The 110,389-nt window shown below is 56.0% G+C and carries 127 protein-coding genes and 1 pseudogene (2 of these 128 only partly in view); 84 read left to right on the top strand and 44 right to left on the bottom strand.

The genetic code is table 11. The annotated features are described in order from the left end of the window. A protein-coding gene (locus KFE19_05415) for a HAMP domain-containing histidine kinase (protein ID QUO38946.1) crosses the window boundary here: on the bottom strand, positions 1-300 show its 5' end (the start). Its footprint begins 1,059 nt before the window's first position; only the first 300 of its 1,359 coding nucleotides appear in the window; its start codon is at positions 298-300; its stop codon lies off the left edge, out of view. Then, on the bottom strand, positions 297-992 hold the full coding sequence (locus tag KFE19_05410) for a response regulator transcription factor (protein ID QUO38945.1): 696 nt from the start codon (positions 990-992) through the stop codon (positions 297-299). The genes KFE19_05415 and KFE19_05410 overlap by 4 nt, the downstream gene beginning before the upstream one ends. Positions 993-1,144: 152 nt before the next feature. Here KFE19_05410 and KFE19_05405 point away from each other — a divergent pair, with 152 nt between their 5' ends. The 6 genes from KFE19_05405 to KFE19_05380 are packed head-to-tail and all read left to right on the top strand — an operon-like array spanning position 1,145 to position 5,496. Beyond that, a complete protein-coding gene (locus KFE19_05405; GenBank protein QUO38944.1) occupies positions 1,145-2,068 on the top strand; it encodes an ATP-binding cassette domain-containing protein in 924 nt (307 codons plus the stop codon). Continuing rightward, entirely contained in the window at positions 2,061-2,864 is an 804-nt protein-coding gene (locus tag KFE19_05400; protein QUO38943.1) for an ABC transporter permease, read from the top strand. The genes KFE19_05405 and KFE19_05400 overlap by 8 nt, the downstream gene beginning before the upstream one ends. A 13-nt stretch (positions 2,865-2,877) precedes the next feature. Further along, positions 2,878-3,687 (top strand): ABC transporter permease, encoded by an 810-nt coding sequence (locus tag KFE19_05395; GenBank protein ID QUO38942.1) that lies wholly within the window; start codon positions 2,878-2,880, stop codon positions 3,685-3,687. Continuing rightward, positions 3,684-4,298: a hypothetical protein gene (locus KFE19_05390; GenBank protein QUO38941.1), complete on the top strand. Its 615-nt coding sequence runs from the start codon at positions 3,684-3,686 to the stop codon at positions 4,296-4,298. The genes KFE19_05395 and KFE19_05390 overlap by 4 nt, the downstream gene beginning before the upstream one ends. A 15-nt stretch (positions 4,299-4,313) precedes the next feature. Then, positions 4,314-5,018, top strand: coding sequence for a transglycosylase domain-containing protein (locus KFE19_05385; GenBank protein ID QUO38940.1), 705 nt, complete (start codon positions 4,314-4,316; stop codon positions 5,016-5,018). A 34-nt stretch (positions 5,019-5,052) separates the two neighbouring features. Beyond that, positions 5,053-5,496, top strand: coding sequence for a winged helix-turn-helix transcriptional regulator (locus tag KFE19_05380; protein ID QUO38939.1), 444 nt, complete (start codon positions 5,053-5,055; stop codon positions 5,494-5,496). A gap of 56 nt (positions 5,497-5,552) precedes the next feature. On the opposite strand, the gene KFE19_05375 is transcribed toward KFE19_05380, so the two are convergent. Continuing rightward, the gene (locus KFE19_05375) at positions 5,553-6,515 is read right to left on the bottom strand and encodes a helix-turn-helix transcriptional regulator (protein QUO38938.1); all 963 of its coding nucleotides are present in this window, start codon (positions 6,513-6,515) and stop codon (positions 5,553-5,555) included. Between the two features lie 187 nt (positions 6,516-6,702). Between KFE19_05375 and KFE19_05370 the strand changes: the two genes are divergently transcribed. From KFE19_05370 to KFE19_05340, 7 genes are all read left to right on the top strand, one after another. Beyond that, complete coding sequence (locus KFE19_05370; protein QUO38937.1) at positions 6,703-7,314, top strand: MptD family putative ECF transporter S component; 612 nt, start codon at positions 6,703-6,705, stop codon at positions 7,312-7,314. Continuing rightward, complete coding sequence (locus KFE19_05365; GenBank protein ID QUO38936.1) at positions 7,311-8,036, top strand: energy-coupling factor transporter transmembrane protein EcfT; 726 nt, start codon at positions 7,311-7,313, stop codon at positions 8,034-8,036. Before KFE19_05370 ends, KFE19_05365 begins: the two co-directional genes overlap by 4 nt. Beyond that, positions 8,033-9,505: an energy-coupling factor ABC transporter ATP-binding protein gene (locus KFE19_05360; GenBank protein QUO38935.1), complete on the top strand. Its 1,473-nt coding sequence runs from the start codon at positions 8,033-8,035 to the stop codon at positions 9,503-9,505. The genes KFE19_05365 and KFE19_05360 overlap by 4 nt, the downstream gene beginning before the upstream one ends. Positions 9,506-9,508: 3 nt before the next feature. Beyond that, positions 9,509-11,272, top strand: a complete 1,764-nt coding sequence (locus KFE19_05355) for an ABC transporter ATP-binding protein (GenBank protein QUO38934.1) — start codon at positions 9,509-9,511, stop codon at positions 11,270-11,272. Further along, the gene (locus tag KFE19_05350; GenBank protein QUO38933.1) at positions 11,265-13,019 is read left to right on the top strand and encodes an ABC transporter ATP-binding protein; all 1,755 of its coding nucleotides are present in this window, start codon (positions 11,265-11,267) and stop codon (positions 13,017-13,019) included. Before KFE19_05355 ends, KFE19_05350 begins: the two co-directional genes overlap by 8 nt. A 12-nt stretch (positions 13,020-13,031) precedes the next feature. After that, a complete protein-coding gene (locus tag KFE19_05345; protein QUO38932.1) occupies positions 13,032-13,400 on the top strand; it encodes a metal-dependent transcriptional regulator in 369 nt (122 codons plus the stop codon). A gap of 61 nt (positions 13,401-13,461) precedes the next feature. Continuing rightward, positions 13,462-13,920, top strand: coding sequence for a winged helix-turn-helix transcriptional regulator (locus KFE19_05340; GenBank protein ID QUO38931.1), 459 nt, complete (start codon positions 13,462-13,464; stop codon positions 13,918-13,920). 4 nt (positions 13,921-13,924) lie between these two features. On the opposite strand, the gene KFE19_05335 is transcribed toward KFE19_05340, so the two are convergent. The 6 genes from KFE19_05335 to KFE19_05310 form a co-directional block, all read right to left on the bottom strand. Then, positions 13,925-15,655 (bottom strand): ABC transporter ATP-binding protein, encoded by a 1,731-nt coding sequence (locus tag KFE19_05335; protein ID QUO38930.1) that lies wholly within the window; start codon positions 15,653-15,655, stop codon positions 13,925-13,927. Then, on the bottom strand, positions 15,652-17,394 hold the full coding sequence (locus KFE19_05330) for an ABC transporter ATP-binding protein (protein ID QUO38929.1): 1,743 nt from the start codon (positions 17,392-17,394) through the stop codon (positions 15,652-15,654). Before KFE19_05330 ends, KFE19_05335 begins: the two co-directional genes overlap by 4 nt. Positions 17,395-17,480: 86 nt before the next feature. Then, positions 17,481-18,104, bottom strand: coding sequence for a TetR/AcrR family transcriptional regulator (locus tag KFE19_05325; GenBank protein QUO38928.1), 624 nt, complete (start codon positions 18,102-18,104; stop codon positions 17,481-17,483). A gap of 150 nt (positions 18,105-18,254) precedes the next feature. Then, the gene (locus tag KFE19_05320; protein QUO38927.1) at positions 18,255-20,006 is read right to left on the bottom strand and encodes an ABC transporter ATP-binding protein; all 1,752 of its coding nucleotides are present in this window, start codon (positions 20,004-20,006) and stop codon (positions 18,255-18,257) included. Continuing rightward, a complete protein-coding gene (locus tag KFE19_05315; GenBank protein ID QUO38926.1) occupies positions 20,003-21,751 on the bottom strand; it encodes an ABC transporter ATP-binding protein in 1,749 nt (582 codons plus the stop codon). The genes KFE19_05320 and KFE19_05315 overlap by 4 nt, the downstream gene beginning before the upstream one ends. 78 nt (positions 21,752-21,829) lie before the next feature. Beyond that, positions 21,830-22,447, bottom strand: coding sequence for a TetR/AcrR family transcriptional regulator (locus tag KFE19_05310; protein QUO38925.1), 618 nt, complete (start codon positions 22,445-22,447; stop codon positions 21,830-21,832). Between the two features lie 140 nt (positions 22,448-22,587). Here KFE19_05310 and KFE19_05305 point away from each other — a divergent pair, with 140 nt between their 5' ends. The 6 genes from KFE19_05305 (at position 22,588) to KFE19_05280 (ending at position 27,024) form a co-directional block, all read left to right on the top strand. Beyond that, positions 22,588-22,881, top strand: coding sequence for a DUF4491 family protein (locus KFE19_05305; GenBank protein QUO39530.1), 294 nt, complete (start codon positions 22,588-22,590; stop codon positions 22,879-22,881). Positions 22,882-23,031: 150 nt separating this feature from the next. Further along, positions 23,032-23,205: a hypothetical protein gene (locus tag KFE19_05300; GenBank protein ID QUO38924.1), complete on the top strand. Its 174-nt coding sequence runs from the start codon at positions 23,032-23,034 to the stop codon at positions 23,203-23,205. A 137-nt stretch (positions 23,206-23,342) separates the two neighbouring features. Further along, positions 23,343-24,158 (top strand): class I SAM-dependent methyltransferase, encoded by an 816-nt coding sequence (locus KFE19_05295; GenBank protein ID QUO38923.1) that lies wholly within the window; start codon positions 23,343-23,345, stop codon positions 24,156-24,158. A gap of 8 nt (positions 24,159-24,166) precedes the next feature. Continuing rightward, positions 24,167-25,030: a class I SAM-dependent methyltransferase gene (locus KFE19_05290; GenBank protein ID QUO38922.1), complete on the top strand. Its 864-nt coding sequence runs from the start codon at positions 24,167-24,169 to the stop codon at positions 25,028-25,030. Next, entirely contained in the window at positions 25,030-25,791 is a 762-nt protein-coding gene (locus KFE19_05285) for a helix-turn-helix domain-containing protein (GenBank protein QUO38921.1), read from the top strand. The genes KFE19_05290 and KFE19_05285 overlap by 1 nt, the downstream gene beginning before the upstream one ends. A 66-nt stretch (positions 25,792-25,857) precedes the next feature. Further along, positions 25,858-27,024, top strand: a complete 1,167-nt coding sequence (locus KFE19_05280) for an alpha/beta fold hydrolase (protein ID QUO38920.1) — start codon at positions 25,858-25,860, stop codon at positions 27,022-27,024. A gap of 301 nt (positions 27,025-27,325) precedes the next feature. On the opposite strand, the gene KFE19_05275 is transcribed toward KFE19_05280, so the two are convergent. The 3 genes from KFE19_05275 to KFE19_05265 are packed head-to-tail and all read right to left on the bottom strand — an operon-like array spanning position 27,326 to position 29,690. After that, positions 27,326-28,249 carry a hypothetical protein gene (locus KFE19_05275; GenBank protein QUO38919.1) on the bottom strand — a complete coding sequence of 308 codons (924 nt, stop codon included), beginning with the start codon at positions 28,247-28,249 and terminating at the stop codon, positions 27,326-27,328. Further along, a complete protein-coding gene (locus KFE19_05270; GenBank protein ID QUO38918.1) occupies positions 28,246-28,989 on the bottom strand; it encodes an ATP-binding cassette domain-containing protein in 744 nt (247 codons plus the stop codon). The genes KFE19_05275 and KFE19_05270 overlap by 4 nt, the downstream gene beginning before the upstream one ends. Continuing rightward, positions 28,977-29,690, bottom strand: coding sequence for a cobalamin biosynthesis protein P47K (locus tag KFE19_05265; GenBank protein ID QUO38917.1), 714 nt, complete (start codon positions 29,688-29,690; stop codon positions 28,977-28,979). Before KFE19_05265 ends, KFE19_05270 begins: the two co-directional genes overlap by 13 nt. Positions 29,691-29,872: 182 nt before the next feature. Between KFE19_05265 and KFE19_05260 the strand changes: the two genes are divergently transcribed. From KFE19_05260 to KFE19_05245, 4 genes are read left to right on the top strand one after another with little or no spacing between them, the layout of a single operon-like run. Beyond that, complete coding sequence (locus KFE19_05260) at positions 29,873-30,514, top strand: Crp/Fnr family transcriptional regulator (GenBank protein QUO38916.1); 642 nt, start codon at positions 29,873-29,875, stop codon at positions 30,512-30,514. Positions 30,515-30,560: 46 nt separating this feature from the next. Further along, positions 30,561-31,607 (top strand): ABC transporter substrate-binding protein, encoded by a 1,047-nt coding sequence (locus tag KFE19_05255; protein QUO38915.1) that lies wholly within the window; start codon positions 30,561-30,563, stop codon positions 31,605-31,607. 5 nt (positions 31,608-31,612) lie between these two features. After that, the gene (locus KFE19_05250) at positions 31,613-32,362 is read left to right on the top strand and encodes an ABC transporter permease subunit (GenBank protein QUO38914.1); all 750 of its coding nucleotides are present in this window, start codon (positions 31,613-31,615) and stop codon (positions 32,360-32,362) included. Between the two features lie 3 nt (positions 32,363-32,365). Further along, positions 32,366-32,944, top strand: a complete 579-nt coding sequence (locus tag KFE19_05245) for an ABC transporter ATP-binding protein (GenBank protein ID QUO38913.1) — start codon at positions 32,366-32,368, stop codon at positions 32,942-32,944. Between the two features lie 71 nt (positions 32,945-33,015). Here KFE19_05245 and KFE19_05240 read toward each other — a convergent pair whose 3' ends face one another. From KFE19_05240 to KFE19_05210, 7 genes are all read right to left on the bottom strand, one after another. Beyond that, positions 33,016-33,201 (bottom strand): hypothetical protein, encoded by a 186-nt coding sequence (locus tag KFE19_05240; protein ID QUO38912.1) that lies wholly within the window; start codon positions 33,199-33,201, stop codon positions 33,016-33,018. A gap of 299 nt (positions 33,202-33,500) precedes the next feature. After that, complete coding sequence (locus tag KFE19_05235) at positions 33,501-33,710, bottom strand: helix-turn-helix domain-containing protein (protein QUO38911.1); 210 nt, start codon at positions 33,708-33,710, stop codon at positions 33,501-33,503. Further along, entirely contained in the window at positions 33,700-34,140 is a 441-nt protein-coding gene (locus KFE19_05230) for a sigma-70 family RNA polymerase sigma factor (GenBank protein QUO38910.1), read from the bottom strand. Before KFE19_05230 ends, KFE19_05235 begins: the two co-directional genes overlap by 11 nt. 393 nt (positions 34,141-34,533) lie before the next feature. Next, positions 34,534-35,499 carry an IS5 family transposase gene (locus tag KFE19_05225; GenBank protein QUO39529.1) on the bottom strand — a complete coding sequence of 322 codons (966 nt, stop codon included), beginning with the start codon at positions 35,497-35,499 and terminating at the stop codon, positions 34,534-34,536. A gap of 45 nt (positions 35,500-35,544) precedes the next feature. Continuing rightward, positions 35,545-36,105, bottom strand: a complete 561-nt coding sequence (locus KFE19_05220) for a cytidylate kinase-like family protein (protein ID QUO38909.1) — start codon at positions 36,103-36,105, stop codon at positions 35,545-35,547. Between the two features lie 13 nt (positions 36,106-36,118). Then, positions 36,119-37,450, bottom strand: coding sequence for a polysaccharide biosynthesis C-terminal domain-containing protein (locus KFE19_05215; GenBank protein QUO38908.1), 1,332 nt, complete (start codon positions 37,448-37,450; stop codon positions 36,119-36,121). Between the two features lie 95 nt (positions 37,451-37,545). Continuing rightward, positions 37,546-38,052: a pyridoxamine 5'-phosphate oxidase family protein gene (locus tag KFE19_05210; protein ID QUO39528.1), complete on the bottom strand. Its 507-nt coding sequence runs from the start codon at positions 38,050-38,052 to the stop codon at positions 37,546-37,548. 46 nt (positions 38,053-38,098) lie between these two features. On the opposite strand from KFE19_05210, the gene KFE19_05205 reads away from it, so the two are divergent. From KFE19_05205 to KFE19_05195, 3 genes are all read left to right on the top strand, one after another. Continuing rightward, a complete protein-coding gene (locus KFE19_05205; protein ID QUO38907.1) occupies positions 38,099-38,257 on the top strand; it encodes a hypothetical protein in 159 nt (52 codons plus the stop codon). Between the two features lie 110 nt (positions 38,258-38,367). Further along, positions 38,368-38,574, top strand: a complete 207-nt coding sequence (locus tag KFE19_05200; GenBank protein QUO38906.1) for a hypothetical protein — start codon at positions 38,368-38,370, stop codon at positions 38,572-38,574. A gap of 40 nt (positions 38,575-38,614) precedes the next feature. Then, positions 38,615-40,276: a recombinase family protein gene (locus KFE19_05195; GenBank protein QUO39527.1), complete on the top strand. Its 1,662-nt coding sequence runs from the start codon at positions 38,615-38,617 to the stop codon at positions 40,274-40,276. An 86-nt stretch (positions 40,277-40,362) separates the two neighbouring features. On the opposite strand, the gene KFE19_05190 is transcribed toward KFE19_05195, so the two are convergent. From KFE19_05190 to ahpC, 8 genes are all read right to left on the bottom strand, one after another. After that, positions 40,363-41,049, bottom strand: coding sequence for a DUF2249 domain-containing protein (locus KFE19_05190; GenBank protein QUO38905.1), 687 nt, complete (start codon positions 41,047-41,049; stop codon positions 40,363-40,365). Next, the gene (locus KFE19_05185; protein QUO38904.1) at positions 41,046-41,690 is read right to left on the bottom strand and encodes a GNAT family N-acetyltransferase; all 645 of its coding nucleotides are present in this window, start codon (positions 41,688-41,690) and stop codon (positions 41,046-41,048) included. Before KFE19_05185 ends, KFE19_05190 begins: the two co-directional genes overlap by 4 nt. Positions 41,691-41,719: 29 nt before the next feature. Next, complete coding sequence (locus tag KFE19_05180) at positions 41,720-42,040, bottom strand: hypothetical protein (protein QUO38903.1); 321 nt, start codon at positions 42,038-42,040, stop codon at positions 41,720-41,722. A gap of 11 nt (positions 42,041-42,051) precedes the next feature. Next, positions 42,052-42,750, bottom strand: coding sequence for a class I SAM-dependent methyltransferase (locus tag KFE19_05175; protein ID QUO38902.1), 699 nt, complete (start codon positions 42,748-42,750; stop codon positions 42,052-42,054). 142 nt (positions 42,751-42,892) lie between these two features. Further along, on the bottom strand, positions 42,893-43,315 hold the full coding sequence (locus tag KFE19_05170) for a flavodoxin (protein ID QUO38901.1): 423 nt from the start codon (positions 43,313-43,315) through the stop codon (positions 42,893-42,895). A gap of 42 nt (positions 43,316-43,357) precedes the next feature. Continuing rightward, positions 43,358-43,909: a DUF3793 family protein gene (locus KFE19_05165; GenBank protein QUO38900.1), complete on the bottom strand. Its 552-nt coding sequence runs from the start codon at positions 43,907-43,909 to the stop codon at positions 43,358-43,360. 273 nt (positions 43,910-44,182) lie between these two features. Then, positions 44,183-45,802, bottom strand: a complete 1,620-nt coding sequence (locus KFE19_05160; protein ID QUO38899.1) for an FAD-dependent oxidoreductase — start codon at positions 45,800-45,802, stop codon at positions 44,183-44,185. Positions 45,803-45,805: 3 nt separating this feature from the next. Continuing rightward, positions 45,806-46,369 carry a peroxiredoxin gene (gene ahpC, locus KFE19_05155; protein ID QUO38898.1) on the bottom strand — a complete coding sequence of 188 codons (564 nt, stop codon included), beginning with the start codon at positions 46,367-46,369 and terminating at the stop codon, positions 45,806-45,808. A gap of 236 nt (positions 46,370-46,605) precedes the next feature. On the opposite strand from ahpC, the gene KFE19_05150 reads away from it, so the two are divergent. From KFE19_05150 to KFE19_05100, 11 genes are all read left to right on the top strand, one after another. Then, on the top strand, positions 46,606-47,256 hold the full coding sequence (locus KFE19_05150; GenBank protein ID QUO38897.1) for a class I SAM-dependent methyltransferase: 651 nt from the start codon (positions 46,606-46,608) through the stop codon (positions 47,254-47,256). Between the two features lie 38 nt (positions 47,257-47,294). Further along, positions 47,295-47,807, top strand: a complete 513-nt coding sequence (locus KFE19_05145) for a hypothetical protein (GenBank protein ID QUO38896.1) — start codon at positions 47,295-47,297, stop codon at positions 47,805-47,807. 17 nt (positions 47,808-47,824) lie between these two features. After that, a complete protein-coding gene (locus tag KFE19_05140) occupies positions 47,825-48,640 on the top strand; it encodes a methyltransferase domain-containing protein (protein ID QUO38895.1) in 816 nt (271 codons plus the stop codon). 127 nt (positions 48,641-48,767) lie between these two features. Continuing rightward, the gene (locus tag KFE19_05135; protein QUO38894.1) at positions 48,768-49,016 is read left to right on the top strand and encodes a heavy-metal-associated domain-containing protein; all 249 of its coding nucleotides are present in this window, start codon (positions 48,768-48,770) and stop codon (positions 49,014-49,016) included. Between the two features lie 38 nt (positions 49,017-49,054). Further along, positions 49,055-49,936, top strand: coding sequence for a helix-turn-helix transcriptional regulator (locus KFE19_05130; GenBank protein ID QUO38893.1), 882 nt, complete (start codon positions 49,055-49,057; stop codon positions 49,934-49,936). A 217-nt stretch (positions 49,937-50,153) separates the two neighbouring features. Further along, positions 50,154-50,414, top strand: a complete 261-nt coding sequence (locus KFE19_05125; protein QUO39526.1) for a hypothetical protein — start codon at positions 50,154-50,156, stop codon at positions 50,412-50,414. A gap of 57 nt (positions 50,415-50,471) precedes the next feature. Continuing rightward, complete coding sequence (locus KFE19_05120) at positions 50,472-52,580, top strand: heavy metal translocating P-type ATPase (GenBank protein QUO38892.1); 2,109 nt, start codon at positions 50,472-50,474, stop codon at positions 52,578-52,580. Between the two features lie 57 nt (positions 52,581-52,637). Further along, positions 52,638-52,868 (top strand): hypothetical protein, encoded by a 231-nt coding sequence (locus tag KFE19_05115; protein ID QUO38891.1) that lies wholly within the window; start codon positions 52,638-52,640, stop codon positions 52,866-52,868. 182 nt (positions 52,869-53,050) lie between these two features. Beyond that, on the top strand, positions 53,051-53,668 hold the full coding sequence (locus KFE19_05110) for a TetR/AcrR family transcriptional regulator (protein QUO38890.1): 618 nt from the start codon (positions 53,051-53,053) through the stop codon (positions 53,666-53,668). A 58-nt stretch (positions 53,669-53,726) separates the two neighbouring features. Then, positions 53,727-55,520: an ABC transporter ATP-binding protein gene (locus KFE19_05105; protein ID QUO38889.1), complete on the top strand. Its 1,794-nt coding sequence runs from the start codon at positions 53,727-53,729 to the stop codon at positions 55,518-55,520. 16 nt (positions 55,521-55,536) lie between these two features. Next, complete coding sequence (locus tag KFE19_05100; protein QUO38888.1) at positions 55,537-57,300, top strand: ABC transporter ATP-binding protein; 1,764 nt, start codon at positions 55,537-55,539, stop codon at positions 57,298-57,300. Between the two features lie 23 nt (positions 57,301-57,323). Here KFE19_05100 and KFE19_05095 read toward each other — a convergent pair whose 3' ends face one another. After that, on the bottom strand, positions 57,324-58,283 hold the full coding sequence (locus tag KFE19_05095) for a helix-turn-helix transcriptional regulator (protein QUO38887.1): 960 nt from the start codon (positions 58,281-58,283) through the stop codon (positions 57,324-57,326). A 190-nt stretch (positions 58,284-58,473) separates the two neighbouring features. Here KFE19_05095 and KFE19_05090 point away from each other — a divergent pair, with 190 nt between their 5' ends. The 5 genes from KFE19_05090 to KFE19_05070 all read left to right on the top strand — a co-directional run bounded on the left by KFE19_05090 (position 58,474) and on the right by KFE19_05070 (position 62,041). Beyond that, positions 58,474-59,076 (top strand): MptD family putative ECF transporter S component, encoded by a 603-nt coding sequence (locus KFE19_05090; protein QUO38886.1) that lies wholly within the window; start codon positions 58,474-58,476, stop codon positions 59,074-59,076. Continuing rightward, positions 59,073-59,765 (top strand): energy-coupling factor transporter transmembrane protein EcfT, encoded by a 693-nt coding sequence (locus tag KFE19_05085; protein QUO38885.1) that lies wholly within the window; start codon positions 59,073-59,075, stop codon positions 59,763-59,765. The genes KFE19_05090 and KFE19_05085 overlap by 4 nt, the downstream gene beginning before the upstream one ends. Next, positions 59,762-61,153: an ABC transporter ATP-binding protein gene (locus KFE19_05080; protein ID QUO38884.1), complete on the top strand. Its 1,392-nt coding sequence runs from the start codon at positions 59,762-59,764 to the stop codon at positions 61,151-61,153. Before KFE19_05085 ends, KFE19_05080 begins: the two co-directional genes overlap by 4 nt. Positions 61,154-61,184: 31 nt before the next feature. Continuing rightward, on the top strand, positions 61,185-61,553 hold the full coding sequence (locus KFE19_05075) for a metal-dependent transcriptional regulator (protein QUO38883.1): 369 nt from the start codon (positions 61,185-61,187) through the stop codon (positions 61,551-61,553). A 68-nt stretch (positions 61,554-61,621) separates the two neighbouring features. Further along, entirely contained in the window at positions 61,622-62,041 is a 420-nt protein-coding gene (locus tag KFE19_05070) for a winged helix-turn-helix transcriptional regulator (GenBank protein ID QUO38882.1), read from the top strand. Here KFE19_05070 and KFE19_05065 read toward each other — a convergent pair. Together KFE19_05065 and KFE19_05060 are read right to left on the bottom strand one after the other, a co-directional pair. Further along, a complete protein-coding gene (locus tag KFE19_05065; GenBank protein QUO38881.1) occupies positions 62,036-63,760 on the bottom strand; it encodes an ABC transporter ATP-binding protein in 1,725 nt (574 codons plus the stop codon). The two genes, KFE19_05070 and KFE19_05065, sit on opposite strands and share 6 nt — an antisense overlap. Next, a complete protein-coding gene (locus tag KFE19_05060; GenBank protein ID QUO38880.1) occupies positions 63,753-65,504 on the bottom strand; it encodes an ABC transporter ATP-binding protein in 1,752 nt (583 codons plus the stop codon). Before KFE19_05060 ends, KFE19_05065 begins: the two co-directional genes overlap by 8 nt. A 126-nt stretch (positions 65,505-65,630) precedes the next feature. On the opposite strand from KFE19_05060, the gene KFE19_05055 reads away from it, so the two are divergent. From KFE19_05055 to KFE19_04975, 17 genes are all read left to right on the top strand, one after another. Further along, positions 65,631-66,248, top strand: a complete 618-nt coding sequence (locus KFE19_05055; GenBank protein QUO38879.1) for a TetR/AcrR family transcriptional regulator — start codon at positions 65,631-65,633, stop codon at positions 66,246-66,248. 124 nt (positions 66,249-66,372) lie between these two features. Next, positions 66,373-66,960 carry an MptD family putative ECF transporter S component gene (locus KFE19_05050; protein ID QUO38878.1) on the top strand — a complete coding sequence of 196 codons (588 nt, stop codon included), beginning with the start codon at positions 66,373-66,375 and terminating at the stop codon, positions 66,958-66,960. Continuing rightward, the gene (locus KFE19_05045) at positions 66,960-67,691 is read left to right on the top strand and encodes an energy-coupling factor transporter transmembrane protein EcfT (protein QUO38877.1); all 732 of its coding nucleotides are present in this window, start codon (positions 66,960-66,962) and stop codon (positions 67,689-67,691) included. The genes KFE19_05050 and KFE19_05045 overlap by 1 nt, the downstream gene beginning before the upstream one ends. 12 nt (positions 67,692-67,703) lie before the next feature. Next, complete coding sequence (locus tag KFE19_05040) at positions 67,704-69,206, top strand: ABC transporter ATP-binding protein (protein ID QUO38876.1); 1,503 nt, start codon at positions 67,704-67,706, stop codon at positions 69,204-69,206. After that, positions 69,196-69,576: a metal-dependent transcriptional regulator gene (locus KFE19_05035; protein QUO39525.1), complete on the top strand. Its 381-nt coding sequence runs from the start codon at positions 69,196-69,198 to the stop codon at positions 69,574-69,576. The genes KFE19_05040 and KFE19_05035 overlap by 11 nt, the downstream gene beginning before the upstream one ends. Positions 69,577-69,637: 61 nt before the next feature. Next, positions 69,638-70,063 carry a response regulator transcription factor gene (locus KFE19_05030; GenBank protein ID QUO38875.1) on the top strand — a complete coding sequence of 142 codons (426 nt, stop codon included), beginning with the start codon at positions 69,638-69,640 and terminating at the stop codon, positions 70,061-70,063. Positions 70,064-70,135: 72 nt separating this feature from the next. Beyond that, positions 70,136-70,771, top strand: coding sequence for a TetR/AcrR family transcriptional regulator (locus tag KFE19_05025; protein ID QUO38874.1), 636 nt, complete (start codon positions 70,136-70,138; stop codon positions 70,769-70,771). A gap of 8 nt (positions 70,772-70,779) precedes the next feature. After that, positions 70,780-70,965, top strand: coding sequence for a cysteine-rich KTR domain-containing protein (locus KFE19_05020; protein ID QUO39524.1), 186 nt, complete (start codon positions 70,780-70,782; stop codon positions 70,963-70,965). Positions 70,966-71,043: 78 nt separating this feature from the next. Continuing rightward, positions 71,044-72,804, top strand: a complete 1,761-nt coding sequence (locus KFE19_05015; protein QUO38873.1) for an ABC transporter ATP-binding protein — start codon at positions 71,044-71,046, stop codon at positions 72,802-72,804. Further along, entirely contained in the window at positions 72,797-74,533 is a 1,737-nt protein-coding gene (locus KFE19_05010) for an ABC transporter ATP-binding protein (protein QUO38872.1), read from the top strand. The genes KFE19_05015 and KFE19_05010 overlap by 8 nt, the downstream gene beginning before the upstream one ends. Before the next feature lie 17 nt (positions 74,534-74,550). Then, positions 74,551-75,486: an ABC transporter permease gene (locus KFE19_05005; GenBank protein ID QUO38871.1), complete on the top strand. Its 936-nt coding sequence runs from the start codon at positions 74,551-74,553 to the stop codon at positions 75,484-75,486. Then, the gene (locus KFE19_05000; GenBank protein ID QUO38870.1) at positions 75,483-76,265 is read left to right on the top strand and encodes an ABC transporter permease; all 783 of its coding nucleotides are present in this window, start codon (positions 75,483-75,485) and stop codon (positions 76,263-76,265) included. Before KFE19_05005 ends, KFE19_05000 begins: the two co-directional genes overlap by 4 nt. After that, on the top strand, positions 76,262-77,065 hold the full coding sequence (locus KFE19_04995) for an ABC transporter ATP-binding protein (GenBank protein QUO38869.1): 804 nt from the start codon (positions 76,262-76,264) through the stop codon (positions 77,063-77,065). The genes KFE19_05000 and KFE19_04995 overlap by 4 nt, the downstream gene beginning before the upstream one ends. Next, positions 77,032-77,766: an ABC transporter ATP-binding protein gene (locus tag KFE19_04990; GenBank protein ID QUO39523.1), complete on the top strand. Its 735-nt coding sequence runs from the start codon at positions 77,032-77,034 to the stop codon at positions 77,764-77,766. The genes KFE19_04995 and KFE19_04990 overlap by 34 nt, the downstream gene beginning before the upstream one ends. Before the next feature lie 3 nt (positions 77,767-77,769). Then, positions 77,770-79,398 carry a nickel ABC transporter substrate-binding protein gene (locus tag KFE19_04985; protein QUO38868.1) on the top strand — a complete coding sequence of 543 codons (1,629 nt, stop codon included), beginning with the start codon at positions 77,770-77,772 and terminating at the stop codon, positions 79,396-79,398. A gap of 12 nt (positions 79,399-79,410) precedes the next feature. Further along, the gene (locus tag KFE19_04980; GenBank protein QUO38867.1) at positions 79,411-79,779 is read left to right on the top strand and encodes a metal-dependent transcriptional regulator; all 369 of its coding nucleotides are present in this window, start codon (positions 79,411-79,413) and stop codon (positions 79,777-79,779) included. A gap of 67 nt (positions 79,780-79,846) precedes the next feature. Continuing rightward, positions 79,847-80,269 carry a response regulator transcription factor gene (locus KFE19_04975; protein ID QUO38866.1) on the top strand — a complete coding sequence of 141 codons (423 nt, stop codon included), beginning with the start codon at positions 79,847-79,849 and terminating at the stop codon, positions 80,267-80,269. A 48-nt stretch (positions 80,270-80,317) separates the two neighbouring features. Here the strand turns inward: KFE19_04975 and KFE19_04970 are convergent, their stop codons facing one another. After that, positions 80,318-80,560: a hypothetical protein gene (locus KFE19_04970; protein ID QUO38865.1), complete on the bottom strand. Its 243-nt coding sequence runs from the start codon at positions 80,558-80,560 to the stop codon at positions 80,318-80,320. 5 nt (positions 80,561-80,565) lie between these two features. Then, positions 80,566-81,816 carry a DNA polymerase IV gene (dinB, locus tag KFE19_04965; GenBank protein QUO39522.1) on the bottom strand — a complete coding sequence of 417 codons (1,251 nt, stop codon included), beginning with the start codon at positions 81,814-81,816 and terminating at the stop codon, positions 80,566-80,568. 159 nt (positions 81,817-81,975) lie between these two features. Between dinB and KFE19_04960 the strand changes: the two genes are divergently transcribed. After that, complete coding sequence (locus KFE19_04960; protein QUO38864.1) at positions 81,976-82,557, top strand: SOS response-associated peptidase; 582 nt, start codon at positions 81,976-81,978, stop codon at positions 82,555-82,557. Positions 82,558-82,669: 112 nt separating this feature from the next. On the opposite strand, the gene KFE19_04955 is transcribed toward KFE19_04960, so the two are convergent. From KFE19_04955 to KFE19_04940, 4 genes are all read right to left on the bottom strand, one after another. Then, a complete protein-coding gene (locus KFE19_04955) occupies positions 82,670-83,170 on the bottom strand; it encodes a hypothetical protein (GenBank protein ID QUO38863.1) in 501 nt (166 codons plus the stop codon). A gap of 41 nt (positions 83,171-83,211) precedes the next feature. Further along, on the bottom strand, positions 83,212-83,724 hold the full coding sequence (locus tag KFE19_04950; protein ID QUO38862.1) for a hypothetical protein: 513 nt from the start codon (positions 83,722-83,724) through the stop codon (positions 83,212-83,214). Positions 83,725-83,847: 123 nt separating this feature from the next. Continuing rightward, a complete protein-coding gene (locus KFE19_04945) occupies positions 83,848-84,147 on the bottom strand; it encodes a DUF4368 domain-containing protein (protein ID QUO38861.1) in 300 nt (99 codons plus the stop codon). 37 nt (positions 84,148-84,184) lie between these two features. After that, positions 84,185-84,373, bottom strand: coding sequence for a hypothetical protein (locus tag KFE19_04940; protein QUO38860.1), 189 nt, complete (start codon positions 84,371-84,373; stop codon positions 84,185-84,187). Between the two features lie 285 nt (positions 84,374-84,658). Between KFE19_04940 and KFE19_04935 the strand changes: the two genes are divergently transcribed. The 10 genes from KFE19_04935 to KFE19_04890 all read left to right on the top strand — a co-directional run bounded on the left by KFE19_04935 (position 84,659) and on the right by KFE19_04890 (position 95,398). Further along, complete coding sequence (locus KFE19_04935; protein ID QUO38859.1) at positions 84,659-84,994, top strand: hypothetical protein; 336 nt, start codon at positions 84,659-84,661, stop codon at positions 84,992-84,994. A gap of 64 nt (positions 84,995-85,058) precedes the next feature. Beyond that, positions 85,059-85,295: a helix-turn-helix transcriptional regulator gene (locus KFE19_04930; GenBank protein QUO38858.1), complete on the top strand. Its 237-nt coding sequence runs from the start codon at positions 85,059-85,061 to the stop codon at positions 85,293-85,295. Further along, positions 85,285-87,054 carry a site-specific DNA-methyltransferase gene (locus tag KFE19_04925; GenBank protein QUO38857.1) on the top strand — a complete coding sequence of 590 codons (1,770 nt, stop codon included), beginning with the start codon at positions 85,285-85,287 and terminating at the stop codon, positions 87,052-87,054. The genes KFE19_04930 and KFE19_04925 overlap by 11 nt, the downstream gene beginning before the upstream one ends. Next, positions 87,047-89,695, top strand: a complete 2,649-nt coding sequence (locus KFE19_04920) for a DEAD/DEAH box helicase family protein (GenBank protein ID QUO38856.1) — start codon at positions 87,047-87,049, stop codon at positions 89,693-89,695. The genes KFE19_04925 and KFE19_04920 overlap by 8 nt, the downstream gene beginning before the upstream one ends. A 21-nt stretch (positions 89,696-89,716) precedes the next feature. Then, entirely contained in the window at positions 89,717-91,531 is a 1,815-nt protein-coding gene (locus KFE19_04915) for an AAA family ATPase (GenBank protein ID QUO38855.1), read from the top strand. A gap of 338 nt (positions 91,532-91,869) precedes the next feature. Next, entirely contained in the window at positions 91,870-92,289 is a 420-nt protein-coding gene (locus KFE19_04910) for a hypothetical protein (GenBank protein ID QUO38854.1), read from the top strand. Next, a complete protein-coding gene (gene tnpB / locus KFE19_04905) occupies positions 92,279-92,635 on the top strand; it encodes an IS66 family insertion sequence element accessory protein TnpB (GenBank protein QUO38853.1) in 357 nt (118 codons plus the stop codon). The genes KFE19_04910 and tnpB overlap by 11 nt, the downstream gene beginning before the upstream one ends. A gap of 79 nt (positions 92,636-92,714) precedes the next feature. Further along, positions 92,715-94,331 (top strand): IS66 family transposase, encoded by a 1,617-nt coding sequence (locus KFE19_04900; protein QUO38852.1) that lies wholly within the window; start codon positions 92,715-92,717, stop codon positions 94,329-94,331. Between the two features lie 187 nt (positions 94,332-94,518). After that, the gene (locus KFE19_04895) at positions 94,519-94,731 is read left to right on the top strand and encodes a helix-turn-helix transcriptional regulator (protein QUO38851.1); all 213 of its coding nucleotides are present in this window, start codon (positions 94,519-94,521) and stop codon (positions 94,729-94,731) included. Positions 94,732-95,116: 385 nt separating this feature from the next. Continuing rightward, positions 95,117-95,398 carry a hypothetical protein gene (locus tag KFE19_04890; protein QUO38850.1) on the top strand — a complete coding sequence of 94 codons (282 nt, stop codon included), beginning with the start codon at positions 95,117-95,119 and terminating at the stop codon, positions 95,396-95,398. A 429-nt stretch (positions 95,399-95,827) separates the two neighbouring features. On the opposite strand, the gene KFE19_04885 is transcribed toward KFE19_04890, so the two are convergent. Then, entirely contained in the window at positions 95,828-96,010 is a 183-nt protein-coding gene (locus tag KFE19_04885; protein ID QUO38849.1) for a hypothetical protein, read from the bottom strand. A gap of 440 nt (positions 96,011-96,450) precedes the next feature. Continuing rightward, on the bottom strand, positions 96,451-96,810 hold the full coding sequence (locus KFE19_04880; protein QUO38848.1) for a helix-turn-helix transcriptional regulator: 360 nt from the start codon (positions 96,808-96,810) through the stop codon (positions 96,451-96,453). A 378-nt stretch (positions 96,811-97,188) separates the two neighbouring features. Between KFE19_04880 and KFE19_04875 the strand changes: the two genes are divergently transcribed. The 6 genes from KFE19_04875 to KFE19_04850 all read left to right on the top strand — a co-directional run bounded on the left by KFE19_04875 (position 97,189) and on the right by KFE19_04850 (position 101,227). Beyond that, the gene (locus tag KFE19_04875) at positions 97,189-97,605 is read left to right on the top strand and encodes a sigma-70 family RNA polymerase sigma factor (protein ID QUO38847.1); all 417 of its coding nucleotides are present in this window, start codon (positions 97,189-97,191) and stop codon (positions 97,603-97,605) included. Between the two features lies 1 nt (position 97,606). Continuing rightward, positions 97,607-97,855 carry a helix-turn-helix domain-containing protein gene (locus KFE19_04870; GenBank protein QUO38846.1) on the top strand — a complete coding sequence of 83 codons (249 nt, stop codon included), beginning with the start codon at positions 97,607-97,609 and terminating at the stop codon, positions 97,853-97,855. Positions 97,856-98,030: 175 nt separating this feature from the next. Then, positions 98,031-98,888 carry a tyrosine-type recombinase/integrase gene (locus tag KFE19_04865; GenBank protein ID QUO38845.1) on the top strand — a complete coding sequence of 286 codons (858 nt, stop codon included), beginning with the start codon at positions 98,031-98,033 and terminating at the stop codon, positions 98,886-98,888. An 84-nt stretch (positions 98,889-98,972) separates the two neighbouring features. After that, positions 98,973-99,365 (top strand): hypothetical protein, encoded by a 393-nt coding sequence (locus tag KFE19_04860; protein QUO38844.1) that lies wholly within the window; start codon positions 98,973-98,975, stop codon positions 99,363-99,365. 196 nt (positions 99,366-99,561) lie between these two features. Beyond that, positions 99,562-100,878 carry an ATP-binding protein gene (locus KFE19_04855; GenBank protein ID QUO38843.1) on the top strand — a complete coding sequence of 439 codons (1,317 nt, stop codon included), beginning with the start codon at positions 99,562-99,564 and terminating at the stop codon, positions 100,876-100,878. Positions 100,879-100,942: 64 nt separating this feature from the next. Beyond that, on the top strand, positions 100,943-101,227 hold the full coding sequence (locus tag KFE19_04850) for an IreB family regulatory phosphoprotein (protein ID QUO38842.1): 285 nt from the start codon (positions 100,943-100,945) through the stop codon (positions 101,225-101,227). Positions 101,228-101,389: 162 nt separating this feature from the next. Here the strand turns inward: KFE19_04850 and KFE19_04845 are convergent. Then, positions 101,390-101,482, bottom strand: a pseudogene (locus KFE19_04845) (SEC-C domain-containing protein). 1,171 nt (positions 101,483-102,653) lie between these two features. Between KFE19_04845 and KFE19_04840 the strand changes: the two are divergent. Beyond that, positions 102,654-103,853, top strand: coding sequence for an ATP-binding protein (locus tag KFE19_04840; GenBank protein ID QUO38841.1), 1,200 nt, complete (start codon positions 102,654-102,656; stop codon positions 103,851-103,853). Positions 103,854-103,990: 137 nt separating this feature from the next. On the opposite strand, the gene KFE19_04835 is transcribed toward KFE19_04840, so the two are convergent. The 4 genes from KFE19_04835 to KFE19_04820 are packed head-to-tail and all read right to left on the bottom strand — an operon-like array spanning position 103,991 to position 105,982. Then, positions 103,991-104,626: a hypothetical protein gene (locus KFE19_04835; protein ID QUO38840.1), complete on the bottom strand. Its 636-nt coding sequence runs from the start codon at positions 104,624-104,626 to the stop codon at positions 103,991-103,993. Between the two features lie 32 nt (positions 104,627-104,658). Further along, entirely contained in the window at positions 104,659-105,150 is a 492-nt protein-coding gene (locus tag KFE19_04830; GenBank protein ID QUO38839.1) for a hypothetical protein, read from the bottom strand. Continuing rightward, entirely contained in the window at positions 105,137-105,394 is a 258-nt protein-coding gene (locus KFE19_04825) for a hypothetical protein (GenBank protein QUO38838.1), read from the bottom strand. The genes KFE19_04830 and KFE19_04825 overlap by 14 nt, the downstream gene beginning before the upstream one ends. 54 nt (positions 105,395-105,448) lie before the next feature. Further along, entirely contained in the window at positions 105,449-105,982 is a 534-nt protein-coding gene (locus tag KFE19_04820; protein QUO38837.1) for a hypothetical protein, read from the bottom strand. Between the two features lie 377 nt (positions 105,983-106,359). Between KFE19_04820 and KFE19_04815 the strand changes: the two genes are divergently transcribed. Beyond that, on the top strand, positions 106,360-107,526 hold the full coding sequence (locus KFE19_04815) for a Fic family protein (GenBank protein ID QUO38836.1): 1,167 nt from the start codon (positions 106,360-106,362) through the stop codon (positions 107,524-107,526). 107 nt (positions 107,527-107,633) lie between these two features. Here KFE19_04815 and KFE19_04810 read toward each other — a convergent pair whose 3' ends face one another. Continuing rightward, complete coding sequence (locus KFE19_04810; protein ID QUO38835.1) at positions 107,634-107,813, bottom strand: hypothetical protein; 180 nt, start codon at positions 107,811-107,813, stop codon at positions 107,634-107,636. Positions 107,814-108,379: 566 nt separating this feature from the next. Between KFE19_04810 and KFE19_04805 the strand changes: the two genes are divergently transcribed. The 6 genes in view from KFE19_04805 to KFE19_04780 are tightly spaced (at most 6 nt apart) and all read left to right on the top strand, a layout consistent with a single transcriptional unit that may run on beyond the window. Next, positions 108,380-108,616: a hypothetical protein gene (locus KFE19_04805; GenBank protein QUO38834.1), complete on the top strand. Its 237-nt coding sequence runs from the start codon at positions 108,380-108,382 to the stop codon at positions 108,614-108,616. A 2-nt stretch (positions 108,617-108,618) separates the two neighbouring features. Further along, positions 108,619-109,116 carry a hypothetical protein gene (locus KFE19_04800; protein QUO38833.1) on the top strand — a complete coding sequence of 166 codons (498 nt, stop codon included), beginning with the start codon at positions 108,619-108,621 and terminating at the stop codon, positions 109,114-109,116. Between the two features lie 6 nt (positions 109,117-109,122). Continuing rightward, on the top strand, positions 109,123-109,458 hold the full coding sequence (locus KFE19_04795; GenBank protein QUO38832.1) for a hypothetical protein: 336 nt from the start codon (positions 109,123-109,125) through the stop codon (positions 109,456-109,458). Further along, complete coding sequence (locus tag KFE19_04790) at positions 109,455-109,862, top strand: hypothetical protein (protein QUO38831.1); 408 nt, start codon at positions 109,455-109,457, stop codon at positions 109,860-109,862. Before KFE19_04795 ends, KFE19_04790 begins: the two co-directional genes overlap by 4 nt. Next, on the top strand, positions 109,855-110,334 hold the full coding sequence (locus KFE19_04785) for an NADAR family protein (protein QUO38830.1): 480 nt from the start codon (positions 109,855-109,857) through the stop codon (positions 110,332-110,334). The genes KFE19_04790 and KFE19_04785 overlap by 8 nt, the downstream gene beginning before the upstream one ends. Beyond that, positions 110,331-110,389, top strand: the start of a protein-coding gene (locus KFE19_04780) for a hypothetical protein (protein QUO38829.1). It continues 139 nt past the right edge of the window; the window shows 59 of its 198 coding nt (coding positions 1-59); it begins with the start codon at positions 110,331-110,333; its stop codon lies beyond the right edge, outside the window. The genes KFE19_04785 and KFE19_04780 overlap by 4 nt, the downstream gene beginning before the upstream one ends.

Below are 110,389 nucleotides of genomic sequence, written 5' to 3'. Positions count from 1 at the left end.
TCGGGGCAGCTCCTCCGGTAGGCCCTGCTCCCATACCACAGTGCCGCGTTCATCTAAAAGCATGGCCCAGGCGTCATGCTCCCGCAGCAGGGCCGGCGCCGTATCGTCTGCCGTCCAGACGCCGCCCTGCTGCGTCACATGGCCGGACACCTCCCGGACAGACAGCCCGTTGTCTGTCCCGCTCATGTATCCAGCGACCATGACGCCCAAAACCAGAGCAATGTTGACCGCAAAGAACAGCGTCAAAATGCCAATGGTGGAGAAAATGTAGCGCCGGAAAAACCGCTGTACCGGGTTCACGACTTCGCCCCCTTCAGATTGAGCCGGTATCCCAGCCCCTTGGCCGTCACCAGAGAGACCGGCTTGGAGGGATTAGCCTCGATCTTCTCCCGCAGGTGGCGGATATGGGTCGAGAGGGTGCTCTCGTAGCCCTGCCAGAACTCCCCACAGATCGTCTCGCACAGGATGCCGGTGGTGACGATCCTTCCGGCATTTTCATAGAGTTTCTCGAACAGCTGCAATTCCTTTGCCGTTAAGGGCGTCTGTTCGCCGTCCTTCCATACTTCGGCTTTCTCCAAATCCACCGTGGAGGCTGCCAGTTCCACCTTCCGGTTGGGCTCCGGGTAAGTCCGGTGGAGGATGGCCCCCACCCGGAGCAGCAGCTCCCTGGGCAGGAAGGGCTTGGGAAGGTAGTCGTCCGCCCCGGTCTCCAGCCCCTCGATGCGGTCCTCCGCCTCGCCCCGGGCGGTAAGCATCAGCACGGGCACGCGGCTGGTGCGGCGGATCTCCCGCAGGACCGCAAAGCCGTCCATCCCCGGCATCATCACATCCAGGACGATCAGCGCCGGCTGCTGCTCACGCCAGATCTGGAGAGCCTCTTGTCCGGAGGAGGCGGTCACGAGATCGGTGTAGCCTGCCCGCCGGAAGATGGAACACAGCATCGCCAAAAGGTCCCGGTCATCGTCTACCAATAAGATTTTATGCTCCATCATGGGACACCCCCTTCCTTTGCCCATATTATACCGCTAAAGTGTCGGCCTGCCCATGCCCTGCGCAAAATCTCAGAGAAAAATTAAGGTTGGCTCAGCGTTATCTCAAGGTACGGGTGCTATCCTGTTGCTACCAAGCAAAGGAGGTACCGCTTATGAGCGACTGTATCATTGAAACCAAGGGCCTAACCAAACGCTACGGGGACCAGGTCAGCGTCTCCAGTCTGGATCTCCATGTACAGAAGGGACGTATCTACGGCCTCCTGGGGCGCAATGGGGCGGGCAAGACCACCACCATGAAGATGCTCTTAGGGCTGACCGTCCCCACATCCGGCACGGTGACCATCTTCGGCCGGTCGCTGAAGGGGAACGAAAAGCGCGTCCTGCCCCGCATCGGCAGTCTCATCGAGTCCCCCGGGTTTTACCCCAACCTGACCGGGACGGAGAATTTGCAGATCTTCGCCCGGCTCCGGGGCCTCAAAAGTCCCAACTATATCAAAGGGGCGCTGGAGCTGGTGAACCTGCCCTACCGGGACAAGAAACGCTACGCCCAGTACTCCCTGGGCATGAAACAGCGGCTGGCCATCGCCCTGGCGGTGATGCACGACCCGGAGCTGCTGATCCTGGACGAGCCCATCAACGGCCTGGACCCCATCGGCATTGCCGAGGTGCGGGACTTCATCCGGGCGCTGTGCGACGAACGGGGCAAGACCATCCTGCTCTCCAGCCATATCCTCTCCGAGATCGCCCTGCTGGCAGATGACATCGGGATCATCGACCACGGCGTCCTCCTGGAAGAGGAGAGCCTGGCGGAGCTGGAGCAGAAGAACGGGAAGGTCCTCCGGTTCACCGTGTCCAACGCACCGGTGGCCGCCCAGCTGCTCCAGCAGGAGATGGGCGTGCGGGATGTAGCTGTGGAGAATGGGCAGGAACTGACCGTCCGGGATCTCCGCCTGGACACCGGCGCGGCGGTGCGGCGGTTCGTGGAGGCGGGGCTGGTGGTGTCCGACGCCCATCTCTACGAGGACACCCTTGAGGACTACTTCAAGCGCATCACAGGGGGTGAGGGCATTGCTTAAACTCCTGTGGTGTGAGTTTGCCAAGCTGCGGCGCAAGCCGTTGTTCTTCGCTGCTGCTGCCGTGTCCGCCCTGATCCCCCTGGGGTGCGCCCTGTTCCTGCCGGACTTCCAGGAGTTTACCAGCGGGGCCGAGGCGGTGGATGGCATGATGTCCACCCTGTTCCAGATGAGCGCCTATCTGCTGCTCATGCCGGCCCTGGTGGTGCTGGCCTCCAACCTGCTTTTTGAGGAACAGGACAACGACACGCTGAAGAACCTGATGACGGTGCCGGTGAGAAAGCCGACCTTGGCCATGGCAAAGATGGCCCTGCTGTTTCTTTTTGCCATCGCTTTCATGGCGGTGGGCGGCCTGGTGATCCTGCTGATCGTGCTGGCCGCCGGGTGGGAGCCCGTGGGCTTCTGGCGGCTCTTTTTTGTGGGCGTCGGCCAGGGGATCATGATGTGGGCCGGGGCATTGCCCTGCATCCTGCTGGTGGTGCTGCTGAACCGGAGCTATATCGTCTCCGTCATCATCACCTTCTTCTACACCTCTGTCAACTACATCTTCGGCCTGAACGACCTCTTTATCACCCAGCCCTTCGGCCTGAACCTGGGGACGCTGCTGCCCGGGCCGCTGACCTTCCGGTGGTACTTCCAGTATCTCGACTTTTCTAATGCCGGTGCCGAGATGCTGGGACTTTTGGAGCGAGTCAGCCCCTATTTCGTCACCACCGCCCAGGCGTTTCTGGTGACTGGAGCGGAGGCCGCGGTGTTTCTGGCCTTAATTGCGCTGGTCTATAAGCGCCAGGGCGTTTGAGGAGGTGTTGAGTATGTGGAAGATGATCCAAACAGAGTGGTGGAAGCTGCGGCGGTGCCAGATCCTGCTGGTGGGCATTGTGGCTCTGGCCCTCTGTCCGGTGGTGCAGTACGGCAGCCAGCTGATCGTGAACCCGGAGATTCGGGACCCAAACTATGATATGCTCCACCTGTTCGCCAATGTGGTATGGGGCAATACTCAGGTGTTTCTCCCCATCTCCCTGGTGATGATCGGCGGGTGGCTGATCGACCGGGAGAATACCCATGACACCATGAAGAACCTGCTCACCGTCCCGGTGTCCTATCCCAAACTCCTGGGGGGCAAGCTGGCGGTCACCGGCCTGCTGTCCCTGCTGTTTGGCCTTTACAGCGTGGCCGTGACGGTGCTCACCGGGATGCTGGCGGGCCTCCCGGGACTGACGCCCGGGGTGCTCCTCCAGCAGGGTGGACAGGTGGTGGCCGCGGCGCTGACCACCTTCCTGGTCTGTATGCCCATGATTTTGATTTTCGGGCAGATGCGGGGCGCCTATCTGGGCGGCTCCATCCTGACCTTTTTCCTGGGATACTGCATTTTGTTCTTTAAGAGCGGGCTCCTGCTCTCCGCTTACCCCTTCTCCGCGGCGCTGGTGCTGGCCGGCTTTGATATGCAGGAGTACAACGGTGCCACCGAGGCACCCAGCATCCCGCTGGCCCTCCTGGGCATGACGGCGGTCATCGTTTTGACGGCTGTGATCTTGGCCTTCTCCAGACCCAGCAGCAAGGCCGGGAGTACGAAAAAGAAAAAGGCCGGTGGACGCCGGCAGGCAAGGAGGAAAACACGATGAAAGAAAACCGAAAGCGATGGACACCGCTCCTGACCTGCGGCCTGTTCTGCGTCCTGCTGCTGTCCGGCTGTTCCGGCATGATGCAATCACTGGCGGATGGGACGGATGCGGTACTCAATGGCTTGGCGGAGGGAACGGATCAGGTCGCCGGCGCTCTGGCGGATATGACAGACGCAGCCCTCGGTGCCGCGGCCGACGCGACGGATGACTCAGTGAAGGACGCCATTCTGGACGCCTACAGCTCGCTGATGGATACCGCCGGCTCCTGGGCGCTGACGCCGGACCGCTCCCTCCAGGGGGAGCGTGTCCGGGGCGAGGACGACTACACCGGCACCTATGCGGCTGACTATGAGGACTTCTCCGGTACGGAACTGCTCTTTGGCGGTACCACGCTGGACCGGGAGGCCGGGGATACGGTAGAGGTCACTTGCTCCCTTGCCGTCGAAGAGGGGGAGGCTGCCATCTTCCTGTGCTCCGGCTCGGAGGAGCCGGTGCTCCTGCTGTCCGAGAGCGGGGATTACTCCGGCACCATCGAGGTGGGCGGTGGAAGCGTCTATCTCGGTGTCTGGGGCGAGGGCGTGACCGGGAGCGTGTCCATTCAAATCGAGTAAACTGTGAGGTGCGTCATGCGGATACTGAAAAAACTACTGGTGCGGATCATTCTGCTGATCGTAGCCGCCGGGATTTTGTGCGGCAGTGTGGTGGCTGTTCTGGGCTATCTGATGTATCGTGACGCACTCAAGGAGCAGAGCTTGGAGGACAAGGTTGCAGAGGTGCAGGCAGATCCCAGCTACACGCCGCTTGCAGACCTGCCGGAGATCTATCTTGATGCGGTCGTGGCAGTGGAGGACCACCGCTTTGAACAGCATTGCGGCATCGACATCATCGCCATCGCCAGAGCTGCCTGGAACAACATCAAGTCCTGGAGCCTGCGGGAAGGCGGCAGCACCATCACCCAGCAGCTTGCCAAGAACCTGTATTTTACCCAGGAGCGGAGTTTTATCCGTAAGGCTGCGGAGGTTTTCATGGCCTTTCGGCTGGAGCAGACCTACTCAAAAGACGAGATCCTGGAGCTGTATGTCAACTCCATTTACTTTGGCGACGGCTATTACTGTGTCCGGGACGCCAGCGCGGGCTACTTTGGGAAGGAGCCTGCGGACATGACGGATGACGAAGCCACGCTGCTGGCCGGAATCCCCAATGCGCCATCCGTCTACTCGCTGACGGCGAACCCAGATCTGGCTGCGCAGCGGCAGCAGTATGTTCTCCAACAGATGGTGAAATACGGGTATCTCGGCGAGGAAGAGGCGGCGGCAATTCTGCAAAACTGATCATGCCGCAGAAGATCCCGGGGAGGTGAGCAGCTTGGAGGAGATTATTGTCATTCGGGCGAGGGATCCGGACGGCAGCGTGTTCAAGGCCGTCATGGACGCGCTGAAGGGTAAAAGGGCAGAGGTAGTCGATGTTGCTGCCCCTGCGACCTCCGTGCTGCGCATCGGGGAACTGGAGCTCAATCATAAGCACCGCCGGGTGCTCATGGCGGACAGGGAAGTGGAACTCAATCATGGGGAGTATGCCATGCTCTACTGCATGGCCAGTTCACCAGGGCAGGTGTTCTCCAAAGCGCAGCTCTATGAGGCCGCTTGGGGCGAGGAATATCTACGCGGGACAAACTCCGTGGAGAATACCATCTGGCGGCTGAGAAGAAAACTGGAGGAGGACCCCAGGCATCCGGGATACATCAAGACGGTGGTGGGTGCAGGCTATAAAATAGATATTCATAACAGGCAATCGGGAATGGAAGATTGAAAGGAACTGGATGCCACCCATTAAAGGGCGGCATCCAGTTCTTTTTTCATGCCCTATTACCGGCTTCCCACTTTCCGGAACTCTCCCGGCAGCAGCCCGGTGCTCTTCCGGAACAGCTCCGCAAAGCGGCTGGAGGTGGAGTAGCCAACGGTCTGAGCGATCTGGCCGATGGATAAGTCTGTGTTGGTCAGCAGGTACTCCGCCTGGCTCATGCGGCGCTGTTGGATGTACTCTGTGATGGTGCAGTCGTAAACCTTTTTGAAACTGCTCTTGAGTTTCGTGGTTCCCATGCAGGCAATCTGCGTCAGCCGCTCCATGGGGATCTCCGCGGCATAGTGGTCGCTCAGATAGGCGGCCACGGTCTGGATGCGCTCCAGATCCGCCTGAGACAGTTTGATGGGGGCCGCTGGACGTTTTTTCTGGTACTCCACCACCAGGGACAGGGCTTCCGCCACCTTGCTCTCATAGAACAGCTTGGCGGCGATCCCATCCCCGCGATAGTTCTGGACTTCAGAAAGCAGTCGGGACATCTCCGGGAAATCAGTGGTCTGGTCGATTTTGCGGAACGCCTCCACTGGGTTTCGGTATTCTTCCGGGTATTGCTTCTTGAGGTAGTCCTCATAGTAGGCCGGCATGATCTCGATGCCGATGGAGCGGATGGGGATGTTCTTGTGGATCAAAACCTGATACGGTTCATACCCGCCGATATAGGTCTTGATGCACCCGGCGGACAGCCGGCGGTAGGGCGACAGCTCTTCCCCGGAGATGGAGTCATAGCGAGTAATGCTCAGGCACTCCGGCAGGGAGAACTCCAGCAGGGAGTCCTTATGGAAGAAAAAGTTGTGGATCTTAATGTCGTAGAGGTCCTTCTGTCCATAGGTCCAGTAGGAACCCTCCCCGATTTCCTGGGAGATTTTCCAGCAGAGGCCCAAGGCCCCATACTGGTGATCGTCGGGGTCGGGGGTAAAACCGTGGCCCTTCAGCATGGATACATAGTATGGCTCCGTCATTTCGGGCATAACAAAAGACTCGCCTCCTCTTTACAACGGTTGGACGAACTTTTGCAACGAAGAGACGAACCTCGTCTCAAACCCTTGCAAGATGTCCAGACCACGTGTAGTGTATAGGCGATGGTTAGCGACATCTAACCGAATGGTAGCACATCGCCTATGAAAAGTCAACACGTTATGAAACAGGAGGAAAACTATGAGCAACCAAGCCAATTCACTGAAGAAGGGCCTTACGGTCAAGGACCTTGTGACCACTGGTATTTTCAGCGCCATCTTTTTTGTCTTTACGTTGATTGGCGGTCTGCCCTTTGCGCCAAACCCGGTTCTGACCTTTTACATGCCCATGGGTGCGGCGCTGCTGTGCGGCCCCATCTATTTGCTGATGGTCGCTAAGGTGCAGAAACGCTGGAGCGTCACCATCCTCGGCATCATCATGGGAATCATCTGGTTTGCCACGGGGATGCACTGGGCGTTCTCCCTGGGGTACATCGGCATGGGGATCATTGCGGACCTTGTGGCCGGCGCCGGTCACTACCGCAACAAGGCCATCAACCTGCTGTCCTACATGCTGATCTCCCTGGGCGGCATCTACACCTATGTGGTATTCTTTATCGACCCGGAGGGCTGGGCCAGCACCATGCTGGATAACGGCACGGAGCAGTCCTACATTGACACCATGAGCGCCTCCGCGCCCTCCTGGCTGCTGGCGGTCATCGTCGTCGGCACGCTGGTCATCGCGGCCTTCAGCGGGTGGGTCGGCGGCAAGATGCTGAAGAAACAGTTCGAGAAGGCTGGGATCACCGCATGAACGGCGGAACATCCCCACGGCAAAGACTCTGGCTGGATCCAAGGACGAAAATCCTGCTGCTCCTGCTCTGCATCCTCTCCGCCATGATAGCCCCGTCCCTGTACTATGAGCTGGGACTCGTGGTGCTGATTGGGCTGTTTGGCGCCTGCTGCGGAAAGTGGAAGTACGCCTGGAAGGGCGCGGCGTTCTACGGGCTGATTGTCCTGATCACCTTCTGGATCATGGACACCATGACCGGGACCTGGCGCACCATGTTCATCGCATTCCTCGGCCTGTTCCACAAGGTGTACCCCTGCGGGGTGCTGTCAGGCATCGTCATCTCCACCACTAAGGTCAGCGAGTTTTTGTCAGCTATGAACCGCGCGCATGCGCCGAAAAAGCTGGTGATCCCGCTGGCGGTCATGCTCCGCTATATCCCCACCATTCAGGAGGACTGGCGGTTCATCAAGGACGCCATGCGGCTGCGGGACGTGTCGCCGTCCCTGAAAGGGCTATTGACCCATCCCGGCATGACCGTGGAGTGTATCTATGTCCCGCTGATGATGGCGGCGTCCAAGGCGGCGGATGAACTGTCCATCGCCTCCATCACCCGGGGAATCGAGAACCCAAAACCCAGGACCTGCCTGGTGCAGATTCGTATGAGGTTTGCGGATGCGCTGGCAATCCTCTGTTTTGGCGCCTTTTTCGCGGCGGGCCTCTATGGGAAGGGGGTATTTGGATGATCGAACTGAAACAGGTATCCTTTACCTATCAGGGGCAGGAGCATGACGGCCTCCGGGACATTGACCTGACCATCGCGGATGGGGAGTGCGTCCTGCTCTGTGGGCGCAGCGGATGCGGCAAGACTACCATCACAAGGCTGGTGAACGGACTGATCCCTCAATTTTACCAGGGAGAACTTCAGGGCCGTGTGCTGGTAGACGGGCAGGAGATCAGCAGCCTCCCCATGTACCAGATCGCCGCCAAGGTGGGGTCAGTGTTCCAGAATCCCAGAACGCAGTTTTTTAACGTGGACACGGACAGCGAGATCGCCTTCGGCATCGAGAATGAGGCCCGGCCGCCCCAGGAACTGGCGGAGCGCGTGGAGCAGACGACGGAGGATCTGCGCATCCAGAGCCTTCGCGGCCGCAATATCTTTGAGCTGTCCGGCGGGGAAAAGCAGAAGATCGCATTCGCATCCGTCTACGCCATGAACCCGGAGATCTATCTGCTGGATGAACCATCTTCTAACCTGGACATGACCTCCATCCAAGAATTGCGGGAGCATCTGCGGCTGGTCAAGGGCCAGGGCAAGACCATCCTGATCGCAGAGCACCGGCTCTATTACCTGATGGACATAGCAGACCGGATCGTGTATCTGGACCGAGGAGAGATCAAAGGGATATTCACACCGGAAGAGCTCCGTCGGCTGTCCCAGGACCAGCGGGAACGGATGGGGCTGCGGGCCACAGATCTGATGGATGTCCTTCCGCCACCCAGTCGTGCTCCAGTCGGGGAAACGGTGTTGTCGCTGAAAAATGTCTCCCTGCGCTATAAGAGGCGCACCATCCTTCACGGGATCGGCCTTTCCGCCGGAAGGGGAGAGGTCATCGGCGTGGTGGGCCACAATGGGGCCGGAAAGACCACATTCTCTCGGGCCCTGTGCGGGCTCCACAAGGACTGTGACGGTCAGTTCCAGTGGGATGGCGGGCCGATGGAGCGCAGGGACCGGCTCAAGCAATCCTACATGGTGATGCAGGATGTGAACTACGAGTTGTTCGCCGAGAGCGTGGAGGCGGAGTGCTCCTTCGGCATCCGGAACCCGGACAGAGCCTTGGTAGACGCTACCCTGGAGGAACTGGGGCTGGCCCCATACCGGGAGCGCCATCCCAATACCCTGTCCGGCGGTCAGAAACAGCGGGTGGCCGTGGCCGTCAGCATGATCTGCGGGAAAGACCTGCTGGTATTCGATGAACCCACCAGCGGCTTGGACTTTGACAGCATGGCGCAGGTGGCGGGGCTGATCCGCCGCCTATCCGACATGGGAAAGGTCATCTTCATCGTCACCCACGACTTTGAATTTGTCTGCCGCACTTGCTCCCGGGTCCTGCATTTTGACGAGGGCGAGATGCCCGATGATGTACCCGTTATCATGGAAGCCCTCCCGAAATTGAGAGAGCTGTTCTCTGTTTCAAATGGAAAGGAGAGGTGACCGATGAAACAGAAAAAAGTCAACCGTGTGGCCCTGCTGCTCCACTGGGCGGGGGAGCAGAAGGTCTGGCTGTTTCTGGCAGTCTTTTTGTCAGCGGCCGGCGGGCTGTGCATTGTTGTCCCCTATATGGGGATCTATCAGCTGATGGACGCCGCCTTCAACGGAACCTGTACCAGGGAACTGGTGGTGCGGATCGTGGCAATGATCGCGGCGGCGGTGACTCTGCGCTTTGTGCTGTTCGGCGGCTCCGGGGTGGCGGCCCACAAGGGCGCCTACGGGGCGCTGTTCAAGGTGCGCTGCATGGTGGCGGAGCACATGGCCCGGGCGCCCCTGGGGGCGCTGAATGAGCGGCGCACCGGGGACATCAAGACGGTGCTGAACGAGGATATTGAGAAACTGGAACTGTTCCTGGCCCACAACCTGCCGGATCTGGTGTGCTATCTGGTGGGGCCGGTGGTGGTCTTCGCCTACCTGATGACCGTCAATATCCCCCTGGCGCTGGTCTCTCTGGTGCCGCTGATCCTGGCCGTCGCTGTGATGGGGGTCATGTTCCGCAATACGGATGACCTGATGGACCGGGCCAACCGCTCCATCAGCACCTTGAACTCCGTCATGATCGAGTACATCAACGGCATGAAACTGATCAAGGCCTACAACATGGGGAGCAAGTCCTTTCAAAAATTCTCCGATGCCATCCGCGAGGAAAACGCCATGTGGAATGAAACTTCCCGGCGGATGGGGCCGCCCTATGCGGCCTTTGTGGTCATCATCGAGTGCGGCATGCTGCTGATGGTGCCTCTTGGCGGGATGTTTTTCCTGAGAGGCTCCCTGACGGCCAGCGCTTTTCTGCTGTTCCTCTATGTGGGTTCCCTGTACCTGACGGAGATTCGGCCTCTGCAGGAACTGGGAACCAACTTCGCCAATGTGCTGGGCGCCGTTACCAAGGCAAAAGAGATTCTGGACATTCCTGTCTATCAGGGCGGGAGCGACTTCCCAGAGAACCACGACATTGAGCTGAGGAATGTGCGGTTTTCTTACGACGGCAAGACTGACGTGCTGCAGGGCGTCAACCTGAAGATCCAGGACGGCGAGCGTATGGCCCTGGTGGGGCAGTCCGGCGCCGGCAAGAGCACCATCATTGAACTGGTCTCCCGGTTCTATGATGTGCAGGAGGGCGATGTGCTGATCGGCGGGAAAAATGTGAAGGAGCTGGACTACGACACCATCTTGAAAAATGTGGCCATCGTGTTTCAAAAGACCTTCCTGACCCGGGACAGCGTTTTGGAGAACATCCGCATGGGGAGCAGCGCCAGTCTGGAGGAGGTGCGGGCTGCCGCGAAAGAGGCCCAGATCGACGGCTTTATCATGTCCCTGCCGGATGGCTACGACACCAAGGTGGGCAGCTTCGGCTCCCGGTTCTCCGGCGGCGAAAAGCAGCGCATCGCCATTGCACGGGCCATCCTGAAAAATGCCCCGATCCTGATTTTGGACGAGGCCACCAGCGCCTCCGACCCGGAAAACCAAATGGAGATCGACAAAGCCATTCAGAACCTCTGCAGGGGCAAGACCGTCATCGTAGTGGCCCACCGGCTCAGTGCTCTGAAACTGTGCGACCGGGTGGCCGTGGTGGAAAACCACACGATTACCTGCATCGGAACCCATGAGGAAGTCCGTCGAAAGAACGCCTACTACCGGAAAGCATGGGAGGACTATGAAAAGGCCCGGAACATCACCTATCGGCTGGAAGGGGGCGCGGGCAATGCGTGAGTACAAGGTGAATGGCTCCATAGGAGCCGAAGAGGGTGGCCTGGGCCACGAGGTATTGAAGAAGAATCGGAATTTCTATATTGGTGTTGCAGGGACTGTGCTGGAAGGCATGCTCTCCGGCAGCCTCTTCATGCTGCTCTATGCGGTGATGCAATTCTTGTGGTCTGGCCAGTTTGACATGGATCAGGCCCTGGTGCTGACCGGGGTGATCGCCGGGATATTCCTGCTCCGTATCCTGATTTACAGTTATGGCTATACCAAGGCCCAAATCGGCGGTGCGGAGGTCAGCCGGAACATCCGCCTCTTCATGGGGGACCACCTCAAGCGTATCCCGCTGTCCCGCTTTACTCAGGGGCAGACCGGCGACTACATCAACACTATCACCAGCGACGTCAACAACTATGAAAAGATCCTGACCCATAAAATCGGGGACCTGGCGAAGAGCTTCGCCCTGTCCATCATGCTGATCGTGTTTGTCATGACCGTCTACGTCCCTGCGGGACTGATCCTGCTGGCGGCTGATCTGCTGCTGATTCCCGGCCTGTGGCTATCCTTCCGCATGGTGCGGAAATACGGCCAGGAGAAGAACGACATCTGTGCGGAGAATGTCAGCAGCATTGTGGAGTATGTATCCGGTATCCAGACCTTCCGGGCCTACGGTGTGGGTGGCCTGAAGAATAAAACCGTCATTGACGCCATGCGGGCATTCTGCCGCATCAGCTATGTGTATGAGGCCAAGGTGCTCCCGGTGGGGGCGGGACTGAGCATCCTGACCTGGCTGGCCTGCCCGCTGGTCATCTGGGCAGCGTATGCGCCATGGGCGGCCGGGACACTGGATACCGTGTCCTACCTGCTGATCTGCATGCTGCCCCTGTTCTGCGCGAAACTGGCCAACACCATCTTTGTGGACCTCACCAGCTACAAAAACCTGATGATCTCCAAAAGCAAAATCCTGGGCGTTATGGAGGAGCCGGAGGAGAGCGGCAGCATGGAGCCGTTCCAGACGGATACCCATGAGATCACCTTTGACCATGTGGATTTTGCGTATGTCCCCGGAGAGCCTGTGCTGAAACAGGCCACCTTTACGGTGCCAGACCAGAAGCTCACCGCCATCGTGGGGGACTCCGGTTCCGGCAAGTCCACCATCCTGAACCTGATCGCCAAATACTATGAGCCGAGCGGCGGCACCATATCCATCGGCGGCAGGCCCACGGGCCGTGTGGCGGCGGAGCGGGTGCTGGAGCAGATCTCCATGGTGGATCAGGATGTGTTCCTCTTTGATGACACCATCCGTGACAATATCCGCCACGCACGCCCTGATGCCACCGATGGGGAAATCGAGGCGGCTTGCCGGGAGGCCAACTGCGACGGCTTTATCCGCAGCATGGAGAAGGGCTATGATACCCCCACAGGGGAGAATGGCAATCTGCTCTCCGGCGGCGAGCGCCAGCGCATCTCTATTGCCCGAGCCATTTTGAAAAACAGTCCCATTCTGCTGCTGGACGAGGCTACGGCGTCCCTGGACATCGAGAACGAGCTGGCGGTGAAACAGGCCATTGCCAATCTGCTCAAGGAGAAAAAGACCGTGGTGATGATTGCCCATACCCTGTCCATTGTCAAGAATGCGGACCAGATCCTGGTGGTAGCAGACGGGAAGATCGCAGAGGCCGGTACCCATGAGGAGCTGCTGGCCAAGAACGGGAAGTACGCGGCCATGTGGCAGGCAGAGCAAAAAATATCCGCCTGAGGGGAGGACGCCATGAAACTCCACGCATCTGGAGAGGATTACCTGGAGGCCATTCTGGTACTCCAAAAGCAGAAAGGCATGGTGCGCTCTGTAGATGTGGCCCGGCATCTGGAGGTCACAAAGCCAAGCGTCTGCAATGCGGTGGCGACCCTGCGGGACGGAGGCTTTCTCACGATGGACGAGGGCTATTTTCTGCATCTCACCGATGTAGGGCGAGAAGTGGCGGAGCAGATCTATGAAAAGCATCGGTTCTTTACCGACCGGCTGATTGCCGCTGGCGTGGACCCGGCAACAGCTGAACGGGACGCCTGCCGGATCGAGCACGTCATCAGTGATGAAAGTTTCGAGAGGCTGAAAGCTGCCGCGAAACCAGAATCGTAAGCACAGCAAAGGGAGGAGGCCGTGCAGGCGGCCGCCTCCCTTTGCCATTGGGGGTGAAATTGTGGATGAAATTATCATTATCCGGGCTGCCGACCCGGACGGCAGCGTGTTCCAGGCCGTCATGGACGCGCTGAATGGCAAAAGGGCGGAGGTGGTCAGCATCGCTGCCCTGGTTGCCCCCGTGCTGCGTATCAGAGAGCTGGAGATCTATCACAAGCACCGGCGCGTGTTCATGGCAGGCAAGGAAGTACACCTCAACCATGGAGAATACACCATGCTCTACTGCATGGCCAACCGACCTGGGCAGGTGTTCTCCAAAGCGCAGCTCTATGAGGCCGCTTGGGGCGAGGAATATCTGCACGGGACAAACTCCGTGAAGAATACCACCTGGCGGCTGAGAAAAAAGTTGGAGGAGGATCCCAGGCATCCGGCTTATGTGAAAACAGCGGCTCGCATCACAATAACTGGATCAGCGCCAGGCTGCGCAAGATTGTTGCAGCCTGGCGCTGATTTTTCATAAAGATTTACAGCGACCACTTGCCGGCCTCGGCCCTTTGAGTTACAAAGTTCCGGTAGATGCCCTCCTGGCCGATCAGCTCCCCGTGGGTACCCCGCTGGACGATGCGGCCCTGATCCAGCACCAGGATCTGGTCGGCGCTGCGGACGGTTTTCAGCCGGTGGGCGATCATCAGCACGGTCTTCTCCCGGGTCAGGGCCTCCATGGCCTTCTGGAGCTGGTCCTCGTTCTCCGGATCCACGTTGGCGGTGGCCTCGTCAAAGATGACGATGGGGGCATCCTTCAGCAGGCACCGGGCAATGGAGATCCGCTGCTTCTCACCGCCAGACAGGGTAGCCCCGCCCTCACCGATGACCGTGTCGTACCCTTCCGGCAGGGCGGAGATGAAATCATGGCAGCAGGCCTTCTTCGCCGCATCCATCACCTGCTCGTGGGTAGCGTTGGGACAGCCGAACTTGATGTTGTTCTCAATGGTGTCGTGGAAGAGATACACCCGCTGGAACACCATGCTCACCTGATCCATCAGGGATTCCAACGTGTATTCCCGCACATCCCGGCCGCCGATGGCGACCCGGCCGCCCTCCACGTCCCAGAACCGGGCGATCAGGTTGCAGAGGGTGGTCTTGCCGGAGCCCGAGGGTCCCACGATGGCGGTGGTGGTCCTGTCCGGGATGGTGAGGGACACATCCTTCAGGATGGGCCGGCTGCCGTAGGAGAAGTCCACATGGTCGAACACGATGTCGTGGGAGTCCGGATGGAGCGCCGCGCCGTTCTGATCCATCTCCGGGATGCCGTCCACCTGGTTGGCGTGGTCGATAGAGCTGCCCACCAGGCGCAGGGCGGACACGCCGCTGCCCGCGGACTGGATCTGGGAGAAGATCAAGAAGGAAATGATCACGGACATCAGGGCATTGGCCAGTGTCAGACTGCCGCTCAGATACAGCCACACAGCGGCCGCCAGGATCACCACGCTGAACAGGTGGAGGGCCATTTCCTGAGCCCAGATGTAGGGAGTGAACAGTTTTTCCACCGCCAGATTGTTGCTGCGGCTGTCCTCCAGGGCCTGACGAACCCGTTTGTCCCCCTTGCCGGTGAGGTTGAAGGACTTGATGACGCTCATGCCCTGGAGCTGCTCCAGCACCGCCTCCACCAGCCGGGCCTCGTCCCGCTGGCGCTTGGGGGCGATTTTAGCGGACTGTTTTTCCATGCGGGAGAGGAGCAGCAGGTACAGCGCCATTCCAGCCAAGGCCAGCAGGCCAATGCGCCAGTCCCAGAACAGGACACACAGCAGCATGACGGCGGAATTGATGAGCCCGCCCAGGATCGTGACCAACACCATGGCCCCGGCGCTCTCCACCTCGTCCAGAATGGTAGTGGCGATGCCGGTGAGTTCCCCTAAGCTCTGGTCGTTGAAATAACCCATGGGAATGCGCTTGAGCTTATCACCCATGTGGAGGCGCTTGTTGGCCACCATGAAATACCCGGCGTGAGTCTGCTGCAGCTGGCTGAACCGATTCATGATCGCCCGGCCCAGAATGCTGACCAGCAGCAGGGCCAGGGCCTGCCAGGCCGGTGCGGCAGAAGTGGAGCCGTCCACCAGGGCCAGGACCACCACATAGATGGCCGCGATCTGGAACATGTGGAAGATGGCGTAAAAGAACCCCAGCACCATGGACTTGCGGATGTTTCTTTGTTCCTCGCCGGCAAAACGCCAGATCTTTCTCAAAACCTCGATCATGCCTGCTCGCCCTCCTTTACCCCCATGTGGGCCTGCCACATCTCCCGATAGAGGGGGCAGGTGTCCAACAGTTTCTCGTGCTTGCCAGTGGCCTCGATGCGGCCGCCGTTCACCACCACGATCTGGTCCGCGCCAGTGATGGTGCTCAGCCGGTGGGCGATGACCAGCACCGTCCTGCCCGCAACCAGCTTGCCCACTGCACGCTGGACCAGGGCTTCGTTTTCTGGGTCAATGTAGGCGGTGGCCTCGTCAAGAACGACAATAGGAGCATCCTTCAGCATGGCTCGGGCGATGGCTATGCGCTGCCGCTCCCCGCCGGAGAGGTGGGCGCCGCCTCCGCCCACGATGGTGTCATAGCCCTGTTCCAGGGCCCGAATGAAATCGTCGCACCCGGCGGCCTTAGCCACAGCCTCCACCTCCTGTTCGGCGGCATTGGGGCGGCCCATGCGGATGTTCTCCCGGACGCTCTCGTCAAAGAGGTAGTTGTCCTGGGACACAAAGGCCACCTGGTCATAGAGCTGGGGTAGCGGGATTTTCTTCAGATCCTGCCCGCCCAGGGTGATGGTACCGGCGGACACATCCCAGAACCCGGCGATCAGTTTGGCGATGGTGGACTTGCCGGAGCCGGAGGGGCCCACAAAGGCAGTCATGGTGCCGGCGGGGATGGTGAGGGACACGTCGTGGAGGACCTCCTTGTCCGCGTGGTAGCCGAAGGACACATGGGAGAGGGCGATGTCCCGCCCCTGGAACTGCACCGGGGCGTTCCCGTGGTCTTGCTCCTCACCGTTCAAAATCTCGTCCACTGAGCCCACGATGGTGCCTACCTTAGCCAGACTATCCACAAAGTCCATGGCGGAGAGCAGCGGTCCGGCGATGCCCAGGGACAGCACGATGGTGGTGATGAAGGTCTCCACCGGCAGACTCCCGCCGGCATACAGGAGCCAGCCCACCGGCAAAATGGTGATCATGGTGGTGGGGGAGATGGCCTTGGACAGGGAGATGGGCAGCTGGCAGCTTTTCATCCAGTGGTAGAAGTAGGAGGCGTTGGCCTTTACGCTGTCGGAAAACCGGGCGTAGGACTGCTTCCCCTGATTGAAGGCCTTGATGACCTCAATGCCGCCGATGTACTCCACGATGGCGCTGTTCATGGCCTGGGTGGTCTTGACGGAGCCCTCGTACTGCTTGCCGTAGTTGGCCATTACCGCCATCATGAAGGCCATGCCCACCGGGATGGACACCAGGCTCAGCAGGGCCATCCTCCAGTCCAATATGAACAGGTAGACGAGGATGCACACCGGCCCAAGCACGTTGGCGGTCATCTCCGGCAATAGATGGGCCAGGGGCCGCTCCATGCTCTCCACCTGGTCAACGATGACCTGCTTCATCTGGCCGCTGGAGGTATCCAGGATGGTGCCGAGAGGCATTCTGGGGAGTTTCTCCAAAATTTTCTCCCGGATGGACTTCAGAATGGAGAAGGTAGCCTTGTGGGAAATGGACAGGGCCAGGGAGTAGAGGCTGGCCCGCAGCAGAAACCCCGCCAGGGCCACGGCGCACCAGATCAGGTAGAACGAAAATTCCTGGTTTCCGGACAACAGACCGAGGATGATCTGAGCGGCGGCAAAGTAGGGGGCCATGCCGCACAGCACCCCCACCACGGCGGACAGGATGGCCTGAATCAGGCTGCCGTGCTGTGCCTCACCCAGTTCCCATAGCCGAAGCATGGGATTTTGTTGCTTCATCGTGAATTCCTCCTTAATGGTTAGTGATTGCTAACTTTCTGTGAAATCAAAAGGCTGCACCCAGAAGGGGGGACAGCCTGCTTGATTCAGGGCTGGGGATCGAACACAGTGCCGAAGCCCGCCATATGGTAGTCGTTGAGCATCTTCACATAGCGATGGGCGGCGGCCCGGTCCATGTTGTGGCGCACCACCTCGAACATGCCGTTGAAATAGGCGGTGACGATGATGTGGATGAACTCCTCCGTCACCTGGCCGGACTTCACGCTCTCACAGCCGATGACCTCCATGTACTGGTAGGTATACTCCACCTCGATATCCACCAGTTCGTCCAGGAAACAGGCGAACCGGGTGCCGTGGGCCCCGTCCAGCAGGAGGCGGAACACATCGAAGTGGTCGTAGATGTAGTCCAGCAGGTCCATCTGATGGCGGGCGGTGTACTGCCCCATCTCCGCTTTCTGCGTCTCGCCATCCAGCTGGTGGAAGCTCTCCTGGATCTCCCGGAACATGGCCCGGAACTCGTCCACCACCGGTTCTACAATCGCCCGAAACAGACCCTCCTTGTCCCCAAAGCGGGTGTAGATGGACCCGGTGCTGGTGCCCGCCTCCTGGGCGATAGCCCGCAGGGAGGCGTCCAGAAAGCCTTTGGACAAAAACTCGTCCTTGGCGCACTCCAGCACCCGGTCATAGACGCCGGGCTTCTGCTTTGCCATACCTTCACCTTCTTTACAGCATATTCAAAACATTGTTATAAAACGATGTTATGAATATAGCATACTGTATTCTCATTGTCAAGTCCTGTGCAGAAAAAGGGACGCAGCGCCGGAAAGGCACTGCGTCCCAAACCTATGATGGATTTTCTGCTATGCACCGGCTTGGCGGTTCCACCCCCGGCTCTGCTGCCGCACGGTGACGAAGTTCCGGTAGATACCGCCCTCCTCCATCAGCGACTGATGGGTGCCCCGCTGAACGATCTCCCCATTGGATACGACGAGGATCTGATCCGCGCCCCGGATGGTGTTCAGCCGGTGGGCGATGACCAGCAGGGTCTTGCCCTTCACCAGCTCTGAGATGGCCTGCTGGATGTAGCTCTCATTGTCTGTGTCCACACTGGCAGTAGCCTCGTCCAAGATGACGATAGGGGCGTCCTTCAGGATGCAGCGGGCAATGGAGATCCGCTGCCGCTCCCCACCGGAGAGGCTCTCGCCCCCTTCACCGATCACTGTGTCGAACCCGTCGGGCAGGGCCATCACAAAGTCATAGCACCGGGCCTTGCGGGCCGCCTCCAGCACCTCCTCCCGGGTGGCGTCCGGGCGGCCCATGGCGATGTTGTTGTAGATGGTGTCCTGGAAGAGATAGACCCGCTGGAACACCATGCTGATGTGGTCCATTAGGTCAGAGAGTTTCACCTCACGCACGTCCTTTCCTCGAACCAGTACCCGGCCGCCTTTCACATCCCAGAAACGGGTGAGCAGGTTGGCGATGGTGGATTTGCCCCCGCCGGAGGGTCCTACCAGGGCCAGCATCTGGTTCCGGGGCAGGGAGAAGGAGATGTCGTGGAGTACCTCTTTCTCCCCATAGGCAAAGCGCACATGCTGGAACTCCACCTCCGGGGCTTCGCCGGTATCCGGGATGGAGTCCCGGCCGTCGTCCGGCAGCTCCGGCTCGTGAAAGACCTCCTCGATCCGGTCCATGCAGCTGTTCATGACGGTCAGCCGGGTGGCCTGGGTATACAGGGCCTTGATGGGGCCGAACAGGTCAAAGACGAAGAGCATGATGCCCACCAGGTAGGGGACGCTCATGAGTCCGGCGCTCTCCAGCGCCAGGGCGATGGCCTCGATGGCCGCCGCCCCCAGGCCGTAGGCCAGGTTCAGCCGCAGCTGCCAGGGGGAGTGGTCCTCCTCAAACTGAAGACTGGTGTCGCAGCTCCTTTGGAAGTTATCGGTCAGTTCCCGGGACTTTTCTCCCAGAAGATTGTAGGTCTTGATGATCCCGATGCCTTCCACGAAGTCCAGCACCGCCTCGGTGAGATTCTCGTTCTGCTCCTGCCGCGCCACGGAGTCCTGGAGGGCCTCACGCTTCATGCCCCGGGCAATGAGCAGCACGATGCCGATGATCGCAAGGGCTGCCAGACCGATCCAGAGGTCAAAGCAGAGCAGGAAGACCACCAGGATGGCTTGGGCAAAAATGTAGCTCATCATGTCCGCCAGTACGGTCATGCAGTTTTCCTCAATGAACACCATGTCGGAGGAAAGGACGGAGCTGATTTTGCCAATGTTGCCCTCGGTGAAGTAGCCCATGGGCATCCGCCGCAAGTGGGCACCCAGATCCATCCGCATGTCCGAAAATACCAGGAAACCCGCCGCGGACTGGAGCCGGTCGGCGATGTGGTGAAAGAGGACCTGAAGCAAGACGCAGACCACCAGGGCGATGCCGTACCAGAGGCAGTCGCCGGCGGTGATGGTCCCCTCGTAAAAGCTGGAGAGCACCAGGAACGCCAGCATGATCGGCGCTTTGGCCAGCAGGGATTTCAGGAACGAAAAGACAAAGGCGATTTGGATCCGCCGCTTATACCGGCCGGAGACCGCCAGAATCCGTTTCATCAGTTGGATCATTGTACCGCGCCTCCTCTCTGATTCACGCCCCATTGGGCGCTGTCCTCCGCAGCCTGCCAGAGCTTTTGATACGCCGGGCAGCGGCCCAGCAGCTCCTCGTGGGTGCCCACATCGGCCACAGTGCCCTGCTCCAGCACGCAGATTTGATCCGCATTCACGATGGAGTGGAGCCGGTGGGCGATGACGAGGACTGTCTTACCCCGGATCACTTCGGCAATGGCCTCGTTCATCTTCTCCTCATTCTCCGGATCCATGAAGGCGGTGGCCTCGTCCAGCACCACGATAGGGGCGTTTTTCAAGATCGCCCGGGCCAGAGAGATGCGCTGCCGCTCCCCGCCGGAAAGCATTTTGCCCCCGTCCCCGACCATGGTGTGGATGCCATTCTCCAGCCGGGCAAGGAACTCCCCGCACTGGGCCTTCTCCGCCGCGGCCAGAACCTCCTGATCCGTGGCCTCCGGACGGCCCAGGCGGATGTTCTCCAGCAGGCTCATGTTGAACAGGAACTGCTCCTGGGCCACATAGGAGATCTGGTCGTTGAGGGCCTCCACGCTCATCTCCCGGATGTCCTGGCCGCCCACGCGGATGCTCCCGCCGGTCACATCGTAGTAGTGGACCAGGAGCTTGGCCAGGGTGGACTTGCCGCTGCCCGACTCCCCCACCAGGGCGGTGAGGCTCCCCTCCGGCGCGGTGAGGGAGATGCCGTGGAGCACCTCGTCCTCCTGATAGGCAAAGCGGACATCCTCAAAGGAAACGGAGTGATCCTCACCAGAGAAGCCTGCCTCTGTCTGCTCCAGAGCCGGTGCGCCCATCAGCTGCTCCAGCGCGGTGATCTTGTAGTTGATCTGGGGCAGGGTGGACATAAACCCCAGTGCCCGCAGCAGGGGCGCACCCACGCCGAAGGACATGCACAGCACCAGGGCGAAGTCCGGCAGGGTGGAGTATCCTACCAAAACCAGGTACGCCCCGATGGGCAGGGTGAACAGGGCCACACAGGGCAGGATGCTGTTGTAGAGGGCCATCCAGGGCCAGCAGACCTTGTACCAGGCCAGGGTGAAGTCCCGGTAGCCCCGCACATCCTGCTCAAAGCGCTGGTAGGACTCCCCATCCCGGTTGAAGACCTTCACCACCTCCATGCCGTTGATGTACTCCACGATGGTGTTGTTCATCTTCTGGGCGGAGGCATAGTAGGCTCCCATCTTGCTGGTGCCGGCGCGGTACATGGCCATCATAGCCACCAGACCCAACGGCAGAGCACACAGGGAGAGCAGTGCCAGCTTCCAGTCCACGAAGAACATGGCGAGAAAGACAAAGGCAGGCACCGCCAGATTGGCCAGCCCCTCCGGCAGGGCATGGGCCAGCAGCAGCTCAATGGAGTCGATGTCGTCAATGAACATCTTCTTCAAGGCGCCCACGCCCTTCTCCTGGATCACGCCCAGGGGCTGCCGCTCCAGCTTTCCCTGGAGGGAAGCCCGCAGGTTTTTCAGGGTGTTGTAGGCCGCCCGATGGGAGAGGGACAGGCCTTTCACATACAAAACAGCGTACAGAATCCCGCAGACGGCGATGGCTGCCACCCGCCACGCCGCGTATCCAAGCTCCAGCGATTCTCCCAGCAGCAGGGGCCGGATCAGTTGGTAGATGAACAGGAAGGGGAGCACATTCATGACGATGCCGATGAGCATCACCGCCATAGAGAGATAGGTAGTCTTCCGATACTCGCCCGCATACTCCAAAACTTTTTGAAACACAGTCGAACCTCCTTTTTTTGAGATTAGTTATTGCTAACTCTTGGCCGGTGAAAAACCTCTCCGCTGGAGAGGCTTTCCCTATTTCTGAAAATGCAGCGCGCCATGCCAGTTGAACAGGCCGCAGACGATCCGGCAGTGGGCCTCGATCTGTTCCCAGGTGAAGTGATGGATGAAGGGCTCATAAATCGTGGTCCAGAAAGCGGACAGCAGGATGTGCAGCTCCGCCGGCTCTACATCGTTCCGGCACAGGCCACGCCGCTGGGCCTCCGCCAGATAGGCGCTGGTGGCCTTCGTCAGAAGCTCCACCCAATCGTGGGGGAAGTTGGCGTACCGGGTCCCCTGGGAGCAGGAGAGCAGCAGATAGAAGTCGTCCCGCCGGTCGTAGAGGAAACGGAACCACCACATCATGTCCGCCCCATCCATGTCCCACGCCTTGATCAGTTCCTGGTTGGACATGGCCGTGGGGTCCTTATCCCCCCGGGCATGGGCCACTTCGTACAGGTCCGACACCGTCTGTTCCACCACCGCACAGAACAGCTCCTCCTTTCCCTTGTAGCGCTTATACAGCGCTCCTGTGGTGACTCCGGCCCCCTCGCAGATGGTCTTAAGGGACGCTTTTTCAAAGCCGCTTGCCAGGAACTCTGTTCGGGCGCTCTCCAGGATCCGGGGATCAATGGAGCGGTCCGCCACTGCCATACAATCGCCTCCTCAATAGATAATTTGATTACCGATAATCTAATTATCAATATAGCATGGAGGGTGGAACCTGTCAAGGGGAAACTGCGGAAAGAGCTGTTTACATTTTTCCGCGTTTCTGGTATAATAGCCCCGAGGTGATGCTTATGCAGCTAAACTTTGAGGGGATCGCGGTGGGTGCGGCGTCCCTGCTGATTATCGGTGCATTCCATCCGCTGGTAATCTGGTGCGAATACCACTTCACCCAGCGGGTCTGGCCGGTGTTTCTGATTGCGGGTCTGCTCTTTCTCTGTGGGGCCTTGTTCGTTCAGGGACTGATCTCCATTGTTTTGGGGCTTTTGGGGGCAGGCTGCCTGTGGAGCATCCGGGAGCTGAAGGAACAGGCCCATCGCGTAGAGCGTGGATGGTTTCCCAAAAATCCTAAAAGAAAATAACCGACTGCCGCAGGAAGGATTTTCCGTCCTGCGGCAGTCGGTTTCTTGACAGCGGGGGTACAATTTTATATAATTGCGCTATGGTTAGCAATAACTAACCAAAAGCAAATACAATGCTTACCAATAAAAAGTTCCGAAGGAGTAAATGCTATGATGGATCATTTGAATCAAATGGACACCCAGGAGAGCACCGTCAAGGTGGACCTCCTGCACCTGGACCCCACCGACCCGGACGGGGGCTGCTGCTGCGGCCATCACAGCGGCAGACATTGCTGCGGGCGGCACCGTCATGGACAGGAGAACCAGCCTAATGCGGAAGAGTGAGAAATAACAAAGGCATCAAGGATCTGCCAATTTGGAAAACAGATTGTGAAGTACGCCTGGAGGACCGGTATCACCCGCATAGAAACCTGGGCAGGGGCTCACTGCTCTGGGGAGCAGGATCTCCATGTCCTCCGCAGATGAATCCGGAAGGGGAGATGACCATGAAGCCAGATTATCGGAATTGGATGCCCAGGGGCATGATCGTGGGGCTGGGAACCGCCACCGGCGTACTGGCGGCGGGAAGCGCGGCTGCAGTCAGATCACGGCTGCCCATGGGCCGGACGGCAAAGCATCTTGCCGGAGCAGTCCTGGGCCTGGGCGCTGTGGGATGTCTGGCGGGGGCGGCGTGGAGCCTGTACGCCCGGGCGATGTTTTCCTACGAGGGCGGGCGGCAGTTGTCCCGGCAGATCATCGAGGGCGTCGCCTCATACATTGAACTTCCGGAGGGCGGCGTGGGCCTGGATGTGGGGTGCGGCAGCGGGGCGTTGACCATCGCCTGTGCCAAAAGGAACCCCTCGGGCCGCATGGTGGGCATCGACCGCTGGGGCGTGGAATACGCCTCCTACAGCCGGAAACTCTGTGAGCGGAATGCCCGGGCAGAGGGGGTGAGCAACATCACCTTCCAGCAAGGCGACGCCCGCCATCTGGATTTCCCGGATGAGACCTTCGACGCAGTGACCAGCAACTACGTCTACCACAACATCACCGGCGCGGACAAGCAGACGCTGCTGCGGGAGTCCCTGCGGGTACTGAAGAGGGGCGGCGTCTTTGCCATTCATGACCTGATGGAGCCCTCCCGGTACGGGGATATGGACGAGTTTCTCCGCAAGCTGCGGGAGGATGGCTTTCAAGAGGCGCAGCTGCTCCCCACGGCGTACGGAAGTTTTATGACGCCCTGGGAGGGAAAGACCCTGTTCCTCTCTGGCTCCGCCCTGCTGGTGGGCAGGAAGTGAGGGGATATATGCAGCGGCATCCCATTGAAAAGAATTCCATCCAGGAGACATTGGTGATTCCTCTGTACGGCCGGGCGCTGTGTACCAGAAAGTTCCCCCAGTTGTTTGCCGACCAGACGGCAGCGGAGCTGCTGGAGCAAATCGACTATGATTTTTCCGCCCTGGAGCAAAGATCCGGCGGCCTGCTCCAGACCTTCGGCGCCCTGGAGGTCGCCATGCGGCAGAGCGACCTGGCCTTTGAGGTGCGGGACTACCTGAGCACCCATCCCAAGGCCGCCGTGGTCAATCTGGGCTGCGGCTTGGACCAGACAGGCCGGGCTTGTGACAACGGGCAGTGCTACATCTATAACATCGACCTGCCCGACGTCATGGTGGTGCGGGAGGCACTGCTCCCCGCCGGGGAGCGGGAGCGGAACCTGGCGGCCGACCTGAACGACCTCTCCTGGTTTGACGCCATCGACGCCCCGACGGAGGACGGTGCGGTGTTCTTTGCCGCCGGCGTGTTTTACTACTTTCGGACGGAGCAGGTGCGCGCCCTCTGCGCGGCCATGGCGGAACGGTTTCCGGACGGGCGGCTGGTATTTGACGCCGCCGGCCCGGCGGCGGTGAAGCTGATGCTGAAAACCTGGGTCAAGCAGGCGGGTATCCGGGATGTGGGGGCGTATTTCTCCGTCCGGGATGCGGAGAAGGAATTGACGTCCTGGTCGAACCGCATCTCCATATCTAGTCGGGGTTATATGCTGGGCTATCAGGATTTGCGGGGTCCGGGAATCCGTAATATCCATCGTTTGTTGGCCGGGATCGCCGACGGGCCGATGAAGCTGCAAATCGTGCGGATGGAGTTTCAAGCCAGAAACGGGGTGAGTTCCTGATGAACGAACCCTTTATTTTCCGTGTCAGTGACTGCTACTACATCCAGGCAAGCTATCCCTCTCCGGCGGAGCACCGGCATTTCGCCGCCCATTTGGTGTTTGCCATGGAGCGGCCCTTCACCGCCCTGGTGAATGGCGTATCCGTGGAGGCGGCGGGCATCGCTATCGGCTCTGATGTCCCCCACACGATTTTGAGCGAGGCCCCGACTCTGGTGGTGTTCATCGACGAGCTGATGCCTATGAGCCGCTGTGTGAAGCACACCCTTTTGCGGGGCGCTCCCTGGCGGACACTGGATACGTCTGTTTCCTCCGAGGTAGGGGAGCGGTGGCGGGATGTGCGCACGGAGGCGGATGCGGCCGCCGCCGCTGCCGAAACCGAGCGGCTGCTCGGATTGCAGGAGCAACGTACCTCTGCGGAGGATCCGCGGATACTGGAGGCGGCCGCCTACATGAAAGCAACCCCCGCCCTGGAGCAGCTGACCATCCGGGAAGTGGCCCGGGCCGTCCACCTGTCTCCCAGCCGCCTGACCCATCTGTTCCGGCGGGATACGGGAATCTCTCCCCATCTCTATCTGGCAAACCTGAAGCTGGAACGGGCCTTCTATCTGCTGGAGACGGGACGCTCCCTCACCCAGGTCTGCATGGATGCGGGCTTTGCCACCCCGTCCCATATGGCGGATACCAGCCGCAAGCTGTATGGCATGTCCATGACTGAGGTGAAGCAGATTTTCCTGACCGGCCTCGGCCAGAACAGCAGATGAACAGAAGTAAAGCAAACAAGGCCCTGCTATAATACCCCTATCTTACAACAAGAAAGGGGAATTGTGATGTCTGCACTTACATTTCCCACAGGGACCTATCACTTCAACGACCATCCGCTCTTTGATTTCCAGCTCAATCGGGTGGTCATGTGGAACCACGGGGACCCGGCGGAGGTCCAGGCCCGGGGCGAGGAGATTACGGACTTTCCCTCCTGGGAGCGGGCCTTAAAGGAGCTTTCCGCCCAGGCGGAGGCCCGGGAGGACTGGGCGGCAGCCGCCGGGTATCTTCGGATGGCGGAGTTCTTCATGGTGCCGGATACCCCGGAGTGTCATGCCGTCTATGACCGGGCCAGGGAGATCTTCTATACACACTTTACCTACCTGTTTGCGGAGCAGGGCGGCCCCATCCACCGGGAGGAGGTGCCCTATGCGGACGGCGAATTGCCCTGCTGGCGGGTCATGCCCGACGGCGCCTCCAAGGGTACGATTCTGTTTCACGGCGGAAATGACTCTCTGCTGGAGGAGTTTACCGACGCGCTTTTGTACCTGGCACAAGGCGGCTATACAGTGCTGGCCTTTGAGGGGCCCGGCCAGGGGGCGGCCCTGCGGAAATCCGGCCTGACCTTCACACCGGAGTGGGAAAAGCCGGTGGGCGCGGTGCTGGATCACTATGGGGCGGACAATGTGACCATCATCGGCGTCTCCCTCGGCGGGGAGCTGTGCATGCGGGCGGCAGCCATGGAGCCGCGCATCCGGCGGGTGGTGTCCTGGAGCGTGCTGCCCAGCATCTATGGCGCGCTGATGGCAGATAAGCCGGCGGAGATCCAGGCGAAGCTGGAGCGCTGGCTGGACGAGAACAACCGGGACGCCATCCTGGACCTCTACGCCGGCCTGGCGGAGCGGGAGCCGCTGTTCCGCTGGTCCATCCAGCACTCCAACTACGCCTACGGCACCTCCGATGTGTACGAGTATCTGCAAAAGGCTCGGGCCTTCACCATTGAGCCGGTAGCGGAGCGGATCACCCAGGATGTGCTGCTTCTCAGCGCCCGGGAGGACCTGCTGGTGGACTTCGCCCTCTATAAGCAGGAGATTGACCTGTTGAAAAACACCCGCTCCCTGGAGTTTGCGGTGCCCGGCCGGGCGTTAAACGGCCAGGCCCACTGCAACATGGGTAACACTAGGTTTATGCTGGACCTGATTCTGAACTGGATCGACCGGACGCTGGAACGATAACAGCGGCAGGCCCCTATAAAATCGAAACCGACTTGCAAGAGGAAGGGCACAGCTCATTCGAGCCGTGCCCTTCTGTGATGCTCCAGTGGCGGACAGCCGAACTGCTTGATAAGGACTGCCGCCAATTTGCTCAGGTTTTTATAGCCTACCTTCTCCGCGGTTTCCGCCATCCGTAAGTCCGTGTTCCACTCGGCGCACAGGATATTCCGGGTTTCCTAGGCAGTGGCCACCTGGGAGCGGTTGAAGTGAAGTAAAGAGCAGGAGCTTCCCAACCATAAACGGGAAGCTCCTTCTGTTTCTGTCAGGCGTAGGCAAACTCGATTGCGGAAGGCAGTTTGGTGCAATAGAGCCGGTAGAAATCCACATGAGAAAGATGTTCCAGCCATGCAGCGGATGGACAGAGGGCGTAATCGGCCTCCTGTCCGCTGCGCCGCCCGGTGCAGGCGGGGTAGACGATCAGATCCCCGTTTGCCGCATAGAAATCGCAAAGCTCACGGGAGAGAATGCGCTCTGCCACCCGGCGGGCCGCCCACTCCTGCGCAGAAGCGCGGGCACAGAGATAAGAGGGGATCAGGACCGGCCCCTCCTGGGGGACGCGGAGAAAGGTCTCCCGGCCGTCCGCTCGGAGGGCATAGAGGGAGGGAACCAGGGCGGTGCTGGTCTGCCCCTGACGCACCGCCTGAAAGGCCCCGATTGGCATATCGGCCACCAGACTCTCCCCCAGGAGCTTGGCGGCGGCCACCTGGCCCCACCGCTCCCACACGGACTTTACCACCGTTTTTGCCGCGGAATTGTTGATGCCCCCGAAAGCTAGCCCGCGCCAATCCGGCAGAGAGGTCTTGGCACAGGCCTCCGGCTCCCGGGTATAGTACACCAGCGGGATGGAGACAAAGGGCAGAAGACAGGGGCCCCGCTGTACCGCATTCAGCATGGGGCTCTGCCGCAGCGGGACCCAGTCAGCCGCCGGATAGAGATTCGACTTGAATTTGGAGAAGATCCGCAGATCCTCAAACACCTCCAGATCGGCGGAAACGATGAGGTCCGGAAGTATGGCGTCCGGCCGGGCCAGGTACTCGGACATACGCTCCGGATATCCCAGACCGAAATAGCGCACCTCCAGCCGGATGCCGTCCCCCCGCAGCCGTTGGGCCAGGTCCTCCAGGAAAGCCTTCTCCTGGCGGTGCAGGACGCAGATGTGGTTCCAATAGAGCAAAATAGACGTCATGCCAGGTAGGCTCCTTTCCGCATCTGGGTTTGATAGCGTCGCTGTTCCCGATAAGCCCTGCCCAGCGCTTCATAGAGGGCAGCCTCTCCGGCGGTGCGCTCCACCACGGCGGTCACCGCGCCGCCGGCCAGAACGATGCGCCGCCGGGCCATCAGGGCTGTGTGGGGATCGTGGGTGACAACCAGCACCAGCTTGTCGCTCTTCTGAAGCAGGCCCAGCGCCCGCTCCTTGTCGATGCCCGCGTTTTCAATCTCGTCAATGAGGACGATAGGGCTGTCACAGATCAGGGCGATATCCGCAATCATCAGCGCACGGGACTGGCCGCCGCTGAGCTGGTTCAGCCCCTGCCGGAGAGCCACCGGTTCTGGGGTGATTTCATTGGCAAGGGCCAGAACTTCTGCCGGGGCTGCCCTCCGGTCACGGCAGCGGGCGTGGAGTTGAAGAAAATCCTCCACACTGACATCCAGCACAAAGCGCATATTCTGGCCCAAATGGGCCACCAGATGGGCGGATGTGCTCTGCCGCTCTGCCAGTGGGACCGGCACTCCGTCCAGCAGGACCCGGCGGCCTGTGATGGAGTCTCCGCAGGCCAGTTGCTCGATGTCCTTGATGAACCGGGACTTTCCGGAGCCGGTGTTGCCAACAATGGTGTATAGCCCCCCGCGTTCCAGGGATATGGAGTCAAAGGGCTCCGGTCGGCCGTCTTTCCCGCAGCCGGCCAGGATGGTCACACTCCGCATACCGGCGCCTCCTCAAAGGAAATTTTGCCCACCACGCCCTGCTGGAACGCGCTGCCCACCCGCCGCTCGCCTACGCAGTAGGAGCATACGCCGCTGGGCATGGTGTGTCGGAGGGCGTCCCTCTCGAAACCGGTGCATACCGGCCGGGCCAGCAGCCACTGTGCCAGCAGATCCGTGCCGTAACCGGCCAGCCCGTCCACTGGGAACAGTGCCGCGGACGGGTTGAGGATGCGGATCTGCCAGGAGATGATCTCCAGCTCCGCCTGGGACACCATGTCGATCTTGGTGAGCACCACAAAGTCCGCCTGAGTGAGCATGGGACCCAGCTGCCCCGGCGCCCTGCAGCTGGCGGTGCAGTCCAGCACACAGCCAGCGGCCATGTGCTCCGTAGCCGGGGAGCAGCGGTGGCACAGTCCGGCCGTTTCAATGACCAGGGCGTCCCGCCCCAGGCGGTCCGCCCACCCCCACAGCTCCGACAGATTAGAGACAAGGAAATGGTCAGGGCAGATATCCCCGCTCAAACCGGTGACACAGGGAAGCCCCAGGCTTTGAAAGACATCCGCGTCCCCGGTTTTCAGACAGTCGATCTTGCACACGCAGGGCGCCATGCCGCCGTGGGCCAGCAGCGGGAGCAGGCTTTTCAGAACAGACGTCTTTCCCACGGCGGAAGCGCCGGAGAAAAGGAGCACTTGACGCGGCATCGTGAACCTCCAATCTTGGAATTCGATTGATTAGCCATAGCTTACCACAGGAGATGCAGGATTGTCAGTATCAAATGAGACTGGCCGGCAAGCTTTTTTTCTTGACTTACGGCGGGGTTTCAGAGTAGAATATAGCAGTAGGTTAGCGATGGCTAACCAAGGAGGGGCGTGATCTGGAGCGAATGATCATACAGGAAAAACTGGCATCGTCACCCTTTTTGGCGGGCGCATCCCTACCGCTGGAGCAGGTGACCTCAAAGAGGTTCCGTGCGGGCCAGATCATCAGCGACAAGCCGAGCGGCGTTTCATCCGTGGGGATGATCGTGTCCGGACGGGTGGAGGTCTATTCCGTGGCACTGGATGGAAAGGATGTGCAGCTCAATGCCCTGACTGCGGGGGAGTGTTTTGGCGTCTGTAATCTGATGGCCAGCGCCGAGCTGGAAACGGTCTTGCGATGCGGGGAAGAGACAGAAGTCCTATATATTCCTAAGGCGGTCCTACTCTCCTGTATGGAGCAGGATGCAGGACTTGCCATGCGCTATGCGGCCCTGTGCAACCGGAAGGTCCAGTTTCTGCTCCGGCGCATCGAGCTGCTTACGATGCAGTCCTGCCGAGGCCGGCTCATTGCCCATCTCCTGGAGCAGCAGGATGAGAAGGGCGTGGTAAGGCTCGCCGGGTCCCGGGAGGATCTGGCCCGCCGTCTGGGGGTCAGCCGGGCCGCCCTTTTCCGGGAGCTGTCCGCGCTCCAGTCCATGGGAGCGGCCGCAGTGGACGGAAATTCCATTCGGATCCAGGACCGCCCGTTGCTGGAAGAACTGCTCTAGCACCCCTCCGACACAAAATGATGAACATTTAGAAAGGAACAACGGTATGAAAAAATTGCTCTCTCTGCTCTGTGTCCTGTCCCTGTCTGCCGCGCTGCTGGCAGGCTGCTCCACCGCCGGGGATGCCGGCACCTCGGAAACGCCCGGTTCGAGCAGCACGCCATCCGACGTGACAGAGATGGCCGATCCGATCGACGTCAACGTGATGGCCCTGAAGGGCCCCACCGCAATGGGCATGGTGGAGTTCATGAATGAAGCGGACAGTGGAACGATCACAGACAACAACTATCACTTTAATATCACCGCCGCCACCGATGAGGTGTCTGCCGCCCTGGCGCAGGGGACCACGGATATCGCCGCCGTCCCCGCCAACCTGGCTTCTGTCCTTTACAACAACACCGAGGGCGGCGTGCAGGTGCTGGCCATCAATACGCTGGGCGTGCTTTACATTGTGGAGAGCGGAGACACGGTACACTCCGTGGAGGACCTCCGGGGCAAGACCATTTACGCCAGCGGCAAGGGAAACACACCGGAGGCCGCCCTGAATTATGTGCTGACCCAGAACGGTATCGACCCCTCCGCGGATGTGACCATTGAGTGGAAAAGCGAGCAGGCCGAGTGCCTTTCCGCCCTGATGGCGGAGGAGAACGCCATCGCCATGCTGCCCCAGCCCTTCGTCACCACCGCCCAGGCCCAGAGCGAGAGCCTGCGGGTGGCGCTGGATCTGACGGAGGAGTGGGACGCCCTTCAGGCTGACAGCGAGACGCCCTCCACCCTGGTCACTGGCGTGGTGGTGGCCCGGACCACCTTTGTAGAGGAGCATCCGGAGGTGGTATCTGCCTTCCTGGACCACTATCAGGAGTCGGTGGACTATGTCAACTCCAATGTGGAGGAGGCCGCCCAGCTGGTGGGCCAGTATGAGATCGTCACCGCCGAAGTGGCACAGAAGGCCCTGCCGGAGTGCAACATTGTTTTCATTGAGGGAGCCGAGATGAAGGAGAAGCTGTCCGGCTATCTGTCGGTTTTGTTCGAGCAGAATCCTCAGTCCGTGGGCGGCGCCCTGCCTGACGACGCCTTTTACTTCAGCCGCTGACTTTCATGAAAGGCCGCCGAACCATACGGGCCTGGGCTGTAATCTTTTGGCTGCTCCTGTGGCAGGCAGGCGCCATGGCCATCGATCAGCGCATCATCCTGGTCTCTCCCCTCCGTGTGCTGGCGCGGCTGACGGAACTGATCCCCACGCTGGATTTTTGGGGCGCCATCTGGTATTCCCTGGTGCGCATCACAGCGGGTTTCCTGCTTGGAACAGCGGCCGGAGTTGTGCTGGCGGCTCTGTCCGCCCGGTTCCGCCGGGTGGAGGAGCTGCTGGCGCCAGCCCTCCTGGCCATCAAGTCCATTCCGGTGGCCTCCTTTATCATTCTGGCGCTGATCCTGTTTTCCTCCAGGAATCTGGCGGTGCTGATCTCCTTCCTGATCGTCCTGCCGGTTCTCTATACCAATCTGTTGAGCGGCATCCGGGCCGCAGATCCGCAGCTGCTGGAGATGGCTCGGGTGTTCCGGATCCCCACACTCCGCAGTATCCGCTATGTGTATCTGCCACAGGTGCTCCCTTACTTTCGGTCGGCCTGCGGCTCCGCTCTGGGCCTGTGCTGGAAGTCCGGCATCGCTGCCGAGGTCATCGGTATGCCAGACGGCTCCATCGGCGAACAGCTCCAGCAGGCCAAGATCTACTTGAACACGCCGGATCTGTTCGCCTGGACGCTGGTGATCGTGCTGGTGAGTCTGGTTTTTGAAAAGGTATTCCTGATCCTTCTGAAGTGGGGAGAACGCACACTGGAGAGGATGTGAGCTATGAGGGATATTGAGATCAAGGGGCTGTGTAAAGCCTTTGACGGGAAACAGGTTCTCCGGGACTTTTCCGCCGTTCTGCCGGCGGGGCAGGTCACCGGGCTCATGGCCCCCTCCGGTGCGGGCAAGACCACCCTGCTGCGGATCCTCATGGGGCTGGAGACACAGGACCGGGGGATCATCACGGGCCTGGATGGTCTGCGCCTGAGCGCTGTGTTTCAGGAGGACCGGTTGTGTGAGAACCTGAATCCGGTGTCTAACCTCCGCCTGGTGACCCCGGCTTTGAGCTGGGAGGCGGCGGAAGCCGCCCTGGCCACCGTAGGGCTGACGGACTGCCCGCGCCAGCCCGCCCGGGAGCTGTCCGGCGGGATGCGCCGCCGGGTCGCCATCCTCCGGGCACTGCTGACGGAGTACGACCTGCTGTTCCTGGACGAACCCTTTAAGGGCCTGGATCGGAAAACCAAGGAGATCGTCATGGCGGACACCCGCCGACGGTGCGCCGGAAGGACGGTGCTGTTCGTCACCCACGACCCGACGGAGCTGGAGGCTATGGGCGCCGTACAGCGGCTGGAGCTGTCCTGAACCCCCGACGTGCCGGCAAGGGTACAACAAAAGCAGAAAAGCAGAAAAAGTGGATGCCGGATGGTAGCTACTCATAAAACAGCATCAACAATCAACTGAAACAGGGTGGCTGCCATACGGATTGCCACAAAAGCGGGTAAGAGGTCAAAGACTTCTTGCCCGCTTTTTCTGTGCCGCGTGGAACGATAGAAAGGCATTTTTGCGCTTTCAAGGGATACGATACTACTTGTTCTGTTTCCGTTCTCTGCAAGTCGCATAAATCAAGGCTTTTCGCCTGCCTAAATGTCCACGCTGGCATGGCAAAATGTTACGCAGTAGACCGCCATTTTTGAGGGTGGGGATATAAACACTCAACTCTTGTGTTTTCAAGTCTGCAAAACCGCGTTGTGTAAGGCGCTCTCGCTCTCTATTGCGTAACACATCATCATAGATTGAGGGCGCAAGCGGTCTATCCGTTTGCGCCCTCTTGATTACCCGACAGCAAAGACGGGCAAAGCCGTCAAGGACGCGAAGCGCGAAGTTTATCCTTGACGGCTTTTTCTGCCTTTGCTACTTGTCATCTGTCAAAGCGGAACTTGGGTAGTGCTTCCATTAAGGACGCTTTGAGATAATCTTGAATATCGTCGTTGATACTCCCTTGAAAGTAGGACAGATATTTGATGTAGCCGGTATAGGTTTGAATGACGGTGTTCACCGCTTCCGGCTCCCCGGCGGTTGCCTTTACAATCGTTTCATAGGGCAGCAAATTGTATTTCCTATTCTTCATCTTCTAACGCCTCCAGTTCTTTTCGTATGAAGCGCAATGACCTTTTTCGTCTACGAAAGATTGTGCTTCTGCAAACTCCGAATAGCCTTCCGATTTCCGTATCGCTGTAACCGAGGTAGTACCGCAAAAACAGCACTTCACGCCGCTTTTCCGGCAGACGCAAAAGCGCGGCCGCTAACTGCTCGCTTTCTACAATGACCGTTTCCCCACGAACGGTAAAAGTGGTAGGCATATCGTATTTCACAAAATACTCGTCTGTTGTGGCAATCGGCTCAAAATCAAACTCCCGAAGATAGTCGAGTGATACCTCAAACTGTTGCTTCCGCCGTATTTTCTTGTAAATACCCAGCGCCGCATGGTAAAGGACAATCTTGCAAAAGGCGTTGAAAGTGCGCTCGATATGTTCCCGATACTGCTCACTATTCATCATTTTTCTCACCCCCTTTCTTCCCAAGCAGGGGGCAAAATACCAAACGCCCACGCAGCATAAAACCGCATGGGCGTTTGGTACAGGAACTATAAGAGATAACTATATGACTTGTGTGTTCATACTCATAGGCGCAAAATCCCATGCAAGCGCAAGGGCTTTTTTTGACCGCAGGTTATGAGAAGAAAGATAATGAAATACAGACATATTGACACATCCCCAATACTGCTAAACGATAAACTTCTCTATGGCAGCAACGATTTTCTTGATTTCTGTATTGGTGGTGTTGATACATAAGGCAGCACCGCACAATTGCTGAGGCAAGCGCTGTCGAATCACCTATCAGGCAGGAAACCATAGGCTTCCCGGCGCATTTCTTCGCGAGAGCGCACAACTTCAAGCCGCCAGGCAGGGCCTGTCAGCCAGAAGCAGATTCGCCAATGCGAACATGATATTGAATTTGGCTCGCTGTTTTTCGAGCCCTCGGTATCGCGTTTTTCGAAATTGCAGCTGTTTCTTGACGACACCGAATACGTGCTCTACTTTTGCCCGAACAGAAGACTTTGCGTGTTCTACTTTCTTTGCGGCATACTGGCCGCTCTTGCTCAGCTTTTTTAATTGAGATGGACGTCGGTTAATTTTGTATTTGATCTTGCGTCCGGATTTGTTCCGAACGATCGCGTCCTCACGGTTCCCGGCTCCAAGATAGCCACTGTCGCCGTAAACGACATCTTCCTCACCGGTCAGCAGGGATGAAGTCTGCGTCACATCATGGACATTGGCTGGTGTCGCCTCCACTGTGTGTACCAGTCCGCTGTCCTTATCCACCCCAACATGGGCTTTATAGCCAAAGTGCCATGTGTTGCCCTTCTTGACCTGATGTGCATCCGGATCCCGCTTTTTCTCCTTGTTCTTGGTGGAAGACGGCGCGGAAATAATGGTGGAATCTACGATCGTTCCCTTTTTCAGGATAAGGCCCTGTTCAGTGAGCGCGGTAACAACTTGTGCAAACAGTTTCTCCTGCAGTCCATTCTTCACCAGCAGGTTCCGAAAGCGGCCAATGGTATCTCCGTTCGGCACCTGATTGCTGGAATCAACGCCGCAGAAATCTGAAAATGCCCGGCTGTCGATTGCCTCCGCCGCTGTTGCTTCATCACTCAGGTCATACAGATTTTGCAGCAGATACAACCGCAGCATGGTCTCCAGTGGATAGGGTTTATTGCCGCGCTCTCCTTTGTAATAGCACGGCTGGATCAGCGTAAGCCATTCCTTCCACGGGACGATCCGCTCGATCTGGGCTAGAAATTCTTTCTTCTTTGTCCGTACCTGCGCCAACTCATCACTAAGCGCAGACATTGTCATCTGTTTATCCATGGTCTTATTATATCACTCCTGGCAGTATCGCGCCTACTTTTCTGTGCGGTATTGCCATAAATCGTAGTTTGCTTTATTGCCCCAATCTTGTTCTGTATAAAATTGGTAGTAACGTGCTCTTTTCTTATCAATAGATATAATTTTTTGCTGCAATTCTTTATCCGTCATCGCCGCTGCGTCGGCTCCCTTTTCCCTGCAACGGGCAATTTTAGAACTTATATCCGCATATACAAACAAGCGAAAAGGGTTCAAATCTTGCAAAACATAGTCTGCACATCGTCCTACAATGATACAATCCGATTTCTCTGCCATTTCGCGGATTATTTCGCTTTCCTGCTTATAAATGGACAGACGATTTTCCAATGTATAGTTGGTAGGAATACCAAAAGTGCGAGCAGTTGTTATTGGTAACAGCGGCAGGGGCCTGCTTTCCTCCACTTGCAACACATAACTTTCCGCTAATTGAGTTCGTTTCATCAATTCATCAATAATCTCTCGGTCGTAATAGGCAATATTCAGTCTTTCGGCTAAACGCCTGCCAACTTCTCTTCCACCGCTTCCAAATTCACGGCCTATGGTAATGATCCGCTTCATATCATGTCCCTCCTTAAAATCCAACTTTCTGATTTTCTTTCTTGCGCTTTATGAAAACAATCAAAACAACTGCTATAATCGCCGTCATGATTTCACTGATAGAATGGCAAAGCCATACGGCTTCGCTGCCAAAAATCAGCGGAAGAACGGCAACCAAAATTGGCGGCCATATGACGCTACGGCATAGAGATACCGTAAGGGCGTTACTTGTGCGCCCATTTGCCTGCCAATAAGAAATCATTAAAATATTAAATCCTGCAAGGAAGAAACCGGAAAAGTAAGGTAGGCTTTTACTTTCCATAAAGTTGATTAGTTCAATATCTCCCGGATTGAAAATCGTGAAAAAGCCGCGAGAGAAGAACACGATCAAGACATAGCACAAAACGCCTATTGCTAAAAATGCTTTAATGGAAAAGCCAAGTAGAGATTTGCTCCGTTTTTCTTCCCCTGTCCCCATAAAATAACTAAATACGGGTTGCAAGCCCTGCGCCATACCAAGAAACAGTGTCAAAATAATCAACATTAAGTAGCCGATGACAAGGTAGGCTGCAAGTCCGATTTCCCCAAAGCCATAATGCACAATGGCAAAGTTATATACAAAGGTAATAATGCCAATAGTAAACTCCATGATAAAGGACGGGAAGCCAAGTACATAGACCGAGCAAATGCTCCGCCACTTCAGTTTGAATTTCGTTAAGTACAAATCCCCGCGCTTGAATATGAAATGGGGCAGCATAATTAAAACGCTGAAAATGGGGCCAAGTGCGGTAGCCAATGCTGCACCGGCAATCCCCATGTTCAATGGGTACATAAACACATAGTCCAAGACAATATTTGATACAGAGCCAAACATGAGGGCAAACATGGCAAGTTTTGGACGGTTATCATTACGCACCAGACCGCTTAACAAGAAACTGAAAAGCAGGAATGGGGAAAAGGTAATGATGTACCACATATAACTGATTGCTTCATCATGGATAACCGGAGTTGAGCCTAAAAGTTCAGCAAGCGGGTGAATAAAAATATTTCCCAATACGCTAATCAACAGCCCCATAACAGCCGTACATAGGGCGGCAAGGCTAAAAATGTGGCGTGCTTTTTCTTTCTCACCTTGACCGAGATGTGAGGAAATCAAAACGCCCGCGCCTGTGGCAACTGCCATAGACAATGCAATTAGTATCTCGACAAGCGGAACAGAAACGGCAGCGGCGGCCATAGCGTCGCGGCCAAGTCGATTGCCAATGAATACACCGTCAACAATCATATAGACCGAGTTAAACAGCAACCCTATCATTTGCGGTACGGCATATTTGGCAAATAAAGTGTGTGATTTGCCTTCATACATGATAATCAATCCTCCTAACAAATAAAAAAAGGCCAGCGTTTGTGTAACGCTGGCCTACTACACAATAAAATGAAACCCCGGCGGGCTGATTTTATTTACAGTCTATTTAATTTTTCCTTTTCTTTTACAAGTCCTATCGCCTCTTTTCCTGTTATGTGGTCGATTTTCATTTCCAACATACAAAGAGGTTTCAACCCGCGGCTTATGGCATCATCACGGTTTGCGGCAGTATCTTCCGGCGCATATTTGATTGCCAGTTTTTCCATCGCTGCTCTCTTTTCGAGATCACCTTCGATTATCCGTATTTGTCCAAAAGCAATTACACTTCTAAAATAAGTTGTGTACTCCTCCGGCACAACTAAATCTTTATCAATCACACAAAACGACGCTTTTGCAGTTCTTTGAATAGCGTCTATTTTATGACCGTTTTTTGCGCCGTGAAAATAGATTTTCCCGTCGTCATACACATAACTGATTGGAACGGCGTAGGGATAATCGTTGTCGCCCAAAAGGGCAAGCACACCAGATGTCCCCTTATGCAGAATATCCGCAATCTCTTGCCGCGATAGTTCCTGTTTTTTTTGCCTCATTTCTCGAAATATCATATTGACCTCCACAAAAAAATAGACGTTTTTTTTTACTCCTTCCATGGCCGACTGGAGTAAGAATAAGCGTTTCTCGGCAGAAACATATTTTTATTTAGAATATCACAAATTGCATGGTAAGTCAATATCATTTTCCGGATTTTCATTTTTATATAGTGAGGGGGAAAGTGCAACAAAAGCTGCCTTTCAAACGGGATATTGAGTGAGAGAAAGTAAAGGGTTTGGGATTTTCCCAACAAGCCAAAATCGCAAATGGGTACTCATTTGCTGTGCTTGCTCCCTACTCAAAACAAAGGAAAGGACGGGAAAGGAATGGAAAAGAAGCGAACAATCAAAGACGGGCAAATCGTTGTAAAAAATCCACTCTATCAAGAGTTGCCCACACACGAAGTTACAATTCAATCCGGCAGGACGTTCTATCGTTTTACGGGAAGCTACGACGGAAGCCGAAGCCTACCCCATAAAGTTTTACGGCTTATGGGGCACTCCCCTATTGATGAAAAAGACGAGGAGCGTTAAAATGAGTATAAGCAATCCTGTAATGGCAGACTGCCCGCCGATGAAAGGAGCAGAAACGATGTTAAGGCAGTCTGGCAAGATTACCGCCCTCTATTGCCGCCTATCCCGCGACGATGAACTAACGGGCGACAGCAACAGCATTGTAAATCAAAAGGCGATTTTAAGTAAGTACGCAAAGGAAAATCATTTTTCAAATCCATTGTTTTTCGTGGACGATGGATATTCCGGGACAAACTTCAACCGTCCAAGTTGGAGCGAACTTTTGGAAAAAATCGAAAACGGCGAAGTGTCCACCTTGATCGTCAAGGATATGTCGCGGCTTGGGCGTGATTATCTGAAAGTGGGATTTTATACCGAAGTCCTGTTCGTGGAAAAGGGCGTGCGTTTTATAGCTATTAACAACGGCATAGACAGCGCAAACCAGCAGGACAGCGACTTTACCCCCTTTCTCAATATCATCAACGAGTGGTATGCGAAAGACACCAGCAAGAAGATACGCGCGGTGATGAAGTCAAAAGGCGAAGCGGGGGAACACCTCTGCACCAACCCGCCATACGGCTACAGGAAAGACCCGGAAAACAAAAAGCGGTGGATTATCGACCCCGAAGCTGCCGAAGTTGTCAAGCGGATATTCGCCCTTTGTCTGGACGGTTACGGGCCGTCGCAGATTGCCCGTATTCTGAAAGATGATAAAGTCATAACGCCGACAATCCATTTTCAGCAGACAGGCAGGGCGACAAGGAACGCGCCGCCGGATAATCCCTTTAACTGGACGGGCGATACAATAGCCGACATTTTGGAGCGTCCGGAATATCAAGGGCATACAGTAAACTTCAAAACCTACAAGCAGTCCTACAAGAGCAAAAAGACCTGCAATAATCCCGAAGAAAAATGGCTTGTGTTTGAAAATACCCACGAAGCAATCATTGACGCTGACACATGGGCGCGGGTGCAGGAATTGCGGAAGAACAAACGCCGCCCGACGAGGACAGGAAAGACAAATATGTTTTCCGGCATTGTGCGCTGCGCCGATTGCGGTGAAAAGCTGTATTACTGCACAAGCAGGAACTTTGAAGCAAGGCAAGACCACTTTGTCTGCTCTACTTCAAGGCTCAAAGGGAAAGAGGTTTGCGCGACGCATTTTATCCGCGCCGTTGTCTTGGAACGGGGCGTACTCGCCCACATGAGAATGACGATTGCCTGTGTTGCGAACCATGAAGAACAATTCCGCAAGGCTATGGGTGCGAAGCAGAAAGCCGAAGCAAAAAGAGAACTCGCGGCGAAGCGTCGGCAACTGACGCAGGCAGAACGACGGATAGAAGAACTTGACCGACTATTCAAGCGTATTTATGAGGACAACGTAGGCGGAAAACTATCTGACAGCAGATTTCAAATGCTCTCTGACGACTACGAGCAGGAGCAGAAAGAACTGCGGGAAAAGCTGTTGCGGTTGAATGAAGAAATTACAGAACAAGAGGAACAGGCAGAGAATATCGACAGGTTTATCTGCAAGGTGCGGAAGTATCTCGACTTGAACGAGCTGACACCCACTATCCTAAACGACATGGTAAAGGCGGTATATGTTCACGCGCCGGACAAGTCGAAGGGTTATCGGGAACAACAGATTGACATTTCCTATGACCTTGTAGGAATACTCCCCGCGTCTTTACTGATTGACCTGCAAAACGGAGAAACGGCATAGCCGAAGCTACGCCGTTTCCTGAAAACATTCTTATGCTGTTTTATGCGTGCCGCCCCGAAGGGCATCCACTTTTTTCATGACGCGGCTCAAAGAACCGTTACCTCCGCGTTCTTCTCACCGAATTTTTCACGCAGCATCTGGCAGATCCGGGGCCGCTCCGCCCCCTGTTTTTCCTGCTGCTTGATCAGCTTATAGGCTTGGAACAGAGTGGAGGGACCGATCTCCGAACTGAAATAACCGATCCCCTGGTTCCAGGCCAGCAGCTCAAACACATCGTCCAGGGCCGCTGACTCCACCCCGCAGGCATAGGCTTTGATCAGCTCTCTTGTGGCCTGCCGCATCCGTCCGGCGCCCACGGCGTTGACCAGGGAGAGGAGCAGCCGCATTTCATAAGGCAGCGTCCGCTTTTCGCTCTGCCAGGTCAGCGACCAGAAGTCCGCCGCGATCCGGCCCAGCTCCTCGTCGATCATGGGATAGTTGAGCAGGGCCAGGGGCTTGAAGGGCGTATCCTCCCCGCCGTCCTTTTTCTCCACACGGCAGAACGAAACATGAAATTCAGCCGGCCCGGCCTGCTCGGTATGGTGTTCAAACCCAAGGGCCTCCATGGCGGCATAGAGCGGGTGGGGCTCAAAGGTCTGGATGACGGTGAAGCCCTCGCCTACTTCCAGTCCCATTGCTTTCTGCTTCAGGCCCGGGAAAAAGTTCCCCTGCAGATGGCGTACATCGACGACCTGGAAGTTGGGCGCCTGATCTTTCCAATTTTCGTAACTCATGCGCTGTCTGCCCCCTTGATTCGGTATTCATAGATAATGGTCCGGTTTTCGGAGCCATCCCGGAACGGCGTTTCGGCCACCCTCGCAAAGCCGCGCTTCTCATAAAATTCCCATGACGCCAGCGTATTGGTCAGCAGACGCACGGTGTCCGCACCGTCAGCCCTGGCTCTGGACAGAAACTGTGTGACCAAGGCCGTCCCAAGCCCTTTCCGATAGGCTGCTTTGGACGCAAGCGCCACAAGCTCCAGGTCGCAGGCTCCGAAGGTCTTGCTGTCCCGCTCCTGTAATTGGGAGGAGAAATGATCCCATTGTTTCTGAAAACGCTCCGACATTTTATAACGCTTCAAATAGTATTTGAGAAACATCCTGCACCACAAGCCATAGTGCCTTTTGCACCCATATCGGTTTGCCAAAGTCCGGTCAAAGGCTTTGTCGTATTTCCCGCAGATAAACCCCACGACCTGCCCATCCTCCGCCTCCGCAACAAAGGTGAAGTTGCATTTTTCAATCAAGACCTGGGCATAATCCCGCAACAGGAGCTTGTCGCAATGATCTATAGGGGCCGTAAAAAAGCCTTCATACAGGCACTCACCGCAGGCCGCGGCGTCTCTTTCTGCGTATGGACGGATCGTAAACACCATGATCGTGCTCCCCGTATGTGAGTCTTACTTCAGTTATTCCGAAACGGTTGCCACTCGAATGTCCACTTCCCGCCCTCTTTCAAGACGAGTTGGGGAGACTGTTCTGTCAGCAAGGTGCGGTCAAATTCAGATTGAACATCCGCTGGAAGTTTGGAAAACCCCTCCGGGTCAAAGTGACGGAACAGGTCTCCCCAGGTGGAGTCTGCTGCCGGCGTGAATCCTTCCGTTGCCGCAGGTTCCTCCAACGGGGACGGTGACTCGCTTTCTGCATCCCCGTGATTCATCATCCCGCAGCCGGTTAGCAGGCAAAAGATAGCAAGCGCAGCCAGAACCGTTTTCCACCGTTTCAAAACAATCCCCCCTATTCAGCGGTTCCCAGTCCTGTTCCTGGATATCTCCCGTGCAGGCGTCCTTCACTCCTGCTCTGCGCGGTGATCCGTTCCGCCGGTGTCCACCGGCAGGCGGCGCAACAAAGGGGCAGCACACGGCCGCCCAGCAGTGCGTGCTCCACCACCCAGAAATCGTGCATGGACAGATAGGAGACAAACTCTCCAGCGTTCCAGCGGTGGTAAACATGGAAACCGGTTCGCTCCATACACCAGGTGCGAAGCCTTGCCAGCCGCCCTCCGCCGTGGACAAAGGTAGGGGCAAACAACCATCCGCCCGGCTTCAGAACCCGCTGGATCTCCCGGAGCACGCGATCCGGCTCCGGCAGGATGTGCAGGGCATTGGCGATGACCACCGCGTCGAAGGACTCCGGCGCGTAGGGCAGATGGGCGGCATCCTGGACAGAGAAGTGGAGGCGTGAGGAGCCGATCCGCTTTTTCGCCTCCTGGATCATAGCGGGAGCGGCGTCCGTGGCCTCCCAGAGCCGGACATAGGGCGAGAGCGGAAAGGACAGCTGCCCCGTGCCGCAGGCCAGCTCCAGCACGTTCATATCCCGGGAGAGATGGGGCCGGATCCGCTCACACACCGCCGCGTACAGCGGTGCGGAGCGGTCCATGGACCTGGTATAATGCCGGGCAGTCTTCTGCCAAAAAGCCAATTCAGATTCCTTCATGGTGCGATGCCTCTTTTGTGGTTAGTATATGCTAACCATAAGATACTACAACCCGCAAAAGATTGCAAGTCCCCGCGAGGAGCAAATGTGTTGAGAGAAACGAGTAGATGACCATGAAGGATGCCGGCGCCTCTCTGTTTTCTCAGGCGAGGGCCGCGCCCAGGGCCCGGCAGGCCGACAGGGCCTCCTCATCCGGAGCCTCGTTGCAGATCACGCTGTCACAGACGAGGTTTGCCCCGTCGTCGTTGCACCGGGCCTCCCAGCTGCGCATCCATTCGCCGTCGCCCCATCCGTAGGAACCGAACAGGGCGATGCTCTTCCCGCTCAGCCGGCCCTCACAGGCGGTAAACATGGGCTCAAACTCACTCTCCTCCAGCTGCTCCGACCCCATGGAGGGGCAGCCAAAGGCAATGGCGTCATACTCGCTGACCTGCTCGGGGGAAAACTCGGAGGCGGTGAGCAGGGACACCTCGGCCCCCTTTTCCTTGGCACCTTCCACGACCGCCGCGGCCATGGCCTCGGTGTTGCCGGTGCCGCTCCAATAAACAACTGCGATTTTGCTCATAAGAATCAACAACCTTTCTGATTTACTTGGATTTGGAAAACATCAGCCAGCTACCGTGAGCTGCTCGATGGACTTCCCCTGTTCCCACTGCTGGGAATAGATTTTGCTGCATTTTTTGTACCTTCGAAAGATACACTTGGCCGCTTGTTCATCACTGTAGACCTTCCAGCAGCCAACGCACTTGTGATTGCACGCTTTATTGAGAATGAAACCCAGGACATCCTCCGGCGGATAGCTGAGAAACAGGCCGATCTCATGGGGGAATTCTCCGTCCGACCGCAGACGTTGGATCAGGTGGATCACACACCGGTTGGAATCTTCCGGCGTATAACCATATTGCAGGAGCAGTCCCCTGGAACAGTGATCTGCCAGATCACACTCCAGCGCATTGGGCCGGTAGACATAGATAAGGGCACGGCCTTTCTGAACTCTCAGCGGCAGGGCGCGGATCCCCTTGGGGACCAGCTTCCTGTTCAAGCGGCATAATTCTTTTGTCAGTGCGGCTTTGCAGGGGCAGGCGCAGGAAAACAGGTTTCCGGTTTTGATCCCTGCCAAAGTCGGGGCGCAGTGGCGAATGACCAGGTCTTCTGACATAAGCTTTATCCCCCGAAAAGAAATGGACTTTCTGTTTGACGCTGTGCGATATTCACGTCAAAGCAGTTTTTTATGACTGTTATGAGACTGTGGCTTCTCATGGTGTAAGAACCAATATGCGAGCTTTTTAATCATCTGACAGATCGCGCAGATGACAGCACAGAACAGCAAAGCGGCCAAGCCATATCCCAAAGACTGTACTGCCTCGTTCATCGTACCGCCTCTTTTCTAATCTTCTCCGCGCAATATTGATGATGGGTACCGCTGGCTCCGTTAAGTCAGCAATTCCAACAGTTGCCGGATGCTCTTCTTGCCAAAGGAGACCTGCTCCCCGCTGTTGACCACCAGGCAGGGGACGCTCATGACCTGGTACTTTTCCCGCAGGTCGGGAAAGTGATTCAGGTCATAGACCTGGGCGGTGATGTTGGGATTTTCCGCGGCGATGCGCTGGGCCGCCGTCACCAGTTCCGGGCACATGGTACAGGACAGCGACACCAGGATCTGCAAATCCATTGGCTTTTGGAGCGCCTGGATCGCGGTCCGGCTCTCTTCGTCCAGCGCCTGTCCCGGCCCGGCGGCGTTATAGAGCCCCAGGACGAAAGAGGTGAACTCGTGGCCGCCTGGGACGCCGTGAAAGGCAAGGCCCGTCCAGCCGCCGTCCGCCTGGAACACCCGGACGCAGGGCAGGTGATCCACATCGGCGGGGTCGCCCAGTTCCACAGATAATTTACCGCTCTGTGCCGCCAGCTCCTCCATATACTGCCGCAGCTCGGCGGAGAGGGGCGTTTCATCCAGATACAGACGCAGAATCAATGGCGCGGCCATTCGGGCGAATACGGTATGGAGCTGGGAGAGCATATCTCCTGTGAAAAGGTCGCTGCCTATTTTCGTCAGGGTTTCCGGCACTGCAATCCAGCTGGCCGGTGGCTGAGGATGGAGGCCGGTCTTGGCCTGCATGGCGGCGCACAGCCGCTCCAGCTCCGTGGCGGCCAGGGCGCCGTCTCCCACAGCGGTGACCACCTGCCGCAGGGGCTTGACACATACGTCCCCGGCGGCATACAGGCCGTCCGCCGTGGCCTTCTGGCTGCGGTCGGTGAGGATATAGCCCTGCTCGTCCAACTCCGCCAGCCCTTGCACCAGCTCCGTGGCCGGCTCATATCCGGCAAAGACGAAGACGCCGAAAGCCTCTCCGTCCGCCGCGTGGTGCTTGGTCACCTGGCCGGTCTTTGTGTTGCGATAGCGGATGAACCGCAGGGCGGTGTCACCGGACACCTCCTCCACCACTGTGTTGGTGAGGACTGTGATCTTCTCATGGTTCCGGGCGGCGTCCGCCGTGGTCTGGGCGCAGGTGAAGCCATCGCCCCGGATCAGGATGGTCACATGGCGGGCGTACTTGGTAAGAAACACGCTCTCCTCAGCGGCCGCGAAGCCGCCGCCCACCACAAAGACATCCTTGCCGGTAAAGAACTCCCCATCGCAGGTGGCGCAATAGGCAACTCCCCGCCCCCGGAACTGTGCTTCACCCTGGAACCCCACCATACGGGGATGGGCGCCGGTGGCCAGCAGGACGCCGAAGCACTTCAAATCGCCACGCCCAGTGCGCACAGTCTTCACATCACCGCTCAGATCCAGTTCGGTGACCTCCGCCAGGAGGAATTCCGCACCGAAGGACTCGGCCTGTTTCCGCATCGTTTCCGTGAGCGCGGCGCCGCTGGTTCGCTCCACCCCGGGGAAATTGACCACTTCTGCGGTAATGGTGATCTGCCCGCCGAAGTGGTTCTTTTCCACGACCACGACCCGGTAGCGGGCCCGGGCCAGATAGAGGGCGGCGGTGAGTCCCGCCGGCCCTCCTCCGATGACCACGACATCGTAGAGATTTTCCATCCGCTCCATGGCTTACAACTGCCCCACCAGATCCAGGCTGGGCTTCAGGGTCTCGGCGCCAGGCTGCCACTTCGCCGGGCACACCTCGTCTCCATGCTCCGCCACGAACTGGCAGGCCTGCACCTTCCGCAGAAGTTCATCGGCATTCCGGCCCACATTGCCGGCGTTGACCTCATAAGCCACGATTTTCCCTTCGGGGTTCACGATGAAGCTGCCCCGCTCGGCCACGCCGTCCGCCTCGATATAGACCTCAAAATCTTTGGCCAGACAATGGGTGGGGTCGGCCAGCATGGGATACTGGATATTCTGGATGCGCTCGGAAGCGTCATGCCACGCCTTATGGACGAAATGGGTATCGCAGGAAACAGAGTAGATTTCGCAGCCGATGGCCTGGAATTTCTCATAGAGATTGGCCAGATCCTCCAATTCTGTGGGGCACACAAAGGTAAAATCGGCAGGATAGAAGAAGAACACGCTCCACTTGCCCAGGATGTCCGCCTTGGAGACAGCTCGGAAAGCGTTGTTCTGGTAGCACTGTACGGTGAAATCGGCAATTTCTTTCTGAATCAGGGACATGGGTGATTCAACCTCCATTCATATTTCTTGAAGTTAGTTGTCGCTAACCGTAAAAGAATTATATAGGGTTTTCTATCTCCTTGTCAAGAGGGAGTGCGCACGGCTCTGAATATGTATCGCTCGACTCAATAAAACCGCTTCTATAATAAGTCGGCGGGCTTGATTTTTGCGTTAAGCAGGTGTATACTGCTCTTGGGTTAGTTATTGCTAACCTATTTTGAGGGATGAGGGTGCCTATGGAACTTTTTCGATCTTTCCTTCGCAACACACGAAAACCGGAAGGTTTTCTGGGCAAGTGCATGGTAGCCAGCATGAATTATGCCCATGCCGCCCTGGCGGACTGGGGACTGGGCTGTTTGCCGAAAACAGGTCCCGTCAGGATTGCGGAACTGGGCTGCGGCGGCGGCCGAAACATCCGGGCCCTTCTGCGAAAATACCCTGCCGCAACTGTCACCGCCCTGGACTATTCGGAAATATCCGTGGAAAAGGCCAGAAATATCAATCAGGAAGAACTGCAGGCCGGCCGCTGCCGTGTCATACAGGGAGATGTTTCTCGCCTCCCTTTCGAGGATAGGGCATTTGATCTGGCGACTGCCTTTGAAACGGTATATTTCTGGCCCGGCCCCACGGAGAGTTTCCGGGAGGTGTACCGCATCTTGCGGCCGGGCGGCATCTTTCTGATCGTCAATGAAGTGGACGGAGAAAATCCCCGAGACAGCAGGTGGCTTTCTGTCATTGATGGGATGAAGATATTCAACCGGAGCCAGTTTGTCACCTTTCTCACCGAGGCTGGTTTTTCTAAGGTCATCGTGAAGCGGGATGCGAAAAGACACTGGCTCTGTGTGCTGGCGATCCGGGAGGATGCGGGGTGTTCAGGCAATAAATAACAAGAGAGGTCCCTTATGAAAAATGCGGGAGGATTTCTATGAACTGGACGCGCAGCATCTTGGACGGGCTCGCTATGGCGGCCTATTTTAACCTGTTCGCCGCAGCGGCTGCACTGTATAAGCCCCGGCTGATGTTTCCCTGCTATCCGTCCGCCATCATCAAGGCGGCCAAGGAGCCGCCTACAAAGCGAGAAGCTGCCGGATATTGGCGGTGGATCATCTTGTGGGAATGGCTCCCGCTGTTGCTTTACGGCGCCCTCAGCGCGGTGGCGGGCGGGACACATGGTTTTTGGCGCCTGGCGTTGACGGGCTACATCCAGTGGATGATGGTCAACCTAGGCGATCTGTTTTTCCTTGATGTGTGGCTGATCCAGAAAAAGACGAAAAACCGTTTTGTGATCTCTGGCACAGAGGGACATCCCGGCTATGAGTTCAAGGCATGGATGAAGGATTATGCGTTACCGGAGCATCTGCTCCAGTGGCCGCTTTTGCTGTGCCCGCTGCTGGCGGCGGCTCAGGCGGGATTGGGACTGTTATTGCAGAAATTATGATACGAGGAGATGGTCGGATGAAACATGAAAAATCCCGACATGAGGAGATCCACCTTGGTACTCACGGCGAGGACTATGGAAGTTGGATGTCCAACCCGGTCTTTTACATGATTGGCGGTCTGCTGGCCCTATCTGTTGTGCTGGCGGTGCTGTCCTTCACAGTGTTCCGGCTGCCATGGCTAGGAGCGGTTTTTTCGGTGGCCGCCGCAGCATTTCTGGCCCTGCTCTGTTGGTGCGGCTGGATACGCAAACAATACGCTTTCGGCGGCGGTGGGATGATGGAGCGGACCCACCAGTGCCTGCTCGCCCACCTGGGCTTCGATGGCAAGGGGACGCTGCTGGATGTGGGCTGCGGCTCCGGCGCCCTGTCCATCCGGGCGGCCCTCACCTGGCCGGAAGCGCAAGTCACCGGTATCAACTATTGGGGCGTGGCATACGGCTACGGCCAGCCCATGTGCGAGAAGAACGCCGCCAGTGAGGGTGTAGCGACCCGGTGCCGGTTTCAGCACGGGGACGCCCATCAGCTGGACTTCCCCGATGATACCTTTGACGCGGTCGTAAGCAACTATGTCTATCACAATATTACCGGCGCGGATAAGCAAGCACTGCTGCGGGAGACCCTGCGGGTATTAAAGCCCGGTGGGGTATTTGCCCTGAATGACGATATGAAGCCCCGGATGTACGGGGACATGGAGGCCTTTGCCCAGGATCTGCGGGAGGCCGGATTTCAGGAGGTGCGGCTGGTGGATACCGCCACGGAGGTGTTCGGTTCCCAGCGGCGGGCGGCCATGATGATGCTGGGAGAGTCTCGGATGCTGGTTGGGCGAAAGTGATGGATATGGCAACGCATTCCCTGACGCATCTTCCAGCAGGATGCCGGCAGTGATGCGAAAGTCGTTGAGGCTGCTGCATATGCTGGAAACAGCAAACTGAATTTTAAAAACAGTGGAGGGATAGACGATGTGGAAGTACACGGTCCATGTGGAAGGCATGATGTGCGGCATGTGCGAAAGCCATGTAAACGACGCGGTACGGAAGGCGTTTCCGGTGAAGAAGGTCACCTCGTCCCGGAGTAAAAAAGAGACCACGGTGATCGCAGAGACGGAACTGGACGAGGATGCCCTGCGCACGGCCATTTCCGCCACCGGATATGAGGTGGGGGAGATCCGGAAGGAGCCTTGGGAAAAGAAGGGACTGTTCGGCCGGTAAAGAGCCGGGATACCGACAGATGGAGAGGGGGGAGAATTTTGCTGGCGGAATTTCTGGCGGATCGGGGAGACTGGGCTCAGGTGATGCCCGGCGCACGGGCCTGCCTGTTCTCCCTGGAGGAGGGGACTTTCCCCCTGCCTCTCCAACTGGCCCCCCTGCACTTTGAGACCCTGTTCTGTCTGCGGGGCGCCGTGACCTTGACCCGGCGAGACGGGTCATCCCTGACAGCTGGCGCCCGGCAGGTGCTGAGTCTCACCGATCTCTCCAATCTGACCGGGGCCAGCGTGGATGCGCCTCTGGAAGGAATTCTCGTGGCGGTAGACGCCCGGGGCGCCCGAGAGAGTTTGGAAACCATATGTAATCTGCTGGGCGGCTTGATCCTGGACACAAGCCGGGTACGGCGGTGGATGACCAGCCGGGGCGGCTGCGCCGTGGAGGGGCCCACCCACTGGAGCCGGGCGGCCTTTGCCGACCTGGAACGTCTGCCCCAGAGCGAGCGGGCCCGCTGGTGCGTGTGGAAGTCAGTGGAACTGCTCTATCTGCTCTCTGCCCAGGATGAACAGAGAACGGAAGCCCTCTTGGGTCCGATGCTGGACCGGGGTGTCGCCCAGTCGCTAGCAGAGATCCGCCGGTATATGGAGGAACACCTGGACGAGCATCTCACCATTCCGGCCTTGAGCCGCCGGGCCTGTCTCTCCGCCACTACCGTAAAGGAGGGATTCCGCCGCCTTTACGGTCTGCCGGTCCATACTTGGCTGCGCCAGCGGCGGATGGAACGGGCGGCGGAGTTGCTGCACACGACCGAGCTAAGCCTGGAAGGCGTGGCCAAAGCAGTGGGCTATAGCAGTGTCAGTCAATTTATCGCTGCTTTCAGGCAGCAATATGGGCTGACACCGGGCCAGTATCGCAAAAATGTCTAAACAGGCAACTATTTGACCGATTCAGAGATGTGCTTGAGAGGGATATCTGCTATACTATTTAAATACGCTAAGAGCTAAGCTTGTTTCCTGATAGGAGGAGATCTTGATGAAGCAGCATCGTTTCTGGGCCTGGGGCGCCGTGATCTGCATGGTCATGGTGATGATCACGGGCTACAAGCGCAAATAAGTACATAGCAGAAAGGAAGAATCTCTCATGATGAAGCACTATGTCAAACTGGCCTGCTTCGTGGGCGGCGCTCTGTTCGGCTCCGCCGGCGTGAAGCTGCTTGCCAGCAAGGACGCCAAGAAGGCCTATACCCACATTACCGCCGCCGGCCTGCGGATGAAGGACAGCGTAATGGAGACCGTTACCTCTGTCCAGGAGAACGCCGCCGACATCCTGGCCGCCGCCAAGGACATCAACGAGGCCCGGGCCGCCAAGGAAGCCGAGGCTCAGGTAGAGGGCCAGGAGGCCTGAAAAACCGCGGAAGGGAGCCGGTAAGCGGCTCCCTTTTTCCATGAGGAGAGATCGATTATGAGAGCGACCATCGTACATGAGAGCCGGGGCCGGATGCGCCTGCGGCTCCGGCAGAAAAATATGACCCTCCGGCAGGCAGACCTGCTGGAGACCTGGCTGAAGGGCCAACCTTGGACGAGAGAGGCCGTGGTCCATGAGCGCACCGGCTGCGTCATCGTGACCTACGCGGGAGATCGGGAGACGGTGCTATCCGCTATCGGCGGCTTCACCTGGGCCGGGGCGGAGGAAGCGGTTACCCTTCCCAGCCACAGCACCCGGGAACTGAACCGGGAGTTTCAAGAAAAACTGGTGGGCAAGGTGCTGATGAAGGGGGCCGCCGCCCTGTTTTTGCCTGCCCCGCTGCGGATCGCCCGGGTGGTCTGGCACATGGTACCATTCCTTCACAAAGGCATTCGATGCCTGGGGCGGCGAAAAATCAAGGTGGAACTGCTGGACGCCCTGTCCATCGGCATCTCCGCATGCCGCCGGGACTTTGGAACCGCCGGCACCGTCATGTTCCTGCTGGAGATCGGCGAGTTGCTGGAGGATTGGACGCGGAAGAAGTCCGTGGCCGACCTGGCGGAGAGCCTGTCCCTCCATGTGGACCGGGTGTGGCTGAAAACAGAGGCCGGGGAGGTGCTGGTTCCCATCGGCCAGGTAAAGCCCGGCGACCGGGTGCTGGTTCGGGCCGGAGGCGTCATCCCCCTGGACGGCGTGGTGGCGGAGGGGGAGGTCACCGTCAACCAGGCCTCCCTCACCGGCGAGTCCGTCCCCGTGGCCAAGCATTCCGGCGGCGCAGTCTACGCCGGCACTGTGGTGGAGGAGGGCGAGTGCATCCTGGAGGTGAAGCAGGCCACCGGCCAGGGCCGTTACGACCAGATCGTGGAGATGATTCAGCGCTCCGAGCAGATGAAGTCCGCCGCCGAGGCCAAGGCGTCCAGTCTGGCGGACAGGCTGGTGCCCTACACCTTTGCCGGGAGCCTGCTGAGCCTGGCCCTCACCCGGAACGTGACACGGGCGCTGTCGGTACTCATGGTGGACTTCTCCTGCGCCCTGAAGCTGGCCATGCCCCTGGCGGTGCTCTCCGCCATGCGGGAGGCGGGACGGGAGCACATCACTGTCAAGGGCGGTAAATTCCTGGAGGCGGTGGCCAAGGCGGACACCATCGTTTTTGACAAGACCGGCACCCTCACCCACGCCTGCCCACGGGTGGCGAAGATCGTCCCCTTCAACGGCAAGGAGGAGGCGGAGATGCTCCGCCTGGCCGCCTGTCTGGAGGAGCATTTCCCACACTCCATGGCCAACGCCGTGGTGGAGGAGGCCCGCCGCCACAAGCTGCACCACGAGGAGCGCCACGCCAGGGTGGAGTATCTGGTGGCCCACGGCATCGCCAGTTCGGTGGACGGGGAGCAGGTACGCATCGGCAGCGCCCACTTCATCTTCGAGGATGAAAAGGTGACCATCCCGGAGGGGGAACAGGAGAAGTTCGACGCCCTGCCCCCGGAGTACTCCCAGCTGTATCTGGCCATCGACGGGGTGCTCTCCGCCGTGCTCTGCATCTCCGACCCCGTGCGGGAGGAGGCGAAGGACGTGCTCTCCGCCCTGCGGGGCCTGGGCGTGAAAAACGCCGTCATGCTCACCGGGGACAGCCCCCGCACCGCCACCGCTATTGCCAAGGAATTGGGGGTAGACGACTTTCGGGCCGGAGTGCTCCCTGCGGACAAAGCGGACTATGTGTCCGCCCTGCGGCGTGAGGGCCATACCGTCCTCATGGTGGGAGACGGCATCAACGACTCCCCGGCCCTCTCCGAGGCGGATGCGGGTATCGCAATCAGTGACGGGGCGGCTATCGCCCGGGAGATCGCCGACATCACCATCGCCGCCGACAGCCTGTGGGAGCTGGTGCGCCTGCGGCAGCTGGCCATGGCCCTGATGAACCGCATCCAGAACAACTACCGCTTTGTCATCGGCTTCAACGGGGCCCTCATCGGCCTGGGCATAGTGGGTATCCTGCCTCCGGCCACCTCCGCCATGCTACATAACCTGTCCACTCTTGGAGTAAGCCTTCACAGCATGAGCGCACTACCGGTAGCCGGTCAGGCGACAAAGGTGCTGAAGGATCTGTAAAGTTCGGAAGATCCCGCATGAGTTTATTTCCATCATCGACTGAACGGAGGGTTGAATATGAAGAAGGAAATATTCTATCTGATTGGCGCCGTGGCCGGTGCGCTGCTGGTGTTGCTGGCAGTACCGCTGGGAAACGCCTATATTGGAAATTATCTTTCGGTTTATGGTGGGATGGACACCCAGAGCTATGTACTGCTTATGCAGAGCGCGGTAACGGGCTTTCAGATCCTGGGCGGTGTTCTTCTGGGACTCTTCGGCGCGGCGTATCTTTTCCGGCGCAAACCGTAAGCAACGATTTTATTCTCGAATGCCCCGGCGTGCAGTTGTACGCCGGGGCATTTCTCATCGTGCTCTTTGGGGAATTTCCTTCCATGTGCTCCGTGGAGAATTTCCTTCCACCTCTTGACAAATGGATCCGACAGCTATACTATAGCATTGTTATATAACGCTGCTATAAGGAGGCTGCCACAATGGAAGAGAACACTCCCACCACATTGAAAAGGATCCAGGAGGCGGCCATGACCGAATTTCTGGACAAGGGCTTTCTGGGGGCCTCCCTGCGGCAGATCGTGAAGAACGCCGGGGTAACTACCGGAGCTTTCTATGGCTACTTCTCCAGCAAGGAGGCTCTATTTGCCTCTATTGTAGAACCCCACGCCAAGGCACTGATGGGCCGGTTCATGGAGGCCCAGACCTCCTTTGCTGAGTTGCCCGAGGAACAGCAGCCGGAGCATATGGGGATAGAATCCTCGGACTGTGTCCACTGGATGGTGGACTACATCTGCCAGCACCGCCAGGCAGTGAAGCTGCTCCTGTGCCGGGCGGAGGGCACCGGCTATGAGCAATTCATCCACAACATGGTGGAGGTGGAGGTGGAATCCACCCTCCGCTATATGGAAGTGCTGCGGCATCTGGGGCGGGATGTGCCGGAACTGAGCCGGCCCCTGTGCCACATCATCGCCAGCGGGATGTTCAGCGGCCTCTTTGAGATCGTGGTCCACGATATGCCCCGGGAGCAGGCACAGCGGGACGTGGAACAGTTCCGCCAGTTTTACACCGGAGGATGGCTGAAATTGATGGGGGGATGACCCCTGTCTTTTTTGGATATTGGTTAGTTATTGCTAACTTTCAAAAGGAGGTTTTTCCATGAAGCAAAAGAAGAAGAACGATATAGCCGCCCTGCTGGACTACGCGGGGAGCCACCGGGGGCTGACCTTTCTGGGTCTCGGCCTGTCGGCGCTGTCCATGGTGTGCAGCATGATCCCTTACCTCTGCATCTGGCTGGCGGCCCGGGATCTGATCGAAGTTGCTCCAAACTGGACGCAGGCCCAGAGCGTCGCCCGGTACGGGTGGCTGGCCTTCGGGGCTGCCTTCGGGGGCATCGTGCTGTACTTTGGGGGGCTGATGTGTACCCACCTGGCGGCTTTCCGCACGGCGGCCAACATCCGCAAGCAGGGCGTGGCCCATGTGATGAACGCCCCTCTGGGCTGGTTCGACGCCAACGCCTCCGGCCTCATCCGGGGACGGCTGGACGCGGCGGCGGCCGACACCGAGACCCTGCTGGCCCACAATCTGGCAGACATCGTGGGTACCATCACCCTGTTTATTGCCATGCTGGTGCTGATGTTCGTCTTTGACTGGCGGATGGGCTGCGCCTGCCTGCTGGCGGCGGTGATCTCCATCCTCACCATGTTCGCCATGATGGGGGGCAAGAACGCCCAGATCATGGCGGAGTACCAGGCGGCCCAGGACCGCATGACCAAGGCGGGCACCGAGTATGTCCGGGGCATCCCGGTGGTGAAGATCTTCCAGCAGACGGTGTATTCCTTCAAGGCGTTCCAGCAGGCCATTGAGGAGTACAGCGCCAAGGCCGAGCACTATCAGGCGGACGTGTGCCGGACGCCCCAGTCCATCAACCTGAGCGTCACCGAGGGGGCCTTCGTGTTCCTGGTTCCGGCGGCCCTGTTCCTGGCCCCGGGAGCCCTGGCCACCGGGAGCTTTGCCGGGTTCGTGACAGACTTCGCCTTTTACGCGGTGTTCTCCGCCATCATCTCCACGGCGCTGGCCCGGATCATGTTCGCCTCCTCCGGCATCATGCTGGCCGGCACCGCCCTGGGCCGCATCCGCATGGTCATGGAGGCCCCGGAGCTGAAAGCACCAGAGCGCCCCAGGGCGCCTCAGGGCAGCCGGGTAGAGTTCCGGGACGTGAGCTTCACCTACGACGGGGCAGAGACGCCCGCTCTCAGCCATGTGTCTTTTACAGTAGAGCCGGGACAGACCGTGGCCCTGGTGGGCCCCTCCGGCGGCGGCAAGACCACCGCCGCCAGCCTGATCCCCCGGTTCTGGGACGTGTCCTCCGGCGCGGTGCTTGTGGGCGGCGTGGATGTGCGGGACATGGACCCCCACGCGCTCATGGATCAGATTGCCTTTGTGTTCCAGAACAGCCGGCTGTTCAAGACCTCCATCCTGGAGAACGTCCGGGCCGCAAGGCCAGAGGCCACCCGGGAGCAGGTGCTCGCCGCCCTCATGGCCGCCCAGTGCGGAGACATTCTGGAAAAGCTGCCAAAGGGCATGGACACTGTGATCGGTACAGAGGGCACCTACCTCTCCGGCGGAGAGCAGCAGCGGGTGGCCCTGGCCAGGGCCATCTTGAAAGACGCCCCCATCGTGGTGCTGGACGAGGCCACCGCCTTTGCCGACCCGGAGAACGAGGCCCTGATTCAGAAGGCCTTTGCCCAACTGACGAAGGGCCGCACGGTCATCATGATCGCCCACCGCCTGTCCACCGTGGTGGGGGCGGACAGGATCCTCGTCATGGACCAGGGGCGCATAGTGGAACAGGGCACGCACGAGGAGTTGACTGCCGCCGGCGGGCTGTATGCCAGGATGTGGGCGGACTACAACCGGGCGGTCCAGTGGAAGATCACCAGCGAACGGTGAGAAAGGGGGAAGGGAAATGTTCAGCAAAGCGTTTCAGCGCAAATACGCCCTGACCGACCAGGGCCTGAAAAACACCAAAAGCGGCGCGTTCTGGACCGTCGTCACCAACCTGGTGGTCATGGGCGGCATGGGCATCCTTTACCTGCTGATGGGGGGCTTTATGGGCACCCTGACGGACGGCGCGCCCCTGCCGGGGGCGGCGCTGCCGGCAGTCCTGACCGTGGGGTTCGTCCTGCTGTCCTTTGTGACCCACCTGCAGCAGTACCGGGCCACCTACGGCCTGGTGTACGGTGAGGTCAAGACCACCCGCCTGCGCCTGGCGGAGCGGCTGCGGAAGTTGCCCCTGGGCTACTTCGGTAAGCGGGACCTGGCGGACTTAACTGAAACCATCATGGGGGACGTAAACCGGATGGAGCACGTGTGGAGCCATGTGCTGGGATACCTGTACGGGGCCTACATCTCCACTGCCATCATCGCCCTGTGCCTGCTCTTCTACGACTGGCGGCTGATGATCGCCTGCCTTTGGGGTGTGCCGGTAGCCTTTGGGCTGCTGTTCGGCAGCCGGAAAATCGCCGCCCAAAACTCCGAAGTGACAAAAAAAGCCGCCCTTCGGGTCTCAGACGGCATCCAGGAGGCGTTGGAGAATGTCCGGGAGATACGGGCTGCCAACCAGGAGGAGCGGTATCTGGCCGGTCTTTATGAGAAGATCGACCAGCACGAAAAAGTCACCATCCGGGGCGAACTCACCACCGGATTGTTTGTCAATGCCGCCAGCGTGATCATGCGCCTGGGCGTAGCGACTACCATCCTGACGGGAGCCAGCCTGATTTTGTCCGGACAGATCGACTTCATGGTGCTGTTCCTGTTCCTGCTGGTCATCACCCGGGTGTACGCCCCCTTCGACCAGAGCCTGGCTCTTATCGCGGAAATGTTCATCTCCCAAGTATCTGCCGACCGCATCAACGAGATCTACGAAACCCCTATCGCCAAAGGGGCGGAGACCTTCCGGCCTCAGGGCCACGACATTATCTTTGACCATGTGGGATTCGCCTACGATAAGAAACAGGTGCTCCGTGACGTGAGTTTCACCGCAAAAGAGGGAGAAGTCACAGCTCTGGTGGGGCCATCCGGCTCCGGCAAAAGCACCTGTGCGCGTCTGGCCGCCCGCCTGTGGGATATTACGGCCGGCCGCATTACCGTGGGCGGCGTGGACATTTCCACGGTGGACCCGGAGGTACTTCTTACCGACTACTCCATGGTGTTCCAGGATGTGGTTCTCTTTGACGACACGGTGATGGAGAACATCCGCCTGGGCAAGCGCGGCGCTACGGACGAGGAGGTACGCGCCGCTGCCAAGGCCGCCAACTGCGATGAATTTGTGGAGCGGCTCCCCCAGGGTTATGACACGCCCATTGGGGAGAATGGCGCCAAACTCTCCGGCGGGGAGCGGCAGCGGATCTCCATCGCCCGGGCACTTCTAAAAGACGCACCCATCGTCCTGCTGGACGAGGCAACCGCTTCCCTGGACGTGGAAAACGAGACAAAGGTACAGGGGGCCCTTTCCCGTCTGCTTCAGGGCAAGACGGTGCTGGTCATCGCCCACAGGATGCGTACCGTGGCGGGAGCCGACCACATCGTGGTGCTGGATGACGGCCATGTGGCCCAGCAGGGCGCCCCGGCGGAGCTGATGGAGCAGGGCGGCCTCTACCGCCGCATGGTGGAGCTCCAGAGCGAGAGCGCCCAGTGGCGGCTGAACGGTGCGGAGGCAGAACCTTTCTGAAACCGGACGGAAAAGGGCACGGCTCAATCGAGCCGTGCCCTTCTGCGATATTCCAGCGGTGGGCAGCCGAACTGCCTGGCAAAGACCGCCGCGAATTTGCTTTGATTTTCGTAGCCCACCTGTGCCGCGATCTCGGCCACCCGCAGTTCGGTGTCCCGCAGCAGCTCTGCCGCCCGGCGCATCCGTGCCTCCCGCAGGAAGATGGATAGATTTTCCCCGAACACGCCCCGGAAGTAGTTTTTCAGGCTGGTTTCGCTCACCTGAAACCGCTCTGCCAACTCCCGCGCCGTGTAGTTCCGGCTCAAATCGGCGCACAGGATCTCCCGGGTTTCCCTGGCAATGGCCACCTGGGAGCGGGTGAAGTAGCGGAACGACGGACTGGCCTCCACAGGCTGGCGCTTCACTTCCCAGAGCAGCCGGGCGGAGAGCAGCTTGATCAGACCCAGTTCCTGGGAATCCCGCAGCTGCCACAGTTCATCCAGCGCCGTCTGAACGGTGGGCGGAGTAGAGGCCAGATACAGGCGGCGGTGGGTGTGCAGATGCTCCATGATCTCCTCTGGGCTGACCTCACTCTCCTGAAAGAGCGGATAGGGCCGCCGGGACAGCGCATCCAGATCAAGAAACAGTTCGATCCCCTCATAGAGACTTCCGGGATAGCAATATTCCTCCTGGGCCTGCTGTGTCCCCACAGCCATATACCCCTGGGAGAGAAAGGCGAACTGGCCGTCATCCAGGGCCACCTCACAGCGGCCCTTCTGACAGAAATTCAGAAGGAGGATATTGTTTGCCTCGGCCTGCGCCAGAGGCCAGACCTGGGTATCAATCCGGTTGAAGGAGAGGATCACACCTTCCCACAGGGAGAACAGCCGCAGACTGCCGTTTTCCGATCCGCGGAGTGTCATCACGGCGGCCTTCCCGTCGGGACATACCTCCACGCCGCCGGGGAAACGTCCGGCATCAAAGAGCTGTGACAGGTTGGACATAGGCGTTTCCTCCGTTGTGTTCTCATGCTCTGATTGTATCGAACCGGGAGCAGGCCGTCAATGGGACAAGGAAAATCAAATGCTGTTTGGAGCCAAAACGCCGGAATGGAGTTGGTGACAGGCAGAGAGATGTGCTATTCTGTCCCATGGTTAGCAATAACTAACGATTAGAAACAGGAGGAACAGAAACATGTCTCAATCATTGGAACAGGGAAAACGGAAACTGACAGCAAAGGACGCCATCACCGCCGGCGCACTGGGAGCGGTGTGCATCGCCATCCGCTTTGTTTTTATGCTGGTGGGCGGCGTCAGTCCCTATGTGTGGTTTGCCACCCACTTGATCGACGCCATCCTGATTGGGCCGGTGTTCATGCTGATGGTTGCCAAGGTGCGAAAGAACGGTCCCTTTCTGCTCACCAGCCTGGTCACCGGCGTGGTGCTGGTAGCCGCCACATGGATGTTCCCCATCACCGGGCTGGTGGGCGGACTTCTGTGTGAGCTGTGCCTGCGGGCCGGGCAGTTCAGGCAGAAGAGCTGGCTGGTGCTGGGCTTCTTCTGCTTCAATCTTGGATTCATCGGGGACTTCCTGCCCCTGTGGTTCACCAAAGAGAGCTATCTGGAGTATGCCGCCCAGATGATGGATGCCGGCTATATGGCCACCATGGAGGGCCTGCTGACCTGGCCGGTGTTCGGGATCATCGTGCTGAGTATCCTGGTGGGGTCCATCCTGGGCGCCCTGCTGGGCATGAAGCTCATGCGCAAGCACTTCGTCAAGGCCGGGCTGGCACAATGAGGGCGCAGGCTGCCCGCGGTTCCTTTCTGGACCCACGGACCAAAATCCTGATTTGGCTGCTGGCCAATGTGGTGGTATTCACCTGGGCTCCGGCGGTGTTCCGCGTCGCCGTGATGCTGGCCTACTTCGGCCTATTCCTGCTGGAGCGGAAGGGAAAGATGCTGGCGGGCCTGCTGCTTGTCTACCTGGTCATCGTGGCAGTGCAGTTCTGGCTGTTGCCGCTGCTGCCCGGCTCCCTTGCCACGGTCTTTGCCACAGTGACCTATTTCCTTCTGGTCTTTCCCTGCATTGCCGGCGGGGTTTACATCATTGCCACCACCAGCGTCAGCCAGTTCATGGCCGCTCTGGAGCGGTTGGGGGCGCCCCGGAGCTTTTCCATCACTCTGGCGGTGACCCTCCGTTTTCTGCCGGCGCTCCGCCAGGACTTCCGGCATATCCGGGACGCTATGGCCCTGCGCCGGATCCACGGCCTGGAGGAAAAATTGGCGTGTGTCTATGTCCCCATGCTCATGGGGGCGGCCCAGACAGCGGAGGAACTCAGCGAGTCGGCCACCGCCAGGGGCATTGAGCATCCGGGGAAAATGTCCTCCTGGCGGCCCATCGGATTTCATGTTCAAGATGCGGCCGTGACTTTGCTGTTCCTGGCCCTGTGCGTGGGTGGGATCTGCTGCAAGGGGGTGCTCCCGTGATCACCTTCGACCATGTGACGTACACCTATGAGGGGCAGACGGAGCCCAGCCTTCGGGACTGCTCTTTTACCGTAGAACCGGGAGAACTGATCCTTTTCACCGGTGAGAGCGGGTGCGGCAAGACCACGATCATCAAGCTCATCAACGGGCTGCTCCAGCATGGAGGAGGCGGGACTTTGGAAGGCACCGTCACAGTCAACGGTCGGGATGTGGCCGGGACGCCCCTGTGGGAGCTGGCGCAAACCGTGGGCTCCGTGTTTCAGAACCCCAAGTCTCAGTTCTTCAATCTGGACACCACCGGCGAGGTGCTCTTTGGCCTGGAGAGCCGGGGGGCCTCTCGGGAGGAAATGTCCCAGGCCCTGGATTCCGCCGTTCAGGTCTGCGGCGTGGGCCCGCTCCTGGATCGGAATATCTTTGCTCTGTCCGGCGGGGAGAAGCAGCGCATCGCCTGTGCCAGCGCATGGGCCATGGGACCGGAGGTGTTTGTGTTGGATGAGCCCTCCTCCAATCTGGACGGAGAAGGCATCCGTCAACTGCGGGACATTCTGAGGCGGCTGAAAGCAGCGGGGAAAACCGTCCTGGTGGCGGAGCACCGACTGTGGTATGCCGCAGACCTGGCTGACCGGGTGTTTTATCTGCGGGAAGGGCAGCTGGAGCAGATTTACACCGGGGCGGGGTTCTTGGCTTTGACGGAAGAGAAACGGCGCTCCATGGATCTGCGGAGTTTGACGGAGGTACCGCTGCCGGAGCCGCACCCGTCATCGGAAACGGGTGGCCTGACGGTACGAGGCCTTCGGGCCTCCTACGGCGGCAGAACAGTCTGGGAGGATGTGTCCTTTACCGCACCCCGGGGACAGATCACAGCCATTACCGGTCACAACGGGGCGGGCAAGACCACTTTGGCCCGATGCCTGTGCGGTTTGATGAAAGAGCAGGCCGGGACGATCCTGTGGGACGGAAGCCCCATGGGCCGAAAGGAACGACGGCGAAAGGCTTTCCTCATCATGCAGGATGTGAACCTCCAGCTTTTTGGGGACAGCGTGCTGGCGGAAGCGCGGCTGGGCAGTACAGCCACAGAGCAGGAGGCTCTGGCCATCCTGGAGCGGATGGATCTGGCCCAGTACGCCCAGGCGCACCCGTTGGCGCTCTCTGGTGGACAGAAGCAGCGCCTGGCTATTGTGGACGGCTGCCTCAGTGGAAAAGAGTTGCTGATCTTCGACGAACCCACCAGTGGTCTGGACTACGCCCACATGCTGGAGGTGAGCAGGCTCCTCCGGGAGCTGGCAAAACAGGGGCTGTGCGTGGTGGTCATCACCCATGACGGGGAGTTCCTGCGGGAGAGCGGCGCCCAAACGGCGGAGTGGGCGCCAAAGGAACGGCTCCAATAGTATTTGCAATACAACGGAAGGAGGCTCACGCATGGCATTGCACGCATCCGGCGAGGACTATCTGGAGGCCATCCTTGTTCTCCATAAGAAGATGGGCATGGTGCGCCCCGTGGATGTGGCCCGGCACATGGAGGTCACAAAGCCCAGCGTGTGCCATGCGGTGGCGACCCTGCGGGAAGGGGGCTTCCTGACAATGGACAGCGACTATTTCCTGCACCTGACCGATGTGGGGCGGGAAGTGGCAGAGCAGATCTATGAAAAGCACCGCTTCTTTACCGACCGGCTGATTGAAGCCGGCGTAGACCCGGAAGCGGCGGAACGGGACGCTTGCCGGATGGAGCACGTCATCAGCGATGAGAGTTTTCAGCGCCTCAAAGCGGTGTCTGAGCAAAAATCTTGAGCACAGCAAAGGAGAGGGGCCGTGCTTGCGGCCTCTCTCTTTTTGCGTAAAAGGGGGATAAGCATCCGATGGAAGAAATTATCGTTATCCGAGTCGCTGACCCAGACGGCAGCGTGTTCAAGGCCGTCATGGACGCCCTTCAGGAGAAAAAGGCAGAGGTCATCGACATCGCTGCTCCTGCTCCCTCTGTGCTGTTCCTCGGCGAATTGGAAATCCGCCCCGCTTACCGGCAAGCCCTTCTGGCGGGAAAGGAAATCCGCCTCAACCACGGGGAATATGCCATGCTCTACTGTATGGCTAAGACACCTGGCTGCGTCTACACCAGAGAACAACTTTATGCGGCGGCCTGGGACGAGATATATCCCTATGGGACAAATACCGTGGAAAACACTATCTTCCGGCTACGACAGAAAATAGAGGCAGATCCAAAACATCCGGTTTACATCAAAACCGTCTTTCGGAGTGGATATAAGTTAAATAAATTATAGATGCCAACCAGTTGCTTTTGTGCGTAGAGATAAGAATTTCCGATATATTCCATCCTCTTGTAATAATTCAGCGTGCCTTCCTCGTTGAACGATTTTTCCGTGATCTATCACAACAATTTGATCTGCATTCCTGACAGTACTCAGTCGGTGCGCAATCGAAATTAAAGTTTTGTTTTTTGTCAACTCCTGGATGGCAGATAAAAGTGCCTGCTCATTCTCCGGGTCCACGCTGGAAGTCGCTTCGTCCAAGATGATGATGGGAGCATCTTTCAAAATGGCCCTGGCGATGGAAATACGCTGCTTTTCTCCACCGGAGAGAGTTGAGCCACCCTCCCCGATGATCGTGTCGTACCCATCCGGGAGGGACAAAATGAAGTCGTGGCAGCAGGCCCGTTTTGCAGCCTCCACCACCTGTTCATGGGTGGCTTCCGGCCGACCAAACCGGATGTTGTTTTCCACAGAGTCGTGAAAGAGGTACACATTCTGAAAGACCATGCTGATGTATTCCAGCACGCTGTCCGCAGTATAATCCCGCACATCTTTTCCGCCGATCCGAACTGTCCCTTCCTGCACATCCCAAAAGCGGGCAATCAGATTGCAGAGTGTAGTCTTGCCGCTGCCGGAGGGCCCTACAATCGCGCAGGTGGTATGCTCCGGGATTTCCATCGAAATATCATAGATTACCCGTCGATTCCCATAGCCAAATGAGATATGTTCCAGAGAAATACCATAGTGGGACACAATCAGTTTCTCCGTGCTGGTATCCATCTTTGGAATATCGGTGACTTCCTCCAGTCGGTCCAGTTCTGTATTGATCTTTTTGCTCAGAAAGGCGCTGTTGCCCATTGTCTCCAAATCGGAATAAACCGTAAACGCACAGAACAGGAAAGTCAGGCAATAAGGCAGGCTGATTTGCCCCGCCAGATACAGCAGAGCTGCCGCCGCAATCAGCACACAACTCATGAGCTTAAAGGTCAGCCCATAGAAACGGAGGACACCAGCCGTAGCCTTTTCCTGGCCGTAGTCCGCATCCCATTTTTTCTGGAACGCAACGCGGACTTCCCGCTGTCCTTCGTCACCTTTAGAGAAAGAACGCAACACCGAAATACCCCGTATGTATTCCATCACCTTACCGACCAGGTGCTCCTGGGCCTCCTGGTAAATGGGGGCATATTGAGCAGCACGAAACCTCACCCAGCGCAGGACCAGCATCCCAAGCGCCAGCCCCACAAGGCTCAATCCCGCAATCACCGGGCTGAAAAAGAACATCATCACGGACATCAGTACAGCCATAGCCACACCACTGGTCATCTGCTCAATCGCCAGCATGGAGTAGCCCTCCAGGTCGGCAATCGTGGTGGTGAGCATGGCCTGGATGGTGCCCAGGTTTTGTTCTGAGAAATATCCCATGGGTGCCTGTTTCAATCGTTCCCCAATCTCCAGACGGTAATCCCGAAAAATGTCATAGCCAGTCCCGCTCATGGTGCGGTCATACATCCACTGGAAAAAGAAATGGCCCAGTACGCTGCCCAGAATTACGCCAAAAGCCTGCTCGATGATGCCCGGCGAGAGTTTATCCAGATGGACCAGAATCCAGAATACACCGAACATCATAAACCCGTTGAAGAATGATTTCAGAATGTTGCAGACGATTCCTGCAACGATTTTTCCACGGCTGTTTCCCGCAATCTTAAAGACGCGACGAATCATTTCAAACATCTTCTGCGCCTCCTTCCATAGAGCCGGCGTAGTCCTGCCACATCTTTCGATAAAGGGGGCAGCTTTGCAGAAGCTCCTCCTGGATGCCTCGGCCCACAATCTCGCCGTTAGAAACAACCAATATTTGGTCGGCATTGCGGATCGTATTCAGCCGGTGAGCTACGACAATCAGAGATTTTCCCGCCACCAGTTTGCTGATGGCCTGCTGGATCAGTGCCTCGTTCTCAGGGTCGGCATAGGCGGTTGCCTCGTCCAAAATGATGACGGATGCCTTTTTGAGCATGGCCCGCGCAATGGTGATGCGCTGCCGCTCTCCACCGGAAAGCCGGTCCCCGGCATCACCGGCCATGGTATCATAGCCCTGTTCTAACTGCATGATAAAGTCATGGCAGTTGGCGGCTTTGGCGGCAGCCTCTACTTCCTCGTCGCTGGCATCAGGGTTTCCCATACGGATGTTTTCCCGAATAGATTTGTCAAAGAGAAAATTGTCCTGGGCCACATAGCTGATCTCACTCATAAGCTGTCCGAACGGAATGCTGCGAATATCCTGCCCGCCAAAACGGACCGTACCAGAGGTCGCATCCCAAAAGCCGGCCATCAGTTTGGCAATCGTGGACTTCCCGGAGCCGGATGGACCGACAATGGCTGTCATGGTACCGGGTTGTGTCTGGAATGAGATACCGTGGAGGACTTCGGCTTCGTTGTAAGCAAAACGAACATCCTCAAATTGGAAGCCCTGTGATCCAAGTTCTGCGGACTTCGTGGGGCGAACAAGTTCCGGCGTCTTCAAAAAGGCAGTGACCTGTTCCAGATTACCCTTGATCATGCTGACCTGCTCCATGGCCTCGGAGACCTTCATCAGCGGCGCAATAAAACCCAGAGGCACTACCAGAGCTACCAGAAAGACAGGGAGAGAAAGACCTCCCTCCATATAGAGCCACGCTCCCACTGGAAGGGTCCCCAAAAGCGTAGAGGGTAGAACAGCCCGGGCTGCTGCGTTCCAAAGCCAGCATTGGCTCCACCATGCCATGGTGGAGTCGTGGAAGTAACAGACCGAATCAGCATATTTTCCATAGGAAGCTGCGGATCGGTTGAACGCCTTGATGACCTGAATGCCGTTGACATACTCCACCAAGGCGCTGTTCATCTCATTGGCGGAGCGCATATAGTTCTCCATGCGAGGTCCGTAACCACGCATCATGGCAGCAAAAAAGAAGGTTCCCAGTGGAATTGTCACCAGTGCAGCCAGCCCCATCCGCCAATCCAACAGGAAAATTAGGAGAATACTGCACAGAGGTGCGGCGATGTTGGATGGCAGTTCCGGCATGAAATGGGCCATGGAGTCCTCCAGCTTCGCCACATTGTCCACAATCAGATTTTTGAAAGTTCCGGTGGGCGTTTCCAGCATGACACCCATGGGGACCTTCGCCATCCGGTCCGTAATGGCCTCCCGGATATTTTTCAGTATGGTAAAGGAAATTTTGTGGGACATTAGGGAAGACCGCCAGGTAAGCAGCATTTTTATGATCTGGCAAACTGCGGAGCCTCCGCAGAGAAACAATACCAGCGTGGGCGTTGCAGTCCCCTGGTACAAGGCGTCCGCGAGGACAGCCACCATTAAAAACGGGCCCATGCCAAACAGTTCTCCCAAGACAGCCAGGAAGATGGAGAGACGCATTTTACCGTTGTTCTCTCCCACAAAAGCAAAGAGCTGACGAATTGTTCCCGCTTCTTTCGACTTCATAACCAGCCTCCTTTCAGGCCACAAAAAATACAAGGAGGGTATTGCAATTTCAAGTACCCTGTGCTAAAATCCAAATTACAGCGTAATATTACAGTGTAATTTTAGTATAGGACGGAGGGACAGCAAATGTCAAGAGACTTTCAGCAGACCCACGAAAATCTTTTGCTCTGCGCCCAAAAGCACTTTCTGGAATATGGTTTTGAGCGGGCCAGCATCCGGGAGATCTGCAAGGACGCCCATGTGACCAACGGAGCTTTTTATAACCACTTTGAAGATAAGGAGGCTCTGTTTGGCGCGCTGGTGGAGCCTGTTGTCCAGGAAGTCAAGGCCATCTACGAGGCATCGGTAAATGAGCACATGGAACTGGCAAAGACAGATGACTTGAAATCCCTCTGGAAACTGTCGGAGAAAACGCTGTCGGCCATTATCGAATACATCTATGAGCATTTTGATGTGTTCCGGCTACTTCTTATGCGGGCGGAGGGCACGCGGTATTCCTCCTTTTTGGATGATGTTGTCTGTCTGGAAACCCAGGTCACGCTGAAATTTTTTGCGGAACTGAGATCCCGGGGTATCCAGGTCCGCGAATTGGCAGAAGAGGAATGGCATATTCTGCTCCATTCGTATTTTGCATCCCTGGCGGAAGTAGTCATGCACGATTTTCCAAAAGAGGCAGCATTGAAATACGCCCATACGCTTGTATCCTTTTTTAACTCCGGATGGCAGACAATTTTGGGGATTTGATCCCCAAAATTTTTGCACAATAGTTAGCATCCACTAACTAAACGACATGGAGGTGAAACCGCAGTGTCCCCTTTGCGCGGGGTATTGCAACACTCAATTCTTTTCAGAAAGGACATATTCAAAAATGGAAAACACAAAAAAGCTCACAGGTAAAGACCTAATCAATGTTGGCATTTACACAGCCATGACCCTTGTTATTTTCTTTGTTGTCGGCCTGCTTACCGCACTGCCGGTGGTCTACCCGTTCCTGTTCATAATTTGGCCCATCGTCTGCGGCATTCCTATGATGCTTTACTATACCAAGATTCAGAAGTTTGGTATGCTGACCATCACAGGTATCATCGGCGGCATCTTTTTCTATCTGATCGGCTACGGCTGGATCGGCCTGCTCGGCTGGGTGCTCGGCGGCATTCTAAGCGATGTCGTGCTCAAAATCGGCGGCTATCAGAAATTCAAGGTCACTGTTCTGAGCTATGCCTGCTTTTGCCTCGGTATCATGGGCTGCCCCGCCAATCTCTGGTTTGCCGGCGAAGCGTATTGGGAAAACATCCACACCTCTATGGGCGATCAGTACGCAAACACCTTGCAATCCCTGATGCCTTCCTGGATGTTGTATGTGGGCTTTGCGCTACTGTTTGTGGGCGGTATTCTGGGCGCGCTGCTGGGGCATAAAATGTTGAAAAAACACTTTGAGAGAGCTGGCATTGTGTAATGGAGCAGCTTCAAGCGGTTATTGAAAACAGAACAGGCTTTTGCTTGGACCCACGAACCAAGCTGCTGCTGATGGCCGTTGTCGCTACCGCAGAATTTCTATACAGCCACACCGCTTTTATGATTGTGGTGGCGATGATCCCTTTTATCCTGCTGTTGACTAACCGGCAGTATAAGACGGCAACCGTGTTCTTTTGCCTGTTCGCAGCGGGGCTGTTTGTGCAGGCTATCCAGAACTCGGTACAGTTCCCGATGATCGTCAATATGCTGGTAGTTCTGCTGGTAGGGCTGGTCCTGCGGCTGTTTCCGGCCTTTGTGATGGGGGCCTACATCATCAAATCTACTACAGCCAGCGAGTGCATTACCGCGCTGGGCAGGATGCATATTGGGCGGCAGATCACCATTCCGCTCTCCGTCCTGTTTCGTTTTATCCCTACCATGCAGGAGGAATCGGCCGCCATCAAGGACGCCATGCGGATGCGGGAGGTCCAGTTCGGGACAAAGAAATTCTGGCAAAACCCCGCGGCCCTGATTGAATACCGTTTTATTCCCCTGATGATCTCGGTGGTCAAAATCGGGGATGATCTCTCTGCGGCGGCCCTGACCCGCGGCCTGGATAACCCGGTCCGGCGCACCAATATCACAAAGGTCGGTTTTACCGGCTGGGACCTGCTGACGGTACTGATCGCCGGAACTGCGCTACTCTCTACATACTTTTTCAGTCCATGGTAAGGAGGTGATACTGTGATCGAATTGAAAGATGTTTCCTTTACTTATGAGAGCGGAGAAACCGAGAACAACCTGAGCCATATCAACCTAACAATCCGGGATGGCGAAACCATCCTGCTCTGTGGAGAGTCCGGCTGCGGCAAGACGACGCTGACCCGGCTGATCAACGGCCTGATTCCGCATTACTACGGCGGGAAATTGACTGGGCAAGTTCTTTTAGATGGGAAAGAGTTAAAAAACTATCCTCTTTATCAAATCGGACAGCGGGTAGGATCTGTATTCCAAAATCCAAGGACGCAATTCTACAATGTAGATACTACCAGCGAGATCGTTTTTGGGTGTGAAAACATGGCTCTGCCGGTCTCGGAAATGAGGGAACGTCTGGAAAAAACTGTTCATAGTCTCAAGCTGGAAAAACTGCTGAATCGGAGCTTATTTGCCCTGTCCGGTGGAGAAAAACAGAAAATCGCCTGCGCCTCTGCCGACGCAATCCACCCGGACATCTTTGTGCTGGACGAGCCATCCTCCAACCTGGATATTGCCACCATCGAAGATTTAATTGGTGTGATCCGGCACTGGCAGTCCGAGAAAAAGACGGTGATCGTCGCGGAACACCGGCTTTATTATCTTGTTCCCTATGCAGACCGAATTCTCTACATGAAGCACGGAAGTATTGTACAAGAATTTACCGGGGCAGAATTCCAAAAATTACCGCCCGATAAATTGCAGGGAATGGGGCTGCGGGCACTGGACCCATTCCATCTGCCCCCAGAGGCCGCTCCCAAACCGGCCGCTCCGCAACTACATATCAAGGGGTTCCAGTTCTCCTATGAAAAGCACGGCCCCCTCAATGTGGATATTCCAGACCTGACCCTGCCCCAAGGGGAGATCATTGGCATCATCGGGAATAACGGTGCGGGAAAATCCACCTTTGCCCGGTGTCTGTGCGGCTTGGATAAAAAAGCAAAAGGTGTGCTTGAAATGGATGGGGTCCCCTATGACGCAAAGCAACGCAGGCATATCTCCTATATGGTTATGCAGGATGTAAACCACCAGCTATTTACGGAAGATGTGCTGGACGAGTTGCTGCTCAGTATGGGCGGCGAAGACGAGAAAGCGGATACGACCCGTGCCAAGGAGATACTGAACAGCCTTGACCTGCTGGACAAAATAAAACTGCACCCCATGTCCCTGTCCGGTGGTGAAAAACAGAGGGTGGCGATTGGCAGTGCAGTAGCTTCGGGCAAAAAGATCCTGATATTTGACGAGCCTACCAGCGGATTGGATTACCGGCATATGCTGGAGGTGTCGGACAACTTAAACCACCTAAAAGAGATGGGAAAGTGCCTGTTTCTGATCACACATGACCCGGAACTCATTTATAAATGCTGCACCTACCTGTTGTTCATTCAGGGGAGCAAGGTGCTGTGGCATCGGCCGATGGACGGGGATGCAGTGAGTCTCTTGCGGGCTTTCTTCTCCCACGAGCAAGGAAATGGTGCGTGCAATGCCTCCTGATAAAAAACTGTACGCGTCCGGTGAGGATTACTTGGAGGCCATACTTGTTCTCCATAAGAAGACGGGCATGGTGCGCTCCGTGGATGTCGCCCGGCACATGGAGGTGTCCAAGCCAAGCGTGTGCCATGCGGTGGCGGCCCTGCGGGAAGGGGGCTTCCTGACGATGGACAGCGACTATTTCCTGCACTTGACCGATGTGGGCCGGGAAGTGGCGGAGCAGATCTACGAAAAGCACCGTTTCTTTACCGAGCGCCTAATTGCAGCAGGTGTGGACCCGGAAACCGCTGAGAAAGATGCCTGCCGGATCGAGCACGTCATCAGTGATGAAAGTTTCGAGAGGCTGAAAGCCGCCGCGAAAACAGAATCGTAAGCACAGCAAAGGGAGGAGGCCGTGCAGGCGGCCGCCTCCCTTTGCCATTGGGGGTGAAATCGTGGATGAAATTATCGTTATCCGGGCCGCCGATCCGGACGGTAGCGTGTTCCAGACCATCATGGATGCGCTGAAGGGTAAAAGGGCAGAGATGATCGATGTTGTCGAGCAGTCTGCTTCCGTGCTGCGTATCGGGGATCTGGAGATCCATCACGAGCAACGCCGGGTGCTCATGGCCGGCAGGGAAGTGGAGCTCAATCATGGGGAGTATGCCATGCTCTACTGCATGGCCAGTTCACCAGGGCATGTGTTCTCCAAAGCGCAGCTCTATGAGGCCGCTTGGGGCGAGGAATATCTGCACGGGACAAACTCTGTGGAGAATACCATCTGGCGGCTGAGAAAGAAACTGGAGGAGGATCCCAGACATCCTATATATATCAAAACCGTCTTTCGGAGTGGATATAAGATAGTTAGCGGAGACTATTGACTGTTCGCTTCTTTTGTGCTATATTAAAACCACTGGTTTGAAACCGAAGGTTTTAATTGATGAGGTGGTCACTTGGCGAAAAGAACAGCAGGTGTGACAGAAAAACTCATGGAATGCGCAAAAGAAGAATTTCTCACAAATGGATATGAGAATGCCTCTCTTAGAGTGATAGCAGAAAAAGCTGGCTCCAGCAAAGGGGCAATCTATATTCGATATCCGGACAAAGAGAGCCTGTACCGCTCCCTCGTACAGCCTGCCATGGATGCTTTTTGTGGCCTGATACAATCGGCGTTGGAGCAGTTTAACCAGTTACCCGGAGCTGAACAGACCAGCCAAATGTATTCTTTCTCTGATCATGGCTTTTGGGCCTCAGTAGACTATATCTACGACCATTTTGACGAGTTCAAGCTGCTTTTGACCAGTGGAGAGAACAGTACATATCAGGAATTCCTCCACCGAGTCGTGGAAATAGACAATCAATGTACCATGCGCTATATTCAGGCATCTGGGAACGACGCAATCTCCAGCGGCCGCCTTACACCAGAGTTGAGCCATCTACTGTCCAGCGCCTTTTATACTGGGATGTTCGAGGTGGTCATCCACGATATGCCAAAGGAGCAGGCGGTCGAGCATATCCAGAGGATGCGGCGTTTCTATACCGCCGGCTGGAAAACCATCTTCTTCGGAGATGGAGGTGAAGACCAGTGAGCGGGTGGATCGACCGGAGTGGCTGGATTCATTGCCCTACCTGCGGCAACAAAACTCGTACCAAGGTGAATCCAGACACAATCCTAAAGCGTTTTCCGCTGTTCTGTCCTAAATGCGGAACGGAACACATTGTTGATGTGCAGGGACAAAACATCATATTGTCAGAGCCAGACGCCAAGACGCAGAGCCGATGATGTGCAGGATAATCCTGCGAGTCATCGGCTTTTTTCTTTGGCATTTGGTTAGAATTCGCTAACTTCAGGAGGGATACCATGCAGAAACAAAAGAATCCATTTAGCTTGATGGCGTTTATCAGACCGCACCGGGCAGGTTTTATTGCCTCGACTGTCCTTGCTGTTATCAGCGTGGCCAGCGGGATGGTGCCATACTTTGCCGTGGCAAAGATGGTCAACCTACTCATTTCTGCTGAAAAGAACTTTTCGATTTATCTGATTTGGGGAATGGTAGCTCTGATCGCCTATCTGCTCAAGTCTGTCCTCCACGGCATTTCTACTCGATGCTCTCACGAGGCCACTTTCCATGTGCTGTCGGAGTTGCGGAGGGCTGTGGCGGATAAGTTGACTCGTGTTTCCATGGGCTATCTGACCGATACACCGTCGGGCCGGTTGAAAACGACCATGGTGGAGCGCGTGGAGCAGATGGAGGTCCCACTGGCACATATCATTCCGGAAATGACCTCTAATCTGTTGGTCCCTCTCGCTATTGTGGTTTGCCTCTTCGCCCTGGACTGGCGTATGGCGTTAGTATCGCTTATCACCATCCCTATTGGGATGCTCTGTTATATGGCCCAGATGAAAGAGTATCCGAAAAAATATGGTGCGGTCGTTCAAGCCGGAAAGCACATGAGTGCCACCACGGTGGAGTATATCAACGGTATTGAGGTCATTAAAGCGTTCAACCAGAGTGCAGCATCCTATGGGAAGTTTACCGATGCGGTTCGACAAAATGCGGATCTTATATTGGACTGGATGAAGTCCACGCAGGGCTACTCCGCCCTGATGATGACTATTTGGCCCGCTGTGCTGATCGGCGTTCTGCCCATTGGATGCGTCTTTTGTCGGAATGGAAGCCTGACCGCCCCGGATTTTATCACGATTGCAATCCTGTCCCTCGGTATCGTGGGGCCATTGGTAGCGGCGATCTTTTTGACTGATGATTTCTCCAAAATTGCGACCATCACCGGGGAAATCGGCGCTGTGCTGTCCGAGCCGGATCTGGAGCGGCCTGTGCAGAGAAAAGAACTGCATGGGCTGGACATTGGCCTGCGGGATGTGAGATTCGCTTACAAAGATAAGCAGGTTTTGAACGGCGTCACACTGAACATCCGGCAAGGCACGACCACTGCGCTGGTAGGACCGTCTGGTTCCGGCAAATCCACCATCGCCAAGCTCATCGCCTCCTATTGGGACGCTGGCAGCGGGAGCATCACTATCGGCGGAGAGGATGTAAAAAACCTGCCGCCAGAGCAAGTAATGGACCTCATCGGATATGTCTCCCAAGATAACTTCCTGTTCAATGTCTCTGTCCGGGAAAACATCCGCATGGGACGGCCGGAGGCTACCGACGATGAAGTGGAGGCTGTGGCGAAGGCCTCCGGCTGTCATGAATTCATCATGGGGCTGGATCACGGGTATGACACTGTGGTAGGCGGCGCAGGCGGACACCTCTCCGGCGGGGAGCGCCAGCGGGTCGCTATTGCGCGGGCCATGATGAAGAATGCCCCGATTGTGATTTTGGACGAGGCGACTTCCTACACAGACCCCGAGAACGAGGCGGTGCTTCAGGACGCCATCGGCAGGCTGACCCGAGGAAAGACACTTATCGTTATCGCCCACCGCTTGAGTACCATAACCGATGCAGACCAAATCGCTGTGGTGGATCAGGGAAAAATCCTGGATGCGGGAACACATGAGGAGTTGTTGAAACGGTGTCCCCTCTACGCTCAGATGTGGGTGGCCCACACGCAGGCGAAGGATGCGGATACGGGAGAAGGAGGTGGCAAGCATGTTTGACGCATATAAACGGTTTTTTCGCTTTGCCGGGGAGCAGAAAGGCTCCTGGTACAAAGGAATGGCCTTTGAGTTGCTGCGGAGCATTTTTGAGGCTTTGCAGTTTGCGGCGCTGTTGGTTGTGCTCCGCGCCCTGGTAGAGCAGAACATGCCCGGGATCACCCCATGGGTGGCCTTTGGGATCATGACGGTCAGCGTGGCCGGGGCCGCCCTGTGCTGGTATCTGGCCCACAACAGCGAGGGGCACGCCGATTACTGTATGTGTGCGGAGAAGCGCATCCATATCGGAGAACGAATGAAGTACATGCCTATGGGCTACTTCAACGCCCAGAGCCTGGGCAGCCTCACCGCAGTGGCCACCTCCACCATGGAGGACTTGGAGAGCATGTCCTTTGCGGTAATTGCCCGGACGGTGGTGGGCATGATCCGGACCACCATCTTCTCTTTGGCGGTCCTGTGCTTTGACTGGCGCATTGGGCTGATCTTCCTGCTTGGTATGCTCCTGTTCCTCTGGGTCAATTCGCTTTTACTGAAGAAATCCAGAGAATTGTCTCCGGGACGGCTGGCAGCCCAGACAAGACTTGTGGACGCTGTGCTGGAATACATACAGGGCATGAGCGTGGTACGCGCCTTCCATGGAGATAAGGCGGCTAATCAGACGCTGAACCGCACGATTGAGGAGACGGAACAGCAGAATTTCAAGCTGGAGCGCAAGCGTATTCCCTACAATGTTTTGGAGCAAATTGTCCTGCGTGTCACGGCGGTGGTGGCGATTCTGCTCTCAATCTGGTTTTTCCTGCAAGGTAGTATGACCCTTTTTGCTTGCCTGATGGTGGTGGTTTCCGCTTTCTTGGTATACAGCGAGCTGGAGTCTGCCGGTGAGATGTTCTTCATGCTGCCTATGATCGACGCTTCCATCGACCGGGTGGAGGAGATTGACTGCGCACCCCGGATGGACGAAGGCGGCTCCGTACAGACACCGAAACACTGCGATATTTCCTTCGAGCATGTGGACTTTTCCTATGGGGAGCGGAAAATCATCCGCGATGTCAGCTTTACTATCCCGGAAGGGACAACAACTGCCATTGTGGGACCCTCCGGCTCCGGCAAGACCACCCTCACCAGTCTTATGGCAAGGTTTTGGGATGTGGACAGCGGCACGGTCAAGCTGGGCGGCATCAATGTGAAGGACTATGCGCTGGATAGTTTGATGCGCAATTTCAGTATGGTCTTTCAGCGCGTGTACCTGTTCAACGACAGCATTGAGAACAACATCAAGTTCGGCAAGCCGGATGCCACCCATGAGGAGGTGGTGGCCGCGGCAAAGGCGGCTCGGTGCCATGACTTCATCACGGCCCTGCCGGACGGCTACGATACCATCATCGGTGAGAGCGGCGCCACGATCTCCGGCGGAGAACGCCAGCGGCTCTCCATCGCCCGGGCCATGCTCAAGGACGCGCCGATCATCATTTTGGACGAGGCCACGGCCAATGTTGACCCCGAGAACGAGGCGGAGCTGCAGGAGGCCATCGAAGCCTTGACCGGAGGCAAGACCATCATTATGATTGCTCACCGTCTGAAAACCGTAAGAAATGCCGATCAGATTCTGGTGTTGGACCACGGGGAAATCGTTCAGCACGGCACACATGACCAGCTCATTGGGCAACAAGGAATCTATGCCGACTTCATTTTGAATCGGAGAGCGGCGATAGACTGGAAAATCAACGCATAGTACAAGGAGGCGGGGGTGTGAGTACAAAACGATTCCTACTTCAAAAAATCCTACAACTGTTCCTGACTTTATTCCTGGTGACGGCGATTGCCTTCATTCTGATGAAGCTCTCTCCGATTGATGCTGCGGAAGCCTATGCGCGCCGCGTCTTTACGGTGGACAATTCCCGAATTGAATTGATCCGGGAAGAAATGGGCTTAAACCGCCCGCTTGTCGTGCAGTATTTGGACTGGCTGGGAAATCTGCTTCACTTCGATTTGGGAACTTCCCTTGTGGACAACAAGGATGTGTTTCTCATTGTGGGGACGGCCGCAAAGGAAACCGCCTGCATTGTTCTGCTGGCGACTGTCCTTCAGGCCGTTGGAGCTTTGATTTTAGGTACTCTGCTTTACCTGGCCCGCAGGAATTTTGCTGGAAAAGTGCTGGGCTTCGTGTCCATCGCGGCAATTTCCATACCGGCCTTTTATCTGGCGACATCGTTTATTGATGTGGTAGCGGTGCGCTGGAATCTTATAAATGTAGCGGGAAACACAGGATTGATGCGATACCTTCCTGCGGCGCTCTGTCTGGCAGTAAGCGGGATCGCCTTTTTCGGGCAGATGCTCTCCAAGGCCATTCAGCGGGCCATGAATGAGGACAGCATGCTCTATGCCCGCTGCCGTGGCCTCAGCGACCGCTACATCGTAGTGCGCTATGCTCTGCCCCAGGCGGTCATCTCCATTGTCCCCACCTTTATGCAGATGATGGGGATGTGTATGGCGGGGTCCGCCATTGTAGAGAACATCTTTTCCCTGCCGGGCCTTGGATACCGTATCGTGGACAGCCTGACAAACCGGGATCTACCGGTCATCTATGCCACGGTGCTGTTTCTGGCCTTTGCCCTGGTGATTTTTAATATTTTGGCAGATATTATCCAGAGGCTTCTCCAGACCAGAAAGGGGGGCGCGGCATGAAACATCTAAAATGGCTGATTCCTGTTTTCATCATTGCCTTCTGCTTCCTCGGATTCCTGATTGCGCCCAATGACCCAGAGGCGATGGACATTGTGAACAAGTATGCGGCTCCGAGTGTGGACTTTCCGCTGGGAACAGACCAGTTTGGGCGCTGTGAGCTTTCCAGGCTCTTATATGGCGGGAAGGTGACGCTTGGAATCGTCCTGCTGGGAGGCAGCATCGTACTTGTCCTCGGAACTTTAATCGGGCTATGGCTCGGACGGGCAAACGCCGCCAAAAGTCTGGCGTTCAGCAGCCTGTTGGACGCGGTGACAGCCATCCCGCCGTTGGCATACCTGATTATCTTCGTGGGCATTTGGGGCAACAGCATCCCTACCATGCTGGTGGCGTTGACCGTTTCGCTCATTTTACGAATGATTAAGCTGGTCAAGACGCAGACAGAGCTGGAGCTGGATAAAGCCTATGTGCTGTGCGCCGTCTCCTCCGGGGCTTCCCGGAGCCGGGTGCTGTTTGTCCATATCCTACCGAATATCATCCGGCCGCTGGTGCATTTTCTGTGCCTGTCCTGTGCGGAGATGATTATGAATATCTCGGCGTTCTCCTTTATTGGCCTGACGCTGGGCGATGATGTGATTGATTGGGGCTCCATGCTCTCCGAGGGGCGCAGTATGCTGATGACTCATCCCTCTCTGCTGTTTCTGCCGATCCTGTTCATCTTTCTCTGCACGCTGGCCTTTAACCTGCTGGCAAAGCAGTTGGAGGGAGGTGAGCAGGCATGATGGAAGTCAAGGATTTGACCGCCCGGACACGCAAGGGAAAGCTCCTTTTGGATCATGTGAGTTTTGTCCTGGAGCCGGGTGGCTGTACGGGCCTGACCGGAGCCAGCGGTAGCGGAAAAACAACCCTTCTGAAAGCCTTGTTGGGGGTTTCGGACCCAGATGTTGCAATCTGCGGAGGGCAGCTTCTTCTGGACGGGAAGGACCTTCTTCAACAGGCGGAGAAAGTGAGGCGGGAACTCTGCGGCACAACATTAGGGTTTATCCCGCAAAATCCCATGGCCGCATTAAATCTCCATGTGTCGATTGGCGCACAGATGACTGAGACCTTCCGCAAGCGGCTGCATATCGAAAAGAAGACCGCGCAGAAATTGAGCATGGAGGCGCTGAAAAAGGTCCATCTCACTGACAGCGAGCGTGTTTACCGGGCTTATCCGGGGCAGCTCTCCGGCGGGATGCTCCAGCGCGTTACGATGGCAATTTTGATCGGCTTGTCTCCGCGGTACATATTCGCGGATGAGCCTACCTCTGCACTGGATGAAGAGAATAAATCGTATCTCATTCAGGAACTGGCGCGGATGAAACAGCAGTCGGCAATTCTGTTTGTCTCCCACGATGATGCGGCGATCCGAACACTTTGCGACGAGCTGCTTGTCATGCAGAACGGGACGATTGTGGAGCGGGGGACGATCGGCAGCCTGTTTGCTTCACCACGGGAGGAATGGACCAAAGAATTTGTGCGGCTCGCCAGTACAGAGGAAGGAGGTGGCTGGACATGGAGCAAATCACCGTTACCCATGTGAGCAAGGATTTCCCGGATGCCTCCGGCAAGCCGTTCCATGCCCTGCGTGACATTTCTTTTACCTGGACCAAAGGCGAAAATATCAGCCTGATGGGTGAAAGCGGCAGCGGAAAAAGCACAATGGCCCGCCTTCTGATTGGGCTGGAGCGCCCGACCCAGGGCAAAATTCTGATAGATGGTGAGGACACCGGCAAATGGACCTACAACCAGTGGCGTAGACACAGGACCAAGATACAGGCTGTTTTTCAGGATGCGACCGGCAGCCTAAACCGGCAGTTCTCTGTGGCCCGAAATCTGGAGGAGGCTCTGCGCAATCTGACCAAACTGACCTCCCAAGAGAGGAAAGCACGGATTTTGGAGCTGATGGACCTGACGGCCACCAGCCGCAAGCTGTTGGACACTCCTGCAAGAAACCTGTCCGGGGGTGAACAGCGCCGGGTAGCTCTGTTACGGGCTTTAGCTGTCCGGCCGGATTATCTCATTTTGGACGAACTGACCAGCGGCCTGGACTTGATTTCTCAAAAGGCGATCCGGGAGGTGCTGGAGGCATACCATCGGGAGTACCGATGCAGCTACCTGCTGATTACCCATGATATGAAGTTCGCATACAGCCTGTCCCAGCGAATTTACGAGCTGGAGCACGGGCAAATCATCCGTATCGGTCAATCTAACATTGACATAAATTCAAAAGAAAGGACATGACCCATGAAAAAATCGAAACTTGCTCGTCTCCTTGCCACGGCTTGCTGCTTCGCTATGCTTCTAACGGCTTGCAGCAGTCCAACCCCTTCGGAATCCGAAAGCACCCCGCCCTCCAGTACGGGGGCGGACACAGAGGAAAAAGTCCTTACCTTTGCCATTGGAGCGGAAACCACATCCCTGTCCACCCTCTACATGAACAACTCCCTCTGCTGCACATCCAAGTTGGTGTATGAGAATCTGGTGGACTTCGACAACGGAGAAATTGTCCCCGGTCTGGCAGAGAGCTGGGAATATAATGATGACCAGACAGAACTCACTTTCTATCTGCGGCAGGGAGTTACCTTCCACAATGGAGAGCCGTTTAACGCCGAGGCGGTCAAGACTAACTTGGAACACAAGCAGTCCAATCCATCTTTCTACACGCTGAAGGGCATCACCGATATTACGGAAATGGAGATCGTCGATGACTACACCATCACACTCCACTATGACCACCCCTTTTATGCCTATCTGCAAGATTTTTGCTGGTCGGATGTGTGCCCCATGAGCGCGCCGGAGTTCATTATTCCGGGTGACTTCCAAACCATTTCCGGTGTGGCTGGCACGGGTCCCTATATCTATGATGAGTATGTGGCCGGCGAGTACACCCGTTTTGTCCGCAACGAGGACTACTGGGGCGAAAAGCCCTATTGGGACGAGATCATCGTCAAGTATATTCCTGACTCCACCTCCCGCCTGCAGGCACTCCAGACCGGCGAGATCGACATGATCTACGGTGCCAGTCTGCTGAGTTATGAGGAATACGACCAGGCCCTTACCATGGACGGTATTGCGGGCCAGATGGCGGATAAGGACACCCGTGTGCAGATTATCACTACCAATGCCACCCGTCCCTATATGTCTGATCTCCGAGTACGGCAGGCTGTGGCTTACGCCATCGATAAAGAGGAATTGTCCCAAGCTACTTCTAATGGTTATGAGCCTGCGGCAGATATGATTGTTACTCGTGATACGCCCTATGCTGATGTAGAATTGGAAACCACCTACGACTATAACCCCGATAAGGCGAATCAGCTTCTGGATGAGGCCGGTTGGGCCATGAATGAGAGCACCGGAATCCGTGAGAAGGACGGTGAGCCGCTGAATCTGTTGCTGACTTTGGAATCTGATTATAGTGCAACCAGTATGCCTACCGCCGAGGTCATCAAGAGCCAGCTCGCGGAGGTGGGGATTGATGTGACCATCTACGGCACCGAGCAGATGCAGTGGTACGCTGATTATCTGGAAGGTAAGTTCGATCTGACCCTGTGGCACAGTCAGTTTGCTTTTGCTTCGCCCCACTGCTGGTTTACCCCCATGGACAGTATGGTGCCGCAGACCCCCTCCCTGCCCGGCATTGAGGGCTCCGATGAATTCCTTGCTACCATTAAGAATCTGACGAACATGGTGGATGAGCAGGAGGTCCGCAATACTTATACCTACCTGTTTAACTTCGATGTGGGGACGGTGCTGGATATTCCTCTGACCTATCAGAAGGATATGATTGTCTATAACACAGACAAGATCTCCGGCTATACCTTTACCGGAACGCCCTACTTCTTCGACATTCTTTCTCTGGAACCCGCTGAATAAGGAGAGTGTAAAATGAAGCTCCATGCGTCAGGCGAAGATTACTTGGAAGCCATACTTGTTCTCCATAAGAAGACGGGCATGGTGCGCTCCGTGGATGTCGCCCGGCACCTGGAGGTCACAAAGCCCAGCGTATGCCATGCGGTGGCGACCCTGCGGGACGGGGGCTTCTTGACAATGGACAGCGACTATTTCCTGCACTTGACTGATGTGGGCCGGGAAGTGGCGGAGCAGATCTACGAAAAGCACCGCTTCTTTACAGAGCGCCTAATTGCAGCAGGTGTGGACCCGGCAACAGCGGAACGGGACGCCTGCCGGATCGAGCACGTCATCAGCGATGAGAGTTTTCAGCGCCTCAAAGCGACGTCTGAGCAAAAATCTTGAGCACAGCAAAGGAGAGGGGCCGTGCTTGCGGCCTCTCTCTTTTTGCGTAAAGGGGGATAAGCATCCGATGGAAGAGATTATCGTCATCCGGGCCACTGACCCGGACGGCAGTATGTTCCAGACCATCATGGATGCGCTCCGGGGAAGGCGAGCGGAAGTTATTGAAATGACCGTGCCTTCTCACGATATCCTCACCTTTGGGGATATAGAGATCCACCCGGACCGCCGGACGGTGCTCAAAGCAGGGGAGGAGGTGCGCCTGAACCACGGAGAGTTCTCCATGCTCCTGCTCCTGGCCAGTGCTCCTGGGCAGGTGTTCAGCAAGGATCAGCTCTATGACGCCGCCTGGCATGAGGAATACCGCTATGGGACCACCGCGGTAGAGAATATCATCTGGCGGCTGCGGCAGAAGTTAGAGGACGATCCCAAGCACCCGGTTTACATCAAGACGGTCATCCGAAGCGGATATAAAATAGAAAAGCCAAGATAAGGATAGAGGCGGCGCCAGCATCGGCACCGCCTCATTTTCTCTCCCGGCTCATCGCTTGGCACAGACGAACCATCGCCCCTTCTCCATCCAGAGGTAAGTTTCCCTGCCCTGAATCATGCAGGTGTAGCGGTCCCCAACGCCGCCCACGCTCTGGCAGGCCGCCCGCCGGACATCCAGGATCTTGTCCACCGGGTACTTGTGGCTCTCGTCAAACTCGATCTCCAACGGCCGCAGTTTCCCGTCTGCGTCAAACCGGACGATGACCGGCACATATCGCTTTTCATGCTCCATCGGTGTTATCCTCCAAAGTATCCGACCGGGTGGACGGTGTGATCGTCCCGCACATTGATATGGCCCAGGCGCGGGTCGGTATCCAGCAGGGCGCGGCGGACGCTCATGTAGCCGTACCGCCGGCGGAGGTGGTCCACCGCCCGGTCGATCCGCTCCCATTTGTCCCGCCGCTGATCCTCTGCGTAGAGGGACATCTGGACAGTGCCGACAGCCTCTACTAAGCCGGCGCCCCGCAGCCCGATGCTCCGGATCGGGCGCTCCCAATGGTAATTCCGGCGAAACAATTCTAAACCCACCTCCGCCAGCTCCTGACTGGAGCAGGAGGGGGCCGGCAGCTTCCGCTGCCGGAGCATGGAGCGCAGTTCCGTGTCCCGGACATAGATTTCCACCACCGCGCAGCGGGACGCCAGTTCCCGCATCCGGGAGCAGACGCTTTCGGCCAGCAGGAGCAGCATCAGCTGCACATCGCCTTCCGATACCAGGTCCCGGGGCGTAGTGGCACTGTTGCCGACGGACTTGACGTTTGGAATATGATCCGTCTTCTGCACAGGGGAGACATCCCGCCCCTTTGCGAACATACTGAGGACCAGCCCCATTTTCCCAAGGCGCCGCTGCAGCACATCTTCCGGGCACTCCGCCAGCCGGCCGATGGTGTCGATCCCAATGGCCCGCAGCTTTTTGGAGGTGGCAGGCCCCACATAGAGCAGGTCTTCCACCGGCAGGGGATAGACGATCTCCTTGTAGTTATCCTGCTCGATCCGGGTGATGGCGTCCGGCTTTTTGTAGTCGCTCCCCAGTTTGGCGGTAATCTTGTTGTTGGCCACGCCGATGCTGGCCGTGATACCCAGTTCAGACTTGATCCGGCTGCTGATCTCCCGGGCGATGGTCATGGGGGAGCCGTACAGCCCAACGCTGCCCGTCACATCCAGCCAGTTCTCATCCAGGCCAAATGGCTCCACCTGGTCGGTGTAGTCCTCGTAGATCTCTCTGGCATAGCGGCTGATGCGGATATACTCATCCATGTCGGGGGGCAGGGTAACAAGCTGGGGGCACCGCTGTTTTGCCTGCCAGATGGCCATGCCGGTTTTGACGCCGTAGGGCTTGGCGATATAATTCGCGGTGAGTACGATGCCGTGCCGCTCCTCCTGGCTCCCACACACCGCCAGCGGCGTGTCCCGCAGTTCCGGATGGCGCTGCATCTCGACGCTGGCGTAGAAGCAGTTCATATCACAGTGTAAAATGTGGCGCGTGCCCATCGGCGTCACCCCCTTTGCCTTCATAATAGAACATTTGTTTGATAAGCGCAAGAGCCGATTTCTGGAAAATGGCCGGAAGCTGTTTTCCCACATCCCTGTTTATGGTACACTATATTTTGTACCAGCGCGTACAACTTGTTGCATAGGAGGCCCAAAGTCATGTGTGGTCGGTATCAGTTCACGGCGGAACAATGCGAAGAAATTCGGCAGATTGCCGAAGCGATCCAGCGCAAGTATGGTGCCGGCGCGTGGACGCCGGGGGAGATCCGGCCGTCCAACCATGCCCCGGTCCTGCTGGACGGCGCCGGAGGGCCGGTCCCAAAGCTGATGAAGTGGGGATACCAGCTGCCCGGCACGCTGGTCATCAATGCCCGGGCTGAGACGGCGGCAGAGAAGCCCCTGTTTCGGGACAGCGTCCGAAGCCGGCGCTGTCTGATCCCGTCCACAGGATTTTATGAGTGGGACGGCCAGAAGCGGAAGTATCTGTTCACCCTGCCCCGGGAGGGCGCCCTCTATATGGCGGGGCTGTATGACCGGCGGGGGAGCGAGGAGTGCTACTGCATCCTGACCACGGCGCCCAACGCATCCATGCGGCCCATCCACGACCGGATGCCCCTGATCCTGACAAGGGAGCAGCAGCAAAGATGGCTGACCGACGCCGATGCCGCGACTGAGATCCTTACCGTGGCGCCCCCGGAGCTAACACGCGCGTCAGCGGAGGCCCAGATCAGCCTGTGGTAGAGAGGTAGGGCAGGGGAGGAGCCGCTTTCAGGCGAAAAATAAAGAGGCCGCCGATCTTATGGGATCGACGGCCTCTTGCTGTGACAGAGTTGCAGGCGCTAAGATGGATGGCTCAGACCAGCTTCCCCATCTCCATCAGGACGGTGGCCAGCGACGCGGTCTGCTCGTTGAACTCCTGCAGAAGTTCCAACAGGCTTTCCTTGGTCAAAAGCCGCTCGCTCTCCATTATGAACAGCTCGTACTCCTGGCTGTCCACCGCGTCGTAGGGCAGGCAGAGGATGCCTTCCTGCACCAGGCAGAGGACGCACCCGCTGAAGTCCAGGCAGCCATAAGGGATGCGCCAGATCAGGTCACGGCGCAGCGCCTTTCCGTACGGCTCATAGAAGTCCTCCAGACTGACGAAGGTGGTGCCGGACTCCTCAAGGATGTGGCAGACCCACTCCTCTTTAGGGAGTTCGGACAGAGCCAGGGGCTTTTCCATAAATGGGATGGAGTGCGGCGTGTAGGACTGGCACCGCTTTTGATCCATCCGGATCTCGCCGTCCAGTTTACAGGTGCCGTCTGCTCCGCAGCTGACGCAGTCCGGGGTGTGGCAGATCAGCTTTGTCGGCATGAAAATCCCTCCTTATATTTTTCAGATGTGATGGGCGCCGGCTATTTCCCCGGCTCCGACTGCGCCTTCCCGGCGGCATCGTCCCAAACCTGCTGGGCCAGGGCCTTCTTTGCAAAGGATAGGATGTGGTCAAGGCATCCGTCCCGCACCAGGGAGGGGACGTGTTTCGAGCAGAATTTGTCGATCTGCTCCGTCTGCCAGATGCTTTGGAACAGCAGTTCGGCGCCCAGCGCCTGGGCCATCTCGCCCAGCTGGCTGTCGGGGTTGATTTCCGTGCCCTCGAAGATGCAGTACGGCAGACCGAGTTTGCTGAGTACGGATTCCACCCTCTCCCGGAACTGGATCTCCGTGAGCAGATCGGAGGTCAATGCCACCTGCCAGTCGGGCGATGCGGCGCCGGCGTATCCGATGGTCACGGTGCCGAAAAGAAATTTCCCATCCTGGCGCAGCGTCACTTTCCCGGGTAGAGGCGCCTCAAACAAAATTTTGGCGCACCCGTTGGTCGCGGCCAAGTCGCTCCCGCACACGATGAAGCGAAGTTCAAATTGTTCCATGGTGATGTTCCTCCTCAAGACTGGAATGATTGTGATGTATATATAAAAAGCGCACGGAAAAGGGTGTCTCACTAAGGGATTTAATTCCTTGGAAAAATATCGGCATAGTTTGGAGAAATCCGGCTATGCCGATTTTTTCTGTTCCTGGGGCAGTTCGACTGCTCCGATGAAGTTCCAATGGATGAGGATGGTCTGCTTTTTCGTTCTGGTACCCGGCACCTTCTCCGGCGTGAACACATCGATGCGCTCTACCAAGGCTCGGATGATCTCTGCATCCAGTTCCTTGACCTCGGTGTACTTTTTGACCTGTGCGAGGAAGGAGTCGATGTTGAGTCGTTGGGTCTTGGCTTGGGAAAGGGTCTCACGCAGGACAATCACCCGTGCTTGGAGGTCTTTCTGCTCTTGCTCATAGGTGGCAGCCATCTTGGTAAAACGCTCATCGCTGATTTTGCCATCGAGGTTAGCCTGTTGCGGATGCCGCAGTCTCGAAGGCTGTGAAGGTGGCAGGGATTTTTACATTTGCCCTTCGTGCAGTACCCGGTGTGTAGGGCACCTTGGTTTTGTCGCCGTCCCGCAGTTCGTACTGCCAATAGCAGAACTGGCCGTTGTCCTTGAGGAACTGTGGTATTTTTTCAAACTGAACTTGCACTGTGTGTGCCTCCTTTCGATTTTGTGTGTTGCCCCTTACAGTTGGCACTTGGTCAGCAAGGAGCCGTTCTGACGATGGTCGAGGAGTTTTCCTGCTCCCATTACCCACTGGAGGTCAAATCCCGGTTTGGCCGAAAACTTTGGAAACTTTCTTCCCTCTACTTCTCTTTGGAGATGGGCGGTGCGTTTTGACGAAGAAATTCATAATTTTTATGAAATTTCTGTTGCCCTCACTTACATGGGAGAAATGTCACCCCCCACTACCCACTGGAGGTGAGATTGCGGTTTGAACAGAGAACTTAGAAATTTTCTTTCTTCACTCACCACCGGACATGAGAACGCCGATTTTTTCAACGAAAATCAAAAATGTTTCTTTCCTCTGCCTATAAGCGAAAAATTTGTCCGAATCGAACCCCCTTTTGCTCAAAAAGGAGCAGAAGTTGTTTTTCGTCCTCTCACTTATCCACTGCGGATAAAAATGCCGTTTGGCCGAAAAACTGAAAAAATTTTTTTCCGTCCTCTCACCAATCCATCTGGACAGAAAAGGGCTTATTGGCCGAAAAAAGAGCAAAAAAATAAACCCTCCCGCAGTAAAAACTGCGAGAAGGCTGCTTGGTATTGAAAAGTTCACATTTGCGTGATATAATATTTTCATATGTGATTGAAAACACGCACGGAGGTGTAATATGGCTGTTAGTTATAAAAGACTGTTCCACCTGCTGATTGAAAGAGATATGACAACAACAAAGCTTCAGCAGCAAGCCGGATTTTCCTCAAATATCATCCCCCGTATGAAGAAAAACGGGTATGTATCGTTAGACACCATTGAAAGTATCTGCCGCACGCTAAATTGTGGTGTGGATGATATTCTGGAATTTGTGCCGGGCGACGGCGAAAACGGAGGTGACAACAATGGCGAATAAACTGGAACTTACATGGTATGGAAAGGACGAGCCTATTCGCATCGAGCCTCGTCTGCTGATTGAGAATGCGGCGCTCTCCAACACCGCTGCCGACCCGGACACCGAGAATATGTTGATTCATGGTGATAACCTGTTGGCGCTGAAAGCTTTAGAGACCCGGTTTGCGGGTCAGGTGAAATGTATATACATAGATCCACCTTATAACATTGGCGCAATGAATGAGTATTATGAAGACTTGATTGAGCATTCCCTGTGGCTGAATCGTATGCGCCCCAGAATTGAAATTTTGAGAAACCTTCTTTGTGAGGAAGGTGTAATATTCATTCAAATCAGCGACGAAGAGCAGGCCTACCTCAAAATTCTGTGCGATGAAATCTTTGGTCGTGCTAATTTTGTTAACATGGTGTCCGTGAATATGAAAAACATTGCCGGTGCATCCGGTGGCGGTGAAGACAAACGCTTGAAGAAGAACTGTGAGTACATTCTTATCTATGCAAAGAAATACGATTTTCTTCCCCTATTCAATGGACCTTATGAGTATACAGAACTCTCTGTGATGATTCAGCAGTATCTCGCTGAAGGGAAGAGTTGGAAATATACCACAGTTTTGGTTGATCCGGGTGAAAAAGAATATATTGGTTCTACTGTCGATGGCGATGGCAACGAAATTAAGGTTTATAGAAGAATCAACCCTGTTATGATGTCCATCAAGCAGATTGCCAAGAGAGATGGCATAACTGAGGAGGATGCCTATCGAAAATATGGCATTAATATATTCCAGACTACAAATGCGCAATCCTCCATAAGAACGCGCATCATGGATTATCGCCAAGAAATGGGTATCGATGATGATGTCCTATCCATCGAGTATGTACCTCGCACAGGAAAGAATCGTGGCACATTATATGAACAGTTTTACAAAGGTGATAAATGTAGACTTTTCGTATGGTTGCGAGATACATCAGAAGTTATAGATGGCAAATTATATAAAAAGGATTTGCAGGGTACTTATTGGGATATGAATGCTTGGATGAAAAATGTGGCAAAGGAAGGTAGCGTTGATTTCCCTAACTCTAAAAAGCCAGAAAAACTGATTCAACAGATTATTGAGATGTGTACACAGCCTGGTGACCTTGTTTTGGATAGCTTTCTCGGCTCTGGCACCACTGCGGCTGTTGCACATAAACTTGGCAGAAGATACATTTGTGTTGAAATGGGCAATCATGCGTACTCTCTATGCAAGCCCCGTTTGGATAACATTATCAGCGGCACCGACAATAGCGGTATCACAAAGAGTGCTGAATGGATTGGCGGTGGCGGCTATCGTTTCTTTGAATTGGCCCCGTCTCTCATCAATCGTGACCCCTTTGATGAATATGTTATCAACGAAGAATATGATGCAGATATGCTTGCCGCTGCCGTGGCTCTGCACGAAGGTTTCCACTATCAGCCGGATGGAGGCTTGTTCTGGAAACAGTCCGTTGGCAACGAGAGCAGCTATCTCTTCGTGACCACACGGCATCTCAACTGCACCTATCTGGATTCTATCAAGGACACGATGGAGGATGGAGAATATCTCATCATTGCCTGCCGTTCCTTTGATAGCGGTCTGGACAAGGCATACAGCAACATCACCATCAAAAAAATTCCGCAGATGCTTCTCAGCCGGTGTGAATTCGGCAAGGCTGACTACAATTTGAACATCGTGCATCCGCCGGTATATGACGATGAGTGGGATGAGGAGGATCAGGATGAATAATTATTTTCCTCAATATACCACTGACTATATTAGCGGTGTCATGTCCCTGCGTAAACCGCAGGAGAAATCTCTCAAAATTCTGGAGGAAATCGTAAACAGTGTTATGCTCCGCAAGGGTATGAATTTGAAAGCCGCCCTTGGCGCTGTCCACGCTATGTACCCGATCTGCTCCGATTTTGAGCGTGATTTCATGTCACTGACCTTCGCCCTCGCCACCGGCGTTGGCAAGACCAGACTGATGGGTGCTTTTATTGCCTATCTGTATACTCAGCACGGAATCAAGAACTTTTTTGTCGTTGCGCCCAATGCCACCATCTACGATAAGCTGAAGAGAGACTTGAGTGATAACAGCAGCGCTAAGTATGTATTCAAGGGCCTCGGCTGTTTCAGTACTCCACCGCAGATTATTACGGATGATGATTACCGGGATAAGACCATATCTCTTTTTGAATCCGATATTCGCATCTTCGTATACAATATCGACAAGTTCAACAAGGAAGGCGCTAACATGAAAAAGGTGAACGAGGTCATTGGTGACTCGTTCTACCAGTATCTTTCCAATCTGCCGGATTTGGTGCTTATCATGGACGAATCGCACCATTATCGTGCAGAGAAAGGTGCACAGGCTCTTAACGAACTGAATCCGCTGCTCGGTCTGGAACTGACCGCTACACCGCTTGTGACCAAGGGGGCAAAGCAGGTGCCGTTCAAAAATGTAGTCTTTGAGTATCCGCTGTCCAAGGCTATCGAAGATGGCTATACCCGTACTCCGTTTGCGGTCACCCGCTCCGATATTGATTTTTATAATTTCGGTGATGAACAGCTTGATAAAATGATGCTTCTGGACGGCATTACCTGTCACGAAAGCACCAAACGCAAACTGGAGGTCTATGCCGCTAATCACGGCAAGCCTGTCGTGAAACCGTTTATGCTCGTTGTGTGCAAGGATACCGACCACGCAGCGTGGGTGGAAAGTTTCATCAAATCCGATGAATTCCGCAACGGTGCATACCGCAATAAGACCATCATTGTACACTCCAAGCAGAAAGGCTCCGAGACTGAGGCCAACACTCGTCTGCTCCTTGATGTCGAAAACCCGGATAACCCGGTGGAAATCGTCATCCATGTCAATATGCTGAAAGAGGGATGGGACGTTAATAACCTCTATACCATCGTGCCGCTTCGCACCGCTGCATCGAAAATCCTGCGTGAGCAGATGGTCGGCAGAGGTCTGCGTTTGCCGTATGGTGAGCGTACCGGGGACAGAGATGTGGATGCAGTCATGTTGACTGCTCACGATAAGTTCAACGATATTCTGGAAGAGGCTCAAAAGGGCGATTCTATCTTCAAGGCCGGTAATGTTATCAAGGTTGAGGAAATTGCGCCAGAGCAGACCACTTACACACAGTTGACCATTGAGCCTCCTACGGATACAACCCTCGATAAAGCCTATGAGCATACACAGTTGCCGAAAACCGATACCACGGATGCACTGCTGAAAAAGGCGGCTGAAATCATCAGCACCGAGGTTTCACACCATATTCAGCACACACCGGGCCATACTGTCACACCGGCACAGGCGCAGCAGATTGTGGAAACGGTCAAGCAGAAGGTTGTTGATGATAGGGACTTGGGCGAGATTTTCAAAGAAAACGAAATGCCTCTGGCTGCATGGATGCTCTATCAAACGGAAGAAACCCATCGTGCCGCCGTTAGCAAATTTATTCCTATCCCTCGCATCAAGGTTACCGATGCAGGCGTGGAGGAATATGTATTCTTGGATTTTGACCTCGATATGGCTGAATTTACCCATGTGCCTATCAAAAATGAACTCCTCGTGCAGAACTTGGAGGATATGCAGGACAGACAGCGTATCAAGGGTGAGGCAATCGATTTTGAGGGCTATAATCCGAAAAAGGTCATTCTGGAGCAGCTTCGCAAAAAACCAGAAATCGACTATGAAAAATGCTCCGCTCTGCTGTTCAAGCTGATCACGCAGGTCTGTGACTACTATGCAGACCGCTACGGTATCAATGGTATGCAGAATATTATAATGATGTACAAGCGTGACATCGGCAACAAAATCTATAAGCAGATGCTTCAGCACTTCTACTGCGAGAACGGATTCCTGCAGGAAGAAGTAATCGGCACCAGAGACTACAATCTGGAACAACATTACAACTATGTTGAGCGTGTCGGCCTTTTTTCTGCTTATACGGAAAAAATCCAGTCTGTCCTTTTTGATGGCATCAAAAAGGGTGTGTTTGACCGAGCCAAGTTTGATAGCCACCCGGAACTGCTTCTCGCACGGGTATTGGAATATGATACCGATGTGCAGAACTGGCTTCGTCCGGCACCGCAGGAATTTAATATCACTTATAATCACGGACACGGCTACGAACCGGACTTCGTTGTAGAAACCGAAAGCGTCATCTATCTCGTTGAGGTTAAGGGCGAAGATAAACTCAACGACCCGGATGTCATAGCCAAGAAAAAGCGCGGTATCCAGTACTGCGAAGTTGCTACCCGTTGGGGCAAGGCGAATGGTTATAAGGAATGGAAATATCTGTTCATTCCGTCCAAACAGGTCATGCCGAACTCCTCGTTTATGCAATTAGCAAAGCAGTTCCATACACTATAAAAGTAAAGGAGTTGAAAAACAATGTTATTGACTAAATTTCGTGTAACGGAGTTTCGTTCTGTGCAAGATAGCGGTTGGATTGATACCGAACAAATAACTGCTCTCATTGGCACCAACGAATCTGGTAAGACGAATATAATGCTTCCGCTCTGGAAACTCAATCCTGCAGCAGAAGGGCAAATTGATCTGCAAGATGATTTACCTCGTGACAAATATCATATTTATCGCAATGCACCACAAAAGCCGATTTTTATTCGTGCCCAATATGCATTGAGTACTGAAGAGCAAGCAGAACTCGCTGAAATCATCCAGTGTGATGTAGTAGCAGTGTCTGAAGTAATTATCTCCAGAGACTTTGACGGGAACTATACCTATGAATTCCCTAATGAACCTACACATGAAACTGAGGACGATGCCTTTGTTTCGATGGAAGGCGTTACAGAGTTCATTGATTCTCATATGCCGAAATATGTGTATTATTCGAATTATGGAAATCTGGATTCGCAGATATATCTGCCACAGGTTCTGCAGAATATGAATAAAACAGATCTTGGTGTAAAAGAGGCTGCAAAGGCGCGAACGCTAAAAACCCTATTTAAGTATGTGAACCTTGACCCAAAAGAAATTACCGAGATGGGTACTGAAACCAATGGTACTCCTAATGCCGCTCAAATTGATGCTACTGCCAAAAAGAAAAAGGAGAGAGAAATACTTCTGTCCTCGGCAGCTGCCGGCTTTACGAAATCGTTTAACGAGTGGTGGAAACAAGGAAATTACACCTTTGATTTCAAGGCGGACGGCAGTTATTTTAGAATTTGGGTTTCTGATTCTGTGCGCCCAGAACCTATTGAATTGGAGGCTCGCAGCACAGGACTACAGTGGTTCTTCAGCTTTTATCTTGTTTTTCTGGTTGAAAGTGAATTGCACCACAGGAATGCTATCCTTTTGTTGGACGAGCCTGGATTAACACTACACCCGTTGGCGCAAAAAGATCTTTTCCTGTTCTTTGAGAATTTGTCTCAGAGCAACCAGATGATATATACAACACATTCGCCGTTCATGGTTGATTCTAATCATTTGGAGAGAGTGCGCTCCGTTTATGTCGACGCATCTGGCAAAACTGTAGCAAGCGCCGATCTACGCGCGGCAGAACGCCTGAAAGGGAAAAATCAACCGCAGTCTATATATCCGGCTCATGCAGCTCTTGGGCTTTCTGTATCAGACACATTGCTGATAAATTGTAATCCCATCCTTGTCGAAGGAGAATCTGATCAGCTATACTTATCGGCTCTAAAAAACCTGTTAATTTCCAAAGGAAAGATTTCACCGTTAAAGGAAATTGTTTTTATTCCGACAGGTGGCGTAAAGGGCATCAAAGCTACTTCAGCAATTCTCTCCGGTGTGAATGAAGTTAAACCACCGGTGCTTATTGATGGAGATAAACCGGGCGTAAAAATGTTCAATGAGCTTAAAGCTGATTTCTATGCGGCAGATACAGATAAACTGATTATGGTTACAGATTTTTCAACTGTTCCCGAAGCCGAAGTGGAAGATTTACTGCCCAAAGCAAAATTAGCCAAAGTAATTGCACGCTTTCTTCCCCGACCCGAGGATACTGATGAAGAATTTGATGATGTCGTTGTAGACAATAAGCCGATTTGTAATCAGATTGAAGAGTTTGCCAAAGCACAAGGTATTGATCTTGGGGGTAAGGGATGGAAAGTTCGTTTGGCTGCTATGGTTAAGCGAGAGATTCTCAAAGGAACAGACAAGGTGATTTGTGAAAGCGACCCTGAATTCGCTAAAATCTTGGAACTGTTTACCCGTTTTTCGTAATTCTGACTGAAGAAGACCACACAGCAGATTCTGCAGCCTGTTGTGTGGTCTTTCTGCTCACAGTTTGTTATCTGGACTTATCGCATCTTCTATGGCATAGTGTCTGTAAGCGTCAAAAAAAGCGCCGGATTGAAGAAGGAAAAGGGATATGGGAAAATACCACCATAGCGCGGAGCAGGCGAAGGTAGCGTCAACTTGCCGGAAGTGCCGGGTAGTGCTGCAACTTTCCTGAAAGCCATGTACTTGCCCCAACTTGCCGGCAGTTTCGGATAGTGCCCTGACTTCCCGGAAGAAAGAGGCACAGCCCTCGTCCCCTCCGCAGAAGGGAAGGTGGCAAGATGGAGAAAAAGAGCATCCGAGAAGTAAAAGGAGAGTATCGGCTTGCCGAATGGGCGGGCCTGGTCCGGGAGTGCCGGCACAGCGGGCTGAATGTCATGACCTGGTGTGAGCAGAAAGGGATCACGACAAATCAGTTTTATAAATGGCAGCGGAAGGTATTTGACGCGCTGATGGAGCAGCAGGAGGCCCAAATTCAGAGCACAGGGCTCCAGGAACCGAAAGTACAGTTTGCAGAGCTGCCGCCTCCGGAAGAAGACGGGACTGCCCCGGATTGTTTGGCGGAGAGGCCCACAGAAGCGGTACGCCGGGCAGCAGTCATTGCCACGCTGCGTGTGGGCGGCGCTGAAATCGATATCTACGAAGGGGCCAATGCCGCAGTCGTGGAGGCGCTGTGCAAGGCGGTGCGCCATGCTGAGTGACTTCACAGGCGCAGACCGGGTATACTTGGCGGTGGGGTACACAGATCTGCGGAAGGGGATAGACGGGCTTGCATCCCTGGTACAGCGGCAGTTTGAGCTGGATCCATTCACGAACACCCTGTTTTTGTTCTGCGGGCGGCGGAGAGACAGGCTGAAAGCACTTTACTGGGAAAAAGATGGATTTGTGCTGCTATATAAACGGCTGGAGGGCGGGAACTTCCATTGGCCGCGCAGCGGAGATGAGGTGCGGCAGCTGACCTGGCAGCAGTACCGGTGGTTGATGGAAGGGCTGCAGATAGACCAGCCAAAGGCGCTGAAAGAGGTGGTTGGCCTGAGTGCGGTTTAGGGGCAAAAATTGAAAGTAAAATATCCGAAACGCCTTGAAAACACTGGTATTTCAAGGCGTTTCATGGTATAATTGATCCATGAAAAACGATTTGAAAACAGCGACAAGCAACACGGAAATGGTGACCATTTCGCGTGCGGAATATGACGCGCTGCTCCAGAAGAGCGAGGGGTATGCGGAGCTGAACCAGAAGCTGGAGTGGCTGATGGAACAGCTGCGGCTGGTGAAGAAAAAGACCTACGGTTCCTCCTCTGAACATACCCGAGAGGAGCTGATGGACCAGTTGAGCTTTGTCTTTAACGAGGCGGAGGCTTGGCAGGCCGCGGAGGAAAAAGCGCGGGAAACAACCACAGTGGCAGAGCATACCCGGAAAAAACGCTCGTCCCGGGTGGAGGAAGTGCTTCCGGAGGATGTGCCGGTTGAAGTGGTGGAGCACTATCCGGATGAGGCGGCCCAGGTCTGCCCGGAGTGCGGCAGCCAGATGTCCATGATTGGCAAAGAGGTGCGGCGGAGCCTGGTGATGATCCCTGCCCAGGTAAAGATCCGGGAAGATGTATACTATACTTATTCCTGCCAGCGATGCAAAAAGGAGAGTACAGAAACTCCGGTCGTAAAGGCAAAAAGGGTTCCGGCCGTGATCCCCGGCAGCTATGCGTCCCCGGAGGCGATAGCCCACATCATGGTGCAGAAGTTTGTAATGGGGTCCCCGCTGTACCGGCAGGAGCAGGAGTGGAACCGGGCCGGGGTAAAATTGTCCCGGCAGACGATGAGCAACTGGATCCTGCGGGCAGCGGAGGACTGGCTCCGGCCAGTATATGACCAGCTCCACCGGGAATTGGTGGGGCGGGATGTGCTGCACGCGGATGAGACCACCCTGCAGGTGCTGCGGGAGCCGGGGAGATCTGCCCAGTCCAAGAGCTATATGTGGCTTTACCGGACGGGGTGCGATGCGGAGCATCCCATTGTACTGTATGAATACCGGCCGAACCGGAAGGCGGAGAATGCGGCGGCATTCCTACAGGGGTTTACCGGGTATCTGCATGCGGACGGCTACTCAGGGTACCACAAGCTGCCCGGAAGCATCCGGGTAGTTGGATGCTGGGCCCACGCACGGCGGAAATTTGACGAGGCGGTGAACGCTCTGCCCAAGGGGGAACAGGCGGGATGTGCAGCCCTGGAGGGACAGCGGTTCTGTAACCAGCTGTTCTCCATAGAGCGGGAAATTGCCGGCCTTCCATTTGAAGAACGATGTATCCAGCGGCAGAGCCGGGCAAAGCCGGTCCTGAACGCTCTGTTGTCATGGGCAGAACGCAGTAAGGCGCCGCCAAAGTCCGCTTTGGGGAAGGCAGTGTATTATCTGAAAGAACAGTGGCCGTATCTGATCCGCTATCTGGAGGACGGGCGGCTGGAAGTGAGCAACAACCGGGCTGAACGCAGCATAAAGCCTTTCGTAATGGACCGGAAGAACTTTCTGTTTGCCAATACACCCAACGGGGCACAGGGCAGCGCAATCATTTTCAGCTTGATTGAAACGGCAAAAGAGAATGGGCTTGATCCATACCGCTATTTGGTCTATATCATGACCAATGCGCCGGTGCTGGAAGATAAGGGTAAGGAGTGGGCAGAAAAATTGCTGCCGGAATACGCACCGGATGAGTGCCGGACTTATTCCATACAAAACCAAAAGGATATTTGATGGGATGGGCCGGTTTCTTACTGGCCCATCTTATTATATTGGATGACAAAATTCTGCTTTTTTTGCAACCCGACACAGGTGCCGTGTTGTTTGGGCAGTATTTCCTCTAAAATGACAACGGGAAGTATCCCGTTAAAAATTTTGTAAGGAGGAGCTACTATGAAAAAAAAAGCAGATTCCGACAAGAGTGGGCGGAGGTCATCCTGAGAATCCACTTCAGCAGGCGCGTATAAAGGCCGGCGTCTCCCAAGAGGAAATTGCGGAAGAACTCGCCTGCGACATACGCACAATCCAGCGGTACGAAGCTGGAGAGCGATTCCCAGACTGGAACGAACTGTTAAAAATGAGGGCTCGTTATTCCTGCGGATTTGCTGACCTGTTCCCGGGGGAAGAACAATGATGGGAACGGGCAGAAAAGAACGGGGGAGATCTAAAACTCAGACGCAAACATCCCTTCCCCCGGCGATCTTTACCAACCTTCTCCTCATCCTTGCTGGCTACCGTATGAAGATGCCCGTAACGGAGGTCATGCTCTTTCCCGATGGTAACAGTTACTATGTTTGTCCCAGATGCCATATAACTATGGAACGGGAGTTTATGAACTTCTGTGACCGGTGTGGCCAGCACTTGGATTGGAAGGGCTACAAAAAAGCCAGAATCGTATATCCTGGCCAGCGTAACATCCTACATACCTGATTCATTAAAACGCAGGAGCGGAGGATAATCCTCCGTTCCTGTGTTTTTTATTTGACGCTTACTAGTGTCTCGCTGCAAGGAGGTGTGATATGGGTAACATACTTGAAGAGTTCTGGTATGGGAATATAAATCCCCAGGAACAGAGCAAGGAAAGTAGCCGGTCAATCAAAGAACTGCTCAAGCTGATGGGACGAAACCGTGATCGCTTGCACGATTCCATGACAGAAGAGCAACAGGAGACTCTCGAAAAATACGATGACTGCGTCAATGAAATGTACGGCTTAATCGAACTGGAGATATTCTCCTATGCTTTCCGGCTCGGAGGTAGGCTTATGCTTGCCACGCTGATGGACAGCGGTGAGGATGCCTAAAGCAGAAAAAGACCACACAGCCGACGTTGTAGTCAGTTGTGTGGTCTTTCTGTTGGCACCGCTTGAGGACGTCACTCAAAAATTATCGTTGTTTTCAATAATCCCTAAGTGAACGCTCTAAAAGAGAGATCCTTTCCATGCGCTTGTGGCCTGTCGGTCGGGGTTGGGTTGACACGGCCCGGTTTCCGAGGCCGGCGGTGAAATAAAAAAGTACCCAAGCAGCCATTGCGGCTCTCGGGTACTTTGGAACACGGCGACTATGACTGCTCAGGCGCAGACATCAGAAACTGTTGTAATCATTATAGTCTGCCCAGCCAGAAATGGCAAGAGGGGAATGAAACTAAGGGTTCTGTTTTAAGTGGATACAAAGCAGCGCCGACCCGGTAGAATCGGGCGGCGTTGTTTTGAAATTCAATCAAATGTGTTTCATCAGGCGCGTTTGGGATAATATCCCTTTTCGGCCATTCGGATTACAAAATCACGCTCATCCGAATCAGCGTCCGCAAATACAATGTTGTACCGTTTGCAGACCTGCCGGAAGTAAGCCAAGTACCCCAACTCCTCCTCCGTTGAAGGAGCAACATAGCTGGTGGGTGCAGCTAATTCATCCAAACGGGAAAACTTGTCTTGAGCCGTGCTTATTCCTCCTTCAAATAACGTGAGAATATTGAGGCGTCAAACAGTTCCCTCCTACCTTTTTTGTATAGGATAACACAAAGGACTCAAAAAATCAAAAGAACTTGCTGAAGTACACAGCGCATTTTCCTATGTAATTCTGCATGGAGCTTCTGAGAATTGAGTAATCCTCGCTCAAAGCGCATCCAATCGCCCTGCAGCTGAAAATATGAAACAGATATGAAGTGAATGAGAAACGGATATGAAACCGAGGGTATAAAATAACAAAAAGGTTTCCCCTCACTGAACAGTAAACACTGCGTGAAATACTGCTGAGGAGCCTGCATAGGGTGAACACGGGCCGCTCCCGTGAAAAAAGGGCATTGCTCCTCAAGATGGAGCAATGCCCTTCATGCTTTTTCAAGGCGAAAACATGGTTACGCCTTCTCATCCGGCGTGTCCTCCTGCCGATGCTGGTCGAGGATCGTATCAATTATGGCCGCAATGAGCTTGCGCTCTCTCGGGGTACACTGCAGGAACAGGCGGGCCAGCCGCTCGCACTCGTCATCCGCCTCCTGCTGTGAAGCGTAGATCACAGTGTTGGCAGATGCGCCCATACCCCGGATGAGCTTCACCAGTACGTCGGCCTTTGGAATTTTTTCGCCCAATTCGATGGCTGCCAGATACCGTGAAGTGATGTCGGCCCGTTCAGCGGCTTGATCTCTCGTATAGCCGAGCCGCTCCCGCTCCGCACGCAGCTGCATGCCGCAGCCCTTGAATTCATCATTTGTTACCACCAATGGTTCACCTCCGACTCACATTCTATGTTGTGCAGAAATCAGGTGAAATGCTCCACTGGTGGCGTAATTTCAGTTCTAATGGTTCATCACAGGAAAAAGGTGGGAAGAGAATGAGACTGAATACGCTGATAGAGTAGCAGTACGTCCCGATGCAGCAGATCGGCCGGAGCATCTGAAAAAAGCCGGCTTGACCGGCGGCCACTCTGTCTGTGTCAACAATGAACCAATAGTTCTGAATAATCGACACCAAACCGTCAAGCAAGGAATTTGCTTGGCGGTTTTTATCATGTGTGGCAAAATCGCCGCCCACTTTCGGGGAAAGGAGCGAAAGGGGACGAAGAAACCGCCTCCGCGGGTAGGGGAGGAGGTGATTTGATGGAGTCCACACAGAGCACCCAGAGAAGAGTCCGTTACCAATTTGAAATCTTCTGCATGAAGGTCATCGACGGGGAGCGGTGTGATTACCTCCGAAAACTGATGAAGAAGATGGAATGGGAGTCCTCCTTTTCCGATTTGCCGGAAACCGTGCTGACGAGCCTCTGTACTTTTGACAGCAATCCGGCGGAGCAGTATATCTTCCACGTCTACGGTCATCAGATCCCGATCCGCAATGACCGCCTGGCGGAGATCCTCCTCGCGCTCGGCGACGAGGGGTACAGCATCCTGCTGCTGTACTACTCCCTCCAGCTCAAGGATCGGGAGATCGCCTCGCTCCTGGGCCTGTCCCGGTCCAAGATCCAGAAGGACCGGAAGCTCCTGTTCAACGAGTTGAAGAAGCGGATGGTGGAGTAAGATGAAAAGAAAGAGCAATATCCCGGAAGAGAAGCTGCTGCCCTATGACGCCATCTGCGCCGCGACCCGTGGCGACCCGGATGCGATGGCCGAGGTGCTCCGGCACTTCGACGGCTACATATCGCTGCGGGCCACACGGATCTTCTACGACGAGTATGGCCAGTCCTACCGCGGCGTGGATGCGGAACTGAAGCAGCGCATCCAGGACAAGCTGACCGCCCGCATCATGGAGCGGTTCAGACCTGATTGAAGATCCCCGACATCCCGGGGCGGGTATACGGCGTCCCCTCCGTCTGCCCGCCCCGGGCATATCACGCGCCATAAGGTAAATTATGTTGCAAAACCGGCCCGTCATCCGTGTAATAGAGCAGGTGGATGCAACATAATTGATGCGTCCGGCCGAGAACCTCAATTCAACATAATTTATGACCGGGGAGGGCCGAAGGATGCTGGATGGATTTTGCGAGTACCTGCGCCGGCAGGGGAAGTCGGAGAACACGGTGAAGGCGTACTGCCAGGGCATGAAGGAATATATGCGCTGGCACGAGGAGACCTTTGGGAAGCGGATGAAGATGTTCCTGCGGGCCAATGTGCTGGACTACATCTCCTACCTGCGCACGGTGAAGGGGCTGAGCAACCGCTCGGTCAACGCCAAGCTGGCCAGCCTGCACAGTTTCAACCTCTACCTGATCGCCGCCGGCTATACAAAGGAGGTGGTCCTGGACAAGCAGGACTATTTGAAGGTGCAGCTGGCCTATGCCAGCCCCAGTACGGTGAGCCGGGAGGAGGTGGAGCGGTTCCGGCAGGAGATCCTGGAGCACTGCGGCGTCCGGGACTATGCAATCGTCACCATCCTGGCCTACGCCGGATTGCGGATCAGCGAGTGCCTGGCGCTCAGGGTGGAGGACATATCCCTGCCGGCCCGGGAGATCAAGGTACGGCATGGCAAGGGGGACAAGATGCGGGTGGTGTACTTCGGGGATAAGGTGGTCAACGCGGTGCGGGAGTACCTCAGAAACCGGCCGAAGACGGAAAATCCCTATCTGTTCCCCGGGCGGGGTGACAGCCACCTGACCCGGAGCCAGGTCAACCGGATCTTCAACGAGCATTCGGAGTCCATCACCCCGCACACCCTCCGCCACTTCTTCTGCTCCAATGCCCTGGAGAATGGATACACCATTGCCGATCTGGCAAACCAGGCGGGCCACTCCAATGTCCACACCACGCTGCTCTACACCAACCCCACCCGGGAGAAGATGAAGGAGAAGGCGAACCGCCTCTGAGCGATTTAAGCGTCCTATATATAATAAGGTAGGGAACAAGCAGAGGACCCAGCGCGAGGCGTGAGGAAAGGATGTGTAGAATTGATGGAAGAACTTTTTTACAGCGAGCAGCACCGGGACTTCTACCGCCACCATGTGGACGGCGGCGCAGACCCCTATTATCGCGCGCTCGTCTACCTGCTCGGTATGACGGAGGAGACACGCGCCAACTTTTCCCGGTGCTTTGACGGGGAGGCAAGGATGATCCGGCCGGCCGCCCTGGAGGAGGGCTGGCAGACGGGCGGTACAGCGAGGATCGTACGCATGGCCTTCAATCTCTGGAACGGGTGGTGCTACGAGTCGGAGGAGGAGGCGCAGGATGGCCGGATGTCCGAGGCTTTCACGCCGGACAATCTGTTCTGCTGTGAATTTGCCCCCTACTTCTATGAGGCAGTCAAGCTGCGCTATCCAGAATATACGGACCACCCCCGGAAGTGAGTTGTCCAAGCCGGCAGGGCCCTCCGACAGATGGGAAGCCCTCCGGAACACGGCGTGCCCTGGAGGCGAACCCCACGCCGCAGGCTGAATAACATAAATTATGCGGACTTTATGACATTAAATACACTTTTTCGGTTGACTATTTGATAGAAAGCGATATACTGATAGTATCAAATGGTCGAGGGGGAGTGTGGCGATGAAGCGATATGCAATCAACCGCCTGCAGGAGTGGAAGGAGGATCCGTACCGCCTGCCTATGATCATCCGCGGCGCGCGGCAGGTGGGGAAGACCTGGCTGATGCAGGAGTTTGGCCGGACTGCGTTTGAGCAGTGCGCCTATATCAATTTTGACCGCAATGAGCGGATGCAGAACCTGTTCTCCGGCGATTTTGATGTGGATCGGATCCTGCGTGGCCTTGCCATCGAGAGCGGGGTGGAGATCGACCCGGAGAATACTTTGATTATTCTGGACGAGATCCAGGAGGTGCCGGCCGCGCTGCAGAGCCTGAAATATTTCTGTGAGGATAGCCGGCACAGATACTATATCCTGGCTGCCGGGTCGCTGCTGGGGATCACCATGCACGAGGGCACGTCCTTCCCTGTGGGCAAGGTGGACAGCATGGAACTCTACCCGCTTTCCTTCACCGAGTTTCTGTCCGCCACAGGCAATGAACAACTGCTCGGCCTCCTGGAGCAGCGGGACTTCGAAATGGTCTCCGCCTTCCGGGACAAGTACATCGACTTGCTCAGAACGTATTACTTTGTGGGTGGGATGCCGGCGGCGGTGAACGCCTACCTGCCCAAGCAGAGCCTGACTGCCGTGCGCCGGGTACAGAAGCGCCTGATCTCAGACTACGAGCAGGACTTTTCCAAGCATGCTCCGACGGCCGTCATTCCCCGCATCCGTACGGTATGGGACGGAATCCCTTCTCAGCTCGCCAAGGAGAATAAGAAATTCATTTACAGCGTCCTGCGGGAGGGGGCCCGGGCCAAGGACTTTGAGCTGGCCATCCAATGGCTGATCGACTGCGGATTGTGCTGCAAGGTCGGCAGGGTGACCAAGGGCGCCGTTCCCTTGAAGGCATATCAGGACATTCCGGCCTTCAAACTGTATCTGGTGGATGTTGGCCTGCTGGCGGCGATGACGGATCTGGACGCCAAGACGCTGCTCAAGGGCAACGCAATCTTCACCGAGTTTAAGGGAGCGCTCACAGAGCAGTATGTCTGCCAGCAGCTCGTTTCCGATCTGGGCGCCACGCCCTACTACTGGTCGGCGGAGAATTCCTCCGGAGAGGTGGACTTCGTCCTCCAGCACAGCGGGAATGTGATCCCGCTGGAGGTCAAGGCGGAGGAGAACCTGCAGGCCAAGAGCCTGAAGCACTTTGTCGCCGGCAATGAGCTGCCTTTCGGCGTCCGCACCTCCATGTCCGACTACCGCAGGCAGGAGAAGCTCATCAATCTGCCCCTCTATGCGCTCTCCCAGCTCTGGGAGGTCTGCGACGCATTTAACTGAAACGGGGGCGGGATCCGCGCCCGCCTAATCTGAATTTGCCTCAGCCGGGAATGCCTGAGAGGTGATGCGTACGATGGAAAATGAAAACCGGGAATATATCCTGCGCGTCTATGGGGCGCTCCAGGAAAAGGGGTATAACGCAGTCGGCCAGATCGTCGGTTATCTGTTGACAGAGGACCCCACCTATATCACCAATCACCTCGACGCCCGCAGGCTCATTCGGAAGATTGACCGGTATGGCCTGCTGGCGGATATTGTAGCCAACTACTTTGACGATACCGAGGAGCATGTCAGCGGGGGAGCGCCCGCAGGGCAACATCAGTTTGAGCGGAGCGAAGCAAGCCTCTGATTTGTCTACGAATCAGAAAAAGAGGATACCGGGATCCTCCCTGATTGGGAAGACCCCGGTATGCTGATATGGCAAAAGCCCAGCACCTCCAAGGTACTGGGCTTTTCATCATGTCTTCAGATCCAATGTAAAACCACTCCGGCCTTGGCAAAAACCTATTCGCTATCTGCCGCAGCACTTCTTGTATTTTTTGCCGCTCCCGCAAGGGCATGGATCATTCCTGCCAATCTTCGGCTTCTTCTCTCCCACCGGCTTTGCAGGGGCTGCCTCGGCCAGTTCCTTCAGGAGGCTCAGCCGCAGCTGTTCGCTGGGCAGGTCAGCCTCCATGATCCCTCGCCGCAGCTCCTCTGCATTCATACTTCCTTCCGCAAGCGCCTTCTTGATATTCGGGCCGAACGACAGCGTCTGGGGCATCTGTTCTTCACAAGGCAAGAGGTCGAAAAGCTCGTTGGGGGTATAGCCACGGTTGCTCTGCATCCTGGTGGTGTTGTGGAAAGCCTGATATCGTTCGATGAAAGTTTGGAAATCCCTCCGACGAGGAAAGTGGACACCCATCGCCGTCAGCCGCTCCTGGACCTGCGGGAAATCGGCATCAGCGCAGCGGATACCGAAGACGAGTTCATCAAAGACCTCAGCCTTTTTCCACTCTGGCAGCTGCAGCCGAGTCTCTATGAACTCCCGCATCTGATTTGTTTCCTCTGTCGGCTCACAGTAGAAGGCGTCATCGTAGGCCAGCAGTTGGGCTTTCGATGGAACATAGTAGGGCTTTCCCTGCTGACTTTTCAGGAGTGCATGGTATCTGTCCAACCCATCACCAATGAGCGAGACATCTATGATCTCTCGGTCCAGGACATCTTTGAGTTTCCCGTCCACATAGAGTTCGTCAAGGCCCAGGATATAGTAGTCCTCGCACTCATGGCGGGCGATTTCCGAAAAGGCCAGGAACTCGTCCCGCGTCACCAGTTTCGGGCTTTGAGAAGAGATAATCTCATATGCTTTCCGAAGGGGAATGATCCCATAGAGGTTAGCCATCGCATTGAAGTACTTCCTCAGCTGTCGTGAAGTCGTATCCTTCAGTGGGATCTCCCGGTACTTGGAGTTTAGTTCCCGTCGTTTATAAGGCTCCGGGAAGTCGATATAGAATTGTCCGTCTTTTATCATTGCCTTGCCTCCAGAGAACAGGGGACATTGGAGCGGATTTTGCGCAATTCTCTCACCTTGAATTATAACGGCGATACAAACATATGGCAAGACTACTCCTACCAGAAGTCAGTGCCAAAATGGAGGGTCGCGGTATGCCTCCTGCGCATGGGGATTAGTCTGTCAGGAAAAATCTCGGTGATGTATAAACTTTTTCGTGTTACACACGAAAAAGTGTTGTTATTCGAGGCCCAGTTTGGTATACTATAGCAAAGGGGGTGGCGTAATGATTTTAAGACCTTCCTATATTGAGGCGATTGCCCCGTTCATCGACCAGCCGCTGGTGAAGATCCTGGCTGGGGTGCGGCGCTGCGGGAAGTCCACCATCTTTGAGATGCTGGCTGACGAACTGCGGCGTCGTGGGGTGCCGGAGGACCGAATCATCAAGAAGCGCTATACAGAAATGGATATTCCGGCGGATATTTCCGCCAAGGACATGTACGATGATCTGAAGCTGCAGATACAGGGGAAGGGCCGCTGCTATCTGCTGTTAGATGAGATCCAAGAGGTCAAGGGCTGGGAGAAGACGGTCAACAGTCTGCTGGAGGGGGCTGACGTGGATATCTACGTTACCGGCTCCAACTCCAAACTGATGTCCAGTGAGATCTCCACCTACCTCACTGGACGCTATGTTTCCATTCCGGTCTACCCGTTGTCCTTCCGGGAGTTCCTGGACTTTAAGGCAGGCGATCCCCGGACGCCGAAAGAGTTGCTGGAGGATTTTATCCGCTTCGGTGGGTTTCCCATCATCGCTCTTGGTAGATATGATACCCAGAGCGCCTACCAGATCGTCAATGGCATCTATCACACAGTTGTCTCCCGGGATATTGTCAAACGGCACCGGATCAACAAGCAGGATCTGTTCGACCGGGTAGTGAAGTATTTGATGGAAAACATGGGCAAGACCTTCTCGGCCAGCTCCATCACCAAGTTCCTGCGCAATGAGCACCGCACGGTCTCTGTGGAGTCCATCTACAACTACCTGCGCTGGCTGGAGCAGGCGTTCATCATCTACCCCTGCCACCGCTATGACATCCAGGGGAAGGCTGTCCTGGCTACCCAGGAGAAGTATTATCTGGCTGACGTCACATTGAAATACTGCCTCCTGGGCTACGACCGGAAGATGCTGGACGGGGCCTTGGAGAACATCGTGTTCCTGGAGCTGAAGCGCCGGGGCTACGAGGTCTATATTGGGAAGAACGCCGCCAAAGAAATCGACTTCATCGGTATCCGGCGGGATGAGAAGATCTACGTCCAGGTCTGCGTCCAGCTTCCGGAGAACTCTGACCGAGAGATTGGCAATCTCATGGAGATCCAAGATCACTACCCCAAATACGTGGTCACCACAAACAGCCTGGATGTAGGCAACGAGAATGGCATTCGAATCGTCCATCTGGCAGACTTCCTGCTTGATGAGCAGTGGTGATTTCCCCGGTTCAATAAGTTGTCCCTGCGGATTCACCGCCAGAATAACATAATATGTACAGGTCCTGAGCGTCCTGCACCTGAACAGAGAAAAGCGGGGGCCCTCCCAAGTTTGGGAAGGCCCCCGCTGCCTGATTGTCAGGTGTGTTCGGTTTTGATGGTCACAGTGTAGCGGATTCCTGCGTGCTGCAGTTCCCAGGGGCCGTCAAAGCTGTCGCCCGGCTCCGTGCAGCACAGCTGGCTGCCATCCTCATCGAACAGGACTGCTTCCGTCCAGGACGGTTCATCCTGGCATCCACAGCACTTTATATCCATCTGCTTCCCGTCAGCGAACTGGACGGTGTAGGTGATGGTATGATCCTCACTCTGGTACGCATCCTCAGATGCGGCGTGCAGGTAGCCGTTGATCTGCTCCATCGCATCGCGGGGGATCTCCAGCTCAGCGGTGCAGCCCAGGCTTTTGACATGAACGGCAGCTTGACGCTGCGCAGCGGTGTATTCTTCCCAGATCCGCCGCAAATCTGTCTTGGCTTCTGCGATGTGCTCCAGCACCTGCTGGTCCATCCGCACACCGTTGTCGTGGAAGTCCACGATGATGTCGCCGTGCCGGGACAACAGGACATTGGCCACCACGCGGCCCTCCTCATCATCGTCGCCCGTCTCCCATGCGTCAATGGAAACTGCGGCGAGCAGGGGATCGCCGGCCCGATGGTTGAGTCCGTTTTCGACCGCCTCACCCCAGATGTAATCGTGTCTGATTTCTGCAAACTGCATTTGTGATTCCTCCTCTAATGGCTATTCTGTGTTCAGTATGTGTGGCGGATGACAAATTCTGTGCAGCCGTCCTCCACGGTGATAGAGGGGCCCCGGTCAAAGACTTTGGAAAAGCGGCAGATGCCGTCCCGGTTATAGGCGCAGTCCTTGGACTCGCATTCAAGGCAGTCATCTTGAATGGGCTTGACTTCCTGGACAGCATGTTCCTCCTTACCGCCAGTGCCGGGGAGTTTCTCAAAGTAATAGGGGGTCCCAGCCTGAAAGGGGTAAAACGTAAAGCTATCATCGCTCCAGCTCCTGATGGCGAAACCTCCCTTTTTCTTACTGAGCACCACCCGCTTGGACTTGGAGAACAGGAGGGAGATATGGCTGGCGCTGTACCGGCTGTTGAACTCGACCAGCTGCATGATGTAGGATTTGTCGGTTTCCTTCACATCCACGACGATGTGATAGGCCTTCAGGAAGTCGTCTTTGTTCTCGGCCAGATAGCGGCCGCACAGCCGCTTGGGTTCACTGTTCATCATGGCCGCAAGCCATCCTTTCCTTGTATTCGCAATCCAGAAATTCTTCAAAGCAGGGCCAGATCTCGGAGCCGAACCCATAGCCAAACTCCCAGTCGGCAAAGATGTCGGGCAGAGACATGTCTGGTGACTCCTCCCGGAGCTTTTCCAGTTCTGCCACAAGGTGCTGGAGCGTGTACCCGTGCGCGAGCATCCACTCCAATTTGAACCGCTCGTACACAGCAGCCGGTGAATTATCATTTTTCATATGGAACCTCCTCAATCAGATGTCCGATGGTTTGGCGTGCTTGTCCTGACGGCGTCATGCGCTCAGTTCTTCGCGCCTGAGGCGCCCGGAAGTCCAGGGACCCGCATAGAGCCCTATGGTGGGCAGATGGTTTAGAAGGCACCGCGCGATCCCTGTCAAGTACCGCTGGTAGCACCTGGCCTGGAGGGCCGCGTAGGACCGGCCCTGCGGCGGCTCTTTTTGGATCAGCTCCACAGCAAGCGACCAGTTGTTGTCCTCCAGACAGAGGTAAAAGAGAGGGCTCTCCAGGATGGCCTTCTGGCTCCGGGAGATCCACAGGTCTGGGCAGGTCTTGCTGAAGTTGGGGAACATCCGCAGGAAGTCGCTGGTGAAGGAGTCCAGGATCTCCTGCTGTACAAACTGTGTGGCCAGGTCATCAAAGATCCAGTCGCCGCCCGTCAGTTCCCCGTAGTCCAGATCGCGCAGGAATCTGGCCTCGGCGGAGCCGTCCGGGTCGCAGTCCTTATGGCGGAATACATGGATGTCATCGTAGTCGATGAAATAGAGGCCCTCATATTTTCCGAACACGCAGCAGTTGCTGATACCCAAGTCAATCACTCCTTTTCGTTTGAGATATCTATGTGATCGGCACGCTCCGGAGCGCACCGCAGAACAGGGGGGCCCCGGCCGTGGCCAGGATCTATATAAAAAAGCACCTGAAGAGATTTCCTCAGATGCTTTGTGGCGCGCTCATCCAGTTTTTTGCCCAGAAACAGAAAAAAGCGCCCAAAGGCCAATGCGGCCTTCAGACGCTGTGAAACACGGCATACTTTAATTGCCTCAGGCAATTTCTGATACTGAACATATTTATTATACCGCAGAGAGTGTGGATTGGCAATACGGGGATGATTTTATCCTTGCAGATTGGGGCATCATTTGTTATACTGATACTAATTGATACTACAAAATATCGGAGGCGATATGGGATGGATGCCGGGCTGTTTACAAAGATGCTTTCGGATAAGAGCGTGACGGACTTGAAGAAACTGAAATACAAATACCCACAGGCAGATCTCGCAGAGTTTGTCAGCCTGCTGAAAGGCAGCTTTTATCATGCGCTGCCCCTAAAGGATTTCGATGGGGGGCAGATGGTCTATTTGGAGAGTGTCGCGCAGGTGCGGCTCTCTGCGGCCCGGGTGCTGCTTACACCGCAGGACAGCAGCCAGCCCTATGGCATCAAGGCGATGGAGGAGGAGATCGTATCGACGCTTTCCATTGAGCAGATCGACACGTCCCGTGACAGCGTCCGGAAGATACTCTCCGGTTATGCACCTGCGAATGAATCAGAAAAACGGATTTACGCCATGAAGAAGGGTCTGGAATTTATCGTGGATCCGGCCCATCAAATCAGCGAAGAGAACCTTCACCAGCTGTACGAGATGACCATTGGGGCGCTTCTCCCTGAGGAAGACCGTCTGCCGCCGGGCAATCTCTACCGGAACGACAGCGTCTACGTGGTGGGCGACAAGGTGGAGCACACGGGCCTGAATTGGAAGAAACTCCCGGAGTACATGGGCGCTCTGATTGAATTTGCCAATATGGACGGCGATATGAATGACCTGCTGAAGGCTGCGCTGCTCCACTTCGATCTGGCCTACCTGCATCCCTACTTTGATGGGAACGGAAGAATGGCGCGGCTGCTACACCTGTGGTATCTGGTGCAGCGCGGATATTCCTCTGCTCTGTTTGTTCCGCTGTCCGGATTCATCGAGCGGAGCCGGAAGGGATACTATGACGCATACACGCTCATCGAACAGAATGCCCGGATCAGCGGCGTCCTGGATGTGACGCCCTTCCTGGTGTATTTCATCGAAAATGTCTACCACAAACTGAGCAATGCGCTCCCGGCGGCCTCAACAACGGAGTATTTTCAGGCGGCTCTGGCCTCGGGTAGCGTGACAGAGAAGGAAAAGGACTTGTGGCAGTTCGTACTGTCCGCCTATGGCGGAGGGGAGTTCTCTACAAAGCAGCTGGAGCGGGATTTCGGCAGCGCCGCCTATGCTACCATCCGCAGTTTCGTCCTGAAATTCGAGGGGATGGGCCTCCTGCGCAGGACAAAGTATGGAAACCGGGTCAAATACAGCGTCAAGTGAGACTCCGAGCCAGAAATTACTTTTCTCGGATCGCTGCGTTGCCAGTTCCACCGCGGAGAATACGGAAGGTGCGACCAGGATTGCGATATCTTCTATGCCGAGTGCTTTCAGCCATCTTTGGAGCTGTCCGGCGGACCGGGTTGTTTTTGAAGCGAGTCAAGTTCCGCCTCTACGTCCTGGCTGGTGAGGATCACTGGCTCATACCCAGAAGCAGTCATATGTTTGACACCGTCCAACAAGGCTTCCCGCTTTCCGGCGCCGGTGTTGTGTCTCAGATCAGTCTTCACAATTATTCCTCGTTTCTATCAGTGTATGGGCTACCACATCGCAGATGGCTGCGTGGAAGATAGCCAGGGCCGGACTGCGCACCGTTTGTGCCCTGTCAGTCCATATGATAGCATGGTTATAAGAATTCGGCAATTAGGGCGATATCTGTTTTATAGACAGTTTGACGATTGCTGATGAGCAGTTCATAACGCGCCCACGAGAGGGAATAGAGGGCTTGCGTAGAAGTAGTCCTGAGGATTTCCTTAGCAGTAACGTCTTTTGGCGCTGCGCCCCTGTTCGGCCAGTGCCTGGCTGCATGAACTGCTTGCAATTCCCAAACCAATCAGATATAATACGGACATACAGTATCAGCAGTTTGCCTGAGGCAAATACAGTTTCTGTGTTTCAAAGTTCCCAGAGGTCGTGCCGACCTTTGGGAACTTTTTTGCTTTCATCGGATTTTCTATCATAATTCCATCTGAAACAGTATGTTACAAGGCACATGAGCATTCAAGCTCATGTGCCTTTTTATATAGATACCCCAGGCGGCGGAGCCGCAAAAATAAGAAAAGGAGTTGAAAAGCAAATGCCCAATGAAACAAATGTTGGAAAACCGCAAACCATCTCTGAGAAACGTGCCATAGAACTGATCAATGCCATGATCGACCAGATGTTCAATGATGCCGGCGGCCACACCCATGAAGTGATTAACAAACTTTTTAGAGCCGGCTTCACTGAGGAGGAACTGGTGGGGACCTTCTATCTCCAGGAATCGGACGTGGCGGACTGCCTGGACGAGATGGATGATGACGAGGAGGAGTGACTATGGCGGATGAAAAACTGCGCCTGCTGCTCTTTGAGGAATGTGACCGGGACTGTCCCGGTTGCTGCAACAGGGACTGGGATCTCCGATCCCTTCCGGTCTGCAGGGACTTTACGCCCTACCAGGTCATCATGCTCACGGGCGGAGAGCCGATGCTGCATCCGGAAATCATCCGGGAGGCTGTAGCGGAAATCCGCGCCCAGACCCAGGCGCCCATCTATCGCTACACGGCGAGGACACAGGGCCTTGATGAACTGATGCCGATCCTTGACGGAGTGACGCTGACCCTGCATGAACCGGGCGACTGCCTGCCCTTCTGGCGCTTTGACCAGTCCACGCAAAGTTTAGACGGGAAATCGCTCCGGCTGAATATCTTTGAAGAGGTGGGGCCGGTTGCAAGCAGCGAGAGATGGCAGGTCAAAGATCACATGGCCTGGATCCCTAACTGTCCCTTGCCACAGGGTGAGGTGCTGATGCGGTTTCGGCCGTATGGAGGCTGAGCGAAAATGAAAATCCATTATGCTTTCATGCCGGCTCCAGGGGTCTATGTTTCAGATCTTGAGTACCATGAGCACGGTCCGCATGCCGGCTATATCACGGCCCACACCACATTCCACGGCAAATATGTCCGTGATACTGTTTTCCGTGTGTATGACCCGAGGAATGAGCATGGGATGTGCTTGGTGCGGATAGAGCAGTCTTATTTTCACCCAGCCGCACGTAAACACTGGGCAAAAATTGAGCAGGGGTTTCGGGATGCCTGCTGCTTATTTGGACTGGAGCCGCCCAAAAACGAAAAGACACCGTTGGAACCTGAAAATAGGGGAGGTATCGGAGTATGATCCCGAAAATCACACAAGACGCGCCCAATATTGTACAGCGGTATTGGTGCTCAACCTGCGGCCGGTCCCTGCCGGCCCCCGACCAGCATGACGACCAATGGCGCTTCTGCCCGAGGTGCGGGGAGCCTATCGAATACGAGAAGGCAGAACCGGTCCAATGGCGGGAGCAAAACTGCGAAAAGTGCGGCCGCCCCTTGATCCAACTGGTGCAGGACCGCAGGCCTTTCTTCCGGGCGAATTATGAGTATGTAGGCGCTTCGCTCTGCAGAGACTGCCTGGAGGAACACTGTGTGCAGACCAACTGCCTGCAGTGTGACATTGGAAATTGGCCAGGCTGCCGCTACGCCGACATCAAGCGGCAGGGGCTACAGAAGGCAAAAGAAGGCGGTGAGGCTGATGTCTGATCAGCACAGGGAGGTCATAGACCGTTTCACTGGCCCTTACGCTTTCCTGAGTAATTTCCACCCTTGCCGCGTGACCTTCTACGGCATGACCTTTCCTTCCGTGGAGGCGGCTTTTCAAGCGGCAAAGTGTGCGGACCACCGGGATCGGGCGCAGTTTCTGGCCATGACGCCTGAGCAGGCAAAGCGCCGCGGGCGCCAGATCCGGATGCGGGATGACTGGGATGCGCGGAAACGGACCATCATGCACAACCTGCTCGTTCACAAATTCAGCGAAAATCCTGACCTGATCCCCAAACTGCTTGCCACCGGCAGCGCGGTCTTGGTGGAGGGCAACACCTGGCACGATAACTATTGGGGCTGCTGCACCTGTTCCCGTTGTGGAGGCAGGCGCGGCCGGAACAATCTGGGGCGCTTGCTCATGGAGCTGCGCGCAGATTATATGGCGAGTTATAAGGAGGACGGTAGAACATGAATTATTGCCTCACTATGGAGCAGACCCGCCGCATTGCGGTGTGGTTTGACGCGGA

Source organism: Dysosmobacter sp. Marseille-Q4140 (assembly GCA_018228705.1).
Lineage (GTDB): Bacteria > Bacillota > Clostridia > Oscillospirales > Oscillospiraceae > Oscillibacter.
The sequence above is the reverse complement of the archived record's forward strand: the minus strand, read 5'-3'. Positions and strand labels throughout refer to the sequence as shown.

What these genes read in the sequence shown, in the direction of transcription:
- KFE19_05410 (QUO38945.1), bottom strand. Translation starts at nt 992, where the DNA reads ATGATGGAGCATAAAATCTTATTGGTAGACGATGACCGGGACCTTTTG.
- KFE19_05405 (QUO38944.1), top strand. Translation starts at nt 1,145, where the DNA reads ATGAGCGACTGTATCATTGAAACCAAGGGCCTAACCAAACGCTACGGG.
- KFE19_05395 (QUO38942.1), top strand. Translation starts at nt 2,878, where the DNA reads ATGTGGAAGATGATCCAAACAGAGTGGTGGAAGCTGCGGCGGTGCCAG.
- KFE19_05390 (QUO38941.1), top strand. Translation starts at nt 3,684, where the DNA reads ATGAAAGAAAACCGAAAGCGATGGACACCGCTCCTGACCTGCGGCCTG.
- KFE19_05385 (QUO38940.1), top strand. Translation starts at nt 4,314, where the DNA reads ATGCGGATACTGAAAAAACTACTGGTGCGGATCATTCTGCTGATCGTA.
- KFE19_05375 (QUO38938.1), bottom strand. Translation starts at nt 6,515, where the DNA reads ATGCCCGAAATGACGGAGCCATACTATGTATCCATGCTGAAGGGCCAC.
- KFE19_05370 (QUO38937.1), top strand. Translation starts at nt 6,703, where the DNA reads ATGAGCAACCAAGCCAATTCACTGAAGAAGGGCCTTACGGTCAAGGAC.
- KFE19_05365 (QUO38936.1), top strand. Translation starts at nt 7,311, where the DNA reads ATGAACGGCGGAACATCCCCACGGCAAAGACTCTGGCTGGATCCAAGG.
- KFE19_05360 (QUO38935.1), top strand. Translation starts at nt 8,033, where the DNA reads ATGATCGAACTGAAACAGGTATCCTTTACCTATCAGGGGCAGGAGCAT.
- KFE19_05355 (QUO38934.1), top strand. Translation starts at nt 9,509, where the DNA reads ATGAAACAGAAAAAAGTCAACCGTGTGGCCCTGCTGCTCCACTGGGCG.
- KFE19_05350 (QUO38933.1), top strand. Translation starts at nt 11,265, where the DNA reads ATGCGTGAGTACAAGGTGAATGGCTCCATAGGAGCCGAAGAGGGTGGC.
- KFE19_05345 (QUO38932.1), top strand. Translation starts at nt 13,032, where the DNA reads ATGAAACTCCACGCATCTGGAGAGGATTACCTGGAGGCCATTCTGGTA.
- KFE19_05335 (QUO38930.1), bottom strand. Translation starts at nt 15,655, where the DNA reads ATGATCGAGGTTTTGAGAAAGATCTGGCGTTTTGCCGGCGAGGAACAA.
- KFE19_05330 (QUO38929.1), bottom strand. Translation starts at nt 17,394, where the DNA reads ATGAAGCAACAAAATCCCATGCTTCGGCTATGGGAACTGGGTGAGGCA.
- KFE19_05325 (QUO38928.1), bottom strand. Translation starts at nt 18,104, where the DNA reads ATGGCAAAGCAGAAGCCCGGCGTCTATGACCGGGTGCTGGAGTGCGCC.
- KFE19_05320 (QUO38927.1), bottom strand. Translation starts at nt 20,006, where the DNA reads ATGATCCAACTGATGAAACGGATTCTGGCGGTCTCCGGCCGGTATAAG.
- KFE19_05310 (QUO38925.1), bottom strand. Translation starts at nt 22,447, where the DNA reads ATGGCAGTGGCGGACCGCTCCATTGATCCCCGGATCCTGGAGAGCGCC.
- KFE19_05305 (QUO39530.1), top strand. Translation starts at nt 22,588, where the DNA reads ATGCTTATGCAGCTAAACTTTGAGGGGATCGCGGTGGGTGCGGCGTCC.
- KFE19_05300 (QUO38924.1), top strand. Translation starts at nt 23,032, where the DNA reads ATGATGGATCATTTGAATCAAATGGACACCCAGGAGAGCACCGTCAAG.
- KFE19_05295 (QUO38923.1), top strand. Translation starts at nt 23,343, where the DNA reads ATGAATCCGGAAGGGGAGATGACCATGAAGCCAGATTATCGGAATTGG.
- KFE19_05290 (QUO38922.1), top strand. Translation starts at nt 24,167, where the DNA reads ATGCAGCGGCATCCCATTGAAAAGAATTCCATCCAGGAGACATTGGTG.
- KFE19_05285 (QUO38921.1), top strand. Translation starts at nt 25,030, where the DNA reads ATGAACGAACCCTTTATTTTCCGTGTCAGTGACTGCTACTACATCCAG.
- KFE19_05280 (QUO38920.1), top strand. Translation starts at nt 25,858, where the DNA reads ATGTCTGCACTTACATTTCCCACAGGGACCTATCACTTCAACGACCAT.
- KFE19_05275 (QUO38919.1), bottom strand. Translation starts at nt 28,249, where the DNA reads ATGACGTCTATTTTGCTCTATTGGAACCACATCTGCGTCCTGCACCGC.
- KFE19_05270 (QUO38918.1), bottom strand. Translation starts at nt 28,989, where the DNA reads ATGCGGAGTGTGACCATCCTGGCCGGCTGCGGGAAAGACGGCCGACCG.
- KFE19_05265 (QUO38917.1), bottom strand. Translation starts at nt 29,690, where the DNA reads ATGCCGCGTCAAGTGCTCCTTTTCTCCGGCGCTTCCGCCGTGGGAAAG.
- KFE19_05260 (QUO38916.1), top strand. Translation starts at nt 29,873, where the DNA reads ATGATCATACAGGAAAAACTGGCATCGTCACCCTTTTTGGCGGGCGCA.
- KFE19_05255 (QUO38915.1), top strand. Translation starts at nt 30,561, where the DNA reads ATGAAAAAATTGCTCTCTCTGCTCTGTGTCCTGTCCCTGTCTGCCGCG.
- KFE19_05250 (QUO38914.1), top strand. Translation starts at nt 31,613, where the DNA reads ATGAAAGGCCGCCGAACCATACGGGCCTGGGCTGTAATCTTTTGGCTG.
- KFE19_05245 (QUO38913.1), top strand. Translation starts at nt 32,366, where the DNA reads ATGAGGGATATTGAGATCAAGGGGCTGTGTAAAGCCTTTGACGGGAAA.
- KFE19_05240 (QUO38912.1), bottom strand. Translation starts at nt 33,201, where the DNA reads ATGCGACTTGCAGAGAACGGAAACAGAACAAGTAGTATCGTATCCCTT.
- KFE19_05235 (QUO38911.1), bottom strand. Translation starts at nt 33,710, where the DNA reads ATGAAGAATAGGAAATACAATTTGCTGCCCTATGAAACGATTGTAAAG.
- KFE19_05230 (QUO38910.1), bottom strand. Translation starts at nt 34,140, where the DNA reads ATGATGAATAGTGAGCAGTATCGGGAACATATCGAGCGCACTTTCAAC.
- KFE19_05225 (QUO39529.1), bottom strand. Translation starts at nt 35,499, where the DNA reads ATGACAATGTCTGCGCTTAGTGATGAGTTGGCGCAGGTACGGACAAAG.
- KFE19_05220 (QUO38909.1), bottom strand. Translation starts at nt 36,105, where the DNA reads ATGAAGCGGATCATTACCATAGGCCGTGAATTTGGAAGCGGTGGAAGA.
- KFE19_05215 (QUO38908.1), bottom strand. Translation starts at nt 37,450, where the DNA reads ATGTATGAAGGCAAATCACACACTTTATTTGCCAAATATGCCGTACCG.
- KFE19_05205 (QUO38907.1), top strand. Translation starts at nt 38,099, where the DNA reads ATGGCCGACTGGAGTAAGAATAAGCGTTTCTCGGCAGAAACATATTTT.
- KFE19_05200 (QUO38906.1), top strand. Translation starts at nt 38,368, where the DNA reads ATGGAAAAGAAGCGAACAATCAAAGACGGGCAAATCGTTGTAAAAAAT.
- KFE19_05195 (QUO39527.1), top strand. Translation starts at nt 38,615, where the DNA reads ATGAAAGGAGCAGAAACGATGTTAAGGCAGTCTGGCAAGATTACCGCC.
- KFE19_05190 (QUO38905.1), bottom strand. Translation starts at nt 41,049, where the DNA reads ATGAGTTACGAAAATTGGAAAGATCAGGCGCCCAACTTCCAGGTCGTC.
- KFE19_05185 (QUO38904.1), bottom strand. Translation starts at nt 41,690, where the DNA reads ATGGTGTTTACGATCCGTCCATACGCAGAAAGAGACGCCGCGGCCTGC.
- KFE19_05175 (QUO38902.1), bottom strand. Translation starts at nt 42,750, where the DNA reads ATGAAGGAATCTGAATTGGCTTTTTGGCAGAAGACTGCCCGGCATTAT.
- KFE19_05170 (QUO38901.1), bottom strand. Translation starts at nt 43,315, where the DNA reads ATGAGCAAAATCGCAGTTGTTTATTGGAGCGGCACCGGCAACACCGAG.
- KFE19_05165 (QUO38900.1), bottom strand. Translation starts at nt 43,909, where the DNA reads ATGTCAGAAGACCTGGTCATTCGCCACTGCGCCCCGACTTTGGCAGGG.
- KFE19_05160 (QUO38899.1), bottom strand. Translation starts at nt 45,802, where the DNA reads ATGGAGCGGATGGAAAATCTCTACGATGTCGTGGTCATCGGAGGAGGG.
- ahpC (QUO38898.1), bottom strand. Translation starts at nt 46,369, where the DNA reads ATGTCCCTGATTCAGAAAGAAATTGCCGATTTCACCGTACAGTGCTAC.
- KFE19_05150 (QUO38897.1), top strand. Translation starts at nt 46,606, where the DNA reads ATGGAACTTTTTCGATCTTTCCTTCGCAACACACGAAAACCGGAAGGT.
- KFE19_05145 (QUO38896.1), top strand. Translation starts at nt 47,295, where the DNA reads ATGAACTGGACGCGCAGCATCTTGGACGGGCTCGCTATGGCGGCCTAT.
- KFE19_05140 (QUO38895.1), top strand. Translation starts at nt 47,825, where the DNA reads ATGAAACATGAAAAATCCCGACATGAGGAGATCCACCTTGGTACTCAC.
- KFE19_05135 (QUO38894.1), top strand. Translation starts at nt 48,768, where the DNA reads ATGTGGAAGTACACGGTCCATGTGGAAGGCATGATGTGCGGCATGTGC.
- KFE19_05125 (QUO39526.1), top strand. Translation starts at nt 50,154, where the DNA reads ATGAAGCACTATGTCAAACTGGCCTGCTTCGTGGGCGGCGCTCTGTTC.
- KFE19_05120 (QUO38892.1), top strand. Translation starts at nt 50,472, where the DNA reads ATGAGAGCGACCATCGTACATGAGAGCCGGGGCCGGATGCGCCTGCGG.
- KFE19_05115 (QUO38891.1), top strand. Translation starts at nt 52,638, where the DNA reads ATGAAGAAGGAAATATTCTATCTGATTGGCGCCGTGGCCGGTGCGCTG.
- KFE19_05110 (QUO38890.1), top strand. Translation starts at nt 53,051, where the DNA reads ATGGAAGAGAACACTCCCACCACATTGAAAAGGATCCAGGAGGCGGCC.
- KFE19_05105 (QUO38889.1), top strand. Translation starts at nt 53,727, where the DNA reads ATGAAGCAAAAGAAGAAGAACGATATAGCCGCCCTGCTGGACTACGCG.
- KFE19_05100 (QUO38888.1), top strand. Translation starts at nt 55,537, where the DNA reads ATGTTCAGCAAAGCGTTTCAGCGCAAATACGCCCTGACCGACCAGGGC.
- KFE19_05095 (QUO38887.1), bottom strand. Translation starts at nt 58,283, where the DNA reads ATGTCCAACCTGTCACAGCTCTTTGATGCCGGACGTTTCCCCGGCGGC.
- KFE19_05090 (QUO38886.1), top strand. Translation starts at nt 58,474, where the DNA reads ATGTCTCAATCATTGGAACAGGGAAAACGGAAACTGACAGCAAAGGAC.
- KFE19_05085 (QUO38885.1), top strand. Translation starts at nt 59,073, where the DNA reads ATGAGGGCGCAGGCTGCCCGCGGTTCCTTTCTGGACCCACGGACCAAA.
- KFE19_05075 (QUO38883.1), top strand. Translation starts at nt 61,185, where the DNA reads ATGGCATTGCACGCATCCGGCGAGGACTATCTGGAGGCCATCCTTGTT.
- KFE19_05070 (QUO38882.1), top strand. Translation starts at nt 61,622, where the DNA reads ATGGAAGAAATTATCGTTATCCGAGTCGCTGACCCAGACGGCAGCGTG.
- KFE19_05065 (QUO38881.1), bottom strand. Translation starts at nt 63,760, where the DNA reads ATGTTTGAAATGATTCGTCGCGTCTTTAAGATTGCGGGAAACAGCCGT.
- KFE19_05060 (QUO38880.1), bottom strand. Translation starts at nt 65,504, where the DNA reads ATGAAGTCGAAAGAAGCGGGAACAATTCGTCAGCTCTTTGCTTTTGTG.
- KFE19_05055 (QUO38879.1), top strand. Translation starts at nt 65,631, where the DNA reads ATGTCAAGAGACTTTCAGCAGACCCACGAAAATCTTTTGCTCTGCGCC.
- KFE19_05050 (QUO38878.1), top strand. Translation starts at nt 66,373, where the DNA reads ATGGAAAACACAAAAAAGCTCACAGGTAAAGACCTAATCAATGTTGGC.
- KFE19_05045 (QUO38877.1), top strand. Translation starts at nt 66,960, where the DNA reads ATGGAGCAGCTTCAAGCGGTTATTGAAAACAGAACAGGCTTTTGCTTG.
- KFE19_05035 (QUO39525.1), top strand. Translation starts at nt 69,196, where the DNA reads ATGCCTCCTGATAAAAAACTGTACGCGTCCGGTGAGGATTACTTGGAG.
- KFE19_05015 (QUO38873.1), top strand. Translation starts at nt 71,044, where the DNA reads ATGCAGAAACAAAAGAATCCATTTAGCTTGATGGCGTTTATCAGACCG.
- KFE19_05010 (QUO38872.1), top strand. Translation starts at nt 72,797, where the DNA reads ATGTTTGACGCATATAAACGGTTTTTTCGCTTTGCCGGGGAGCAGAAA.
- KFE19_05000 (QUO38870.1), top strand. Translation starts at nt 75,483, where the DNA reads ATGAAACATCTAAAATGGCTGATTCCTGTTTTCATCATTGCCTTCTGC.
- KFE19_04995 (QUO38869.1), top strand. Translation starts at nt 76,262, where the DNA reads ATGATGGAAGTCAAGGATTTGACCGCCCGGACACGCAAGGGAAAGCTC.
- KFE19_04985 (QUO38868.1), top strand. Translation starts at nt 77,770, where the DNA reads ATGAAAAAATCGAAACTTGCTCGTCTCCTTGCCACGGCTTGCTGCTTC.
- KFE19_04980 (QUO38867.1), top strand. Translation starts at nt 79,411, where the DNA reads ATGAAGCTCCATGCGTCAGGCGAAGATTACTTGGAAGCCATACTTGTT.
- KFE19_04975 (QUO38866.1), top strand. Translation starts at nt 79,847, where the DNA reads ATGGAAGAGATTATCGTCATCCGGGCCACTGACCCGGACGGCAGTATG.
- KFE19_04970 (QUO38865.1), bottom strand. Translation starts at nt 80,560, where the DNA reads ATGGAGCATGAAAAGCGATATGTGCCGGTCATCGTCCGGTTTGACGCA.
- dinB (QUO39522.1), bottom strand. Translation starts at nt 81,816, where the DNA reads ATGGGCACGCGCCACATTTTACACTGTGATATGAACTGCTTCTACGCC.
- KFE19_04960 (QUO38864.1), top strand. Translation starts at nt 81,976, where the DNA reads ATGTGTGGTCGGTATCAGTTCACGGCGGAACAATGCGAAGAAATTCGG.
- KFE19_04955 (QUO38863.1), bottom strand. Translation starts at nt 83,170, where the DNA reads ATGCCGACAAAGCTGATCTGCCACACCCCGGACTGCGTCAGCTGCGGA.
- KFE19_04950 (QUO38862.1), bottom strand. Translation starts at nt 83,724, where the DNA reads ATGGAACAATTTGAACTTCGCTTCATCGTGTGCGGGAGCGACTTGGCC.
- KFE19_04945 (QUO38861.1), bottom strand. Translation starts at nt 84,147, where the DNA reads ATGGCTGCCACCTATGAGCAAGAGCAGAAAGACCTCCAAGCACGGGTG.
- KFE19_04930 (QUO38858.1), top strand. Translation starts at nt 85,059, where the DNA reads ATGGCTGTTAGTTATAAAAGACTGTTCCACCTGCTGATTGAAAGAGAT.
- KFE19_04925 (QUO38857.1), top strand. Translation starts at nt 85,285, where the DNA reads ATGGCGAATAAACTGGAACTTACATGGTATGGAAAGGACGAGCCTATT.
- KFE19_04920 (QUO38856.1), top strand. Translation starts at nt 87,047, where the DNA reads ATGAATAATTATTTTCCTCAATATACCACTGACTATATTAGCGGTGTC.
- KFE19_04915 (QUO38855.1), top strand. Translation starts at nt 89,717, where the DNA reads ATGTTATTGACTAAATTTCGTGTAACGGAGTTTCGTTCTGTGCAAGAT.
- KFE19_04910 (QUO38854.1), top strand. Translation starts at nt 91,870, where the DNA reads ATGGAGAAAAAGAGCATCCGAGAAGTAAAAGGAGAGTATCGGCTTGCC.
- tnpB (QUO38853.1), top strand. Translation starts at nt 92,279, where the DNA reads ATGCTGAGTGACTTCACAGGCGCAGACCGGGTATACTTGGCGGTGGGG.
- KFE19_04900 (QUO38852.1), top strand. Translation starts at nt 92,715, where the DNA reads ATGAAAAACGATTTGAAAACAGCGACAAGCAACACGGAAATGGTGACC.
- KFE19_04890 (QUO38850.1), top strand. Translation starts at nt 95,117, where the DNA reads ATGGGTAACATACTTGAAGAGTTCTGGTATGGGAATATAAATCCCCAG.
- KFE19_04875 (QUO38847.1), top strand. Translation starts at nt 97,189, where the DNA reads ATGGAGTCCACACAGAGCACCCAGAGAAGAGTCCGTTACCAATTTGAA.
- KFE19_04870 (QUO38846.1), top strand. Translation starts at nt 97,607, where the DNA reads ATGAAAAGAAAGAGCAATATCCCGGAAGAGAAGCTGCTGCCCTATGAC.
- KFE19_04865 (QUO38845.1), top strand. Translation starts at nt 98,031, where the DNA reads ATGACCGGGGAGGGCCGAAGGATGCTGGATGGATTTTGCGAGTACCTG.
- KFE19_04860 (QUO38844.1), top strand. Translation starts at nt 98,973, where the DNA reads ATGGAAGAACTTTTTTACAGCGAGCAGCACCGGGACTTCTACCGCCAC.
- KFE19_04855 (QUO38843.1), top strand. Translation starts at nt 99,562, where the DNA reads ATGAAGCGATATGCAATCAACCGCCTGCAGGAGTGGAAGGAGGATCCG.
- KFE19_04850 (QUO38842.1), top strand. Translation starts at nt 100,943, where the DNA reads ATGCGTACGATGGAAAATGAAAACCGGGAATATATCCTGCGCGTCTAT.
- KFE19_04840 (QUO38841.1), top strand. Translation starts at nt 102,654, where the DNA reads ATGATTTTAAGACCTTCCTATATTGAGGCGATTGCCCCGTTCATCGAC.
- KFE19_04835 (QUO38840.1), bottom strand. Translation starts at nt 104,626, where the DNA reads ATGCAGTTTGCAGAAATCAGACACGATTACATCTGGGGTGAGGCGGTC.
- KFE19_04830 (QUO38839.1), bottom strand. Translation starts at nt 105,150, where the DNA reads ATGATGAACAGTGAACCCAAGCGGCTGTGCGGCCGCTATCTGGCCGAG.
- KFE19_04825 (QUO38838.1), bottom strand. Translation starts at nt 105,394, where the DNA reads ATGAAAAATGATAATTCACCGGCTGCTGTGTACGAGCGGTTCAAATTG.
- KFE19_04815 (QUO38836.1), top strand. Translation starts at nt 106,360, where the DNA reads ATGGATGCCGGGCTGTTTACAAAGATGCTTTCGGATAAGAGCGTGACG.
- KFE19_04805 (QUO38834.1), top strand. Translation starts at nt 108,380, where the DNA reads ATGCCCAATGAAACAAATGTTGGAAAACCGCAAACCATCTCTGAGAAA.
- KFE19_04800 (QUO38833.1), top strand. Translation starts at nt 108,619, where the DNA reads ATGGCGGATGAAAAACTGCGCCTGCTGCTCTTTGAGGAATGTGACCGG.
- KFE19_04795 (QUO38832.1), top strand. Translation starts at nt 109,123, where the DNA reads ATGAAAATCCATTATGCTTTCATGCCGGCTCCAGGGGTCTATGTTTCA.
- KFE19_04790 (QUO38831.1), top strand. Translation starts at nt 109,455, where the DNA reads ATGATCCCGAAAATCACACAAGACGCGCCCAATATTGTACAGCGGTAT.
- KFE19_04785 (QUO38830.1), top strand. Translation starts at nt 109,855, where the DNA reads ATGTCTGATCAGCACAGGGAGGTCATAGACCGTTTCACTGGCCCTTAC.